The following is a 111963-nucleotide window of genomic DNA, read 5'->3' on the forward strand; positions in this document are numbered from 1 at the left end:
ATCTACACCAACGCCAATGGCGAGGGCATCCGCTATGCCCGCACCAACGAGACCGGCCTGGCGCAGACCGATTCCTTCGCGCAAGGCGTCGGTTCCACCGCAGTCGGCTACCAGGCGACCGCGACCGGCGTCAGCGCGCTTGCGCTCGGTCGCGACAGCGCGGCCAGCATCGACGGCAGCGTGGCGCTCGGTCAAGGTTCGGTCTCTGACCGCGCGATCGCTCCGGCTTCCGGGCAGATCGCGGCCGGCCCGTCCAACTTCATCCAGTACAACACGACCGACAAGACGCTGCTCGGCGCCGTGTCGGTTGGTACCGCCACGGCCTACCGGCAGATCACCAACGTGGCCGACGGCACGCAGGACCAGGACGCCGTGACTGTGCGCCAGCTGGCGGGAGCGATCGCGGCGGTCTCCGCCACCTCGACGAAATATTTCCATGCCAATTCGACAGCCGGCGACTCGCTGGCGGTCGGAGCGGAATCGGTCGCGGTTGGCCCGACCACGGTCGTCAATGGCGACAATGGCGTCGGCATCGGCAATGGAGCCGTCGTCGACCAGACGGCACCCGGCGGCACCGCCATCGGGCAGAACGCCCATGTCATGCTGGCCGACGGCATCGCGCTCGGCACCGACTCCACCGCCGCCGGCGTGCAATCCATCGCACTGGGCGCCGGCGCCCAAAGCACCTTCGCCAACAGCGTGGCGCTGGGCGCGTCATCCATCACCACGGTCGGCGCGCAGGCCGGCTACACAGCCTTTGCCCTCGGCGCCGCGCAGACATCGGCCGGCGAAGTGTCCTTCGGTGCCGCCGGGGCGGAGCGCAAGCTCACCAATGTCGCGGCGGGTTCGGCCGATACGGACGGCGTCAACGTCTCGCAGTTGCGCGGTGTCTCACAAAACGTTTCCAACCTGTTCGGCGGCGGCACCACGGTCAATCCCGACGGCTCGATCACCGGGCCGACCTACAACATCCAGGGCAACAACTACTCGACCGTCTATGACGGCTTCACCGCCGTCAACAATGCGCTCACCACCATCAACAATGGCGGCGGCATCAAATATTTCCATGCCAATTCGACGCTGGCCGACAGCCTTGCCGGCGGCACCGACGCGGTGGCGATCGGGCCGGAGAGCGTGGCGAGCGGCACCGACAGCCTGGCCGCGGGCCATGGTTCGACGGCGACCGGGCAGGGCGCCGTGGCGCTCGGCCAGGGCGCGCAGGCCAACAATGCCAGCGATGTGGCGCTCGGCTCCGGCTCGGTGTCGCAGACCGCCGTCGGCACGTCCAACACGGTCATCAACGGCAAGACCTACGCCTTTGCCGGCACGACCCCGGACGGCACCGTCAGCGTCGGCGATGCCGGCGCGGAGAGGACGATCACCAATGTCGCCGCCGGACGCGTTTCTTCCGACAGCACCGATGCGATCAACGGCTCGCAGCTCTACGCCACCAACACAGCGATCGAAGACCTGACCAAAACGATCGGCGGCATCGGCGGCACCGTCCAAAACACCGTGCAGTACGACACCGTCACCAATCCGGACGGATCGACGACCAAAATCAACAAGATCACGCTGCAGGGCGGCGATCCGAATGCGCCTGTCGTCATCTCCAATGTCGGCCCCGGCGTTGCCGGCACCGACGCGGTCAACGTCAACCAGCTGAACCTGAACCTGGCTCAGAGCAAGACCTATACCGACCAGGTTGCTGTCACGACGTTGCAACAAGCCAACACTTATACCGACCAGAAGTTCAGCCAGCTCAATTCCGACATCAGCGGCATCCGGGACGAAGCACGGCAGGCGGCGGCAATCGGTCTGGCGGCAGCCTCGCTCCGCTACGACGACCGTCCTGGCAAGCTGAGCGTGGCGGCGGGCGGTGGCTTCTGGCGGGACTCGAGCGCCCTTGCCTTCGGCGCGGGCTACACCAGCGAGGACGGCCGCATCCGTGGCAATGTGTCCGGCACGGCGGCGGGTGGAAATGTCGGTGTCGGCGCCGGGCTGAGCTTCACCTTGAACTGAGGCGGGGACCTGGGGCGGGAATGAACAGGCGAACCGGCCATGTCAGGCCAGGCTCGTATCCGGGAAACCCGTTTGGTTTTCCCGGACTAGCCATGGCATTCCTGACCTGCCTGGCGCTTGCCGGCGGGCTGGCGCCGGCTGCCGCGCAGACGGCTTCGCCCTATAGGGTCAAGCCCTCCGACGTGGTCGTGCCGCCGGACGTGAAGCTCGGACAATACCAGCGCACCATCCGCCCCTTCGAGAACTGGACGCTGATCTGCGACGAGAACCTCAAGGCGCGCAAGAAGGTCTGCAACGTCTCGCAGGTGATCGAGGACGGGGCGGGCAAGATGGCGTTCAGCTGGTCGCTCGCCGCCACCCAGGACGGCAAACCCTACATGATCCTGCGCACCGCGCCGAACGCCAGGAGCGATGGGCTGGTATCGCTGAAGTTCGAGGGGCGCGCCGAATCCATCGACGTGCATTTGAACGGCTGCAACGAAATGGTCTGTGTCGGCATGCTGCCGGTGGGACCTCTGATGCGCCAGGAGATAGCGCAGAAGGCGACGCCGGCGATTTCCTACCCGACCGTCGATGGCCAGACCGTCACCGTCACCGCAACGCTCAAGGGGCTGTCCGAGGCCCTTGCGCCAGTCAAATAACCGAGGCAGCACCGTGAGCCAGCAAGACCCGTTCATCTCCGCGACGCGCAGCAACCCGACCGTCGAGCCGGACCGCAAGAGGACCGTCGAGCCGCCGCGGCGTTGGCCGCGCGTCATCGGTTTGTGTGCGCTGGGGCTGGCCATGATGGGCATCGGCTTCGCCGCAGCGAACTATGCCGCGATCGCCGGTCTCGTCGGCACGCCGACGGCCGCTCAGGCCGGCACGGCGCCGCCCGCGCTGCCGGACTCGCCCTTCCTCCAACACGTCAAGCAATCCGGCGTGCAGGCCTGCTCGACCGTCTATCCAGTGCTCGGACAGCTCTTGACGACCGGCTCGAAATACAGCGTCAAGTCGCTGTGGAGCGACCAGGCCGCCGACAAGCACGCCGTGCAGGCGCTTGTCGGCCTGGACTATGCGACCGAGCACTACAGCGGGCCGGCCGCCGGCATCGTTTTTGCTTCGCCCACCGCCACGGGTTGCGAAGGCACCATGGTGCGGGTGGCGCCGTTCGCCAGCCCCTGCGCCGATGTCACGTCCGCGCTTCCGCAAGGCAGCAAGATCACGGATCATCTCGGACAGGTCGAAGTGTACGAGCTTGGCGGCAACACGGGCGAAGCCCTTCTGCTGCCGACGGGCAACACATGCGTGGTGATTTCCATCGCATCGGCGGCCAAGTGAGAATGTCAGGCGAATGGGCGAGGCGCCCTGGAAAGGATTGCGGACCATGAAATCGCGACGTTTGACAGTCTTGTGCATGGCCTTGCTGTGGAGCGGGCAGGTCGTCTCGGCCGATCTGGTGGAGCCGTCCGAGCCACCGCAGGAGGAGAAAGGCATCTGGGCGGCAATCGCCTACTCCCAGACCGATACCAAATACGGCTTCTTCTGGGGCGCCGACAAGCGGCAGGAAGCGAAGGACATAGCGCAGAAATATTGCGAGAATGCCGGTGGAAAGGCCTGCAACGTCGTTACCGTGTTCCGCAATCACCGTCATTGGACGGACGACGATAAGACCGGATTTCCCTACAAGCATTGCGGCGCGCTCGCCGTGGCAGACAAAGTGGAGCACCGGTTCACCCCGTGGGGCGTGAACTCCGCCGAGACCCGCCGGGAAGCGGAGGATCTCGCCCTGCAGGCCTGCGAGGCAGGGGGGACCCAATGCAAGATCCGTGAATGGGTCTGTACGTGACGATAAACACGGGTCCTCGAGCCGCTACTTCGGGCATTTGCCCGGCACCCAAGAGAAGGCAGTATTCATTGGTTCGTAGACAGCTTTTCCTGAAGGCAGCCGTCATCTGCGCGGCTGCCTTCGCCGCTTCGGTGCCGGCCGTTTTCGCGCAACAGCAGCAGGCTTCGCTTCCCAATGGCGCATCGTCGCTCCAGGAAACCTATCAGGACTGGCAGCTCGCCTGCGGGATGCAGGACAATGCCCGGGTCTGCACGGTCACGCAGGACCAGACGCAGAAAAACGGCCAGAGGCTTCTGGCCGTTGAACTGCGCGTGGGGCAGAAGGGCGGGCTGATCGGAACCTTGCTGCTGCCCTTCGGCATCCTGTTCGAGCCCGGCGTGACGCCCCAGATCGACGACCAGCCGCCCGTCGGGGCGTTGAAGTTCAGGACCTGCCTGCCGAACGGCTGCGTGGCGCTGTTTCCGATCGACCGGGCGCTGATGCAGAAGCTCAAGGCGGGGACCGAGCTGAAACTCGACGTCACCACCGCGGCCGACACCAAGCTGAGTTTTCCGGTGTCGCTGAAAGGCCTTGGCGCCGCCCTCGATCGCATGGTCGCGCTGAGCGCACGTTGACGAGTAGATGCCAAGCGGCCATCACCAACGAGGGTGCCGTACGCGACTGCCGGCGGATGCCAAGGTCCTCGTCCCCTGCGGGCGCTCAGCGTCATACCGGAGCCTGACCCGGTCGGTCATTTCAAAAGGCCCATTGCAGCGCGAGGCCGATAACCGACAATCCCATCGCAGTCGTCGCGAGCCAGCCGAGAAAGCGCAGCCAGCCCTCGACGGGGAATTCGCCCATGATTTCGGAACGCCCGGTCATCAGCATCATGACGACCATTACGGGGACCGCGCATATGCCGTTGATGACGGCGCTCCAGTAAAGCGCCTTGATGGGATCGATCGGCGTCAGCATGATCCCCATTCCCAGCACCACGGCGGCGGCCAAGGTCGCATAGAACGCCATCGCTTGCTTCGGCTTGCGCTCCAGCCCCACTGGCCAGCGGCGCGCCTCGCCCACGGCGAAAGCGGCCGAGCCGGCGAGAACCGGCACGGCGAGAAGGCCAGTGCCGATAATCCCCATCGCAAAAATCACAAAGGCGAATTTGCCCGCGACCGGCTCCAGTGCCTTGGCTGCGTCGGTGGAGGAATTGATGTCGGTCACCCCCGCCTTGTGCAGGGTGGCGGCCGTCGTGACAATGATTGCAATGGCGATCAGGTTCGAAAAAGCCATGCCCACCAAGGTGTCGGCGCGAATGCGCTGGAACGCGCGCGGCGCCTGCCACGGTGCCCATTTCAGCGGCTTGGCCTTCGGGTCGATCTTCTCCTCTTCGACCTCTTGCGATGCCTGCCAGAAGAACAGGTAGGGAGAAATCGTGGTGCCGAGTATGGCCAGAAGCGTCGTGAAGAACGCCCGGCTCCATTCGACATGCGGAACAACGATTCCCTTGAGCGCCTCGCCCCATGGGATATCAGCCAGAAACGCGGCCACCACGTAGGCAAAGAGGCTCAGCGTTGTCCATTTCAGGACCGTGACGTAGCGGCTGTAGTCAAGGAAGACGATCGCCAAAACGCATGCCACGCCGAACGCAACGACGTAAAGCGAGCTTGGGCCGCCCACCAGCAACCACAATGCATCAGCCATCGCGCTCAGGTCCGCCCCGATGTTGATCACGTTGGCGGTGAACAAAAGCAAGGCTACAAAATACATCAGCGGAGATGGGTAGTGCCGTGCGAGGTTGCCGGAAATACCTCGACCTGTCGTCCGGCCTATTCGCGCTGCTATCTCCTGGATCGCGACCATGAGCGGAAAGGTGAAGACCATCGTCCAGCCGACATTGAACCCCAACTGGGCGCCCGCCTGGCTGTAGGTGCCGATGCCCGAAGGATCGTCGTCCGAAGCGCCTGTGATGAAACCAGGCCCGATTGTGCGCAGCAGCCGCTGGAATGGCCCTTTTGCCCGAAGATTGCTCTGTTTCTCAGAGACTTCGGCGCTTATGTTGCTCATGCAGGTGCTCCAAATACGGGGTCCCTTCCGTAATCCGCCTGAAGCAAAATTCGGCGATCGCCATTCGGTTCCGTTAGCTATCGCTGAAACGCCGTTGGTGCCGTGTCGCCAGGTCGTGCTTGCTTTGCCGGCGATATGCTATTTCTCAGGCGCGCGATCGAGCGAAGGTCTCGGCGATCGCGAGAACCGCGGCGTGTATAGGTCCCGCGGTGAGACTGGGCATGATCGACGCGTCGACGACAAAAAGATTGTCGAGCGCCTTCAGCCGCAGATCCGCATCGACGACGGCGTCCGGGTCCTTGCCCATCCTGCAAGTGCCACAGGGATGATGGTGCGTGATGACCGACTGCGCGATGAAGTCGTCCATGTCAGCCGCGCTGTTCAGGCTGCCTGGCAGGAGTTCGCGCTCGCGCCAGCCGGCGAGTTCATCCCGATGTCCGATCGTCCGGGCTGCCTCGAGCGCCTGGCGAAACAGCGCACGGTCCCGGCCGCTTTGCAAATATGCGGGGTCGATGATCAACCGATCATCGAGCTCCGGCCCGCTTATGCGCACGCTGCCGCGGCTCATCGGATGGGTGATCCCGAACAGCAGCGAATATGCGGTGCCGGCGGAAGGCGCCTGAAAGCGTTCGGACACGATGGGCGCGATGCCGCAACCAACGACAATTTCGGGCTGACCGGTACCGGTGAACCCGTCGGCGCGCATATAGGCCATCGATTCCGAGTGCTGGAGGCGCGATGGAGGAACGGGCCTGCGAGCCGCATAAAGGTTGCCGGCGCCAAGCAGGTGATCCTGAAGGTTTCGACCGACTTCCGGCATATCGATCAAGCAGCCAGCGCCGGCGGTATCGAGCATGTCGTGCGGACCGATGCCCGAGCGCATCAGCAAAGCCGGACTTTCCAGCGCGCCGGCGCAAAGGACAATTTGATCCGCGAGGATTTCGACCGGACCCTGTCGCCCCACGATTTCGAGGCCGTGGACCCGATTGCTCGCCAGGTTAAGCCGCCGCACTCGCGATCCCGTGAGGATGGTCAGGTTCTCGCGGCCTCGAACAGCCGGCGTGAGCCAGGCGTCCGCCACCGTAACCCGCCGCCCATCGCGAATGTTCAAGGAGTTCGGGGTGACGCCGATCATCTCCCCGCTGTTGTGCCCTTCAAGACGCGGCAGGCCGAGCGAAGCGCCGGCTTCGATAAACGCGCGCGCGACCGGACTGACCTCGTCGGCCGGCAAATGGACGGGCATCGGCCCGCCCTTGCCGTAAAGGCCGTTGCCGCCGAGCGGGTGATCCTCGATAGCCCGAAACGCGGGCAGCAATTCATCCCAGCTCCATCTGTTATCGCCGGTCGCGTCGACCCATGCCTGGAAGTCCCGGGGATGACCACGCATGTAACCCATCGCGTGCAGGCAACTCGAGCCGCCGACCACCCGCCCGCGCGCCCAGCGATGCACCCGGCCAGCGGTCCCGGCTTGCGGCTCCGTGCGATAGTCCCAATCGTAGCCACGGCCCTGAAGTGCCGGCCATGCGGCGGGGTTCCAGATGTCGGGATCCACCGCTTCTTCGCCTGCCTCGATCAGCAGAACGCGGCTGTCCGGCTTTTCACTCAGTCGCGCCGCAAGCAATGCGCCAGCCGACCCGCCGCCGACGATGACGATATCGGCATCCCGTTCGCGCTCAAAATTCGCCCAGCTCATCATCACTCCATCTGACGCTTGCGTATTTGGATGGTCGGCAAGTTTGGCGCCGGCACGAGGTGGCCTACGCATCGACCGTTCGCGGACAGTCGATCCGCGACATCGTCAAAGGCTTCGGGTTTCAGGCGGAGCAACTGTCTTTCGAAAAACTCAAATCGCGCTGTCCATGGACATCTTCGCTGCCGCTTTGGCCTTCAACAGGTGATTTTTGGAGGCCTTGCGGGCGGCCTTCTCGTCGCCGGCGGCGATGGATTCGTATATCTCCTTCATCTCCGCCAGGCTGCTCTGTGCCCTGCCATCCAAGGACATCGATCGTCCGCGAAAGAAGCTGATCCTGGCCACAAGGCCACGATGGACCTCCTCAAGAATCGGGTTGCCGCAATTGGCCAGTATGATCGAATAGAAGTCCGCGGCGGTCATGACCTGTGCCAGGCTGTCATTGCTGGACGCCGCCGCTTCGAACGCGGAAAGAGATTTCTCGAGTTCAAGCAACTGCTCCGGGGAAATTCTCGACGCGCAGCGTCCCGCGGCCTCGACTTCAAGCAGCTCTCGAACCTCGTAGATGGCGGTTGCCACTTCCCACGTAAGCGACGGTATCGACGGCCCGCGGTTGGGGACGATCTCGATCAGGCGCTCGGCCTCGAGACTGCGCAAAGCCTCCCTTAGCGAAGGGCGGCTGATGCCAAGCTGTGTGCACAGCTGACTCTCGATGAGGCGGCTTCCCGGCTGGAACAATCCGGAGAAGATGGCGAGCCGTAACTTGTCGACGGTCTCGCGTTGAACTGTTCGTGGGGAAATTCGCAAATTCAAATCTGGAGGCATCTCTAACGTCTCATCGGTTTGAGTCGCAATCTCCTAACCAGCATACGTCACGCCGTGGAAAATAGCCAGATTGTCAAATCTGAAGATTGCAAGAATGTCAGACAATCTGCTTGACGTCCTTCTGGCTGTATGATCCTTTTGACCGAGACGGGCAGTGACGGTGAGGATCATGAACATTGCGGCAGGGATAGCTTCCGACCAATTTGGCTCGCGACGCATCGACACCGGCCGCATCACCTTGAATGCGCGCGAGGCGGGCAACGGCCCGTTGATGCTGTTTTTCCATGGCATTACCTCCAATTCCGCGGTCTTCACGCCGTTGATGGCTCGGCTCTCGGATCGCTTCACCGCCGTGGCCGTCGACCAGAGAGGGCACGGCCACAGCGACAAGCCGGAAGGCGGTTACGATGCGCATGACTATGCCGACGACATTGCCGGCTTGATCCGCACCCTCGACCGGGGTCCTGCCATCCTCGTCGGACATTCGCTTGGCGCGAGAAACTCCGTCACGGCAGCCGTGCGACATCCGGAACTGGTGCGGTCGGTCATCGCAATCGACTTCACGCCCTATATCGAGACCGAAGCGTTGGATGCGCTGGAAGCCCGGGTAAACGCGGGAAGCCAGCTTTTCGAGGATATCAAGGCCGTCGAAGCCTATCTTGCTGGCCGCTATCCGAACATTCCCGCCGACGCCATCAGGATCCGAGCCGAGAGCGGCTATCAGCGGGTCGACGGCGGGCTGCGACCATTGGCGTCGCCCGCGGCCATGGCCCAGACGGCCAAGGGCCTGCGATCGGACCTGGTGCCCGCCTATCGGGATGTGGCGAAGCCCGTCCTTATCGTTCGGGGCGAGGCGAGCAAATTGGTTTCGGCGGCGGCGCTGGCAAAAACAAGCCGGCTGCGGCCCGATCTGCCCGTGGTCGTCGTTCCGGGCGCCGACCACTACGTCAACGAGGTATCTCCCGAGATCACGCTGAAAGCGATCACGAATTTCATCGACGCCTGACGGCCCAGCACGCCGTCTTCTTGTACGCAGCATCAGGATAGAAAATGGCCAATGTAAACAAAACCCAGGGTAAGGCGCGCCGTGCCGAGGTCGCTGGCGGCGGCTTTGCCGGTCTGACCGCCGCCATCGCTCTGAGGCAGAACGGTTGGGATGTCAGGCTGCACGAAAAGAGCTCGGAGCTGCGGGCATTCGGCGCGGGCATCTATCTCTGGCACAATGGCCTTCGCGTGCTCGAAGGACTGGGCGCCCTGGATGATGTTCTCCAAGGTTCGCATACGCCCCCGACCTACGAGACCTGGATGCATAACAAGTCGGTTTCCAAGGAGACGTTCAACGGCCTCCCGTGGCGCATCATGACCCGGAGCCACCTGCATGACGCCCTGGTCAACCGCGCCCGCGCGCTGGGTGTCGACGTATCGGTCAACTCCGAAGCGGTCGCCGCCGATCCGGAAGGCCGCCTGACGCTTCAGACGGGAGAGGTTCTCGAAGCCGACCTGATCGTCGGCGCCGACGGCGTTGGCTCCAAGGTCAGGGACTCCATTGGCTTCAAGCAGGACCGATGGGTCTCCAAGGACGGTCTCATCCGGCTGATCGTGCCTCGCAAGAAGAAGGAACTCGGTCACGGCGAGTGGGACAACACCATAGACATGTGGAACTTCTGGCCGCGCGTTCAGCGGATCCTCTACTCGCCCTGCAACGAGAATGAGCTTTATCTCGGCCTCATGGCTCCAGCCGCCGATCCGCGGGGGTCGCAGGTGCCGATCGATCTCGAGGTCTGGGTCGAGATGTTCCCTTTCCTGGAGCCGTGCCTGATCGAGGCGGCGAAGCTGAAAACAGCCAGGTACGACAAGTACGAAACGACCAAGCTTGACAGCTGGACAAGAGGCAAGGTCGCCCTGGTGGGAGATGCCGCGCATGCGATGTGTCCGGCTCTTGCCCAGGGCGCCGGTTGCGCGATGGTCAATGCCTTCAGCCTGTCGCAAGATTTGCAGACTGGCTCTTCGGTCGAGGACGCGCTCGTCGCGTGGGAAAAGCGCATTCGCCCGATCACCGATCGCTGCCAGGCGCTGTCCGGCGACTATGCGGCGAACCGCTCGCTCTCGAAGGGAAACATGTTCACGCCGGCGGCATTGGAAGCAGCCCGCTACGACCCGCTGCGCGGCGTCTTCTCATGGCCGCAGTAGCATCGGACGAGCCGCTCAACGCATTAATCGGCGCGCGCGCAAGCTGCGCTCCCTTCAGGAGATAAAGATGAACTATTCCAGTGAAGTCGAACGGGATTACGATGTCAGGGGGTGGTACGCCTCGGTCCAGGAAAGCCGGCATGATGGCGGCCAGCCTGGCGAGACCCTCGTCAAAGTCGCGACTGGCGTGGTCATCCGCAATCCGTTCGCCGGAAAGTTCGTCGCCGAACTGTCCGACCTGACCAATCCCAGTTCAGCCATCGGTCATGCGCTCGGCGAGCGGGCGGTGGCGCTGCTCGGCAACAGGCCGGTCGAAAGCTATGGCAAAGGCGGTATCGCGGGCACATCCGGCGAGCAGGAACATGTCGTCGCCTGCATCACCACGGTGTTCGGAGATCCGCTGCGCCAGCAAGTGGGCGGCGGCAAGGCCTGGATCTCGTCGGTCAGCAAGGTCGCCGCAGCCGGCACATCCATCGATATCCCGCTTGCCCACAAGGACGAGCTCTACATCCGTTCCCACTATGATGCCGTCACATTTTCGGTGCCGGATGGCCCGCGCCCCGATGAGCTTTTGATCTGCGTGGCCGTCGCATCGGGTCCGCGCGTTCATCAGCGCGTCGGGGGCAAATCCGTCGCCGACCTCAAGGCCGGTGTCTAGTTCGATCGAAATTGGCGAAGGACGAATTCCATGCCCCTGAACATCAAGGACCTCAAGATTACGTCAGCGGATTTCAAGCCGCTCGGGAAGTTGCGCGACGAGCATGCCGGCGACAAAGGCAATGTGTTGCCCAGGCTTACGGTCAGCGGCGTCCCCGCGGGCACGAAGGAACTCGCGGTCATCTGCCATGATCCCGACGCGCCCTTGCCCAACGGCTTCACCCATTGGGTCGTCTACGGCATCGATCCGTCGACCACCGATCTTTCGGACGCGCAGGAAAAGTTTCGCGTCGGGCCAAACGGCGCCGGCGGCAAGCAGTATTACGGGCCCCAGCCGCCTGCAGGCCATGGAGAACATCACTATTACTTCTGGGTCTATGCCCTGGACACCAAGGTCGAAGGGACGCCTACCAGGGAGGAGTTCCTGCAGAAATACGCCGGGAACATCATCGAGCAAAACCGGATCGTTGGCCTCTACGAAAACAAGTGAAATCCGCGACGCCGGCGACCGATAACTAAGAATAAAAATGGTCGCCAGCGCCGCGCAATGGGAGAATTTGGAAATGAAAGACAACAGCCCAGCACACCAGACCGTCTTCGAAGAGCTGGTCACGGCGACGAAGATCCTTCTGAACGAGGGCATCATGGATACGTTCGGGCACATCAGTGCCCGTGACCCCCAGGATCCCCAAAGCTTCTTCCTGGCGCAGAAGCTTGCTCCGAGCCTGATAACCGTCGACGACATCCAGCGTTTCAATCTCGACGGCGAGACGTCGGACAATCGCCCGTCCTATCTTGAGCGCTACATCCACAGCGAGATCTACAAGGCGCGGCCCGACGTCCAGTGTGTGCTCCACACCCATTCTCCCGCTGTCCTGCCGTACTGCTTCGTCGATACGCCGCTTCGGCCGGTCACCCACATGGGAGCTTTCATCGGCGAGAAAGTCCCGGTCTACGAGATTCGCGACAAGAATGGCGACGAGACGGATCTCTTCGGCGGCAGCCCCGGGATCTGCGCTGATATCGCCGAAAGTCTCGGCAACCAGACAGTGGTGCTCATGGCGCGGCATGGCGTCGTCAATGTCGGCAACTCCGTGCGTGAGGTCGTCTTCCGGGCGTTCTATCTCGAGCAGGAAGCGGCAGCGCTCACGGCCGGCCTGCGGATCGGCAACATCAAATATCTGTCGCCGGGCGAGATAAAGACGGCAGGAAAACTCGTCGGCGCCCAGATCGATCGAGGATGGAATCACTGGTCGCAGCGTCTGAGAGAGGCCGGCCTGGCCTAGTGCCGGCCGCCTTGAGGAATACCTAGTCCATCCGGCCCCGGCCGGGATGGTCCAGGCTCGGTTTCAATAGTTCCCTGGCGCAGGAGCGCCGGACCAAGACAATGAAACGCACCATGCCGCACGCGGAAAGTTACGACTACATCATCGTTGGGGCCGGATCGGCCGGTTGCGTGCTCGCCAACCGGCTGAGCGCCGACCCCGGATGTTCGGTGCTGCTGCTCGAGGCCGGCGGCTGGGATCGCGACCCCATGATCCACATCCCGCTTGGCTGGGGCAAGATCCTGACCGAGCGTCGCCACGACTGGATGTATTTCTGCGAACCGGAAGACAATGTTGGCGGACGCAGGGTCGAGTGCGCCCGCGGCAAGGTGATTGGCGGGTCGTCGTCGACCAACGCCATGGCCTATGTGCGGGGAAATCGCGGCGATTACGATCGTTGGGCGGCCAGCGGGCTCCATGACTGGTCGTACGACAAGGTGCTGCCCTATTTCCGCAAGCAGGAGAGCTGGGAAGGAGGCGCGAACCATTTTCGCGGCGGCAATGGTCCGGTCAGCACCCAGTTCTGCCGTTACAAGGACCCGCTGATCGACGCGTTTGCGCAGGCCAGCGTGCAGGCAGGATATCCACAGACGGACGACTACAATGGTGAGCGGCAGGAAGGTTTCGGCCGCCTCCAGATGACGATCTCGAAAGGTCGGCGCAGCTCGACCGCGTCCGCCTATCTGCGGCCAGCCCTGAAGCGGCCCAATTTGACCGTGCTGACCGGAGCGACGGCGACGAAGATCACGCTGGAGGGCACGCGCGCCACCGGCGTGGTTGTGAACCATGGCGGCGGCCAACGGTCGGTCGTCGCCCGCAAGGAAGTCCTGCTCTCGGGCGGCGTCATCAACACGCCGCAACTTCTGATGCTGTCCGGCATAGGGGCGCCAGAGGAACTCGCGACGCACGGTATCCAGACGCGGGTCAACCTGCCGGCGGTCGGCAAGAACCTGCAGGATCACGTCTCGGTCATTCTCATGTACCGGCGCCGGGCTCCGGGCGGCCCTTTCCTTCGCAACATGCGTGCCGATCGGATCGGGTTCGATTTCGCCAAGACCTACTTCACGGGACGAGGTTTCTCGGGAGATGTGCCCGGCGGGGTCGTCGCGTTCCTGAAAAGCGGCCCGGAGCGTCCGTTGCCAGATGTGCAACTACTGTTCACGGCCGCCCCGCTCGCCGCGTGGCCGTATTTGGAGCCGTTCAAGGCGCCGTTTCCGGACGGGTTCGCCACACGGATCGTGGCGACGCAGCCTGAAAGCCGGGGCGCGGTGAAATTGGCCTCGGCCGATCCTCTCGCGGCGCCACTGATCCACCAGAATTTCCTCGCCTCGCCGAAGGACTGGGCCTCGCTTCGGGCCGGCTTCCGAGTGGCGAGGGACCTCGCGTCGCAGCCCTCCATGCAGCCCTTCATCGAGGCGGAGTTTTTCCCTGGCCCGAAGTGCCAGAGCGACGACGAAATCGATGAGCATATCCGCAAGACCTCCATCACCGTGCATCACCCGGCAGGAACCTGCCGGATGGGCGCCGACGCGGCCTCGGTCGTCGACCCGCAATTGCGGCTTCGTGGCGTCGACGGCCTGAGAGTGGTGGACGCTTCCGTCATGCCCGACCTGGTCTGCGGAAACATCAACGCGGCGGTGATCATGATTGCCGAGAAAGCCGCCGATCTCGTCGCGGCATCAAAAGCGGCAACGCAAAGCAGGGCAGCATAATGATCCAGCGTATCGCCATCATCGGTCTGGGTACGATGGGGCCTGGCATGGCCGCCCGGCTCGCCAGGGGCGGCCTGCAGGTCGTCGCCTACGATGTTGCCCCGGCCGCGATCGAGCGCGCGGGGTCCATGCTGGGCGTGGCCGAGGGCGTTCTCGACGCCCTGGGTATCGCGGCGCCACCGGCCGGCGCCGGAACGGTCCGCTTCACGGATGACATCGCAGACGCGGTATCGGGCGCCGACCTCGTCATCGAGAACGTTCCTGAAAACATTTCGATCAAGGCCGATGTCTATCGCACGATCGACAGCCTGATCGCATCGGACACAATCGTGGCGTCCGACACGTCGGGCATCCCGATCACCAAGCTGCAGGCGCACATCTCCTATCCCGAGCGGATGGTGGGCATGCACTGGTCGAACCCGCCGCATATCATCCCGATGATCGAGGTGATCGCAGGCGAAAAGACCGCGCCGCGTATCGTGACGACGATTCGCGACCTGATCCGCTCGATCGGCCTCTTGCCGGTGGTGGTGAAGAAGGATGTTCCGGGCTTCGTCGAAAACCGCGTGCTCTATGCGTTGCTGCGCGAGGCGGTCGACCTTGTCGAGCGCGGTGTCATCGAGCCGGAAGATCTCGACACCTGCGTCTCGTGGGGCATCGGCTACAAGATCGCGGTCATCGGGCCGATGGCGCTGCTCGATATGGCGGGCCTCGATATCTACAAGTCCGTTTCGTCGTTCCTCAACGCCGATCTCTCCAATCGCGACGATGTCGCGCCGATGGTGCTGGAAAAGACGAACGCGTCGAAGCTCGGCATCAAGTCGGGGGAGGGCATGTTCTCCTACACGCCCGAGCAGACAAAGGCGCTGCAAGGCGAACGGGCGCGCAAGCTCGTCGCGGTGCGTCGCATCCTGGAGGGCCGGGAGTAGCCATGACACATCGTGCTCACAAGGCCGGTCGGGTTGGGGTACCGCATGGAGGACCAAGCCATGCGTGTTGAAACCATCCGGGCAGCCGGTGGCCGGCCGGCCCATATACGTCACGACGACCTGATCTCCGCCAAGGGCGTTTCGGTGGTCATGGCCAGGCAATTGGTTCTGCAGAACATCGATCTTTCGGTACCGAAGGGATCGTTTGTTTCTCTCATTGGTCCTTCCGGCTGCGGCAAGAGCACCTTGCTGAAGGTTCTGGCCGGACTTGTAAATCCGACAAGCGGCAGCGTTTCGATCGCCGGGCTTTCGCCGGTCGAGGCGGCGCGCAAGCGCATGATCGGCCTCGTCTTCCAGGACGCCAACCTTTTGCCGTGGAAGAACGCCGTCGACAACGCTTCCATGCTGCTAGGTATCGCCGACAAGTCGCTTTCGCGCGCGCAACTACGGACGCGCGGACAGGAGATGCTTGAGCTGGTGGGCCTGGGCGACAGCGCCCACAAGCGTCCGAACGAATTGTCAGGCGGCATGCGCCAGCGCGTCGCCATCGCGCGGGCGCTGGCGCTCGATCCGGCGGTGCTGCTGATGGACGAGCCGTTCGGCGCGCTCGACGCCATTACCCGCGACCAGATGGGTCAGTCGCTGCTGGAGATCTGGCAGCGCACCGGCAAGACCATCGTTCTTGTCACCCACTCCATCGACGAGGCCATTCATTTGTCTCGCCATGTTCATGTGCTGGGGATCAAGCCCGGCCGGATCACCGAGAGCCTCGATATTGGCCTGCCCTATCCGCGCGATCTGTCGGTGACGGAAGATCCGGAGTTCGTCAGGCTGGTGGTTCAACTGCGCACGATGCTGCGCGCCAGCCACCAACCGGGAGGCGTGTCATGAGCGATCAACCCATCACCAATCCCTCCGACTCGCGGCTTGCGTCCGGCTGGGTGGCCGCGACCGGGAGCTGGCTGCCGGCGGTCATACTTTTGCTGGCGACGATCGTCGTATGGGAAGCCGTGGTGCGGATTTTCGCTATCTCCGCCTTCATCATTCCTGCCCCGTCCGAGATCGCGCAATCGCTGGTCGCGCAATGGGCTACGCTGATGCAAGCGACACTGGTGACGGCAGGCGAGATCCTGTTCGGGTTCCTTGTCTCCGTCGTTGTCGGCGTCGCCATTGCGCTGGTCATCGTGCGCTTCGACTGGCTGGGGCGAGCGCTTTATCCGCTGGTGGTGTTGTTCCAGAACGTGCCGAAGGTGGCGCTGGCGCCGATCTTCATTCTCTGGTTCGGCTATGGGCTCGCGCCCAAGATCGGCTTGATCCTGGTCATCGCCTTCTTTCCGGTGACATTGTCGATGCTGGCCGGCATGCAGTCGGTCGACCGCTCGCTGCTGTCGCTGATGAATTCGGTCGGCGCCAGCCCGACGCAGATCCTGTTCAGGATCCGCGTTCCGCATTCGCTGCCGAACCTGATGGCGGGAACCAAGATCGCGGCCACGCTGAGCGTGATCGGCGCCATCGTCGGCGAATTCGCCGGCGCCTCGGACGGCTTGGGCTACGTCATCCAGTTCGCCTCGACCCAGCTCGACACCGCACTGGTCTTCGCGGCGCTGCTGCTCGTCTCCGTGCTCGGCATCGCCTTCTACTACGCCGCCGAAATCCTCGAACGCATCGTGGTGCCATGGGCACCGAAATTCAGCCGGACCTAGGCCTCTCGATCAACCACCGTCAATAAAAAAGGAACAAAAATGCTGAGACGCTCACTTATCAAGGTAGCCACGCTTGCGGCCTTTGCCGGCGCGCTTGGCTTCTCGAACGCGGCGCTGGCGGCTGACAAGGTCACCGTCCAGCTCGATTGGGTGGTGCGCGGCAACCACGCCATGTTCTTCGTCGGCAAGGAAAAAGGCTTCTTCGCCAAGAACGACATCGACGTCGCCGAAATCCGCAAGGGTTCGGGTTCGCCGGATGCCATGCGGCTGGTGGGCAACGGGAACGCGGATTTCGGTTTCGGCGATCTTCCCACGCTCGCCGTGGCCCGCTCGCAGAGCGTTCCGGTGGTGGCGGTGGCAGCCGTCAACCAGCACTCGCCGCTGGCAATCATGTCGCTCGCCAAGACGGTGAAGCTCACCAAGCCGGCCGATCTCAAGGGCCTGACCATCGGCATTCATCCAGCGGGCTCGACCTACATCTTTTTCAAGGGCTTCCTGGCGGCCAACGGCCTGACCGAAAAGGACATGACGCTGAACAGCGTCTCGCCGCCCTATGAAAGCTATCTGCTTCTCGGCCGGGTCCAGACGGTGGTCGGCTATGTCGACGCCGAGGTTCCCGAACTGGAGGCCAAGGCGGGCGGTCCCGGTTCGCTCAGCATCATGATGGGCGCCGACCATGGCTGGAAGGCTTATGGCTCCGGCCTGTTCACCTCGGAGACAATGATCAAGGACAAGCCGGACGTCGTCGCCCGTTTCGTCAAGGCCTACAGGGAAGCCTTCGACTATGTTGTCGCCCATCCGGAAGAAGCCGCCGAGATCACTGCCAAGGCTGCTCCAGGCTATGCCGACAAGAAGGATGTGCTGCTGGCGCAGATCAACGCCGACATCGCCTCCACCTTCACCAGCCCCGACACCAAGGATCACGGCCTCGGCTGGATGACGAAGACGCAGTGGGAGGAAACGCTGAAGACGCTCACCGACCAGGGCGTGCTCAAAGCCGCGCTATCGGCCGACGACGTCTTCACCGACAAGTTCCTGGCGAAGGAATAGGGCACGATGGCCCGGACGGACCGATCAATGAGCGCCTACCGGCATGCCAGGCTGTCCTGCTCCATGCCGCAGGACACCTCGCGCTCGCCTTTGGCGGCGTCGGTTCGGTCGAGCGCGATCTGCCCGCGCGTGGCATATGCGCGACCCGCGAGGCCACACCACAGGCGCTCGACCGGCAGGTTTTCGCGCTTGTCGTTGAGGATGGTGAAGGTGCCGGTCTTGGGATCGAACCAGAGTTCGACACGAGCGCTCATGCCCGGCTCTATCGTGGCGATCCCTTCTGAATACCAGTGGGCGAAGTCGGCGTTGCAGGACACGCCTTCCTTGCCGGCATTCGAAATCGTCAACGGCACCATATCGAGCCCGTCGGTGCCTTTGCGGACGATCACGTGGTGCAACTCAACGGCGTTGGCAAGCGATGTGAACGCCAACATCACGGGGAGGACATAACGGATTTTCACTTTGCCTGAGCTCCATGGGTAGCTTTCTCAGGCAGTCTATCTCGCTTGTGCGCAATAACAATAAAAATATCGATTGGAAATCAAACAGAGAGGGTAACATGTTAAAGATCCTGAAGGGTAGCGTAAGTGCATTAATACTGTCTGGTATCTTGATGGGCGGCGCGCTTGCCGGCGAAGTCAAGTCGATCGCCATCCTCACGCCTGAAGAAGGCACGGACTATGGCTGGAACCAGCAAGGCATCGACGCCGCCAAGGCAGCTGGCAAGGCAGCCGGCGTCGAGGTGGTCGTGGCCCAGGGCCTCGGCTATGGCGATGTCCGTCCGACGCTGCGCGAGCTCGCGTCCGACGGCGCCAGCCTGCTGATCGCGCATGCCAGCGGCTACAACACCTCGGCGCCCGAGATCGCCAAGGAACTGAAGGTTCCGGTAGCGATCGTCGATACGCCGAACGGGCTCGAGAAAGGCCTCGTCGCCGACTACACGCTGAGCGGCCACCAGGGCGCCTATCTGGCCGGCCGTCTCGCCGCCAAGATGTCGCGCTCGAAGTCGGTCGGCATCGTCGTCTCCGGCGAACCGCCATCGTGGAACTCGCAGTCGGCGGCGTTCGCGCAAGGAGTGAAGGCGGAGAACCCGGACGTCAAGATCACCTATGCGGTGATCGGGCCGGCCGCCTACAGTGACGCTGCCGGCGGCAAGCGCGTCACCGAAAGCGTCATCGCCTCGGGCGCCGACATCATTTTCGGCCAGGGCAACGGCTCCAGCTTCGGCATGCTCCAGGCGGTGGAGACGACCAAGGCCGCCGATGGCGGCAAGGTCTATTTCATCGACGTCATCGGCGACAAGTCGCCAATCGACAAGGGCTTCCTGCTGTCATCGGTGGTGTGGAACATCGAACCGGTCTACGCGGCGATGATCGCCGACTTGAAGGCCGACACGTTCGGTACCAAGCATTATTCGATCGGCCTCAAGGACGATTCCGTGCAGTTGCTGAAGACCGCCGCCATCCCCGACAAGGTCTGGAGCGAAATCCAGGCGCTGCGCGAGGACGTCATTTCCGGCAAGATCAAGGTCGAGCCAGTCTATGACGCGGCCGCCGTCAGGGCACTGATGACAAGCGTCGCCCAGTAAGGCGATCAGAAGTCGGCTGCCGGAGGGGCGATCGGTTCGCCCCTCCGGATATTTCCCGTTTTCCAGTGCTGGGCTTTCATGAGCAGTCTTTCTTCATCGCCCGTCGACAGCCGCGACATCGTCGCGCTCGAAGCCGTGACCAAACGCTTTCCCGGCATCGTCGCCAACGACAGCGTCGACCTGTCGATCCATCCTGGCGAGGTGCATGTACTGCTCGGCGAGAACGGCGCGGGAAAATCCACCTTGATCGGCATGCTGTCGGGCCTGCAGCAGCCGGACGAGGGGCGCATACTTGTCGACGGCAAGCCGACGCCGATCACCTCGCCACGCCATGCGCTGGCGCTTGGCATCGGAACGGTGTTCCAGCACATGATGCTGGTGCCCACCCTGACGGTCGCCGAGAACCTGCTTCTTGGCGGGCCCTGGTGGCAGCGCCCGAGGACCGAAGAGCTTGCGGCCCGCGTGGCCGAGATCACCAGCAGCCTCGGCATCACGGTAAAACTGCATGCCAAAGTTTCGGAACTTTCGCTCGGTGAGCAGCAGCAAGTCGAAATCCTGCGCGCCATGGTGCGCAACAGCCGGCTGCTGATCCTCGACGAATCCACCTCGATGCTGACGCCGAAGGGCATCGAGGAACTTGGCGCGCTGATGCGGCGCCTCGTCGAACAGGGATTGGCGATCGTCTTCATCACCCACAAGCTCAAGGAGGCGGCCGCCTTCGGCGACCGCATCTCGGTTCTCAAGCTCGGCCGCAAGGTGGGCGAGATCCCGCCCGAGCGGTTTCGCGCACTCGGCGAGCAGGAGATTATTTCCGAGATCGTGGAGTTGATGTTCGGCAAGCAGGAGGACGATCCCGAAGCGGTCGAACGTCCGGCCCGCGCTGTCGATGCCAGTGCCGCGCCTCTGCTTCAGGTCGCGGATCTGACGGTCGCGCCGACCGACAATGCACCCGGCCTGTCGTCGATCTCCTTCGACATCCGCCCGGGCGAGATACTCGGCATCGCTGGTATCGATGGCAACGGCCAGAAACAACTGGCGGAGGCCTTGGCCGGTCAACGGGCGGCGACCAGCGGCTCGGTCCGGCTGGAGGGCACCGCCATCGAGGCCCTGAGCGTCGGCGAACGCCGCCAGCGCGGCCTTCGCTATTTGACTGACGACCGGCTGGGCGAGGGCACCGTCGGCACGTTCCCGGTCTCCATCAACTTCTTCCTCAAGCAGGTCGGGGCGGCGCCCTTCTGGCGCAGCGGCGTCGAGCAGCGCGCCGAGATCGACAAACGCGCCGCCGAGCTGGTGCGCGAATACGATGTGCGTACGCCAAGCCTGAAGACACCGGTGGCGCGGCTCTCCGGCGGCAACATCCAGAAGGTGCTGCTGGCGCGGGAATTGGCCGACGGCGCCAAGGTGGTGATCTTCAACAAGCCGACCTATGGGCTCGATCTCGCCAACACGCTGGCCTCGCGCCAGCGCATCCGCGACACGGCGGCACGCGGCCTCGCCGTACTCCTGATCTCCACCGACCTCGAGGAACTGCTCAGCATGTGCGACCGCATCGCCGTCATCGCCAATGGCGTGCTGGTCGGCACCGTGGCGAATGCCGACGACGCCCGGACCAGGGTCGGTCGCCTGATGATCGGACTTGCCGCATGAGCATCGACACTGCACCCACCGCCGGCGCCACCGCACTCGATGCCACGAGCGCCGCCGCCACGCGGCGAGACTTAGTGCACCGGCTGCTGATGACGCTTGGGCCGATCCTTGCCGCTCTCGTCATCGCCGGCTGCATCCTGCTTGCCGTCGGCGTCGACCCGCTCGCTTACTATGGCTACGTGCTGGAGAAGGGCCTCTTCTCGCCGCTCGGCATCCAGCAGACGCTGACGCGCATGGCTCCACTGCTGTTTCTCGCCGCCGGCCTGATCGTTGCCTTTCGCGCCGGCATGTGGAACCTCGGCGGCGACGGCCAGTTCCTGCTCGGCGCCGTCACGGCGGCGGCCAGCGCTCCCGTGCTGGTGCAGGTCATGCCAGCCTGGCTGGCGTTGTTCTGCGCGTTCCTGATTGCCATGCTGGTGGCCATGATCTGGTCGCTGGTGCCGGCGCTGCTGCGCGCCTATCAGGGTGTCAACGAGATCATCACCACGCTGATGATGACGTTCCTCGGCACGTCGCTCGCCAATGTGCTGGTCAAGCTGGTGTTTCGCGATCCCGGCACGACCGTGCCGCAGACCCGCACGCTGCCGGTGGAAGACCGGCTGCCGCGCCTGTTCGAAACCACCATAACCAGTGGCCTGCTGCTCGGCCTGGCGGCAATTATCATCGTGCATCTGGTGATGACGCGTACGGCATTCGGGCTGAAATTGCGGATCGTCGGCGCCAATCCGCGTGCGGCGGTTCATGCGGGGCTGGGCGTGCCCGGCCTGACGATTGCCGTCTTTGCCATTTCCGCCGGGCTCGCCGGCCTTGCCGGCGCTGTCGACATCATCGGCGTGCAAGGCAATGTTCGCGCCGACTGGAACCCCGCCTATGGGCTGGCGGTCATTCCGGCCGTGTTTCTCGCCCGCATGAACGGCTTTGCCGCGATCGGCTTCGTGTTCCTGCTCTCCGTGCTGTCGATCGGCGGCGAGAGCGCGGCGCGGCGGCTTGGCGTGCCCAATCACTTCACGCTGGTGCTGGTCTCCATCGTGCTGATCGTGCTCGCCTTGGCCGAGTATGTCGACCACCGCTATCATCAGTCGAGAAAGGCGTAGGGCATGACCGGGCTCTTCAGCGAAGTCTTTCTCAGCGCATTGCTGTTTGGCGCCGTCACCGCCGCCATTCCGCTGCTGCTTGCCGGGCTCGGCGAGCAGATGTCGGAAAAGGCCGGCGTGCTCAACATCGGCATCGAGGGCATGATGCTGGCCGGCGCTTATCTCGGCTTCGTCGGCGCGTTCTATTCGGGATCGCTGTGGCTAGGCTTTCTCACCGGCGCTGCGGGCGGCGTCGCGGTGGCGCTGATCATGGCGCTGCTTTGCGTGCGCATCGGGCTGAACCAGATCGTCATCGGCATCGCGCTGACGCTTGGTCTCGAAGGCCTGACGGCGCTGCTCCATCATTTCCAGTTTTCGCGCAGCTATCCCCGCCTGCCGGCGGCGGACGCAACCGTCATTCCGCTGCTGTCGGACATTCCGGTGATCGGCCCGGCCTTCTTCAGGCATCACTTGATCGTCTATCTGGCGGTCGCCCTGGTGTTCGCCATGAGCCACCTCTACCGCCGCACGCAGCTCGGCCTCAACCTGCAGGCAGCGGGCGACAAGCCGGCCGCGCTCGATGTCGCCGGCATCGACGTCATCAGGACCCGCACCATCGCGGTGCTGACGACCGGCGCGCTGGCGGGGCTTGGCGGCGCCTACCTCGCCAATGTCGGAGCGGGCCTGTTCATTCCGTTCATCACCAATGGCGCCGGCTTTCTCGGCATCGTGCTGGCGATGCTGGCGCGGGGACGGCCGATCTGGGTGCTGTTTGGCGCTCTTCTGTTCGGCGTGTGCCTGTCGCTGACGACGGCCATGCAGGTGGCGGGCATCAACATACCGACCGATGTCATCCAGATGCTGCCGTTCCTGGCGGTGATGATCATGCTGGTGCTGTTCGGGCGGCGGGCCAGCCTGCCGGCGGCACTGGGCATTCCATACGAGCGCGGGGCGCGCTGAGAAAAACCAGACGCGCGGATGGAACCCGCGCCGGAAAAGGAGGCAACAATGTCGGATACCAAGGTCTACCTGCTCGATGGCGGCTCACTTGTCCTCGACGGCTATCATGTGTTCTGGAACCGCGGCCCGGGCGGTGAAGTGCGCTTCCCCGTCTATTCGATCCTGATCGAGCATGCCGAGGGCCGCTTCCTCATCGATACCGGCTATGACTACGACCACGTCATGAAGGTGCTGCCCTTCGAGAAGCCGATCCAGGAAAAGCACCAGACCATTCCCGGCGCGCTGGCGCTGCTCGGGCTGGAGCCGAAGGACATCGACGTCGTCGTCAACTCGCACTTCCATTTCGACCATTGCGGCGGCAACAAGTATTTTCCGCATGCCAAGAAGATCTGCCACCGTTCGGAGGTGCCGCAAGCCTGCAATCCGCAGCCCTTCGAACATCTCGGTTATTCGGACCTGAGCTTCTCGGCGGAAGCGGCGGAGGCACGTGGCGCGACCGCGCAACTGCTGGCAGGCACGACACGGGCCAACTCGACTTTCGAGGGCATCGAAGGTGACATCGAACTGGCAAAAGGCGTGAAACTGATCTCCACCCCCGGCCACTCGATCGGCCATTACAGCCTTCTGGTCGAGTTTCCCAAGCGCAAGCCGATCATGTTCACGATCGACGCCGCCTACACGCAGAAGAGCCTGGAAACGCTTTGCCAGGCCGCCTTCCATATCGACCCGGTCGCGGGCGTCAATTCGATGCGCAGGGTGAAGAAACTTGCCGAGGATCACGGCGCCGAGCTGATGTACTCGCACGACATGGACAACTTCAAGACCTACAAAACCGGCACACAGTTCTACGGCTGATCGCCGCCAATCCGGAGACCAAGACCATGCGCTATCCCGATCACGCGGATCCGGTCCTCACGCTGACGGCGGGGCCAGTCAATGCCTATGCCGAGGTGCTGCGAGGCCTCGGCCGCACGGTGCTCTACGACTATGACCCGGCCTTCCAGCTCTTCTACGAGAAGGTCGTCGACAAGGCTCAAAAAGCTATGCGGCTTTCCAACAAGCCAGTCATCCTGCACGGAGAGCCGGTGCTGGGTCTCGAGGCGGCGGCGGCGTCGTTGATCACATCGGACGACGTCGTGCTCAACCTTGCCTCGGGCGTCTACGGCAAGGGGTTCGGCTATTGGGCGAAGCGCTATACACCGCATCTCCTCGAAATCGAAGTGCCCTACAATGAGGCGATCGACCCGCAGGCGGTTGCCGCCATGCTGAAGGCGCATCCGGAAATCACTGTCGTCTCCGTCTGCCATCACGACACGCCGTCGGGCACCATCAACCCGATCGATGCCATCGGCGCGCTGGTGTCGGCGCATGGCGGTTACCTGATCGTCGATGCCGTCTCGTCTTTCGGTGGCATGAAGACGCATCCGGACGACTGCAAGGCCGACATCTATGTGACCGGCCCGGGCAAATGTCTTGGCGCGCCGCCAGCGCTGACGATCATGGGGGTCAGCGACCGCGCCTGGGCCAAGATGAAGGCCAACAAGGCGGCGCCCCGGGCCTCGATGCTGAGCATCGTCGACTGGGAGAACGCCTGGTCGCGCGACAAGCCATTCCCCTTCACGCCCTCGGTGGCCGAAGTGAACGGCCTGGATGTGGCGCTCGATCTCTATCTCAACGAGAGGCCAGAAGCGGTTTGGGCGCGCCATGCACTGACGGCCAAGGCCATGCGGGCCGGCGTCGTCGCCATGGGCCTGTCGATCTGGGCCGCCAGCGATGCAATCGCCTCGCCGAGCACCACGGCCGTTCGCACACCCGACGGTGTCGACGAGAAAGCACTTCGCCAGGCAGCGCGCGCCCGCTACGGCGTGGTGTTTTCGTCGGGTCGCGGCGAAACCTTGGGGAAGCTTACACGCATCGGCCATATGGGCCCGACGGCACAGCCGATCTATGCGATCGCGGCGCTGACGGCGCTTGGCGGCGCCATGAACGCGGCTGGCCAGAAGCTTGCGGTCGGCAAGGGCATCGACGCGGCGCTGGCGGTGATCGACGCCGACGCCTGAACAGACATCAACAGACTGCGCATTGAGGGAGAAATTTCATGACTGAACGGCTTGCGGGAAAGACGGCGCTGGTGACGGGGGCGGCACAGGGCATCGGCAAGGCGATCGCGGCGCGGCTGGCGGCCGACGGCGCGACCGTCATCGTCAGCGACATCAATGCCGAGGGCGCCAAGGCCGCGGCCGCCGAAATCGGCGGCAAGGCGAAGGCGATCGCAGCCGATATCGCCGATCCGGCTTCGGTGAAAGCGCTGTTTGGCGAGATACAGGCACTCACCGGCGGCGTCGACATCCTGGTCAACAATGCCAGCATCGTGCCGTTCGTCGCCTGGGACGACGTCGACCTCGACCATTGGCGCAAGATCATCGACGTCAACCTGACGGGGACCTTCATCGTCACCCGCGCGGCGACCGACCAGATGCGGGCGGCGGGCAAGGCCGGACGCGTGATCAGCATCGCCTCCAACACCTTCTTTGCCGGCACGCCGAACATGGCGGCCTATGTCGCGGCCAAGGGCGGCGTCATTGGCTTCACCCGGGCGCTGGCCACCGAGCTTGGCAAGTACAACATCACGGCCAATGCGGTGACGCCCGGCCTGATCGAGAGCGATGGCGTCAAGGCGAGCCCGCACAACGAGGCGTTCGGCTTCGTCGAGATGCTGCAGGCGATGAAGGGCAAGGGCCAGCCCGAACATATCGCCGATGTCGTGTCGTTCCTGGCCAGCGAGGATGCCCGCTGGATCACCGGCCAGACGCTGAATGTCGACGCCGGGATGATCAGGCACTAAGGGCAATCGTCAAGTCCGGCGCCCTGCCGGCCCGATCGCCGGCCATCGAAACGTCTGGCTTTTCGCTGGCCTCCAGCCTCCCGGCTAGGTCAGCGTGTTCGCAAAGCCTGGCGTCTACCGGCGGCATTATCGGGGTGCACCTCGATAACGCCGCCGGGACTTATTAGCGGCTCGCGGTTGCGAGCGATGCATCCGGCCGCTATGCCGGGCCGGGATTTCTTGACGAGAAGGCAGAGCTGATGAAAGTCGTTTCCACGTCCAAGTCGCATGGCGGCGTGCAAGGTGTTTATTCACACGCTTCCGAAGCCTGCGCCTGCGACATGACCTTTGCCGTCTTCGTGCCGCCGCAGGCCAAGGATGGGCCACTGCCGGTGCTCTGGTATCTGTCGGGCCTCACCTGCACTCATGCCAATGTCATGGACAAGGGCGAATACCGGCGTCTGGCGGCCGAGCTCGGCCTGATCGTGGTCTGCCCCGACACAAGCCCACGCGGCGAGGGTGTGGCCGACGAAAAGGATAATTGGCAGTTCGGCTCGGGCGCCGGCTTCTATCTCGACGCGACGCAGCAGCCCTTCGCCAGGAACTACCGGATGCACTCCTATATCGTCGACGAGCTGCCGGCCCTGATCGCCGGCCAGTTCCCCGCCGATATGGAGCGCCAGTCGATTTTTGGCCACTCCATGGGCGGGCATGGCGCGCTGACCATCGCGCTGAAGAACTCCGAGCACTTCAGAAGTTGCTCGGCGTTCGCACCGATCGTTCAGCCGATGACGGCAGACTGGTCGCGGCCGGCTCTGGAAAAATATCTCGGCAAGGACGAGAAATCCTGGCGCGCCTACGACGCAACAGCGCTGATCGAAGACGGGCACCGCTTCGGCGAATTCCTGGTCGATCAGGGCACCGCCGATGGCTTCCTCAAGGACGGCCTGCGGCCATGGCTTCTCGAAGATGCCTGCAAGAAGTCCGGCATCGCGCTCACCTTGCGCATGCAGGAAGGCTACGATCATTCCTATAATTTCATCTCGACCTTCATGGACGACCATTTGAAGTGGCACGCCGCGCGCCTGGCCAAGTAGGAGCACGCCAGGGGCCACTCACTCCGTCAGGATCGAGTTCGAGTTCGGCAAGGCCATCCCATAGGCGGTGTCGGCCGCGCCTTCGGCTATGTCGCTGGCCAGCCTGTAGCCTTTGTTAGCGCGCACGCCGCGTGGCGACATGCCGAACTGTTCGGATATCTGCCGCTGGGCGGCGAGGTGATGCGGTCGCTGGCGCAGGATCCGCAGAGCAAGAGCCTGAGCACGCTGATGCTGACGCGGCGGCGTGGAAATCGGCCGCGAACTCGATCGTTACGCGCTCAAACGGGTATGGCTGCGTGGATAGCAAACCGAGCCAAGGTTCTCGGGCGCCGGAGCCCATTAGCATCTGAAATTATTCTAGAAATTGGTAGCGGGAGAGGGACTTGAACCCCCGACCCCAGGATTATGATTCCCGTGCTCTAACCAACTGAGCTACCCCGCCAGGGCGGCGACAGGCCCGAAATCCGCCTTAAATCGAAAGGCATTTCGAGGCGTTCGCCAAGGTCGCGCGGATATAAGGTTGGGAGGGCGAGCCTGTCAAGCTTCGATGCATTCGATATCAGGGCTATTCTCGATGGGGAAAAGCTTTGCCGCACGAACAGCTGGTTGGTGCCGCCGGGGTTGAGTTCGACGGGGCACGTCGCTATGTCTCGGCCACGAGTTTTTAGAGTTTGAAACAGATGAAGCCGCGCATTGCAGTCCTCGGTTGCGGATACTGGGGCTCCAACCACATCCGCACCCTCAAGGCGCTCGGCGCATTGCACGCGGTTTCCGACACCAATCGGGCTCGCGCCGAAGGTTTCGCCAGCGAACAGGACTGCCTGGCGATCGAGCCGGACCAACTGTTCGTCCGCGATGACATCGACGCCATCATCATGGCCTTGCCGCCGCAGTTCCATGCCGATCTTGCCGTGCGCGCCGTCGAGAACGGCAAGGACGTGCTGGTGGAAAAGCCGATCGCGCTGACGGTGGCCGATGCCGAGCGCTCGGTGCAGGCGGCCAAGGACAATAGCCGCGTGTTCATGGTCGGCCATGTCCTGCGTTTCCATCCCGCCTTCGAGACGTTGAAAGGGCTGATCGACAAGGGCGAGCTCGGCGAGGTCCGCTACATCCATTCGCACCGGCTGGGGCTCGGCAAGTTCCATACCGAGAACGATGCGCTATGGGACCTGGCGCCGCACGATCTGTCGATGATCCTGGCCATCACCGGCACCGAGCCGATCGAGGTGCGCGGCGAGGGAGCGGCACTCCTCGACAATCTCAGCGATTTCGCGCATCTGCACATGCGCTTTCCCAACGGACTGCGCAGCCATCTTTTCACATCGCGGCTCAACCCCTATCGCGAGCGGCGGCTGACCGTGGTCGGAACCAAGGCGATGGCGGTGTTCGACGATGTCGAGCCATGGGAGCGCAAGCTTGCGGTCTACCGCCACGCCGTGTGGCAGGACAGCGGCCAGTGGGCATTCACCACCAATGAGCCGTCCTATGTCGCGGTTGCCCAGGGCATGCCGCTGACGCGCGAACTGGAGCACTTCATCCACTGCATCGAAACGCGCGCCGAACCACGCACCAGCGGCGAGGAAGCGATCAGGGTGCTGCGCATCCTGACGGCCGGCACCGTCACCCACACCAAATCCACGGCCTGAAGGAAGGCTACGCCGCACTCCTGGTACGATTGGCAGGGGAGAGCTACTCGGCGGGAACTTGCGCCGGCTTCGCGGCCAGCCGGCTCAGCATCGCTTCGGCTTCGGCGCCGCGCTCGGAGCGCACGATGAAGCCGCCGCCTAAGACACGGGCCTCGTTGCCATCGTCGGAATAGAGCACGCAGGCCTGTCCAGGAGCGATGCCGGATTCACCGTCGGCCAGTTCGACCGAGGCCACACCTGCCTCGTGACGCAGCACGGCCGGCCGTGGCGGCCTGGTCGAGCGCACCTTGGCGAACAGCTCGATGCCGCCGGCGGGCACATCGGCGAGGCCTCCGTCTCCCAGCCAGTTCATGTTGCGCAGATAGATCTTGTGCGTCTCCAACGCCTCGCGCGGGCCGACCACGACACGGGCGCGCTCGGCGTCGAGATGGACGACATAGAGCGGCTCGCCGGACGCGATGCCGATGCCACGGCGCTGGCCGATCGTGTAGCGCAGAATGCCCTCGTGGCGACCGAGCACACGGCCGTCGATATGAACGATGTCGCCTGGGTTGGCGGCAGTCGGCTTCAGCTTGGCGATGATGTCGGAATATTTGCCTTGCGGCACGAAGCAGATGTCCTGGCTGTCCTGCTTGGCGGCCACCGTCAGCCCCATCTCCTCGGCGATGGCGCGAACCTGGGGCTTCGACAGGCCGCCGAGCGGAAAGCGCAGGTAGTCGATCTGCGCCTGCGTGGTGGCGAACAGGAAGTAGCTCTGGTCGCGGTCGGCATCGACCGGCCGGTAAAGCGCCCGGTGGGCGCCATTGGCGCCGGAGCGGATGTAGTGGCCGGTGGCCAGCGCGTCGGCGCCGAGATCCTTGGCCGTGGCCAGGAGATCGGCGAACTTGACCGTCTGGTTGCAGGAAACGCAAGGAATGGGGGTTTCGCCGGCGACGTAGCTCTCGGCGAACGGATCGATGACCGCCTTGCGGAACCGCTCCTCGTAATCGAGCACATAATGGGGAATACCCAGCGTCTCGGAAACGCGACGGGCATCGTCGATGTCCTGGCCGGCGCAGCATGAGCCGGCCCGATGCGTTGCCGCACCATGATCATAGAGCTGCAAGGTGACGCCGACGACATCGTAGCCCTCGCGCTTCAACAAGCCGGCGACCACTGATGAATCGACGCCGCCCGACATGGCGACGACGACGCGGGTCTCTTCGGGGCGTCTGGGGAGGTCGAGACTGTTCATGGTGCTTTCATTTCGCGGCAGCTCAAATGCCAATGTCGAGAATATAGGTCAAGCTTTCATGCGGCGCCAGCTTGCAGGACGACCCCGGGGTGGCGGACGCTGCGAACGGGCACATTTCTCCCGGCTAAAACGGGGCTTCCGGCCGTATATTTCAAATGCCCGCTAAAAGACTAACGCGGCGTTCACGATCCTTACCTAGTCATTAGGGTCTGCTTAGGCAATTTTTAAAGCTGTGGCGGTAACGTGGCGGGGATTGGGTCTTTGAGTTTTTTGTAGAGAGTACGATGACCGATCTGGTTAGACCTAGAGTCAAATATGTTATCGGGCCTGACGGCAGCCCTCTCACGATTGCCGATCTGCCGCCGACGAACACGCGTCGCTGGGTTATCCGGCGCAAGGCGGAGGTGGTTGCAGCAGTGCGCGGCGGGCTTCTGAGCCTTGAAGAGGCATGCCAGCGCTACAAGCTGACCACGGAGGAATTCCTGTCCTGGCAAGCGTCAATCGACGAATATGGCCTTGCCGGGCTGCGCACCACGCGTATCCAGCAATACCGGCACTAGGCCGGTCTCACCACAAGCAAAGGGCGCGGCATGCCGCGCCCTTTGCTTTCAGTGTCGCCGCTCAGACCGTCAGCACTACCTTGCCGATCGGCTTGGTTGCGAGAAAGGCGTGGACGGCTCCCGCCTGGTCGAGCGGAAAAGTCCTGGCCACATGGACGGCAGGCTTTTGCGCGTCGATCAAGCCGCCGAGCGCGGGCGGTCGGGCACCACCGACATGCGCTCGACCCTGATATCGCGCGAACTGGCGTCGGCGCGCGCGGCGTCGTTGACGTTCAGCAGTGACGCCAGCACGCCGCCGGCCTGCGGCGTGGGATCGGGCAATTCAGCGGTGACAAGAACGTCGGGTCCGCCAACTGAATTTTGGGGTAATGGCACCCATTAAATCTCTCCTGCTTGGAGAGTAACGGTCTATTGGCCAGCAAATGGCTCGGTCTGGTGGTCTGCGCGCTGCGCAAAGGCCGGCTGCACAATGGCGCGCTTGCCACGCGTCGAATATGAACTGACCGAACTCGCCCACGACCTGGCCTGATATTAGGGATGCCCGGGCGAGGGCCAGCGCCAAAAAGGAGGATTGGGCGGCGTAGGTCTTGCGTGCCAGCAGCGCTTCCGCGGCGGCTTGCTGTTGCCGGTTCGAGCTGTCGCCTGACAGGGCGCGCGCTTGTGCGCCAAATAGCGCCGATGTCGGCCGACTCAGCCGATCATGGCGCTGCGGCCGCCAGTTTCGGTCTCGCGAACCTTGGTATCGCGCGATTCCAGCATCTCAGCCTTGGAAAGCTCCGCTTCAGCTTCGCCGAGTAATGATTCGGCGGCGCTTCGCTGCTGGGCGAGGTCGCCTTGCGAGTTCCTGAGATTGTCGCGGCGCAGGCGCGCCGCCTTGGCGAAGGTCGGATAGGCGAAATGATTGATATCTGTGATGCCGGCTTTCTTTTCCTCGGCGGTGATCTGAAGCTCCAATTCGACGGCCATGCGCTCGAACTCGGCGATCATCATGTCGAGCTGCAGCAGCTGGCGCCGCTTCTCATTCACCTGAAATTGCTTCAGCCGAACGAGGTTTTCACGTGACTTCATGATTCGGTACTCCCGGAAACGCACACCCGCACATATCGTCCAAACCACCTGGAAAGGTCCAAGCGCTGCCCGTATCCACCGGCTTTCCCCGCACTATGGGAAACAAAACCCTAAAGTTTTTGCCGACGGTAACCATTCGTTTACGGGCATTGTTAATCATACGGGTCAGGGCTTAAGGCCGGGTAAAAATTCCGGCCGCCGAAGCGAAGCCGCGTCGATGAGTCCCTGGAGTCACTTAGTCCGGGTTATTAATGTGCTGCATTAGGAATTTTGGTCTGTGATTCGTTATTAGATTCAAGAGGGTGTAGAAAGGGGTTAAAAAATCTGATACCGTATTGGACGGGAAATTAGGTTTTGTTAACCATTCGATGGCAGCCTCTGCACAAGGCAACCACTGCTCCGGGACAGGACGGGTCGTGAAATGGTCCGGCGGCAGAAAAGGGGAATGAAATGCGTGTTCTGCTGATAGAAGATGACAGTGCAACCGCACAAAGCATCGAGCTGATGCTGAAATCGGAAAGTTTCAACGTCTATACGACAGACCTCGGCGAAGAGGGTGTCGATCTGGGCAAGCTCTACGACTACGACATCATCCTTCTCGATCTCAACCTGCCGGACATGTCCGGCTACGAGGTCTTGAGAACGCTTCGCCTCTCCAAGGTAAAGACGCCCATCCTCATCCTCTCCGGCATGGCCGGCATCGAGGACAAGGTACGCGGCCTCGGCTTCGGCGCCGACGACTACATGACCAAGCCGTTCCACAAGGACGAGCTGGTGGCGCGCATCCACGCCATCGTGCGCCGCTCGAAGGGACACGCCCAGTCGGTCATCACCACCGGTGACCTGGTGGTCAACCTCGACGCCAAGACCGTCGAAGTCGGCGGCCAGCGCGTGCACCTCACCGGCAAGGAATACCAGATGCTGGAGCTGCTCTCGCTGCGCAAGGGCACCACGCTCACCAAGGAAATGTTCCTCAACCACCTCTATGGCGGCATGGACGAGCCGGAATTGAAGATCATCGACGTCTTCATCTGCAAGCTGCGCAAGAAGCTCGACGCCGCGTCCGGGGGCCAGAACTACATCGAGACCGTCTGGGGCCGCGGCTATGTGCTGCGCGAACCGGAAGATATCCGCGTCAGCGCCTGAGCGCAGCCGGCAAGGCACTTCTAAAAAACCCGGCTTGGCCGGGTTTTTTGCATTGTGGAGCAATTATTTGTTTTTGTGCGACACGACAGACCACCGCGCGGTTTGCCTGGAACAGCTTCCGTTCAGGCAGCGATTTTCAAGGCGCGAAAACGTTCGAGCAGTTGCGGGCGATTGAAGGGCTTCAACAGATAGCCCTGGGCGCCGGCGCGCTTGGCTCGCATGATCGACGCGATATCGAGTTCGACCAGCGAGATCAGGATCTGCGGCCGGATCGGGCTTTCCATGGCGCGCACGCGCCGGATGAGGTCGACCGCCTGCATATCCGGCAAGGCGCCGTCGATGACGATGATGTCGGGCATGTCGGCGGCGCACATCTCCAGTGCGTCAAGCCCGCTGGCCGCCTCGATGACCATCATGTCGGAACCGCCCAGGATGCGTTTTGCAACCTTCCTGATGACGCTTGAATCGTCGACGAACATGCAGCGTTTCATTTCCGCGTCCTCTTTGCCCTTGGGCGATCCAGTCGTGCGGGGCATCTACGGTGCAGCCTAGACCGATCTGGTAAAGAAGCCGAAAAGCCGTTAGGTAAAATTTTTGCAAAGAAACCGTTCGGCGGGTTTTTCCTTGCGGATGCTTCGGTGTCGACGAGCGGGCAAAGATCATCGCGCCGCGATTGTGGCGTCAATGAAATATTTCAGACTGAAATACTTCGTTTGGTCGCGCTGCCGGCGCCGACTTTCAGGCCACTGAAAGAACGATTTCTTCAGGCGTCGCGTGGATCGAAATCGTCATGTTGGCCTCGCGGGCCAACAGCAGCGTGTAATAAGGTTGCACCGAATGCGCGTCGATCGGCTCTTCCGGCTTGTGGCCGGAATGCAGTTCGAGGAATTTCGGCGGCACACGCAGCATCGGCCCGCTTGCCGAAAGCGAAAAACGCGGCTCGGTTTCGAGATTCTCGAGCGTCACGACCAGCTTGCCGCCGCGCGGAATGGCGGCGTTGGCGACCAGCAGCAGGTTGAGCAGCAGCTTGACCTTGTTCTTGGGCAGCAGCGCACGGGTTCCATTCCAGACCAATTCCGGCTTTTCGTTCTTGAGGAAGGCGATGGCGACGGCCTCGGCATCTCCGGTGTCGATCATCATGCCCGCCGAGCCGGCCGCGCCAAAGGCGATGCGGGCGAACTGCAAACGCGCCGAAGCGTTTTTTGCACTCTGACGGATGAGCCGCATGGCGTCTTCGTCGGCGCCGCCCTCGTCGAGCAGTTCAAGCCCGTTGTTGATCGCGCCGACCGGCGAGATGATGTCGTGGCAGACGCGGCTGCATAAAAGTGCCGCCAGGTCGGGAGCGGTAAGGGTGAACAGATCGGCCATCGGCGAAATCCCTGCAAAATCTTCCATTTGACGGCCGAGCGATCGATCTTCGCGCCTGCCCACACGAATCACGCTTCAACCCAAGGCTTTCTGAATACACAGCGCCCGTGCGTGCAGCAACAAATCCAAAATTGCCGTCATGGCATATGGCGCGTTCACGCAGGCTGCGTGTCCGCTCGAGCGGCCAAGAGCCTTCGAACCGCCATCTTCATGTGGGAGTTTAATGGTTGAAAAAGGATTACGGCATAGTTTGCCCCTAACAGTCATCCTTAACGGCCGCCTAAAGAGCTGTACGGATGCGAGGCGTCGGCGAAAGTGCTTCATGACGGAGATTGGAAGCATGTTTTCCCGAATCTATGACCGGAGTTTTCTCCGTGTCCTCTCAATGGCGATCGCGCTCATGGGCGTTCTCGTCTTCTCGACATCGCCCCTGCGGGCGCAGGAGTACACCGCTCAGGAGATTGTCGATTCCGGCCACAAGTTCTTCGGCGCGACGTCGGGCGGGTTGGCCACCGTCGTGGAGAAGATTTTCGCCTCCTACGGTCTGCCCAATGGCTACCTGCTTGGGGAGGAGGGATCCGGTGCGCTGATCGGCGGCCTGACCTATGGCGAAGGCACGCTCTACACCAAGAATGCCGGCGATCACAAAGTGTTCTGGCAAGGCCCGTCGCTGGGCTGGGATTTCGGCGGCGAGGGGTCACGGGTGATGATGCTGGTCTACAATCTCGACGATGTCGGCAACCTCTACAATCGCTATGGCGGCGTCGCCGGTTCGGCCTATGTGGTGGCGGGTGTCGGCTTCAACGTGCTGAAGAACAACAATGTGCTGCTGGTGCCGATCCGTACCGGCGTCGGCGCCCGGCTCGGCGTCAATCTGGGCTACCTGAAGCTGACCGAGCGGGCGACCTGGAATCCGTTCTGATCCGGCCGATATGAGCGAATCACGGACGGTTCGACCGGATTCCTCAACCGACGACCCGAATGGGCCGCGGCAAGCCCTTGCCGCGGTGCCGGATTTCCGCCATGCCAAGATGGCACGGTCCAGCCTTCCAAGTTGTCGTCGATAACGGGTAGTCCTTTGGTTCAGTCGGTCCTGTTCTTTGCCCTCGGCTTTCTCTGTGCCGGCTTTCTGGCGCTGATGGTGGCTCCCGCCGTCTGGCGGCGTGCCATCGCACTGACCCGCAGGCGCATCGAGGCCTCCATTCCGCTGACGCAAGCCGAGATCCAGGCCGACAAGGACCGGATCCGGGCCGAATACGCCATGGCGACGCGGCGCCTCGAAATCAACGTCAAGACGCTGCGCGAGAAGGCGGCCGAACAACTCGTCGAGATCAATCGCGGCCGCGAGGCGCTGAAGGCGCTGGCGGTCGAGCGCACGGACAAGGACCACGCGCTCGCCGAACTCGGCGCCAAGAACGAAGCGCTTCGACAGCGCGAAGAGGAACTGCATCAGCTTTCGGAGCGGCTCAAGGAAACCGAACGAAAGCTGGAAAGGCGGGCGCTCGATCTCGAGAAGCTGGAGCACATGTATGACGACGCCAGTTTTGCCTCCAGCAGCCGCCAGATCGAACTCGTGGCCCGCGAATCCGAATTGCAGAAGCTTGCCAGCGATATCGTGCTGCTGCGCGGCCAGCGCAAGGAAGCGGATCGGCGCAGCCAGGAGATCGTGGCCGAAAGCAAGGCCGCGCGCGATGCCCTGAAGGCCGAGAAGAAAAGGGCCGCTGAACTCGACAAGAAGGTCCAGCGGCTGCTCGCAACGCTCGCCGACCGTGAGGACAAGCTTGATCGGCGGGAAAAGGAATTGGCGCGGTTGCGGGAAAAATCGAAAACCGAGGACGGCGCACCGGCCCTGCGGCTGGTCGGCAAGCCAGATGAGCCGGCCCGGCACGAGGAGGCCGGCAAGCGCGACGATTTGGACCGGGCGATTGCCAAGCTTGACGGCGACCGCGAACGGCTGGAGGCCAGGCTGACGGCGCTGGCGCGCGAGAACAAGCGCCTCAAGGCGGATCTCGGCGCCGCGGCATCGTCGGGTTTGACGAACGGCAATGGTGCCGCGCTGCGCGAGCAGATGAATGAGCTGGCGGCGGAGGTGGTCCACCTGACGGCCAAGCTCGAAGGCCCCGATTCACCAATCGCGAAGGCGCTCGCCGCGCCGCAGGACAATCGCTCTGCCGGCAACGACCGCAGCCTCGCCGATCGCGTGCGCGCCTTGCAGAAAGCAGAAGCCAACTGACGCCGTGCAGGCTGACGCTTTCGCCGTGTCCTGGCTCACATGATCGTCAGCGCGAGAAATGATGCAGGGCAATGGCCGAGGCGGCAGCGACGTTCAAGCTGTCGAAGCCCTTCGACATGGTGATCCGCACGGTTTGCAGGCGGGCAAGCAGGCTTTCGGGCAGGCCTTCGCCCTCGGTGCCGAGATAGAGTGCCAGCCGCTCGCCGCGCCGTGCATCGCGTATGTCGATCCGGCCGCGCGGTGACAATGCGAACTGGTCATAGCCCCGGCGGTCGAGCTCCGCGGTGAAGCCCGCAGTGTCGGTGAAGGACGCAAAAGGGAGCTTGAGCGCGGCGCCGACCGAAACCCGGATCGCCTTGCGGTACAGCGGATCACAGCATGTCCCGTCCATCAGCACCGCATCGGCGCCGAAAGCGGCGGCGTTGCGGAAGATCGAACCCATATTGTCGTGGTTGGCGATGCCGACAGGCACGACGATCAGGGCTTGAGCGGGCAAGGCATCCAGCAATGACCCGGCCGGATGCGGCGTCTCCTTGCGGCCGATGGCCAGGATGCCGCGGTGCATGTGGAATCCGGCAATCGCGTCCATCACCCCGCTGGCGACGACGTAGACCGGCAGATCCGCTTGCGCCTTGCGCAGCACCTGCTCCAGGCCGCCAAGCCGGTTTTCCAGGATCAGGATGGATTCGGCGGTGAAGCGGCTCGACGACAAAAGCAGGTCGAGCACCACTTTGCCCTCGGCGACGAAGCGGCCTTGCCGGCCCGCCAGATCGCGCTCGCGAATATCGAGATAGGCTGCGACGCGCGGATCGCGTGGATCGCCGATGCGAATTGGGTCCATGTCCCGCTCAACAATCGAAAGCGCGGTCCGTGCGCCGGGAAAGACACACCAACCGCGCTCCGGAAATCGTCAGCGAGGTAAACGACCGCGGCAGCGTCCGGTCAAGTCCCGGCGCGGCGCAACCTCTGCGCCATTTGGGACAGATCCTCCTTGCCGCCGCCGAAAATGCCTTCCAGCATGACGAGCAGTTCGCGCACGGCATCGGATTTGCAGGAATAGTAGATCATCTGGCGATCGCGGCGGGTGTCCACGAGGTCCAGCGCCCGCAACTTGGCCAAATGCTGCGAGAGGGCGGATTGGCTAAGCATCACCTTTTCGGCGATGGCGCCGACCGACATTTCGCCGTCGATCAGATAGCTCATGATCAACAGCCGTTTTTCGTTGCCCATCAGCATCAGAAATTCGGCAGCTGATTCGGCGTTGGCGATTAGCTTTGTCGAGACCATTGATGCCCCATGCTGTTTGCTCATCGAGGCGCCATGGGGGCAATGGCGCCTGAATCCATAAATTCACGTGTGAAGGTGCCGACGAGTCAGCACCACACCTAAAGCCTAGAACATTTCTTTCAAATCTCAAGCGTTGCTTTTGATCAAATGCAATTTAATCTCGCTTTGCGCCTAGGATGCCGCCTTGGCGGCCCTCGCCATTTCAACCAGAACGGGACGCAATTCCTGCGCAGTCGCCAGTGGTTGCGGAAAGAATACCCGGCAAACATCGTCCCCGGACACCAGATCCATGCCATCGGCGTCCAGCCCGGCGATGCTCCAGCCAGCACCTGGCGCCTTGGCAAAATGATGGGCGTAGTTGGCGATCGCGTCGAGATGGTCCGCATTCATGTGCTCGACGGCTGACTGTTCGCTCGCCGCGAGCTCTTCGACAATCGGCCCGGCGGTGACCAGATCGGCCCGGTCGAGCAGATAGGCCTTGCCGAAGCCGCCGTTGAGACTGGCGCCCTGCGGCTCAAGGCGAAAGATTGAGAAGTCGCCGAGCCCGGCATAGAGGCTCGCCTTGGGATTGCGGTTGAGATAGCGGCGCGCGGCGCGAGCTTGGGCCTGCGAGCCGCGCTCCAGCCGCGAGGCCTGGCAGGCCAGCGTCAGCCGCGGATGCGCCAGCGGATCGCCTTTGCCGGGCTCCCCGAGCAGAAGGGAACAGCGCGGATCGGCAAGCAGGGCCGACGTGTGCGCCGCGAGCATCGACACCAGGATGAGCGGTGCGCCGTCAATGTCGGTGGCGACGCCGACCCGGCTCGCCAGCGGCGCCCCGGTCCCCGGTTCCAGCACCGCCAGGGCGCCGAAACGGGCACTGCGCAGAAGCGTTTTCGCCAGGCGGATCGCCTCGGCGTCGGTCTCGCGGATGACACCCTTCTTTCGATCGTCCAAGGTTTCTCGCCCTGCCAAGTTGATTTCCTATTCCACTTGTCAGCCGATGATGCCGGACTTGGCAAGGGGAGGTGCCCGCGCAAACCGCTTCGCAGCTTGGGGCGACACGCCTTACTTCGGCGCCATGCGGATGGCGCCGTCGAGGCGGATGGTCTCGCCGTTCAGCATCTGGTTTTCGACGATGTGCAGGGCAAGCGCGGCATATTCGGATGGTTCGCCGAGGCGCGACGGGAAAGGCACGGCGGCGCCCAGCGAATCCTGCACCTCCTGCGGCATGCCGGCCATCATCGGCGTCTTGAAGATGCCGGGCGCGATGGTGCAGACCCGAATGCCGGATCGGGCGAGATCGCGCGCCACCGGCAGCGTCATGCCGACGACACCGCCCTTCGAAGCCGAATAGGCCGCCTGGCCGATCTGGCCGTCATAGGCGGCGACCGAAGCGGTGTTGACGATGACGCCGCGCTCGCCGCCCCGCAGCGGCTCGAGTTTCGCGGCGCGGTCGGCGACCAGGCGGATCATGTTGAACGTGCCGATCAGATTGACCTCGATCACCCTGCGGTACTGGTCGAGCGGATGCGGTCCATCCTTGCCGATCGTCTTCACGCCGATGGCGATGCCGGCGCAATTGACCAGGATGCGCGGCTCGCCCAGCTTGGCGGCAGCCTCGGCCAGGGCGGCGACGGCACTGTCGGCACTCGCGACGTCGCACTGGACGGCGATGCCGCCGATCTCGGCCGCGACCTTGGCCGCGCGCTCGATGCCGACATCGAAGATGGCAACGTTGGCTCCCTTGGCGGCAAGCGCACGAGCGGTTGCCTCGCCAAGGCCGGAGCCGCCGCCGGTCACGATTGCTATCTGGCCGCTGGGATTCATGGCGTCATCCTTCCCGTGAGAATGGGCTTGCTATCAAACAGGGACGGATCAGGCCCGGATTGAAAGGCCGGGTCAAGCCATCGCCTAGACGTGCTCGGCGGCCCTGGCCTGGCTGGCGTGACCGACCTCGCCGGAAAGCCTGGCAACCGCGCCGGGCGTGATCTCGTGCGACAAAAGGCGGTCGAGGTCGACAGGCCTAGGCATCGAAATCTGACCACGGGGGATGCGCTTGAAGCCGAGCGGCCCGTAATAAGGTTCGTCGCCAACCAGGATGACGGCCGGCGCGCCAGCCTTGGCGGCCGCCTCCAGCGCGATCGCTACCAGCCGGCGGCCGATGCCGAGGTTCTTGAAGGCCGGCCGTACCGCGAGTGGCCCAAGCATCAGCGCCCGGCCGGCCCCCGCCGCTATGCGGGTCATGCGCACCGAGGCGACGACGAGGTCGCCGTCGACCGCGACAAAGGACAGGGCGCGCTCGTGGCCGCCGGCCTCGCGGATCTTGTAGGCGGCCAGCACGAAACGGCCGGGGCCGAAGGCCTCGTCGTTAATGGCTTCGATTTGAGGGTCATGCGCCGGAGTTTCCGGCAGGTATTTCACGTCGGCAAGGCTCATGGTCTTTGCGTTCCGGTAGAGGAGGAAAGGTTGCTGCAAACGGCAGCATTCGCCAGTCAGCGCTTCATCAAGCGCGGGCGCCCTTTCGTCGTCGGTCAAACCGGATCAAAGCAAAGTCGAACATGCGGAGTGTCCGCTAGCATCAATTTTGCGCCGCCGCAATCGACCCGTTCGCTGGCACTACCGATTGACGATCTGTTCAGCCCTGGATGCTTTCCGCCTTGCCGCATCGCGCCCTACATGACGGGAAACCCGAAAGGACAATTCATGGGATTGCTCGTCCACGGCAAATGGCAGGATCGCTGGTACGACACGAAGAACAGTGGCGGCAAGTTCGTGCGGGCGCAGTCGCAATGGCGCGACTGGATCACGCACGACGGCAAACCCGCCGAAGGCCGCAGTCGCGGCTTCAAGGCGGAGCCCGGCCGCTATCACCTTTACATCTCACTCGCCTGTCCCTGGGCGCACCGGACGCTGATTTTTCGCACGCTGAAGAGGCTGGAAGGCATCATTTCCGTCTCGGTGGTTCACCATTTCATGGGCGCGGACGGTTGGACGTTTCTCGCCGAGGACGGCGCCACCGGCGACACGCTCTATGGTCTCGACTTCCTGCACCAGATCTACACCAAGGCCGATCCTGCCTATTCAGGCCGGGTGACGGTGCCGGTGCTGTGGGACAAGAAGGAACAGACGATCGTCTCCAACGAATCCTCCGAGATCATCCGGATGCTCAATTCGGCCTTCGACGAATGGGGGGACGCCAGCTTCGACTTCTACCCCGAGGCCTTGCGCGGCGAGATCGACGCGATCAACGGGCTGGTCTATCCCGCCGTCAACAATGGCGTCTATCGAGCCGGTTTCGCCACCACGCAAGCGGCCTATGAGGAGGCGTTCGGCACGCTGTTTTCGGCGCTCGATACTCTGGAACATCGCCTTTCCAGGCAGCGCTACCTAGTGGGTGATCGCATCACGGAGGCCGACTGGCGGCTGTTCACCACCCTGGTGCGCTTTGACCCGGTCTATGTCGGACACTTCAAGTGCAACCTGCGCCGCATCGCCGATTATCCGAACCTGTCGAACTATCTGCGCGACCTCTATAGCGTGCCTGGCGTCGCCGGGACCGTGAACCTGCGCCACATCAAGGCGCATTATTACGGCAGCCACGAGACCATCAACCCGACCCGGATCGTGCCGGTCGGGCCGGCGCTCGACTATGGCGCGCCGCATGATCGGGCGCGGTTTGGAAGGGCTGCTGCCTGACTACCAATAGGGCGATGCTGGGACGTTGGCGAAAATTTCGGCGATCCGCCGCAGCGTTGCCGGCGTCGTGCCCTCCGGCAGGCGACCGAGCGGGAAAAAGCCGGCCTCGGCGATTTCATGGTCTGGCAGTTTCGGTGCGGTGTGGCTGAAATGCTCGACGAGGTAGAAGCCGACATGGTCGCGCCGGCTGGCACGGCGGTTGAAATGCATCGATTTGAGAATCGGCGCGTCCGTGATCTGGATGTTGCCTTCCTCGTAAAGTTCGCGCGCCAGCGCTTCGGCCATCGTCTCGCCGACCTCGACGCCGCCGCCGGGAAGCTGCCAACCGGGCACATAGGTATGGCGGATGAGGAAGACGGAATTGGTGGCGGCATCGTGGATCAGGCCGCGCACACCGAGCGTCATTGGCCGCCGCAGCACGAAATAGAGATGGAACAGCCGCGCCCTCAAACCCGCCCAGCCGGTCTGGCGGAACGGAGCCTCCTCGTCGCTCGCCATCAGTAGCGAAACCGTGGGTGGAAAGGGGCGCGCACGTCGCCTATGAAGGAGGGATGTTCAGGCTCGCGCATATTTCCGATGTCCATCTGGGGCCGCTGCCCGATGTATCCTATCGCGATCTCGCCTCCAAGCGCGTGCTCGGTTATGTCAACTGGCAGCGCAACCGCCGCCGCCACATGCACGACGCCGTCATCGACGCCATCGTCGCCGATATCAAGGCGCAAAATCCGGACCATCTCGCCGTCACCGGCGACCTCGTCAACCTGGCCCTCGACGGTGAGATCGAGATGGCCAAACACTGGCTCGAGACGCTGGGGCCACCGCATGTGGTGTCGGTGGTGCCGGGAAACCATGACGCCTATGTGCCCGGCGCATTCGACAAGGTCTGCCGGTCGTGGGCGGCGTGGATGAGCGGCGACGGTGTCAACACGCCGGTCGACCGCAATGCCTTCCCCTATCTGCGCGTGCGCGGCAATATCGCGCTGATCGGGGTTTCGACGGCCCGCGCCACGGCGCCCTTCATGGCCAATGGTTTTTTCATGGAGGGGCAGGCGGCTCGGCTCGGCAAGATACTCGAGAGCACGGCGAAGCAAGGGCTGTTCCGCGCGATCATGATCCATCATCCGCCCCTGCGGGGCGCCGTCTCCCAGCACAAGCGGCTGTTCGGCATCGCCCGCTTCCACAAAATCGTCCGCCGCCATGGCGCGGAGCTTGTGCTGCACGGCCATTCGCATCTGCCGTCGCTGTTCCAGATTGGGCTTCGCGGTGCAAAGATCCCGGTCGTCGGGGTCGCCGCCGCCGGCCAGGCGCCGGGCGGCAATCACCCGGCAGCACAGTACAATCTGTTCGACATCGACGGCGAAAAGGGTAACTGGCGTATCCACCTGACGCGGCGCGGTCTGACCGGACCGTCAATACCGCCTTCCGATCTGCAGAGCCTGGAACTCGGGGTCGAGCCCGGCGAGGCTATGGCCGCCAGTTGAGAACCATGGCCGAGATGCGGTCCCACAGCAGCGCGGCCGACACCGCCAGACCAACCAGCGCGCCGGCGGCGACCAGCCCAAGCCCCGACAGGAAGGCCGACCAGCCCTTGCCTTGCGTCGATGCTCGCAGCGGTGGCTCGGCTTCCGCGACCTCGGCGCGTTTCATGCCGGCGACCGCCGGCTCGACGCCACCTTCCATCATCCTCTGGCGCTCGACGATGCGCTCGGCCACATAACGCGTCACGGAATCGGCGACCGGCTTCATCTCGGTCGACTCGGCAAGCACGACCCGGCCAATGCGTGTATCCTTGAGGAAGCGGTAGGTGCGACGGTCGCGTCCCATCGCGACATGGCTGACGGCGTCGATCCACAGGCGCGGCTGCAGCCCCGAGGAGACGACAAAGTCGAAATTGTCCATGTCGGCTGGAACATCGGCAAAGATGGGCGCGAGGTCCGCGGCCAGCAGGTCCAGGCGCATGCGGTGCGCCTCGCGCATGTCGACGACGACATCGTCGCGGTCAGCGAAGGCATTCTTCACATCACGGATGGCATCGGACAGTTTCTTTGACGGATCGATCTTCTCGCCTGCGTCCTTCATCGGCGTGGCCTCGCGGGTTTGGTTAACAGGCAGTTAACACAGCCGAAGGCAAAATGCACTCGCGAGATCAACATGGCAGAGCGCCCGCTCGGTGCCGCGCGGGACGTCTCAGCCGGTCGCAGCGAGTTTCGGGCGCAAGGGCCTGGCGCGGCGGTTCATGTTGCGCTGGATGATCGTGGCGACCAGATCGGGCGCCTCCTCGATCAGCATATGGCCAGCCTCCAGCACGTGGTGCACGTGAAATCGCGCGGGCAGACCATCCATTTGGGTAACGGGTAGCATCGGGTCATTGCTCCCCCATGCCACCATCACCGGCATGGTCAGTGTGTCCAACCGGTCGTGCGGGATGACGCCCTGCCGGTCGTCGCTGGTCATGGCGGCAGCAATCTCGATGAGTTGCTCCACCTGGCCGGGTCGCCCGCGCATGTCGCGAATGGTATCCACGGTGCGGTCGACGGGGCGCGTCAGCGGTCCCGACATCGCGCTTAGGCACGCCCGGATGTCGGAGGGGTCCCTTGCGGCGGCAAAGCGGCGCAACAGCGGGCCATTGATCTCGGGGCCGAAGCCGCCCGGCGCCAGAAGTGTCAGCGAGGCCACCCTCTCGGGTTCGGCCAGTGCCATCAGCGTCGCCACCGCGCCGCCCATCGAGTGGCCCACCAGATGAACGCGCTTCACCGATCGCGCGGCGAGATCGGTCAGGACGGCCCTTGCCGCCACCTTGGCCAGACCGGCGCCGGGGAAATCGAGCGACAGCCCGTGCCCCGGCAAGTCATAAGCGAGTGTGCGCACCGCAGGCGACAGCGACGGGATCACTTCGTGCCAGACACCGTGGCAGCCGCCAAAACCATGCAGCAGGGCGATGGCCTTCGAGCCAGCACCCTGTTCGGTGGCGTGAAGCGATGCGATCATTGAAATGTGAAAGCTTATTACGGGACGGGAAGATTACGGGACGGGAAGATGGGAATGCGGCTGGATTGCTCCTTGTCCAGCACGATGGCCAGTAAAATTTTCGCGACGACTGGCGTTTGCGCTCTCTCGACCTTGCGAAGTCGCCTGACAAAGCCGACAAATCCGTCGTATCGGGGGTTTGCCACCTACTTTCGGCGGCCAACAATTCGGTTGGTCCAAACAACCCGTTGGTGGGACGTCAGCTCGCGTTGCCGAGGCCCGCCGCGCGCAGGGCCCCAACCAGCCGCTCGGTCAGATCGGGCGGATATTTCCGGTCGATGAAGGTCGCGCGCGGATCGGCGGTGAATTTCGGAAATTTGGCGGTTAGCTCGTCGAGCAGCTTGCGCGCCAGATTGTCCTGGCCGGCGATCTTGGCACCGATCAGCCGGGCTGCAAGATAGTGCGATTTGGTTGCGGTTGTTCTCAAAGAGGAACTGGCGATGGCGGCCTTGTTCGTGTCGCCAAGCATGAGTTCGCCGGCGAAAAGTCCGAAATCCCACCATGTCGGATGACCGCTGGAGGCGTCCACCGCCTGGGCCAGGATCGGCGTCCCCTCGGCATACCTGCCAGCGAAAATCAACCCATAGCCGTAAGCTGCGGCCATGGCGAGATCGTAGGGATTGAGGTCATAGGCCTTGCGCATCCAGCGCAGCGCCTCGTCAGCGTTGCCAAGACGCGAATTGATGTAGCCGTAGGAGCGATGCGCATAAGGACTGGTCGGTCCCATTTGCACGGCGCGATGGGCAAATGTCATCGCCTTCTCGATCGTGGCATCCGGCGGATAGGCGTAGTGGTCGTTCACGGCCTCCAGGTGCAGCGAAGCGAGTTCCGAGTAGACCAGCGGTGACTTGGCGCCGCGTTCGGCGAGGGTTTCGAGGCAGCGATAGGCGGCCTCGTGGGTCCGGGCGTTCTGGTCGAGATAATATTTGTCGTTGAGCGTCAGGCATTGAGTGAGGACGGTCTGAATGCCGCTCTGTTCGATATAGCTGTAGATGGTGCCGGAAGCGGGAAGAGCGGACGTCAAGATGCCGGCTATACGGTTCTCGACGGCGGTCGGTGCGCTATCGGCGGCGGTCAGGTTGCGCGACAAAAGCACCCGTCCGGTCGCCACGCTCTGCAGTTCAATCGTGATTTCGCCCGTATCCGGCCCAGGCAGAATATCGAAGATGAAGCTTGTGGCATTGGTGGCCGGATCGGTCGTGGCGACCGCGTCGCGACCGATGAAGTCGATCGTATCGAAACCGCTCAGGCCGGCGCGCAGCGATGCGGCGACACGGCTGGCATCCGTGCCACTGGCCTTGACGGCGATGTAGACGAGCGGCAAGGCCTCGCTGGCGGGAGACGGCTCGATGCTGCCGGTGAGGCCTGCGGTCTCGAGCGTGGCCGCAAGGTCGCCGCCTGCCAGCAACGCACCGCTGCCCTGACGCAGGATCAGAACACCAAGCATGGCGATGACGACGGCGATCGCCATCCAGAAGAATCTGAGGTGACGTGCCACCGACGGCGCCGGCGCAACCATCGGTGCCAGTAAGGCAGGGGCCGCAATGGCACTCTCGGCAGTGCCGCGTTGCGCCGATGGAGCCGCCGCCGCTCCCGTCTGGATGGCGAGTTCGGCCGTCTCAGGCAAGCGGATCGCATTGAGCTCGTAGGCCGGGACATAGCCGCCGCGCGGAATGGCTATGCGGACAGGCTCGGCAACACCTTCATTGGCGAAATATTGCTGCAGCAAGTCGCGCAGCCGGCCGGCCTGAACCCGCACCACCGCATCGGTCGAAGGATCGAAATCGCCGTCCTTGCCGAAGACATCCATGGCGATGGAAAAGCCCTTGAGCCTGTCGGCTTCGCCTGCCTGTTCGCGCTCGACAAGATAACGCAACAGCTTGCGTGCCCGTTCGGATCTTCCGAACGTTTCGCTGGCAAGCAGTCGCTCCAATGTTTCGCGCACTGCGGGGGCGGCAGGCGTGGCATGCTGCAAGTGTCGATCCTCTCGAAGTCGGCACAGGTTAAGGCACGGATCATATAATGCCCGCACCGCCATACAAGTATACACCCATTATGCGATCGCGTACCCCACCGGATATTTTCCCGGTGGTTAATGAGCCGCGCGCGACAGGATAGCCAGGATGCCGGAGCAATCCTTATTGAATCCCATGGATGCCAAGACCTTGTTCAGGCCCGAAGGATGGCGGCGCGAGAGCCAATCCCGGCTCTCGCGCCGACGGTAAACTATCGCGCGTTGCGGCCGACGATACGATTGGCCGCTGACGTTACCGCTTCCAGTGAGGCAGCGACGATGTTGGTGTTGATGCCGGCGCCGAACAGCTTGCCGCCGGGATATTCCATCTCGACATAGGAGATAGCCGACGCATTCGAGCCGCGCTGCATCGAATGCTCGGAATAATCGAGCACCGACATCTCGACGCCGACATGGCGTGACAGCGCATCGACGAAGCCGTCGATCGGGCCGGTGCCGGTGCCTGATATCGTCACTTCCTTGCCGTCGTCGAGGATGACCGCCTCGACCACGCGCCGGCCCTTCACCTCGGTGGCCGGATAAGTGTGATGATCGAGGAATTTCAGGCGGGCGCCAGGCTGGTCGACATAGGTTTCGAGGAAGCGGTCATGAATACGCTTGGCCGGCACTTCCTTGCCTTCGGCGTCGGTGATCGCCTGGATAGCCTGACTGAATTCGATCTGCAGGTTGCGCGGCAAATTGAGGCCGTAATCGGCCTGCAGCACATAGGCAATGCCGCCCTTGCCCGACTGCGAGTTGATGCGGATGATGGCCTCATAGCTGCGGCCGACATCGGCCGGATCGATTGGCAGGTATGGCACTTCCCAGTGTGGCGTGTTGGCCTTCTTCAAGGCCTTCATGCCCTTGTTGATGGCGTCCTGGTGCGAGCCGGAAAAAGCAGTGTAGACGAGTTCGCCAACATAGGGGTGGCGCTCGGGAATCTTCAGCTGGTTCGAATATTCGTAGACATCTTTCATCCGGTTGATGTCGGAGCAGTCGATGCCCGGATCGACGCCTTGCGTGTACATGTTGAGCGCCAAGGTGACGATGTCGACATTGCCGGTGCGCTCGCCATTGCCGAACAGCGTGCCCTCGACGCGGTCGGCGCCAGCCATCAAGCCGAGTTCGGTGGTGGCGATGCCGGTGCCACGATCATTGTGCGGATGCAGCGAGATGATCAGGTTTTCGCGGTTGTCGAGATTGCGGCACATCCACTCGATGCGGTCGGCATAGATGTTGGGCGTCGACATCTCGACCGTCGACGGCAGGTTGACGATCAGCTTGTTGTCGGGTGTTGGCCTGACGATCTCGGTGACGGCGTTGCAGATCTCCAGAGCGACCTCGAGTTCGGTGCCGGTGAAGCTCTCCGGCGAATATTCGAAGCGATAGCCGCCGCCGGCCTTGGCAGCCATGTCGGTGATCATCTTGGCCGCGTCGGTCGCGATACGCTTGATGCCGCCGACATCTTTCTCGAAGACGACGCGACGCTGCAACTCGCTGGTCGAGTTGTAGAAATGCACGATCGGGTTGGTGGCGCCCTTCAGCGCCTCGAAGGTGCGGCTGATCAGTTCAGGCCGGCACTGCACCAGCACCTGCAACGACACATCGGCCGGCACGTTGCCTTGCTCGATGCACCAGCGCGCGAAGTCGAAATCGGTCTGCGAAGCCGAGGGGAAGCCGATCTCGATTTCCTTGAAGCCCATGTCGAGCAGCAGGCCGAACATGCGCGCCTTGCGCTCGTGGCCCATCGGATCGATCAGCGCCTGGTTGCCGTCGCGCAGGTCGACCGAGCACCAGATCGGCGCCTTGTCGATCACCTTCGAGGGCCAGGTCCGGTCGGTGAGGCCGACGGTCGGGTAGGGTTGATATTTGCGGGCTGCGTCCGGCATGCCCCGGCCAACTTGCTTGCCGGTCGCGGCCTCGCTGGCGCGGATGTCTTCTCGTGCGTTCATCGTTGTTTCTCCCGGCGGCTGGCGGGTCCACCTTTCAGGCGGATGTGGAGCCAAGCGGCGCCTTTACCAGAATTTCGTTCGCTTGATATGATTTGCCAAGGAGCATTTGCTTGCGCGGCGGTTCGACCGCCGGGCGCTCCTTCAGCGAACCCGGCGATCGCCGATAAGGCCGAGAAGAAGCAGGGTCGAGGCAAGCGCGCGCACGGTCTCGCCGGCAAAGCCGGTCTGACGGGAAGCGGTGGTGGGGCGCGTGTTCATGGCCGCTCTCATACAGGAGCGGCCTGTTGGAGGCAAGCGGGCCGGCCCCCGTCGAATTTTATCTTAACGCGGATGCTCTTCCCCGCGCGCCGCAAATGCGCCAGACTTGGCTTCCGGCGGGGTGCCGTCGGCAGGGGGCGTTCATGAATTTCGTGTTCTTCTCGCCGCATTTTCCCGCCAATGGCGCCGATTTCTGCGACCGGCTGAAGAAGGCCGGCGCGACCGTGCTCGGCATTGGCGATGCGCCCTATGATGCGCTCGACGGCAAGCTGAAGCAGGCGCTTTCGGAATACTACCGCGTCGCCGACATGGAGGATTACGAGCCGGTGTTCCGGGCGATAGGTCATTTCATCCACAAATGGGGCCGCATCGACCGGTTCGAATCGCTCAACGAGCACTGGCTGGAGCTGGAAGCCAACATCCGCACCGACTTCAACATCTACGGCACCAAGCTCGATTTCGTGAAGAATCTGAAGCGCAAGAGCCGCATGCGCGCCTTCTTCCGCAAGAGCGGTGTCGAGACGATCGCGCAGCGCAAATGCTCCGACCGGGCCGGCGCTATGACCTTCATCCGCCGCGTCGGCTACCCCGTGGTGGTGAAGCCGGATTCGGGCTCCGGCGCTTCGAACACGTTCAAGATCTCCAATCCGAAAGAGCTCGACCAGTTCTTCCGGGACAAGCCGGAGGACGTGACCTTCGTCATGGAGCAGTTCATCGAAGGGCTGGTTGTGACCTATGACGGATTGATCAACCGCGACGGCGAGGTGGTGCTGGCGGCCAGCCATCGCTACGACCAGAGCGTCATGGACGTGGTCAACAAGGACCGCCACATGAGCTACACCTGCTTTCCCCGGATCAGGCCTGCCGTCGAGGAGGCCGGCCGCAAGATCCTGAAAGCATTCGACGTGCGCGAGCGCTTTTTCCACATCGAACTGTTCGAGACCAGGGACGACCGCATCATCGCGCTGGAGGTCAACATGCGGCCGCCCGGCGCCTGGATGACCGACGCGATCAACTACACGTTCGACATCGATGTCTACGCGGCATGGGCGGACATGGTGGTCAAGGATGCCGTCGGCGGCCCCTATGAGGGCAAGTATTTCACCGCCTATGCCAGCCGCAAGCGCCACCTCGACTATTTGCACAGCCATGCGGACGTGCTAGCCGCCCACCGCGACAAGATCGTCCATCATCAGCCGATAGAAGAGGTTTTCAGCCGGGCCATGGGAAATTACGCCTACCAGATGCGCTCGAAGGATCAGGCTGATCTGCGCGAGGCGGTGGCCTATATCCACGCCGAAAAGGCTTGAGGCATGGACATTTCCTATCACAAGGTCTTCGCCCGCAATCTCGGCCGCGACATGGAGTACAAGCGCTACGGGCATGCCGGCCGGCCGGTCGTGGTGTTCCCGACCTCGCAGGGCCGGTTCTACCAGCTCGAGGATTCCGGCGGAGTGGGGGCGCTCGCCGAGTTCATCGATACCGGCCGCATCCAGCTGTTCACCGTCGACGGCATCGATACAGAATCCTTCTTCGCCAGGGATGTCGATACCGCGCATCGCATCGAGCGGCACGAGGCCTATTTCCGCTATCTGCGCGAGGAGGCGCTGCCGGAATTTCTGGAAACCGCCGCGCAAGCCAATGGCGGACGGCGGTTGAAGCCGCTGTTCTCGGGCTGTTCGATGGGCGGCTACCATTCCTCGAACTTCGTCTTCCGGTTTCCCGAGCTCGCCAGCGGCGTCATCTCGCTGTCGGGTGTCTATTCGGCCCGCGATTTCTTCGGCAAGGCGCTCGACGGCGACATCTTCTACAATTCGCCGCTCGATTATCTGCCAGGGATCGTCGACCCGAAACTGCTGGCGCGGCTGAAAGCGCTCAGGCTGATCTTCTGCTGCGGACAGGGCGCATGGGAAGAGCGCATGCTGGTCGAGACCCGCCAGCTGGAACAGATCCTGCGCGACAAATCCATTCCGGCCTGGGTCGATTATTGGGGCGGCGACGTCAGCCATGACTGGCCGTGGTGGCACAAGCAGCTGGCTTATTTCTTCGGCCGCTGGCTGGATGACGATCTGATGCACAGGCTGGACTAAGGTGCATTGATATTCAGCCGGCCTGCGAATGGCTGACGCCTACCCTTCCTGGCAGGCCGGCAGGGATACGGTCTGGTGCTCCGCCGCGGATCCGCGGCGCAGGCCGAGAAAGACGACGAGGGCGGTGACGATGGTGATTGCCGCCAGCACGATCAGTAGCCTGTCGAACGCCGTTTCGTAGGCCTCGACCAGCACGGCGGCGCCGGCCGCCGGCAAACGGTGCACGGTTCCACCGAGATTGCCGATCACCAGCAATTGCGCCGCGGCGGCCGCGTCGCTGGAAGGCGCAGCGCCCCGAGCGGCGAGTTGCGCGGCGGTGAAGCCTGACAGCGTCGCCATGACGATGGCCAGCGCCACACCTTCGCAAGCGACACGGGTGGTGTTGAAGATGCCGACCGCCATCCCGGCCCGCTCCGTCGGCACGACGCTGACGGCGAGCCCGTCCATCAACCCCCAAGGCAAGGCGATGCCGACGCCGATCAGAATCAGTGGCGCGACCAGCGCAACCTCAACCGGTGGCGTCAGGCTCAGCCAGATCAGGCCGGCCCCCGCGACGAGCAGGCCGACGCCGCAGATCGTGGCCGGAGCAATCCAGCGCGCCAGCTGGCCGGCGAGCAAGGGCAGGAACAGCAACGGTCCGGAGAGGCAGATCATCAATTGCCCGGCCTTGATCTCGCTCATCCCCTCGATGCCGATGAAGCGGATCGGTAAAAGTACGAGCAGGACGACGAAGCCATAGGCGGGCGCCGCCGCAAGAAACTGGACGCCGACGAAGCGAGGAAAGCGAAACAGGGTGAGATCGAGCATCGGCCGGCGCACGCGCCGCTCGGCGACGACAAACAGCACAAAGCAAAGGACGGCGACGCCGAGAAGCGTTGCCACCAGCGGGTCGGTCCAGCCGCTCTGGGGTGCCTGGAGCACGCCATAGGTCAGCGAGGCCAGCGCGAAGGTGAACGTGGCGGCGCCCGCCCAGTCGAGGCCGGAAGCATCCGGATCACGCGATTCCCTGATGGTGCGCAGGCCGAGGGTTGCCGAGCCAGCCGCGAGCGCCATCACCAGAACAAAGATCGACCGCCAGCCGAAGGCGGCGATGAGCAGGCCGGAGGCGATCGGGCCGAAGGCCAGCCCGATGCCGAAACTGGTGCCGAGGAAGGAGAAGGCGCGCAGCCGCGATGGTCCCTCGAATTCCTGGGCAAGTGCGGAGGCGCCGCCGGCGAAGGCCAAGGCACTGCCGAGCCCTTGCGCGGCCCTGAAGATGTCGAACCAGGCGATGTCGGACGCCAGCATCGCGCCGAGCGAAGCGAATATGTAGAGGGCAAGACCGACGAGGAAGATCCGCTTGCGGCCATGATTATCGGCCAGCGCTCCGGCCGCCATCAGGCTGGCGGCGAAGGTCAGCATAAAGGCGTTGGTCACCCAGTTGAGCGTGATCGGGCTGCCGCCGAGATCGGCCGCGATGCGGGAGAGCGCGACGGCCGGGCCGGTGAAGGTCAGAGGCATCGTCATCGCGGCAAGGCATACCGACAAGAGCACGAGCCATCGCCCGGCCGGGCCGGTGGTGGTCTTCAAGGTCATGGGTTTTTCCTATCTGAGCGGTCTGCGCCGGCGCGCAACCGCGGCGCCGATCATGCGGACCAAGATAGGTCAGAGACAGATCAGGAATAATAGTATTAAATATCCTGACATAACGGACTGAAACGCTCGAATGGAGCAGCATGATGGATCGCCTCAGCGGCCTTCTGGCTTTCGCCCGCACCGCCGAGTTCGGCAGCTTCGTCGCCGCCGGCCGGGCGCTCGGCATCTCCGCTTCAGCGGTCGGCAAAAGCGTCGCGCGGCTCGAACAGGAACTCGGCGTGCGGCTGCTGCAGCGCTCCACGCGACGAATCGGCCTGACGGAGGAGGGCAAGCTGTTCAACGAGCGCGTGCGGCGCATCCTCGACGACATCGACGATGCCGAGGCGATGCTGTCGCGGACAAGGGAGACGCCGCGTGGGCGGTTGCGCGTCTCCACCCCGATCGTCACCTACCATCTTTTGCTGCCGGTGCTGTCGGAGTTCATGGCCCGCTATCCCGAGATCGAGCTCGATGTCGATTTCAACGACCGGATCGTCGACGTCATCGAGGAAGGCATCGACGTCGCCATCCGCAGCGGCGAGCTGCCTGATTCACGATTGGTGTCCAGACCCATTGCGCCCTTCCGCATGCTGCTGTGCGCGGCTCCCTCCTACCTCGATCGCCATGGCACTCCCGGTGTGCCGGCGGATCTCATCAGGCATTTCGGCATAAACTTCCGCTATCTCAACAGCGGCAGGCTGCTGGACTGGCCGTTCATTACCGGGAGCGCCCAACCGCTGATCCGTTCAATGTTGACCTGCAACAACATGGAAGCTTTGAAAGGCGCCACGATCGCCGGACTCGGCATCGCCTGCATGCCCGATTTCCTGGTGCGGGACGCGTTGCGCGAGGACCGGCTGCGCACCGTGCTCGACGATCATGTCGACGGCCGTGGCCAGTTCCGGATGCTATGGCCCTCCAATCGCCATCTGTCGCCAAAGGTGCGCGTCTTCGTCGATTTCCTGCCCGAACGCCTGGCAGCCGCGCGATAGCGGTGCCCTGGTGGCAGCCCTCATCATTCCCTGATGCTTCTGGCTACCAGCCGGGCAATGCTCGGGCCGACAAGCAGCACGATCAGGAAGCGCGCCGACTGCAGGGCCATGACAAAGGAGATGTCGACGTTCTGCGCGGCGGCGGCGATGATGGCGACGCTGTCCATGCCGCCAGGGCTGGTCGCCAGATAGGCGGTCAGCGGGTCGACGCCGGCGAGCCGGCTGATGAGGAAGGCAAGGCCGCCGCAAAACGCGATCAGCGCGATGATCGAAGCGATGATCTGCGGCAAAGCGCGTGCCGCGTGGCGCAGGATCGGCCTGGTGAAGTTCAGGCCGATCGCCCAGCCGACCATCGCGTAACTGACCGCCAGCAGCCATTGCGGCAATTGCATCGGCACCCCGAGGCCGAGATGGATGACTGTGCCGAAGATGAAGCTGCCGAGGAAGAAGGGCGAAGGCAGCCGGCAAAGCCTGCCCGCGAGGCCGCCGATGAGCGCCATGCCGATGGTGGCGGCGAAGGGTTGCGGATCGATCTCGGGGAACCAGATAACGGGCGGGACCTCGATGCCCGAGGTGTCGACCCACATCTTGGCGACGAGGGCTGCCGTCATCGAGACGAAGATGACGCGCAGATACTGCATGAAGGCGACAAGGCGCTGGTCGGCGCCAAAGGCGCCGGCCATCAGCACCATGGCGGTGGCGGCCCCCGGCGAAGAACCCCAGACGGCGGTGGTGCCCGGCAGGATGCGCCAGCGGCTGATCAGCCAGCCAAGCAGGCTCGAGGCCGCGACGGTGGCGATCACCACGCCGAGGAACAGCGGCCATTCCTTGTAGAAGACCGGGAAGATATCGGCCGAGATCGAAGCCGCGACGAGGCAGCCGACGACAGCCTGGGCGGCGCCGAACAGAAGCCGCGGCACACGCACCGCGGCACCGTTGGTGCCGGCGACGATGGCCGCCAGCATCGGTCCGATCAGCAGCGCCGCCGGCAAAGCGGCGAGTTCCAGCGCGCCGGCGAAGAGCGCGGAGATGACCAGCAGGATGAGCCACTGCCAAGGCTTGCTCAGCCGCGTCATGCGCTCGATGGCGGGTTGGTCGGAAGATGGCTGCTCGGCCTCGGAATCCATGTTCTGGTCTTAACCCCAGACGCGAAAAATGCGAACGCAAGTGCGCCTGAAAAAGCACGTTTCCGCCTCGGGCGCCCGCCTTAGCCCGTTTTGGCTTCAGCCAAGCCGAAGCCGCCCACCGGATGCGTTTCCACCTGGAATTCGAAGCCGCCGATGAAGGGGCGCGCCTTGGCGATCGCCGCCTGGACTTCGGGAAGCTGCAGCGAGGCCTTGTGGCTCGCCTGATCGGTCCACACCTCGGTCACCCAGATCGCGTCGGCATCGGCCGGATCGGTGGCGATGATATAGCTCAGGCAGCCGGGCAGGGCGCCAGTGCTCTCACGCAGCACGGTCATGACTGCGTCGCGTTGGCCACGCGCCGCCCGCATCTTGCCGATCAGTCCATACATGTCCTCGTCTCCCCCTGGGTTGGCGCGAAAGGAGTGTGTCCAGTATGCCGGTCGCCGGTCAAGGCATCAACTGGCCGCCATTGACTTCGATCACCTGGCCGGTGACGTAGCCGCTCAACAGGTCCGATGAGAGGAACAGATAGGCGCCGACGCAATCTTGCGCCGTGCCGGCACGGCCCTGCGGGATGGTGGCGACCATGCCCTTCATCTGCTCGTCGGTCGAATAGCGTTCGTGGAAGGGGGTGAGGATGGTGCCCGGCGCCACGGCGTTGACGCGGATGCCGAAGCCGATCAGTTCCTTGGCCATGCCGCGCGTCACGTTGGAGACGAAGGCCTTGGCCGAGCCGTAAAGGCCGGCGCCGCCGCCCGCCCCGTTGCGCGCGGCGATCGACGAGGTGTTGACGATGAAGCCGCCCGGTTTTTTCAGCCACGGGATCGCCTTGCGCGAGGCGGTCAGCACCGAGCGTGCGTTGAGGTCCATCACCGCGTCGTAATGCGCCTCGGTCTGCTCGGCGTAGGGCACGCGGCCAAGCATGCCGCCGGCATTGTTGACCAGCCCGTCCAGCCGGCCGAAATGCCGCGCGCTGTCCTCGACGACGCGTTCGACATCGGCGGTGACAGAAAAGTCGCCCTGGACGAGGAAGACCTCACCGCCGCCGCCGCGAATGGTCTGGCCGAGTTTCTCGGCGGCGTCGCGGCTGGAATTGTAGTGCAGCGCCACCTTGCATTTCTGCTCGGCATAGGCGAGCGCGAGCGCCGCGCCGATGCCGGTCGAGGCGCCGGTGACCAGCACCGCCTTGCCGGCGAGGTCGGGGATGACAAGACCAAGGGCTGTCTCTGGCACTGCTGTTCCTCCGGGGGATCCAAGTTTCTTGGCGGGTGTTGCCACCCTTGCATTCAAGTCAGTGCCGCTTCAAGGCCTGAGATAGACATAGCCCTGGCTTTGCAGTTCGGCGAGCTTGACGACGCCACCCCTGTCGGCGGCATGGAAGCCGTCGAGCAAATCGGCGAGCGTAATATCCATGCCGTGCATGGTGTTGCCGCAGGCATGCGGGTCGAGCCCTTGCTGGACAAGACCGGTAAAGCGCCCCGAAACCGCCGCCGATATGCCCTTCGACTTGAAGCCGGCAAGCGCCGGACCATGCACGACCAGCGCGATATCGACGTTGCCGCCCGTGCCCTCATAGTGGTTCTTGATGTTGCCGAGCACGAAATTGACCTTGTCGAGGTCGCTGAGGTGATAGGCGACCTTCAGCCTGGCAGGCTCGGTGGTTGCCGCCTGCACCGCCCGCAGGCCTAGAAGCGTCCCGGCTCCGGCGAGAGCCGCGTGGAACATGTCACGTCGGCGCATGGCGTGCCTCCCTGGCTTGCCGGCTCAGCGCGATTTGCGTGGCCGCGGCCGCAATACTAGCATAAATTGACGTTACGTCCTGTCGATGCGGAGAGGGGCACATGGCGTTCAGGGAATGGAAGACGGTTGCCAGCGCCGGATTTGGCGCCGCACTGCTTGGCGGACTTGTGGGTTCTGCTTTTGCCGACAATGCGCTCAAACTCACCGAACTCAGCCCCAACGGGGCGGACGCCTGTTTCGGCCGGGTCTATGACGCGGCGCACCTCAAGGCGCGTCCGAAGCAGAAGGTGACGCGGATTTTCTTCTACTACGGCCGTGATCCGGTCAGCCGTCCGAATGAGGAACCGAACGCGAATTCCGATACTTCCTACAATGGGTTCCTCACCACCACGGTGCGTGGCGCCAAGGCGCCGGAATGGGCCGGAGGCTGGTGCAATCACGAGTCCGAAGATGGCAAATCGGGCCCGATCCGTTGCGGCATGGACTGCGACCGTACCCTGGCGTCGCTGAAGGTCGACGGCAAGGGCCGGCTGATCCTGTCGGACCTGTCGTCCGACATCTACCTCGACGCCGGTTCGGAAGAAGAACTCGGCGCGGCTGAATACGACAGGCAGGCGCTTGGCAAGGAAGACGACAATTTCCGCCTCGATCCGATGCCGGCGGCGACCTGCAAGGCGGAATTCGCCCGCATCGATCCGATCGACCCGGCGCTCGGGCCGCCGCTGCGCGAGCGGCTCAAACCCGACCAGGCCTTCTGCTACGGGCGCGACTATGACGCTGCGCATATGAGTTCGCATCCCGAGCAGCTGACGCAGTCGATCCGGGTGTTTCGAGGACCGGTGGAACTGGCGTCCTTCGCCTCGGGAGGCGACGCCGCGAGCTGGCCCGACGGCGCCGACATCGTGGTCTCGGTCACGACGCGGCAGAAGGGAGCCAAGGTCACGCAGACTTATTCATGCCAGGGCGAGGCCGATCAATGGCGTTGTGCCGCGAGTTCGAAGACGAGCAATTTCTCCTGCGACATCGCGCAAAAGGAAATCTTCCTCAAGCGTGGTGCCAACGGCGCCATCACGCTTGCCAACCCCAACAGCAGCCTGGCGGTCGTCGACCTGTGCTCGAAGGCGGCCGACGGCAAGACGATGTCCGACGACAAGGTCTATCGGCTGGAGCCAATGCCACAATCCGCCTGCGCGCCGTAACCAGCGTTTCGTCATCCTTGGGTCGCCGCTACGGAGCTGCGCTCCTGCTTCGCCCAAGGATGACGAAGTCGAGAAACTCCGGTTAGCTCTTTGTTTTTACGCAATTCCGGACGGAAAGCCGCTCACGCTTTTCTTGGAATTGCTCTTCCAAGGTCAGCGACAGTGACCCGCCTCAGGCGAACGGCACCGCGGTCGTGCCCTTGGGCAGCTTGGCTTCGTCGTCGGGCTCGACATGGATGGTCACCCGCACCGAGGGGAGTTCGGCCTTCAGCGCGTCTTCGATGCGATCGCAGATGACATGGCTGGCGCCGACCGACATGTCGGCGTCTACGACCAGATGGAACTCGATGAAGGTGGCGCGGCCGGCGATGCGGGTCTTGAGGTCGTGCACCTCCATGGCGCCCTTGCAATTGGCCGAGATGATGTCGCGGATGCGCATGTGCTCCGCCGTGTCGACGGCCCGGTCCATCAGGCCGTTCATCGACGAGCCGATGACATGCCAGCCCTGCCACAGGATGTTGAGCGCGACGATGACGGCCAATGCCGGGTCGAGGATCTGCCAGCCGGTCAGGATCGCTCCGACGAGGCCGCCGAAGACGCCGACCGACGTCACCACATCGGTCATGATGTGATTGCCGTCAGCGACCAGCGCCGGCGATTTCTCCGCCCGGCCCGTGCGGATCAGCATCCAGGCCCAGAAGGCGTTGATGACGGTGGCGACGCCGTTGACGGCAAGGCCTTTCCAAGGCTGTTCGAGCGGCGCCGGGGCCTGCCAGGAGCGCCAGACTTCGTTCAGAATCAAAAGCGCGGCGAGCACGATCAGCACGCCTTCCAGCACGGCGGAGAAATATTCGGCCTTGTGATGGCCGAAGGGGTGATCCTGGTCGGCCGGCTTGTGGCTGACCTGGATCGCCCAGAAAGCGGCAATCGACGCGATGACGTTGACGATCGATTCCAGCGCGTCCGAATAGAGCGCGACGGAGCCGGTCACGTACCAGGCGGCGGCTTTCAGCGCGAGCACGACAAAAGCGACCACGATCGACCAGAAGGCAAGGTTGGCGACCTTGCGCTTCGCGGCCGCCCTGGCTGCGATCGCCATCGTGTTCTCGGCTTCGGCCATTGGCGTCAGGCTGCCTTTTCCTTGGCCTTTCGCGGCAAATGCGCGACGATGTTCTCGATGATGCGCATGCCGGCATTGTGGCCGAGCGTCATGATCGATTCCGGGTGGAACTGGACCGCGGCGATCGGCTCCTTGCGGTGCTCGAAGGCCATGATGACGCCGTCTTCCGTCTCGGCCGTAACCATGAAATCGTCGGGCAGGCGTACCGGATCGGCGAAGATCGAGTGGTAGCGGCCGACGGTGACTTCCTTGGGCAGGCCGGAGAAGATGATGCCCGGCTTCGAGACGCGGATACGCGACGGCTTGCCGTGCATGGGAATGTGCAACTGCCTGAGTTCTCCGCCATAGGCTTCCGCCAGTGCCTGCAGGCCGAGGCACACGCCGAAGATGGGCAGGTCGCGCGCGCGCGCCTTTTTGATGGTCGCGGCGCAGTCGAAGTCCTTCGGCGTGCCGGGTCCGGGTGACAGCACGACGAGGTCGGGCTTCAGCCGGTCGAAGACTTCCTCCGGCACCGGCGAGCGCACGGTCGAGACATTGGCGCCGGTCTGGCGGAAGTAGTTGGCCAGCGTATGGACGAAGGAATCCTCGTGGTCGACCAAAAGGATGTTGACGCCGTCGCCGACGCGCGCCGTGGTGCGCTCGGTGCTGGTCGAATTGCCCGTCTTGGCGTCGCGGATCGCGGAGAGCATGGCGGATGCCTTCAGTTCGGTTTCAGCTTCTTCTTCCTCTGGAATGCTGTCGAAGAGCAATGTAGCGCCGGCACGAACCTCGGCGATGCCGTCCTTGATGCGGATGGTGCGCAAGGTAAGGCCGGTATTCATGTCGCCGTTGAAGTTGACCATGCCGATCGCGCCGCCATACCAGGCGCGCGGGCTTTTCTCGTTCTGCTCGATGAAGCGCATGGCCCACAGTTTCGGTGCGCCGGTGACGGTGACCGCCCAGGCGTGCGAGAGAAACGCGTCGAAAGCGTCCATGCCTTCACGCAAGCGGCCCTCGATGTGGTCGACGGTGTGGATCAGGCGCGAATACATCTCGATCTGGCGGCGGCCGATGACGCGTACAGAACCCGGCTCGCAGACCCTGGACTTGTCGTTGCGATCGACGTCCGAGCACATTGTGAGCTCGGATTCGTCCTTCTTCGAATTGAGCAGCTTCAGGATCTGCTCGCTATCGGAAATGGCGTCGTCGCCGCGTTTGATGGTGCCGGAGATCGGACAGGTCTCGACGCGGCGGCCGTTGACGCGCACGAACATCTCCGGCGACGCACCGATCAGGTATTCGTTCTCGCCCAGGTTGATGAAGAAGGAATAGGGCGACGGGTTGATGGACTTCAGCTTGCGCGAAATCTCGGAGGGCTGGGTCTCGCAGCGCTCGTAGAACATCTGACCGGGGACGACCTCGAACAGGTCGCCACGCTTGAACGAGTCCATCGCGCGGCGCACCAGATTGGCGTATTCGCCGGGCTCATGGTCGCCGCGTGGCGGGATACGGTCGGCGGTCCTGAACGGCTCGGCGATTTGGTCGCGTGGCAGGCCTTCGGTCGAAAAACCTTCGCCCGCATAGTCGTAACGGTCGGTCCAGGCCTTGGCCGAGTAGTGGTCGACGACCAGGATCTCGTCGGGCAGGAACAACACCAGGTCGCGCTGGCTTTGCTTGCGCACGAGCGTGTGGTCGACCGGGTCGAACTGGAAGGCAAGGTCGTAGCCGAAGGCGCCGTAGAGACCGAGATTGGCGTCTTCCGCCGTCTTGAACAGCGCGGTGATGGCGCGCAGCACAGTGAAGACCGAGGGAACGCGGCTGCGTTCCTCCTCGGTGAAGACACGGCCGGGTTTGGCGACATCGAGGCGGATCAGCTTTTTCGAGGTCTCGGCGATCGTGACCTCGGCGAGGCCGCCCAGTGTCCTGCCGATGACCGGCAACAGCGCCTCGCCACGGCCGTTCAGCGCCTCGATACGCATGGCGCGGCCGCGTGCCGAGATGACCAGCGGCGGATCGATGATGGCCGTATCCCAGCGCGTGTAGCGGCCGGGATATTCGTAGTTCGAGGAAAATACCGCGCCCCGGCGCGAGTTCAGCCCCTCGACATATGTGTCGATCGCGCCTTCATAGGGGCGGTCGTGGCGCTCGCGGGTGATGGTGATGCCACCCGCCGTCGCGAAGCTTTCAGCGCCGTTTTCCAGAACCTTCAACGTCATTGCCGTCTCCATCAGCTACTTGGGCAACGGACCCGGGAATGGCTTTAAAAAACAAATGGCCGCCCGGACATTCCGTTGCGGCCACCCTCTATTTTCACGCGCACGCGTTCGAACAGGCCGCTGTCAGCAGGCCCACCACCAAATGGTCTTGATCGAACGCATGTTCATGGCGATTCCCTTAGCGGCGATTGGGCGGCCGCGCAACTGGATTCGACGCAGGCTCAATCCTCCAGCGTGCCCGACCTTGCATCGGCGCTCTTCCTGTCGCCAACCAGTTTCAACAGGTCTTCGCCGGAGCGGATGATGCGGCGCGAGCGGCGGGTCAGGATGATGCCGTCCTGCGGCGCGAACACTTCCGTGCGGCCATCGGCTTCGCCTGGCGCGTGAACGATGGTAGCGAGCCGCGCGCCCCTGGTGACGCGGTCGCCGGGCTTGACGTCGTAGAGGACCGCACCGCCACGGGGCGCCGGCATCATGTCGATATTTTCCAGAGGTGCCGCGACGCCCTTGAAGGGGCCGGGCGCGGGCAGGGCGGTGTCGGATATCACGCCGCGCGCCACCAGCAGCCGGTAGAGGCCTTCGGCGTCGGACTTGGCCAGCGCGCCGTCGACATCGAGAATGCCGCGATATTCGACAGTGGTGGCGACGCGCCTGTCGAACTTCGCCACATCGGCCGATGCGTTCTGGTAGGGCATGATCGAAGCGCCCTCGAAGGTGCCGTCGGTGTCCTCGCTCCACAGCACCACGGCATCGACGCCCATGGCGGCGGCGCAATCGGCCATCCCGGGCCACAGGCTGGTGTGGACGTAGAGATAGGCAAGACCCTCATCGTCGCAGTGCAGGTCGAGCACGATGTCATGGCCGAGCGAAAGCTGCACCAGGCGCGACTTCAGCCGCTGGTCGGCGCCGCCAAAGGTGGCGTCCGGCAAGAGCCTGGCGTCGGGCGCGGCCAGCAGCGGAAAGCCGCGGTTGAAGTTGGTGCGGGTGCCGAGATGAAAGCGACCCTGGTGCTCGCCGAAGTGGTATTGCGCGCGGCCGATCGGGTTGGCCCAGGGCACGATGGTGATGTTGCCCCTGATGCGACCCTCGGCCTCGGCCTTGTTCAGCATCGGCATCAATGCATCGATGGCGACGACGCCAGGCAATTCGCCGGCATGGAGCGCTGCCTGCAGGTAGGCCGAAGGTGCTGTCTTGTCGGCGCCGGCCAAGCGGAGCACCGGGAATTCGTAGGAAACGCCGTCGCTGTCGCCGGCGATGCGTTCGATCGATTTCTGCATGACGTTCTCCATGAAAGCGAGAAGACATGCCCATTGGAAGGTACCGATGTCGATTGGTCCAGCCCGCCGCGCTATGGGCGCAAGGGCCTATTCCGCGGCAGCGTGAAGCGTGACAGGCGCGCGCCTGTCCAGCGCCGCCGACAGCACCGCAACGGCGACCGCCAGCAGGGCTAGCACCGCGCCGACCAGTGGCAAACCGGCATAGGAAACGCCTGATGACAGCGCCACGCCGCCGATCCATGCGCCGCCGGCATTGCCGACATTGAAGGCGCCTTGATTGAGCGTGGCTGCAAGGTTCGGTCCTTCGGAAGCCGCCTCGACGACCCGGATCTGCAGAGGTGGCACGACGACGAAGATGAGCAGGCCCCAGAGGAAGACGATGCCGATGGCAACGCTGGCGATCGTGCCGAACTGCATGAAGCCGACGAACAGCAGGGCCATCAGCAGCAAGGTGGCGATCACTGTCGGCATCAGTTTCCAGTCGGCAAGCCTGCCGCCGATGATGTTGCCGATGGTCATGCCGGCGCCGAACAGCAAAAGCACCCAGGTGACCGCCGCGGTCGACAGGCCCGACACGCCGGTGAGGTATGGCTTTATGTATGTGAAAACGGCGAACAGGCTGGCCGAGGTCAGCGCCGCGATCAGCATCGCCAGCCACACTTGCAGCTTGCCGAGCACACGGACTTCGGCGCGCAGACCGCCGCCGCTCGGTTCCGTGACGTCGGACGGCACTAGCCAGGCGATGGCCGCGACCGAGATCAGGCCGATGCCGACCACGGCCAGAAAGGTGGCCCGCCAGCCGAAGGCTTCGCCGAGTGCGGTGCCGGCGGGAACCCCGAGGATGTTGGCGAGCGTCAGGCCCGCGAACATCAGCGCGATGGCGCTGGCGCGCTTGTTGCGCGGCACAAGGCTTGCCGCGACGACCGAGCCGATGCCGAAGAAGGCGCCATGGCCGAAAGCGGTGAAGACGCGCGCCGCCATCAGCAGCCAGTAATTGGGCGCGATGGCGCAGAAGAGGTTGCCGACGACGAACAGGGCTGCAAGTCCCACCAGCACGGGCTTGCGCGGCAAATGCGCGGTGGCCATGGCCACGACAGGCGCGCCGAAGACGACCCCCAGCGCATAGCCGGTGACCAGCAGGCCGGCGGCGGGGATCGTTACGCCGAGATCGGCGGCGACCTCGGGCAGCAGGCCCATGATGACGAATTCGGTGGTGCCGATGCAGAAGGACGCAATGGCAAGCGCAAGGATCGGCAAAGGCATGGAAGGTCCAGACTGAATCGGTTCAATTCAGACTGCGCGAGACCCCTGCCGGGCGCAACAGACATTGCCGCAATGCAGCAATGCAGAAAGCGTGGAGCGGACGTCTCCTCTTCTACCGGCCCGACGCAGACCGATCCTTCAAGGGCTGAAACGATGTCGCTTCGTGCCCGACACGATATCTTGAAGCCGGCGCGGCCCCAGCAATAAATGCGTGATGACGACCGTGAAATCGCGGAGCCTTCGGCAAGACACAGGCGACGACAGAAGGGGCTGCGGCTGACAGTCTCACGCCAGCGGCTTCAGCTCCTGGGCGATGGTGGGCAGCAGCTCCGAGACGGTGGGATGGATGTGCACGGCGCGCGCCAGTGTGTCGACCGGCGCCTTGGCGTACATCAGGTCGAGCACGCAATGCACCGCCTCGTCACCGCCCGGACCGAGCACGGAGCAGCCGAGGATCTCCCTGGTGTCGGCGTCCACGAGGATCTTCATGAAACCCTGCGTCTCGCCCTTTTCGACGGCGCGGCCGACACGGGTCATCGGCCGCTGGCCGACCAGGGCGCGACGTCCGGATTTCCTCACCGCCGTCTCGGTCATGCCGCAACGGCCGAGCGGCGGATCGATGTAGAGCGCGTACGCCTCGATGCGGTCGCTGATCCTGCGCGGATCCTTGTCGAGCAGATTGGCGGCGACGATCTCATAGTCGTTGTAGGAGGTGTGGGTGAAGGCGCCCTTGCCGTTGCAGTCGCCCATCGCCCAGATGCCTGGCACGCTGGTGCGCAGCTGGTCGTCGACGACAACCGCGCCGCGTCCGTCGACCTCGACGCCCGCCTTGTCGAGGCCGAGATCGTCGGTATTGAGCGTTCGGCCCAGCGCCAGCAGCACATGCGAGCCGACCGCGGGCGGCTGGCCCGTGGAGAAACTCACGGCAATGTCCCCGCCCTGCTTGGCGAAGCCGATGTCATCGGCGCCGACATGGACCGCGATCCCTTCGTTTTCGAGGATCGACAGGATGGCGGCCGAGACGTCCTCGTCCTCGCGGCCGGTGAGGCGCGGGCTCTTTTCGATGACGGTGACTTCCGAACCGAAGCGGCGGAACATCTGCGCGAATTCGAGCGAGATGTAGCTGCCGCCGACGACGATCAGGTGGCGCGGCAAAACGTCGAGATCCATCATCGACGAGTTGGTCAGATAGTCGATGTCGTGGATGCCGGGCAGGTCCGGCACCGAGGCGCGGCCGCCGGTGTTGAGAAAGATCTTGTCGGCGGTCAACAGGTCGTCGCCGACGCGCACCGTGTTGGCGGATTCGAAGCGTGCATGGCCGCGATAGAGCGTGCATCGCTCCATTCCGGCGATCCAGGTCTCCAGATTGCCACGGGCGTCGTTGGTTACCTTGTCCTTGCGCGCCTTGATCCTGCTATAATCGACCCCGACGGAGCCGGGGAACGTCACGCCATAGTCGGCAGCGCGCCGCGCCAGATGGGCGGCATAGGCGCTGGCGACCATGGTCTTGGTCGGCATGCAGCCGGTGTTGACACAGGTACCGCCGACCAGCTTACGCTCGATCAGCGCCACGCTCATGCCGGCTGCCGTCAGGCGGCCCGCCAGGGGCGACCCCGCCTGGCCAGCGCCGATGATGATGGCGTCGAAGGTCCTTGCGTTCAAGGTCTGGGCCGTCATGCCACCGCCGCCACGATCAGGAGGCCGCCGATGATCGCCACCGCATCCTCGATGAAGGCCGCGGGCGGATCCTTGCCGAAAACGGCCGCCAGCCGGCCGCGCGCTTCGGCACCACCCAGCGTGCCGATGACCGCGCCGATCGCTCCGGCGATCAGGCACACGATGGTGGCGCCGCTGGTCTCGCCGATCACCGCGCCGCTGAACGCGCCGAGCAGAATGCGGGCGCCGAACTGCTGCGGCACCTTGCGGCTTGGCGTCGACGGCAGCTGGTCGGTGACCAGTTCGACTATGGCCAGGACGGTGAAGATGCCGACAGCCGCCCAATGGCCCATGAAGCTCGCCCAGGTGCCGGCAACCGGCAGCCAGCCGAGATAGGCGCCCCAGGCAACGGCGGCAGGTGCCGTCATGGCGCGCAGGCCGGCAATGACGCCGATCAGGAGTGCAAGAATGTAGAGCATGGTCGATCCCCCCTCGATCCCGGGCCGGTACAGCCTTGAAACGGCAAGCTACCATAGGCCGGATATTTGGCTAGGCCGCAGACTCACAAGCGCACAGCCACGGCGGATCGAGGCAAGTCAGTTGGCTGATGGAGCGTTGATCGCAAATTGCGCGGCGAAAGCCCTGATATAAGCGGGCCGAGCTTCCCCGAGCGCCACATAGGCGGCCAGGTTTTGGTATTCATCCAGAATGCCTGACATCCTCAGTCGCAGCAGCACTGACACCATCAGTAGATCGCCGGCGCTGAACGCATCATCGAGCCAGTCCGCGACGCCCAAATGAGCCGAGAGACAGTCCAGCCGGGCGCGAACACGGTCCTTTACCAGCGGCAAGCGCGCCTCGCTCCAGGGCTTGTCGGCTTCGAAAATTCTTGCCGTGGTCAGTTCGAGGATCGGCGGTTCTATGGTGTTCAGTGCGGCGAACATCCACGTGATCGCTCGCGCGCGGGCGTTGCGCTCCTTCGGCAGCAGGCCCGCATGCTGCTCGGCAAGATGAAAGACGATCGAGCCGGTCTCGAACAGCGAGAGAGAACCGTCCTCATAGGTAGGGATCTGGCCGAAAGGATGGATGGCCAGATGATCAGGCGCCTTCATGCCCGCGAAGGAAACAAAACGAACCGCGTAAGGCTGCCCCACTTCTTCCAGCGCCCAGCGAACACGCGTATCGCGGGCCAGTCCCTTGCCGCCATCGGGCGATCGTTCAAACGCCGTGATGGTGATTGTCATCGCATTTGTTCCTTGCCTGGGCGAATTTCTTCGGCTTCCTACCGAGGACGAATGAGCTTCCCGGAAATCGACATCGGTCCTGAACTATTTTCATTGCCGGAGCAGATCGGGAATGCCGCCAATCAGCAAGGCCGCGCATCCTGGTTTATGGATTTCACGTCAGTCATCGCCTTGGCGTGTCCGCAGTGATGTAAAAAAAACGGAGGCACTGCCATGGTTCAGAGCGAACGCGCGAAAATGGCTGATGGTGAATGGTATACGTGCCTGGATGACGATCTTGGCGCGTTGCGCGGCGTGGCCGCGGATGCGGTGTTCGAGCACAATACGCTGCCGCCTCGCCGACGCGGGAACCTCGGGCCGGCCCTGCGGACACTGCTGGGCGGCGTGGGCGAGGGTGCCCGCATCGAGGCGCCGTTCCATTGCGCCTACGGCTTCAACATCTTTCTCGGCGCCGGCACCTTCCTCAATGCCGGCTGCACCATTCTTGACACCGCGCCGGTGCGCCTCGGCGAGGGGACGCTGCTTGGCCCCAATGTGCAGATCTATTGCGCCGAGCACCATAAGGAGGCGGCAGGGCGCCAGGCGGGGCTGGAGATCGCCAGGCCGGTCACGATCGGTGACAATGCCTGGATCGGCGGCAGCGCGGTCATCCTTGGCGGCGTCAGCATTGGCGAGGGCGCCATCGTCGGCGCCGGGGCGGTGGTGACGCGCGACGTGGCGGCGCACACGACCGTGGTCGGCAACCCGGCGCGGGTGGTCAGGCGGGGCTAAGCGCGCTTGCGTGCCCAATCATTGCCGCCGGCAGGTTCGTCATGCGTTCGCCGACACGGCCCGTCTGGAAAACTCGCGCCGATATTGCGCGGGTGATGTCCTTAGCCGCGCGGCGAAATGTTGGCGCAAGGAAGTTGCGCTGCCGAAGCCGGCCTCGAAGGCGACCATGTCCATTGGCTTGTCCGTCGTCTCCAGCAGCCTCTGCGCCAGCGCGATGCGCTGGTCGGCCAGCCAGTCGCCGAAGCTGGTACCTGTCGTCTTGTGGAAACGGCGGGTAAAGGTGCGGCGGGTGAGACCGGCGGCGTCGGCGACGCTGTCGAGACTGTGCGGTTCGCCTGATGTCGCGCGCACCATGTCGAGAGCCTGGGTAAAGCGGTCGGCGGCTGGGCTCGGCGCTACCGGGCGTTCGATGAACTGCGCCTGTCCGCCCTGTCGGTGCGGCGAAAGCACGATGTGCCGGGCGAGCCGCAGTGCCGCCTCGGCGCCATAGCGTGCGCGTACGATGTGCAGGCAGCAGTCAAGCCCGGCGGCGACGCCGGCGGAGGTGACGATGTCGCCGTCATCGACGTAAAGCACGTCCGCATCGACCGAAATGTCGGGATGGAGAGCCTGCAACTGATCCGTATAGGCCCAATGCGTGGTCGCCTTCCGTCCCGAAAGCAGGCCGGCGGCGGCGAGGGCAAAGGTGCCGAGGCAGAGGCCCACGATCAGCGCGCCGCGCCGGTGGGCGCGGCCGAGCGCTTCCTCGAGCGGTTTTGCCACAGGCGCTCCGAGATCCTTCCAGCTCGGGATGATGACGATATCGGCGTCTTCGAGCGCGGCAAGCCCGTGCGGGACCAGGATGCTCAATCCGGCGTCGGTCTGGATCAACCCTTCCTCCACCCCGCAGACGCGGAAGTCGAAGCGCGGCAGGCCGAGCCTGGTGCGGTCGGCGCCGAACACCAGGCACGGCACGGAGAGATGGAACGGACTGATGCCGTCGAAGGCGAGGACGGCGATGATGGGAGCGGTCATGGGGCGTTTCCAGTGTGAAGGAGGATTGTCCCAATTCTTTCGTATGATGTCAATCGGGCCACTGTTGGCGCCTCGGTCAGCAGGCTATCTTCGGTCCATCGCATTCAAGCCTGAAAGGAAATATCATGTCTGCCCCAGCCAACACCGCGCCGCGCCGCGCGCTGCTCGTCGTTGACGTCCAGAATGACTATGACGGCGGCAACCTGGCGATCCAGTATCCGCCGTTCCGCGACAGCGTCGTCAACGTGACGCGTGCCATGGATGCCGCATCGGCAGCAGGCATCAAGGTCGTGGTCGTCAAGCAGATGGCGCCCGAGACGTCGCCGATCTTCGCCCGGGGCAGCCATGGCGGCGAACTGCATCCCGAGATCGCCAGGCGCGGCCGCGACCATTATGTCGAGAAGAACTTGCCAAGCGCCTTCACCGGTACCGACCTCGAGGACTGGTTGCGCGCCAACGCCATCGATACGATCGCGGTCGTCGGCTACATGACGCATAATTGCGACCTGTCGACCATCATCCATGCCGTGCATATGGGCTTCGCGGTCGAGTTCCTGTCCGACGCGACCGGTTCGGTGCCTTACGCCAACAGCGCCGGTTACGCCTCGGCCGAGGAGATCCATCGCGTGGTGAGCATCATCCTTCAGTCGCGCTTCGCCGCGGTGCTCAAGACCGCCGAATGGATCGACTGCCTGGAGACCGGCGCGCTGCCGGAACGCGACACGATCCATGCGTCCAACCAGCGGGCGCTGTCGCGCAGCGCCGCGTAGGACGATCCGCAAACGAGAAGGGCGCCGCGGCGATGCGGCGCCCTTCTTGTTCTTGTCGAGATGAAGATCAGAACAGGCCTTCGATCTGGCCGGCCTCGTTGAGGAAGATCTTTTCCGACGACGGCTTGCTCGGCAGGCCAGGCATGGTCATGACCTCGCCGCAGATGATGACGACGAAGCCGGCGCCGGCGGACAGCCTGACCTCGCGCACCGGCACGGTGTGGCCGGTCGGCGCGCCGCGCAGGTTCGGGTCGGTCGAGAACGAGTACTGTGTCTTGGCCATGCAGACCGGAAGGTTGCCGTAACCGGCATCCTCCCAGGCCTTCAACTGGTCGCGCACCGATTTGTCGGCGATGGCTTCCGAGCCGCGATAGATGCGCTGAACGATGGTGTTTATTTTCTCGAACAGCGGCATGGAGTCGGGATAGAGTGGCGCGAACTGCGAGGCGCCGGATTCGGCGAGCGCCACCACCTTGTTGGCAAGCTCCTCGATGCCGGCGGAGCCGTTGGCCCAGTGCTTGCACAGGATCGCTTCCTCGCCCATCGAGGCGACATAGTCCTTGAGCGCCTGGATCTCGGCGTCGGTGTCGGAATAGAAGTGGTTGATGGCAACGACCGCCGGGACGCCGAACTGCCTGATGTTCTCGATGTGGCGTCCAAGGTTCGGGCAGCCCTTCCTGACGGCTTCGACATTCTCCTTGCCAAGGTCTTCCTTCTTGACGCCGCCATTCATCTTCATGGCGCGTACGGTGGCGACGATGACGGTGGCGGCCGGCTTCAGCCCGGCCTTGCGGCACTTGATGTCGAAGAACTTTTCGGCACCCAGATCAGCACCAAAACCGGCTTCGGTGACGACGTAGTCGGCAAGCTTGAGCGCCGTTGTGGTGGCGACGACCGAATTGCAGCCATGCGCGATGTTGGCGAACGGGCCGCCATGCACGAAGGCCGGGTTGTTCTCCAGCGTCTGCACCAGATTGGGCTGCATGGCGTCCTTGAGCAGGACGGCCATGGCGCCATCGGCCTTGAGGTCGCGGGCATAGACCGCCGACTTGTCGCGGCGATAGGCGACGATGATGTCGCCGAGGCGCTTTTCCAGGTCCTTCAGGTCGGTGGCGAGGCAGAGGATGGCCATTACTTCCGAGGCGACGGTGATGTCGAAGCCGGCTTCGCGCGGAAAGCCGTTGGCGACGCCGCCGAGCGAGCAGATGATCTCGCGCAGCGCCCGGTCGTTCATGTCCATGACGCGGCGCCACACCACACGGCGGGTGTCGATGCCGAGTTCATTGCCCCAGTAGATGTGGTTGTCGATCAGGGCCGACAAAAGGTTGTGCGCCGTGGTGATGGCGTGGAAGTCGCCGGTGAAGTGGAGGTTCATGTCCTCCATCGGCACGACCTGCGCGTAACCGCCGCCGGCGGCACCGCCCTTGACGCCGAAATTCGGGCCGAGCGAAGCTTCACGGATGCAGACGATCGCCTTCTTGCCGATGCGGTTCAGACCGTCACCGAGGCCGACGGTGGTGGTGGTCTTGCCTTCGCCGGCCGGGGTCGGGTTGATGGCGGTGACGAGGATCAGCTTGCCGTCCTTGTTGCCCTTCACCGACTTGATGAACTCGGCCGAAATCTTGGCCTTGTCGTGGCCGTAGGGCAGCAGATGTTCGGTTGGGATGCCGATCTTCTGGCCGATCTCCTGGATCTGCTTTTTCCTGGCGCCACGCGCGATCTCGATGTCGGACTTCACTTCGGCCATAACGGCGTTCCTCTGGATTGGACGGTGGAGGGGACGGGGTTGATCTTACTCGCAAGAAGGCTGGAGCCGGACGCGCAGGGCATCTAACCCTGTCGCTGCGGCGGCGTCAACTTTCATGCAACTATGTTTCCTATAGAGAAAATTCCTCTGCGGCGGCCGACCTATTCCCGGTTCTTTATGGCTCCGCTTGCCGCGCCGTATAGAAGCCAGAGCAGGGGCGCTTCCGCCGTCTCAAAACAGCCGCACAATGCACGGAATGCGACAGACGCGACGACGCAAATCCGCCATCGCGAGTGTTGCCGTGGGACAGCGCTACTGCGTCAGCACGTTGCTGATTTCAACCATGTTCGAGCGCACCCGAAGCACGTAGAAGCCCATCGTCGTCAGATGGGTGGGCAGCAGCCAGCCGTCCTCGCGGCCATTGGCGATGATGAAGGGCTGGATGCGCAGGGCCGACACGAACTGCGCGTCCATCGTATCCCACAGGCTCTGCAGGTGCTTTTCCTTGATGACGTCCTCGAAGTCGGCCTGGGCGCCCTTCATCAGGCCGTAATAGGCATAGAGCTGGCCATAGGCGAACCAGTAGCGGTCGTCGGCGCGGGTGTCGAACCAGCCATTGTTGTGGTTCTCGGCACGCTCCTTGAGGATGGCGGAGGTCGAGCCGATGTCACTGGCGATGCGATCGATATACTGCTTCAGATTGTCGGCGCGGGCATCGAAAGTGGCCTGGCAGGTGGCGAGCCGGGCATTGAACGAACGCAGCTTGCGCACGGCGTCGCGATAGTAGCTCGGCGTCGGTGTCTTCGGTCCAAACGGGCTCACGCCGAAATACCAGGTATACTCGTCGAACTGCAGATTGCCACGCGCGTCCTGCAGGTCGGCATCGATCTGCGAGGTGGTGCGCACGCGGCCGAGATTGTCGGCAAGTTCGGTCGCCGTGCGTCGCACCGCCTGGTTGATGCCGCGCTGGAAAGAGGCCTTGTTGTCCATCCACGGGGTGTTGTCCCAGTCAATGCCGAACAGGCCGAGCTTGTAGAGGATCATCGACGAGATCCAGGCATTCTGGTTGACGTTGAAGTCAGTCAGGTCCGCCGCCACCTGGGCGATGCCGGAGTTGCCGCAAGTCTTGGCCGTGTCGGTGCCGGCGCCGGCGGCCACCTGTTCACCGGCGGAAACGTTGCGCTTCTCGAACGTATAGGTGTCCGGGTAGTTCGGGTTGAACCTGTTCCACCACTGGGTGGCGTAGAAGAAGTTGGCGTAAAGGCCGATCAGCACCAGCAAGGCTAGGCCGACGACGGCCTTCAGGATCCAGCCGCGCTGCGTGTACCAGCGGCCGGCCCACAAGAAGGGCCACAGGATCACGCCGATCAGAAGGCCGATGCCGCGGCCGATCCACTGGAACAGCTTGACGAAGAAGTTCACGATCGGGTCGAGCATGGCTGTATCACCCCCTCAGCACGATGCCAAAAAGTTGCAGGCTTTTTGGATAACATCATGCACCAAAACAACAAGTTAGAACGGAATGACGGTTATATCGTTCTAGTCGGTCAGGCCGTAGAGGCGTGTGCGAAACGCCACCTTTTCCTTCAAATATGTGGTTTTCAGAACGTCCACAACATGCGATCGCCAAGCGTCGCTGAAGCCGTCATAGTCCTTGTAGAAGCCGTCCTTGTTGAAGATGTAGCGCGATACGAAGTCAGACGGCACGAAATCCGAGATCAGCCGGTTGGTCAGCCAGGCGTCGGGATGATCAGGCTTGGCGCGGACCACCAGGAAGCGCTGTTGCGGGAAGACGTCCTCGATCTTGAGGTGGCCGAGCTGGGCGATCTCGCGCTTGGCGGCGTTGAGGAAGGGAAAATTGCCGTCCCTGGTGATCAGGTCGGCATGGCTCTGGATCCAGGTCTGCAGCCAGACCTTGTCGACATCGGTCAAATTGCGGTTCGGCTCGGCGTCGCGGATCAGCGCGCGCACCACCATTTCGGCGCGGTGCTCGAGATAGCCCGAGGTTTCGATCCAGGAGGCGCGCGGCAGTTCGATGCGGCCGGTGGCGGCCAGGAATTTGAACACCTTGTCGGCGTCCTTGATGGAGAGATAGCTCACCTGCCAGGGCCGCGAGCGGCGGAAACCTGGAGCCGCCGGATCGCTGATCACCGTCGTCATGTCGGGATCGACGAACACGTAGAGGCCGCCGAAATGGCTGGTCCAGTAGGCGTTGTGGCGGAAGATCACCTGGTCGGGCACCAGCGCGTTCTCCCTGATGTCGCCGCAGACCTTGGCGAGTTCCACCATGCGGGTCAGCATGGCATTGTCGCGCCAGGCGTCGGGCTCCTGCTTCAGCCGGTCGACGAGCTTGCCGAGCTCGGCCGCCTTGCCCAGCACGTCCTCGGCCGACAGCACCTTGAACTCGACCTGGCTGATCGACAGCAGGTCCTCGATGTCGTTGACCTTGGGAACGGAATCCTCCATCTCGCCGTAGATCACGTCCTTGATGGTCAGCGCGTCTATGGCGCGCTGGTTCCTGGACATGAATTCGAACATCAGCTGCGAGGTGTTCGAGAAGGCCGTGTGCACCACCGGCAGGTCGATCTGCGACGGCGTCAGGATGATGAAGCGGCGGTTGACCTCATTGGGATCCAGATAATCGTAGTCGCCACACTCCTCGGCCACTTCGGGCGAAAAGCCGGTGCGGTCGATCTGGAAGCTCTTCAGCTTTGTCGGCTTGAGACCGAAAGCCGCCAGCGCCTTGTTGTAGCGCTGGATGAGATGCGGCTCGTCGACCGTGAGCAGCCGGCCGTAGATGAGTTCGTTGTCGCGCAGGAGATCGGGTTTTTTGCTCATCTTGCCTTCTCCCCGTTCACGGGGAGAAGGTGCCCGAAGAGCGGATGAGGGGCGGCGCAAACGCTCATCATCTCGTCTCCAAGATTGAAGGCAGAAACTTCGCGTCGATGCCAATCATCTTCTTGTTCAGCCGACCATCCACGGCCGCAACGATGGTTTCCAATACGCTCTTTCGGCCGCTCAAAACATCAGCGTGCCAAATCCTCAATACCGACCAACCATTAGCGTTCATCGTTTCGTCCCTGTAGCGATCCCGGGATCCACCTGCATACTGGCTGCCATCGACCTCCACGACCAGATTAGCCTCACGACAGGCAAAGTCGGCGAAATAGGGCCCGATGGGCAGTTGGCGAATGAATTTGTGGCCATTCAATCGTCGCCCACGCAGTTCATGCCAGAGCTTTTCCTCGGCATCGTTCTCGATTTTCCGAAGCTCGCGGGCTCTTGCCACCTTGGGCTCGTTTCCACCACGCATGGCGCTGCCCCTCATCCGCCCTTCGGGCACCTTCTCCCCGTGAACGGGGAGAAGGAAGAAGAGCTCGCCTCACGCATTCCACAGACCCTTCTTCTTCATCTCCTCCATCTCGCGCGCTGCGCGTTCGCGCAGCCTTGCGTCGCGCAGCAGCTTCTCCACCGCGGCATCGTCGGACTTGTCGGAATAGCGGAACTCGGAATCGGCGTAGCGGTTGATCTCCTGCATGACCATGGCAAGCGAGAACGGCCCGCGCAATTCCTCGATCATCGCTTTCTTGTCGTCGTAGCTCTTGTGCATGAAGGCTTCCGGCTTTTCGAACCAGTCGTCGGGAAGCTCGATGTCCATGGCACGCATCTTGATGGCGTCGGTGACGTTCTTGATGGCGCGGCCGGTGAAGCGCGGCTCGGCGTCCTTGATCAGGTGCAGGTAGGTGCCGATGTCGGCCATGGTCCTGGGCGCGCCATTTTCCTTCATGTAGCGCTCGTAGACCCGCACCAGTCCGTCCTCCCGCGGCTTTTCATGCTCTTCATAGGCTTCGGTCACGGCGCGCTGGATCTCCTGCGCGGCGTAGAGTTCGTGCTTGCCCAGGGGGATTTCGTGGTTCTTGCCGGCGAGCAGCACGAAAATGTCGATATAGTCGTCTCGGGTCTGCGGCCCGTCGACCAGCCAGCGGGCGCCGGCGCGCTGGCGCAGCGCATCGTCGACATTTTCGGGATAGTTGGAAAACATGCCGAACGAGCAATTGCCACGCACCACGGTGGCAGCACCGGCGAAGGCGTCCATCAGCACGCCGGTGATCTCCTGCTGGCCGGCCGATGCGCGGTCGTCGGAACGGCGGGCGGCCACCTGGTCGATGTCGTCGATGGTGCCGAAGCCGATGACGCGCGGGTTCAACACATTGTTGATGAACTGGCGGCAGTTCTGGCCAGACTTGCCTTGGTAGGACGAAATCTGGTCGACGCCGAAATTTTCATAGGCAAAGGGATAGCCGGCGACCTGGCAATAGCCGTTGACAAGGCCGGCGATCATCTGGATCAGCGTCGTCTTGCCGGTGCCGGGCGCGCCGTCGCCGATGAAGGTGAACAGGAAGCCGCCGAGCTCGACGAACGGGTTCAGTTCACGCTCGAAATCATAGGCCATCAGCATCTTGGCGAGCTTGACGGACTGGTATTTGGCGATGTGGTTGCCGACGACCTCTTCCGGTTTCTTGAAGGTCATCACCAGCGGCTTGGAGCGCTTGCCCGGCGCCACGTCGAAGCCGTCGAGGGTGAAGTCGTCGGCGTCGATGCGGATATGGGCGTTCTCGAACGGGCCGATGCCGTCGAAGCGGCTTTTGCGCGCCAAAAGCCCGTCGATGGCGACGCGGGCGAAGGCGCGCGTCCTGGTCGTCAGGTCGCCGTCGTCCGTCGAGCCCGCTATCGCCTTGTCGAGGCCGGCCAGGATCGATTTCACGGCATCCTGGGGCGTGTCGAACAGGAAGTCCGGCTCGGGGATATCGTTCGGCGCCTCGCCGTCGCCGTCGATGAGCTGGAACAGATACGAGGCGAGGCTGAAGGCCGAAATATAGGCCGAAGCCGACAGCAGTTTCTTGAAGGTGGACGCCTCGTCGCCTTCGAGCGGCGCGCGGGTGTTCCTGGCCTGCAGGCTTTCGAGATCGGAGCCTTCGGCGAAGACGTCCGATACCGCCAGCGCGATCGCCGTGCCGCGGCGGGCGCGAAAGAGCAGCGTGTGCTGCGGGATGGTCAGCAACTGGTCGTCGGGATGAACGGCGCCGACCGTCTTCGACAGCTCGACCTCGCGGGTGCGGCGCACCTGACCGACCGAGACGGTGGAGACGAAGCGGCGGTTGGTGCCGGCCAATGCCGTACCGGATTCGCGCGATGGATCCTCCAGCACGACGATGCGGGTGATGAAGCTCTGCGCGGTGGCCCGGTGTTTTTCGATAGCCGCTTCCGGGATGGTGGTCAGGCCGGTGTCCATGAAGGGTGCTCCGCGGTGTGACGGTCAGACGTCTGAGATGACCTGCCCATTCGACAGGATGTGAACCTTGTAGCCGCCAAAGATCTTCTGTGCTTCGCCGGCCGCGTAAAGCGCCTGGTAGGCTTCGTGCGGGATCAGCGCGTGGTTTTCGTAGCTCGACACGCCCTGGCGGGCGGCTTCCAGGTCGTCGGTGTTGATGAAGAATTCCTGCGTCGTCTTCTCGCTGGAGAACAGGCCCTTGCGGCCGGGCTTCTCGCCCTTGGAATAGACTTCCTGGATGGTCCAGGTCAAAAGCCAGGCATTTTCGGGCTTGCGCACTTTGGCCAGCACTTCCGTCACCGTCGAGTTGTTGTCGGTGATGCCTGCCGAGTAGAAGGGGCCAAGCACCACCCGCCTCAGCTGTTTGGGGTGCAATGGCTCGAAATCCTTGTCGAGATTGACCGCGATGGTCGCCGGCGACAGCGTATAGGCCGAATTCTTCTCGGTGAAATCGTCGAAGCGGTGGGCAAGCTCGGGGTTGAGCAGGCCGTCGACGGGCAGCGGAATGTCGACCTTGTCGTTGAGCTTGCCGCTCCGGTCGACAAGCTGGCGGACCATGCTTTCCGAGGAATCCTCCACCGTCACCATGTAGACCAGAGGCAGGTTGGCGCTGCCGTCGAAGCTTGCCCAGTGGACGAGGTAATAAGGCCGCGCCGTCTTCGGATTGACCGACACCTTGGCCGTCTGCGCCAGCGTGAACGGACCGAAGGTCTGCTCGCTCTTGACGTCTTCGAGATAGAGCCGCTCGGCCATCGATTTCTGCAGCGCCTCGGGAAACTCCTTGTGGCGCAGGATGAAGTCGGCCATCTCCTCGCGCAGCTCGCCGGCCTGGGGGATGTTGGCGAGCCGCGCGTCGGCCTGCAGGCGGTCGTTTTCCAGTTCAAGCAGGTTCTGGAACACCGGGTAGCCGCTCTCGGCGCGCGAAATGCGGAACGTGTCCATGAAGCCCAGCCGGTTGCGCCAGCAGGAAAAGGACTTGTCGAGCCGAGCGATGTACTCGGCAACGATCTTGGCGACGATGCCGTGTCGGTAAAGCGGCGAGCGGTCGTCGCGCATGAACACTTCAAGGCCGCTGAGCGCGGCCGTGATTGCCGAGAAATACCGCGCCGCGGCGTCGTTTTCGGGGGGCATGCTGTCAGTCCTGGGATTGTCGCACCGGTGCGCGCGGCAATTATGACTGCACGTAGTTGGCCGAATTGTGCTTCTTCAGCACTTCGTCGAAGCGGCGGGCAAAGGCATCGTCGGCCAGCTTCTTGCGGCGCTGGATGTCGGCGCTGGCGACCATGTTCTTCTCGTGCATCTCCAAGAGATCGCCGATGTGCTTCTGCGAGGCGGCGCCGATGCCGGCCATGGTTTCCTCGGCCGTGTTGTCGACCTGGCTGCCCAGCGTGTTGATCTTGTGGGCGACGTCCTGCTGGGCGGCCGTCTTCAGCGAGTCCTCGAGCGCCTTGTAGAGCACGATGCGCTGTTCGGTATCGATGGTCAGCTTGTTGATCAGCGTCGACTGCGCGGCGATCTGGTTGTTGAGCGAATCGACGAAGGTCTGGAACATCGAGGTATAGCGCTCCAGCGTCTGGCTTTCGGCCAGCAGCTCCTGCTCCTTCGCCTGCTTTTCATTGTATTCGGTGGCGAGCTTGGAACGCTCGCCCTCGAGCTGCGTGCGGTCTTTCTGGCTGGTCGAGGCGGCGATCCTGTTTTCGATGTCGAGCAGCATCGGATTGAGCTCCTCGATGCGCTTCTGCACGGTTTCGAGGTTGGTCATGGTGGTCTTGCGGCGCTCGATCACCTGCGACAGGCTGGCCTCGGAGGTCTTGTAGCGCTGGTCGAGAATTTCCTTCTGCGCCTTCAATATGCCGACGATGGTATCGGACTTGGCCAGCAGCTCCTGCAGGTTGCCGGCCAGCGACATGTTGCGGACGCGATCGGTGCGCATGCGCTGCTTGCGCTGCGCCGAAAAAACGCCGACGAAGTTTTCCCAGCCGGTATAGTTCTTCATGCTCTCGAACTCGGCGCCGAAAACATTGGTGGCGTCCTCCAACCCGATGATCAGGTCGGCGATGTTGCCTTCCATCACCTTCTGCTGCTTCAGTACATCCTCGATGCGGGCGTTCTCGATGTCGAAGTTGGCGTCGCCGATCTTCTTGTCGGTGGTTGCAAGCGTGTCGAGCACGGTGCCGGATTGCTCGATCTTGGTGCGCATGTCCTGGACGACCTGCTTGGTCTTGGCAATTTCGGCATCGAAATTCTGCAATGTCGCCATAGGGGCCTCCCGCTTCGGCTTCCGCTCGCTGGTTGCGAACAGCGGCGAATATATGTGGGGTATCAGGGGATTGAAAGACGTGAAGACAGTGGGTGGCGCGAAAACAAATATCCGGCCGAACCCTTGAAAGCCAATGGAGCCGTGGTCATGGCGTGATCAACTGGCAGGCCAAGCCTTGTTCAGCTGGTTTTGAACTTTCATGCCGGCAAAGCAATCCATCCACGCGGAAGCGAATGGCTCCTAAACTCGACAACAACTGGCCATTTGCAGCCCCACACGGCGGCACAAGCCGGCCCGTCCGACGACGAACGGCGTCTGCTCAGGGTTTGGGGTCGGCCTTCAGATAGGCGACGACGTTGGCGATGTCGTCGTCATTGCTGAGGCCGCCAAAGGCCATCCTGTTGCCGGGCACCTTCAGCTTGGGCGATCTGAGGTATTCGGCAAGATTTGCCTCGTCCCAGAGGAGGCCGGCAGCACCCGCGCTCTTCATGGCGTCCGAATAATGCCCGAGGAAGCTTTCGGCGGTTCCCGCCTTGCGGCCGACGACGCCCATCAGATGCGGGCCGACCTTGTCGCGGTCGGACGCCGCCTCATGGCAGGCCATGCATCGGTTGAAAACATGTTTGCCCAGCACAGGATCGCCCCCGGCCCGGGCGGTAACGGAGGTGGCAAGCAAAAGAAGGCTGGCGGACAAGGCGGCTCGAAGCATGGCTGACCCCGGGAGGCTCTGGCTGAGGGTGGGAAAATAGGGCGCTGGCCTTAACAAAGGCACCATAGAACGGCGCGGCCGACAAGAGGTGGCAGCCAGCTACCCACGCCGACGCCCCAGCGAGCCCCATTCAGCGGCTGATAAAGCCGATGAAGTCGTCAGGTGCGGCGCGGCCCATTTCCTCTTCCCAATGCCGGCGGCAGAGCGAGACATAGACGTCCTTGCCGATCGCCACCTGTTCGCCCTGCCTGGCCACCTTGCCGTCGGGACCGAGGCGCACGACCATCGTCGCCTTGCGGCCGCAGCGGCAGATGGTGCGCACTTCGCGCAGATCGTCGGCGATCGCCAGCAGCGCGCGCGAGCCGGGAAACAGCTTTCCCTGGAAATCGGTGCGCAGGCCATAGCACATGACCGGGATGTTGAGCCGGTCGGCGATGCGGGCAAGCTGCCAGACCTGCTCCTCCTCCAGGAACTGCGCCTCGTCGACAAAGATGCAATGCACCGCCGTGTGCTGGTGATGCTCGGCGACGCGGGCGAACAGGTCGTCGCCGTCGCGGAACATCTCGGCTTCCGTTTCCAGCCCGATGCGCGACGAGATCAGGCCGGTGTCACCCTTGCGGTAGTGGCCGGCGACGAACAGCATCGTCGTCATGCCGCGCTCGCGGTAATTGTACGACGCCTGCAACAGCATGGTCGTCTTGCCGGCATTCATCGTCGCGTAGTGGAAGTAAAGCTTGGCCATGCCGCTCTTTTAAGCCGACTTGCCAGGCCTCGGGGAGGGGCCGGCGCCGCATTCCCCTGAAAAAGCCGCCATTGCCGAGGCAGATTGCGCTTGGGCTCGGCGCGGAAAGCGTCAGCTGTGTCGCTGATGGGCCAGCCAGCGCCGTTGATCGTGATTGTCTTAGCGCTTGAAACCACTCCAGAATGGTGTTTGGCTGACGAAACAAGGCGGGCACAAAAACCGTAACTTCGCTTCGCCAAAGAATCGAAATGGGAGAATACAGATGTCGCGCATGAATTCCTTCGTCGCCGGCCTAGGCCTGGCGGCTTTCCTGTCCACGAGCGCCGCCTTCGCCGGCGATCCGGCAAGCTGCAAGGCGGTTCGCCTCTCCGATGTCGGCTGGACCGACATCCAGGCCACCACCGGGCTGGCCTCGGTGCTGCTCACCGCGCTCGGCTACGAGCCGCAGGTGATCCAGCTCTCGGTTCCGGTGACCTATGCGTCGCTGAAGAACAAGGACCTCGACGTCTTCCTCGGCAACTGGATGCCGTCGATGACCAATGACATCAAGGATTATACGGCCGACGGTTCGGTCGAGACCGTCAGCCAGAACCTGGCCGGCGCCGGTTACGGCATCGTCGTGCCGACCTATGTCGCGGATGCCGGCGTCAAGTCGCTGACCGACCTCGGCAAGTTCAAGGACAAGTTCAACGGCAAGATCTACGGCATCGAGGCCGGCAATGACGGCAATCGCATCATCCTCGACATGATCAAGAACCCGAAGGACAATCTCGACGGGTTCGAGCTGGTCGAATCCTCGGAGGCCGGCATGCTGACGCAGGCCGAGCAGTCGATGAAGAGCAATGAGTGGATCGCCTTCCTCGGCTGGACGCCGCATCCGGTGATGGGCGCCATGAAGATCACCTATCTCGACGGCATGGGCGACAGCGGTTTCGGCGCGGCCACCGTCTCGACCAATGTGCGCAAGGGCTACATGACCGAGTGCCCGAATGTCGGCAAGTTCATCGCCAACCTGAAGTTCAATCTGGATATGGAAGGCCAGATGATGGACGCCATCCTGAAGGGCAGCGATGCCAACAAGGTGGCAACCGACTGGTTGAAGAAAAACCCGGATGCGGTCAAGCCGTGGATCGCCGGCGTGACCACCTTCGACGGCGGCGACGCTGCGGCGGCGGTCAAGACCGCGCTCGGAAGCTGAGCCGACTTTGATTTCGGCGTGACCGAAACAGAGGGCAGTCTTTGTGGAAAAGGCTGCCCTTTTTCGTATCCTGTGACAAGATGACGTCGCGACAGTACGGGGCCGAAGGCAGAGCTCTGGCAAACGAGGGGTGAGATGGATCCGATTTCCAAGTTCATGGTCGATCACAAGATCCCGATCGGCGCCTGGGGAAAGGCGTTCTTCGGTTTCCTTACCGACAATTTCGACACCGTCTTCAGGGCGTTCTCGAATGGCCTCAATTTTCTGCTCGACGGGCTGGTCAACATCCTGCTGATGGTGCCGCCGGTGCTGCTCGCTTTGGTGATTGCCGTCATCGCCTGGCTGCTGCAGCGTTCGCGCCCGCTCGCCATTGGCGTTTTCATCGGGCTGATCTTCATCGTCAACCAGAACCTTTGGAAACAGACGGTGCAGACGCTGGTGCTGGTTGTCGCGGCGGCGGCGGCGGCGATGGCGATCGGCGTGCCGCTCGGCATCTGGGCCGCGCACAAGCCGAAGGTCTATCGCATCATGCTGCCGGTGCTCGACCTGATGCAGACGCTGCCGACCTTCGTCTACCTGATCCCGGTGCTGACGCTGTTCGGTCTTGGCAATGCGCCCGGCCTGATCGTCACCATCATCTTCGTCATCCCGACCGCGGTCCGGCTCACCCATCTCGGCGTCGTCTCGGTACCGAAGTCGATCATCGAGGCCGGCGAGGCCTTCGGCGCCACCAAGAGCCAGCTGTTGTGGAAGGTCGAGCTGCCCTCGGCGCTGCCGACCATCATGGCGGGTCTGACGCAGTCGATCATGCTGTCGCTGTCGATGGTGGTGTTCGCGGCCCTGATCGGCGCCGGCGGGCTCGGCACGGAAATCAACCGGGCGCTCGGTTCGCGCCGCATCGATCTGGGCCTTGAGGCCGGTCTCGCTATCGTCGTGCTCGCCATCGTGCTCGACCGGATGACCCGCATTGGCGTTGGAGGCAAGAAATGACCGTCGCCGTCGATTTCAGGAATGTCGATATCGTCTTCGGCGCCGACCAGGCCGGCTCGCTGGCGATGATCGACAAGGGCGCCACCCGGGCCGAAATCCTCGAGAAGACCGGCAATGTGCTCGGCTGCGCCGGCGCCAGCCTGACCGTGCATGAAGGCGAAATCTCGGTGCTGATGGGCCTGTCCGGTTCGGGCAAGTCGACGCTGCTTCGCGCGGTCAACCGGCTCAACGTGGTGTCGCGCGGCCAAGTGTTGGTCAAGGACGGTGACCGCACGGTCGATGTCGTCACCTGCGACGAGCCGACCCTGCGGCGGCTGCGCCAGAAGCAGGTGGCGATGGTGTTCCAGCAGTTCGGCCTGCTGCCATGGCGCACGGTGGAAGAAAATGTCGGGCTCGGCCTCGAACTCGCCGGCGTGCCGGACGCCGAGCGCAAGGAGCGGGTGCATCGCCAGCTCAAGCTGGTCAATCTCGACCAATGGTCGAACAAATACGCCCATGAGCTGTCGGGCGGCATGCAGCAGCGCGTCGGCCTGGCGCGTGCCTTCGCCACCGAGGCGCCTATCCTGTTGATGGACGAGCCGTTCTCGGCCCTCGACCCGCTGATCCGCACCAAGCTGCAGGACGAACTTCTGCAGCTGCAGGCGGAATTGAAGAAGACCATCATCTTCGTCAGCCACGATCTCGAGGAGGCACTGAAGATCGGCAGCCACATCACTATCATGGAGGGCGGCCGTATCGTCCAGACCGGCGCGCCGGAAGACATCGTGCTGCGCCCCGCCAACGATTATGTCCGCGACTTCATCGCCAATGTGAACCCGCTCTCGGTGCTGACCGCCTGGAACGTGATGCGCGACCGCCGCGATCTCGAACAGGGCAAGGACGGCTGGGTGTGGCTCGACCGGCGCAAGACGACGCGCTTCAAGATCGACGAACACGGGCTGGTGGCGGCGGCCGAGCGCGACGGCAAGCCGGCCGTATGGGTGTCCTGCGCCGATGTCGAGGGCCAGCCGGAGGAGTTGGCGCAAGTGTTCTGGGCCAATCCCGGCACCTCGCTGAAGACCGTGATGCTGGCCATGCACCGGTCGCAGACCGCACCCGTGGCGCTGTTCGATGACCAGTCGCGCTTCGTCGGCGCGATCGGCATCCGCGACGTGCTGAGCGCGGTGCTGCGGCGCTGATGCATGTCGCCCAAAAGTGACCTCGGTTTTGGGAAGACGACATGCACAAAAACGAAGACTGAAGCGCGGCGCCTGATCCGCTTCGGCGCGACGCGCTTCAGGCGGCTATGTCCTAAGCCGCCATCGGCAGGCGCAACTCGGTCAGCAGGCCGCCGTCTGGATGGTTGGACAGGCGCACTTCGCCGCCCGCCGCGCGCGCGATGTTGCGGGCAATGGTCAGCCCCAGCCCGAGACCGCCGGTCTGGCGGTTGCGGGACTGTTCGAGACGCACGAAGGAGCCGAAGACGGCGTCGATCTGGGCCTGGGGAATGCCCGGTCCCTCGTCACGGATGGCGAGCGTGATCGTGCCGTCCAAGCGGCTGAGGCTGAGATGCGCTTGCTTGCCGTAGGTGACGGCGTTCTGCACCAGATTGGTGACGCAGCGCTTGAGAGCCACCGGCCGCGCCATGCAGATCAGGCCTCGCGAACGGACGTCGTCATTGTCGAAGGACACGGTCTCGTAGCTGTCGGCGACCGATTCGACGAGCGACCAGAAATCGATCCGTTCGGCCTTCTCTTCCGTGACCTCGAATTTGGCGAAGTCTATCACGGAACTCGCGATGCTTTCGATGTCGGCGAGATCGTGGGCGAGCGCCTGGCGCGCCGGTGATCTGCGCAACAGTTCCAGGCGCAGCCGCATTCTGGTCATCGGCGTGCGCAGGTCGTGCGCGAGGGCCGCCGCCAGGTGCTCACGATCCTCGACATATTCGCGCAGCCTCGCCTGCATGGCGTTGATCGCCTTGGCGGCTGCGCGCACCTCGCGGCTGCCGCTCTCGGCGATCGGCGGGCTCTTTAGGTCGTTGCCGATCCGGTTGACGGCGGTTTCCATCATCCGGTAGGGCGCGGTCAGCCGGCGCAGCGACCAGATCGACATGATCACCACCAGCCCCGCGATCAGCGAATAGAGCGGCAGGCTATCGACGCTCAGGATCGGGCCGACGGGCGTGATCGGTTCGGTGAAATTCAGCCATTGGCCGTCGGCGAAGCGCAGCGAAGCCGTCAGCTTGTCGCTCTGGGCGAAATCGGCGGCCAGCACCAGAAGATCCCGCTCGACCTGGCCGATCTCGGGTCCCGGCGCCGCGCCGCCGGCATCGTCGGCTTCGCGCGTCGCCGGATCGCGCCGCACGCGCGCGTCGGTGATGCCGAACTTCGACAGCCGGCCAACGAGGATGTCTTCCAGTTCGGCCAGTTCGTCGTCGCCGGCGATCGAGGAGGTGACGGCGGGCGTGTCCGAGACGGTGAGCGCGTAGGTGGAGTTGAACAGCCCGGTCGCCGTCGCCTTGCGCTCCTCCGGCGTGGCGTCGTGCATCAGCTGCACGAGCGAGAAGGCGCGGTCGTTGAGGCGGTAGAGGTCGACCACGTCATTGGCGGCAGCGCGGTCGCGCGATACGATATAAAGCGTCGCGACCTGACTGATCAGCAGGCCGGCAATGACGATCAGCAGCACCCAGACAGGCAAGGTCTGCGGCAGGAAACGTCTCATTCGGAGGTCGTCTCGGGCAGGAACTGGTAGCCGCCGCTGCGCACGGTGAGGATCAGTTTGGGCGTCTTGGGATCATCTTCCATCTTGCGCCGCAGCCTGGAGACCAGGATGTCGATGCTGCGGTCGAAGGAATAGTCGCTGTCGCCGCCGGACAGTTCGATGAGCTGATCGCGGGTCAGCACGCGCTGGGCGCTCTTGACGAAGGTCTGCAGGAGGTTGAACTCAGCCATGGTCAGTTCGACCCTGACGTCGTCGGGCGCGGTCAGCCGCCGCCGCGAGCAGTCCATCGTCCAGCCGGCGAAGTGGTAAATCTGCTTGGTGGTGGCGCGCTTGGGCTCGGCGGCGCCATTGCGCCGCAGCACGGCGCGGACGCGGGCCAGCAATTCGCGCGGGTCGAAGGGTTTGGGCACATAGTCGTCGGCGCCCATCTCGAGCCCGACGACGCGGTCGGTCGTCTCGGTGACGGCGGTCAGCATGATGATCGGCGTCGTATACTGGGCGCGGATGTCACGGCACAGTTCCAGCCCGCTCCTGCCGGGCAGCATCACGTCGAGCACGATCAGATCCACCTGCGTGCGGCGCAGGATGGTTTCCATCTCGGTGCCGTCGGCGGCAACCGAGGTGTGCAGACCCCGCTTCTGGAAGAACTCCTGAAGCAGGTCGCGAATGCCCTTGTCGTCGTCGACGATCAGTATGTGTGTCTCGGATTTCACAGCTGCCCTGTCTGGTTTGCGAGCCACGCCATTTTTGGCTCGTGAGCCACACGATAGAATTCGGGCCGTATGTTGGCCAGTGCCTTGCTTTTCAAGGAAAAATGAATTCCGCCGTCTCCACATGAAGCAACGGCCAGCTTGGCGTGACCTGGCCAGACACAATTCAGAAACAAAATTCTACAATCGGGAAAAACTCCTGAAAAGGTAGGCCGGCATAACGGTGCCGTGGCGGTCAGGTCATCGGCTGCGACGCTAGTCTCCGGGTTCACGGATAAACCGATGCCAAGATTGTCGATCAGTTTGTTGGGAGTTTTGCTGGGCCTTGGCCTGCTCACTGCCGCTGTCGACCAATCAGACGCAAAGGCGCCGCTGACCCGGAGCGAACGGTGCGCCAATCTCAGCCACCAATTTGATGAAGCCCTCGAAACCCATGCCACGGCAACGCAGGTCACCGCGGCAAAGGCACTTCAGAGAAAGGGCAACCGGTACTGCGCCGCCAAGAAACAGGCGCAGGGCATCCGGATGCTCGCCAATGCTTTGAAGCTGCTTGGAGTGACACCGAACGACCCGGTCCAGTGACACTCAAACGACCCGCACAAAAAAGGAAAACGAAGCCATGAAAAAATCCCTCCTGTCCGCCCTTGGTCTCGCCGTCGCTCTCGCCTTCTCGATGCCCGTTCTCGGCAACGCTGCCGCGACCACGACCGCTGCCCCGGCCGCTGCCACCACGACCACCGCTCCGGCTGCTGCCGCGACGACCACTGCTCCGGCCAAGGCCGCTCCGAAGAAGGTCGCCAAGAAGACCGTCTGCAAGGTGACCAAGAAGCACAAGTGCCCGGTCAAGAAGGCCCCCGCGATGGCGGCTCCCGCGAAGGCGGCCCCGGCGAAGGCTGCTCCCAAGAAGCCCTGATCAGCTTCGAGGTTAGTTCTAGCAAGGCCGCCCCAGCCGCAAACCGGCTGGGGCGGCCTTCTGCCAAGGCATGATCGAAGAGCTGAACGCCGGCGGCTTCCAGCCACGCATCTCGATCGTGCTTAACCCGTTTGCAATGCCGGCCCTGTAGGACAATCCGCATGAAGAAGCGGCTTTCGTCCATTTTTCGCTCCATGGTGATTGGCGGCCTGGTTGCCACCGGCGTGGCCAGGGTGCTGATTCTGCTCACCGCCAGCCCCGTGCCGGACCCTGCAAGCGGGCGCACCGAGCCTTCGCTGTTCGCACCGGCGATTTCCAGCAACTGGGATTACATCACGCCGGTGCAGGCATGGCTTTTGATCGTGCTCGCCGGCGTGACGCTGATCTGTGTAGCCGGATGGCCGATCGCGGCATGGCTGGAACGCCGGGCGGATGCCGAAGCAACGCGCCGCGTCTTCGGCCGTCAGGGCCGTTGAACCGCGACCGACAATTCCCCACATGATCCTGAAGGACCGGGCCCGCCCGCCGACGGTCCGTAAATGGACGATCACTGCCGCCCGTGGCAAAATGCGGACTTAAGCTGATCGCGAAAACAGTCGGTTCGAATGCCTGAAATCACCACAAAACCGCGCACCAAGGTCAAGCCGCAGACAGAGCGGCCGAAGCTCTACAAGGTCATCCTCGTCAATGACGATTTCACGCCGCGCGAATTCGTGGTGACGGTGCTGAAGGGCGAGTTCAAGCTCTCGGAGGACCAGGCGCACCGGGTCATGATCACCGCGCACCAGCGTGGCGTCTGCGTGGTCGCGGTCTTCACCCGGGATGTCGCCGAGACCAAGGCGACACGGGCCACCGATGCCGGCAAGGCCAAGGGCTACCCGCTGCTGTTCACGACGGAACCGGAGGAGTGAGGAGGGGCTCGTCATAGCCTTGGTTTCGACAATTGGCGAAACCATTCGCGACGGCGTCTTTCTCCGCGTCACTACACGGGGAGAAAGAAAGAGCGCACCGCTCTACCGTCCCTCGCGGTACCACATCGAACCCATCGCCAGGAGCAACAGGCCGAGGCCGAGGAAGCCGCCGAACAGCGGCACGCGCGACACGGCCTTGAGCACACTGTCGTCGGTGGTGCGCAGGCCGATCCAGTCGCTGCCCGACGCCTCGCCGGCCGAGCGCACCGGCACGATGGAAGGCAGCGTCACGTCGCTGCCCGTGGCAGACGCCAGCCGGCGCACGCTGCCGCCGGTAGCTTCCGCCGGCGCCTTCAGCCGCTCCTGCGTGGAGACGACGTCGGCGAATTCCGGAGCGTTGACCGGTCCGACATGGGCAAGCGCGGTGAGATCGCCATTGGCAATCTGGAAGAGGCCGATCTCGCTGGTCTGGACGCTGCCGAGGAAGACGCCGGGCTCGGACTTGTCGAGCTTGACGGCGAGCGTCTTGCCGGAAGGGGTGATGATCTGCGCCGGGCCGGGATCGTCGGCCATGGTCTGGCGGCGGATCTCCAGCACCATGCCGCGTCCCTCGGCGGTCAGCCGCTCTTCCTCGAGTTCGGGCTCCTTCATCAGCCAATGGGCGATGCGCCGGTAGAGCTGGACATGCGGGCCGCCGCCCTCGAAGCCGCGCGCCCACAGCCAGCCCTGGTCGGACAGAAGCATGCCGACGCGGCCTTCGCCCTTGCGGTCGAGCAGCAGCAGCGGCCGGTTGTCGGCGCCCTTCATCACCACTTCACCCTGCGGGTTCTGCACGCCGATGGTGCGGAACCAGCGGCTCCAGTGCGGCGGCTCGGTGGCCGAACCGTCGAGGCCGCGCGTCACCGGGTGACGCTGACCGAGTTCGGTGAGGCGAGGATAAAAGGCCTTGTCGACGACCTCGCCGGTCGGCATGGCCGGCAGCGCCGACATCAGCGGCGTGCGTGCGATCGAAGCCTCGCCGGCATATTCGGGACCGGCGGCGATCAGCAGCGCGCCGCCCTTTTCGACATATTCGGAGATGTAATCGTAATAGAGGATCGGCAGCACGTCGCGGTGCTGGTAGCGGTCGAAGATGATGAGGTCGAAATCCTTGATCTTCTCGACGAACAGCTCGCGGGTCGGGAAGGCAATCAGCGACAATTCGTTGATCGGCGTGCCGTCCTGCTTTTCCGGCGGCCGCAGGATGGTGAAATGGACGAGATCGACCGAGGCGTCGGATTTCAACAGATTGCGCCAGGTGCGCTCGCCCGCATGCGGTTCGCCCGAAACGAGCAGAACGCGCAGGTTCTCGCGGATGCCGTCGACCAGCGCGATGGCGCGGTTGTTGGTGTCGGTCAGTTCGCCCGGCTCACGGTCGATGGCAAGTTCGATGATGTTGCGGCCAGCACCCGGGATGGTCACCTGCAGCGGCATGGCCTGGCCGACCGTGGCATGCTCGACCGAAACCTGCTCGCCATTGACCGAGACGCGCACATCGACCGGTCCGGTCTCGTTTTCGGTCGAGATGACGCGATAGCTCATGTCGAGCGGCTTGCCGACGAGGCCGAAACGCGGCGCGTTCTCGAAACGTATACGGCGGTCCTTCTCATGGTCGTTGCCGGTGATCAGGGCATGCAGGGGGGCGTTGAACTCGGGCGTGCCCGACGGCGTGTCATGCACCTCGCCGTCGGTGACCATGATGGCGCCGCCGATGCGCGAGGGCGGCACGTCGCGGAAGGCGCCTTCCAGCGCGCCGAACAGCCGCGTTTCCGTGCGCTCCTCGGCGGCGTCGGATTTGCCGGCCTCGACGACACGGACGTCGAACTGCTTGAAGCGGCCAAGACGCTGCTGCAACCCGGCCACGGCCTCGTCGGTCTGCCTGGTACGGTCGCCAATGTCCTGGCTCTGGCTGCGGTCGACGACCAGCGCGACGACGCTTTTCAGCGGCTCGCGCTCCTCGTTGAGGAATACGGGGTTGAAGAGGGCGGCGGCGAGCGCGAGCAGGGCGACCAGGCGCAGGACCGCGCCGCGCTGGCGAAACCACAGGCCGACGAGCGCCAGCAGCGCCAACGGTACCAGCACCAGGGCCAGAAGCGGCCAGGATAGAAGCGGTTCGAAGGAGATCGACCAGTTCATGCTTCATCCTCTCCGTTGTGGAGAGAGTTGACCCGCCGTGGAGGGTAAGAACGTCATCCTACTGCCCCAGCCGTTCGAGCAGGATGGGAACATGCACCTGGTCGGATTTGTAGTTGCCGGTCAACATGTACATCATGATGTTGACGCCGGCGCGCAGCGCGTAGACCCGCTGCATCGGATCGTTCGGCACGGTCGGCAGCAGCGGATCGCCATTCTCGTCGACCGCCCAGGCGCCGGCGAAATCATTGGCGGTGATCATGATCGGCGATACGCCGTCACCGGTGCGCACCGGCCGGTTGTCGGCATTGCTGGCATCGAGCGATGCCTCGACCCAGAGCGGGCTGCCGGCGAAGCGGCCGGGAAACTCGGGCAGGATGAAGAAGGATTTGGTCAGCACATGGTCCGACGGCACCGGCTCCAGCGGCGGCACGTTGAGGTTGCCGAGGATGTCGCGCAGCCGCTCGGTCGCCGGGCTGGTGGAATCGGCGCCGATGCCGTTGGCAAACTGATCGCGGGTGTCGAACAGCACGGTGCCGCCCTGCTGCATATAGGCGTCGATGCGGGCGATCGCGGCCTGGCTTGGCATCGGTGCCGCCGGATCGATCGGCCAGTAGATCAGGGGATAGAACGACAGTTCGTCCTTCGAGATATCGACGCCGGCCGGCGCCCCCGGCTCCAAGGCGGTCTTCTCGATCAGGAAGCGGGTCAGACCCTCGAGCCCGGCGCGGCTGATCGAATCGACACCCGGGACGCCTGTCAGCACATAGGCGATGCGGGTTTTCGAAATCGCCTCGATAGCAACCTGGTCGCCCGGCTTGGCGTCGTCGGCGCGCGCGACATCGGCATGGCCGAACAGTACGCCAAGCGCGATCAGCACGGCGGCTGTGGTCGCGGCCGCCCCGGCCCGGCGCGGCCGGCGCGAAAACAGGCCGCCCATCCACAACACAGCCAGCGTGTCGAGCAGCATCAGCAACAGAGCCGCCGCGACCAGCGCGCCCTTCAGGTTGCGCGACTCATCGAAGGCGTACTGGACGGTGGTGACCGGGACCGTCACTTGCGGGCGCGCCAGCGGGGCGAAGGTGCTTGAGGCGTCGAGCAGATTGTGGGCGAAGACGCCGGTTTCCGAGCCGTAGAGGCCAGGCGGGTTCTCGAAGGTGACCGGCAGTGGTCCTGCGCCCGGCACCAGCGGCCGTGCATCCGGTGTCGGCGGCACCAGCGAGCCGTCGGCCGCGATCATCCGATAGGGCGCCAGCGACGTGGCGGCGGCTTCGGCATTGGCGATCGCCGCGCCCTGGTTGCGCGACAATTGCACGATGCGGCGCAGCATCTCCACGAAACTGCCCGAGATCGGCAGGTTCGACCACGTCGCCTCGGGCGTGACATGGAACAGCACCAGCGTGCCCTTGCCCTTCTTCAGCCCCGTCACCAGCGGCGTGCCGTCGGCGAGGGCCGCCCAGGTGCGCTCGACGATGTCGGGTGTCGGTTCGGCCAGCACCTGCCTGGTCACCGTGACCTCGGTCGGCGGCGCCAGGTCGGCGAAGGGGCCGGCCTTGGGAAATTCGGTGACCGGCTGCGGCGAGGTCCATGACAGCGCGCCGCCGAGCGAACGCTCGCCGGTGCGCAGGCGGACCGGCAGCAAATCGTCGTCATTGCCGGCAGCGGCCAGCCGCGAGCCGGCGAAACGCACGAGCGTGCCGCCATTGTCGACCCAGTCGACCAGTCTTTGCCGGACCTGTGCGGGAATGGTGCCGATATCGGCCATGACGATCATCGCCGGCTTCTGGTCGAGGATCTGCGGGATGGCGTCGGCGAGATCGGCGCTGGAGGGCTCGACCAGATCGGCGAAGGGCTGCAGCGCGCGCCTGATGTAGTAGAGCGGCGACAGAAGCGGCTGCGCCTGGTCGGCCTCGGCTTGCGACAACAGCCCGACGCGGCGGCGTTTGGAGCTTTCGTCGAGCACGCGCACGGCACCTGCATGCCGTTCGCCATCAAGCGCGATCGAGGCGAAGTCGTTGCGCAATTCGAACGGCACCGCCATGGTGCCGGTGGCCGTGGCTTCGCCCGGCGCGAAGGTCAGGGTCGCATCGGCGATGCGGCGGCCCTTGTCGTCGAATGCGCCGGCGGTGACCTGCGCCGGGGCGGGATCGCCGGGCGCGCGGATGGCGGTCAAACCAAAGCCATCAACCTGGTTTTCGGCTGATGTCAGGCCAGTCAGCGACAGCCGGTCGGCCACCGCCCAGGCGATTCGGGCGGCATTTTTCGACAACAGCGTGTTGAAGGCGGCCTCGTCGCCCTTTGCCGCCAGGCCATCGGCCAGCACGGCGACGCTGGCGCCAGGCAAGGTTTCCAGCATGCCGGCGACGCGCGCATAGACGGCGGGCCGGTCGGTGGGGATCGGCCGCGGCTTGGCGGCGCGCAGCCGGTCGAGCGCGGCGGCGGCATCGAAGGGGCCGATCTCGGCATTGGGCTTTTCGGCGGTGAAGGCGATGATAACAGGCACGCCATTCGAGCCGGCGTCCTTGATCAGCCGCTCGGCGGTGGCGACACGCTTGTTCCAGTCGGCGGCACTCGCCCAATCATTGTCGATGACCAGGGCAAGCGCGGCACCCTCGGCCGGCAGCTTTTCGCGCGGGTTGAACACCGGTTCGGCCAATGCCGCGACGACGAGGGCAGCCATCAGAAGCCTGAGCAGCGTCAGCCACCAGGGGCTGCGCTGTGGGGTTTCCTCACGCTTGAGCACACGGGCCAGGATCTTCAGCGGCGGGAACACCTCGGTCTGTGGCTTGGGCGGGGTGAGCCTGAGCAGCCACCAGATCACCGGTAGCGCCAGCAGGCCCCACAGCACCATGGGGGCACCGAAGGAGAGCGGCAGCCAGCTCATGCGACCGCCTTTCCAGGCTGATCGCCCTTGGCGATCAGCCTGGGCTGATCGCCGGCAATGATACCGGCATGCCCGCCATCGGCGGTCATCGCCATGTGCAGGCGCACCAGCGCGTCGGACGCGAGCCGGTCGGTATGGTTGACGGTAAAGCTCCAGCCAAGCCGCTTGCACCAGCCGGCCAGCTCCTGGCGGCGAGCGGTGTAGAGCAGGCGGTATTCATCGGCCAGCATCTCGGCGCGGCCGGCGGTCAGCTTGTCGCCGGTCTCGGGATCGGTGAACTCGGTGCGGCCGGCATAGGGGAAGGTTTCCTCGGCCGGGTCGGCAACCTCGATCAGATGGGCGCGCACGCCATGGCGGGCGAGCACGTCGAGCCAGGCCATGGTTTCCTCGACGGGGTCGAGGAAATCGCTGGCGATGACGATGTCGCAGAAGCGCCTGATGTTGGAGAGATCGGGTTTTGCCGGCAGTTCGCCGGCATGCATGAGCTGGGCGGCGATGCGCTCGGCGCCGTTGCGAGCGGTGAATGGATCGGTCAGATCAGGCCAGGCGATGCGTTCGCCGCTGCGTGACAAAAGCTCGGCCATGGCCAAGGTCAGCACCAGGGCGCGCGATTGCTTGGAAACGCCGGCTCCCGTCGATTTGTAGAGCATGGACGGCGAGGGGTCGGCCCACAGCCAGACGGTGTGGGCGGCTTCCCATTCACGGTCGCGCACATAGGTGTGGTCGTCGCGGGCCGAGCGGCGCCAGTCGATGCGCGAGGCGTCGCCTTCGACGTAGGGCCGGAACTGCCAGAAATTCTCGCCGATGCCGCGCTTGCGGCGGCCATGCCAGCCGGCGATCACGGTGTTGACGATACGGCGTGCCTCGACCAGCAGGTCGGGAACCAGCGAAGCCCGCAACCGGCCTCGGGCGAGCGCATCGCGCGTCGCTGCCGGGGCCTGGACTTCGCCGATACGCGCCATCAAATGCCTTTCACAAGCTTCGCCACCACGTCGCGCACGCTGGTGCCCTCCGCGCGGGCGGCGAAAGTCAGCGCCATGCGATGCTGCAGCACCGGTTCGGCCAGCGCCCTGACATCGTCGACCGAAGGCGCCAGGCGTCCGTCGTAGAGCGCGCGCGCCCTGGTGCACAGCATCAGCGCCTGGCTGGCGCGCGGGCCCGGACCCCAGGCGACATGCTTGTCCGTGTCGGCATTGCCCTGGCCCGGACGCGCCGAGCGCACCAGGGTAAGGATCGCCTCGACGACGCTTTCGGGTACCGGCATGCGGCGGATCAGTGTCTGGATCTCCTTCAGCCGCGCCGGCTGCAGCACGTTCTGGGCTTTCGCGTCCTCGACGCCGGTGGTTTCCAGCAGGATGCGGCGCTCGGCCTCGATTTCGGGGTACAAGATGTCGACCTGCATCAAGAAGCGGTCGAGCTGGGCTTCGGGCAGCGGATAGGTGCCTTCCTGCTCCAGCGGGTTCTGCGTCGCCAGCACATGGAAGGGGGAAGGCAGGTCATAGCGCGCGCCGGCAATGGTGACATGATATTCCTGCATCGCCTGCAGCAGCGCCGACTGCGTGCGCGGCGAGGCGCGGTTGATCTCGTCGGCCATCAGCAGCTGGGCGAAGATCGGCCCGGAAATGAAGCGGAAGGAGCGCTTGCCGGTCTCGTCCTGCTCCATGACCTCGGAGCCGAGAATGTCGGACGGCATCAGGTCGGGCGTGAACTGGATGCGGCGCGAATCGAGCCCGAGCACGACGCCCAACGTCTCCACCAGCTTGGTCTTGGCGAGGCCCGGCACACCGACCAGAAGCGCATGGCCGCCGGCCAGCAGCGCCACCAGCGTACGCTCGACCACGTTCTCCTGGCCGAAGATCACCCGGCCAACCCCGTCACGGATCCTGGAGATGTCGGCAAGTGCCTTCTCGGCCTCGGCGACCATGTCCGTTTCGCTGATCGGGCTTTCCTTGACCATCACGCTCATGCCGCATCGACCCCTTTGGTTGGAAATGCCATGGTTTGGAAATGCTGGCCCGCACCATACCATAGGCTGCCGCGATTCGGCCTCGCGGAGCGCCTATGGTTGAACTTAAATCACAGACTTAGGCTGACAAGCGGAACAACAGTGACTATTTCGTGACGATGAGCGAACACCACGAACATCGCCAACAAAGCCTTACGCAGGCCACCGAGGCTCGGGGCCTTGAGGCGCTGATCTCGCGCGCGGCCCGCGCAGGCAAGGGCGCGGCGCCGGTCGAGCGCTGGAATCCCGACTTTTGCGGCGATCTCGACATGGAAATCAAGGCCGACGGCACCTGGTTCTACCTGGGCACGCCGATCGGCCGCATGCCGCTGGTGCAGCTTTTCTCCTCTGTGCTGCGCAAGGACGCCGACGGCAGGACCTATCTGGTGACGCCGGTGGAAAAAGTCGGCATCCGCGTCGCCGATGCGCCTTTCGTCGCCGTCGAGATGGATGTTTCGGGCGAAGGCGAGGATCAGGTCATCACCTTCCGCACCAATGTCGGCGACGTGATCGAGGCCGGACCGGAGCGGCCGCTGCGCTTCGTCGACGAGAACGGGACCGGCGGTTTGAAGCCGTATCTGCTGGTGCGCGGCAGGCTGGAGGCGCTTGTGGCGCGGCCGGTCATGTACGAACTGGTCGGGCATGGCGAGGAGATCGAAATCGACGGCAGGACGATGTTTTCAGTGCGCTCCAAGAACGCCGTGTTTCCGATCATGCCGGCCGATCAGTTGAAGCGGTTGAGCGCATGATGGACCAGGTATCGCCAGCGCCGTTTTCGTCGGCGGATTTTCGCGCGCGCTTTGCCGCGCAGCCGGAGGCGCATGCCGGCGGCGACTATGGTGATCACCGCTTCAATCCCGGCCATCCACGCCTCAACCCTGGCAAGCCGCTGCGCAACGCCGCGGTGCTGATCCCGGTGGTCGACCATGACGGCGAGGCGACGGTTCTGCTGACCAAACGGGCCGAAAAACTCCGCAATCATTCCGGGCAAGTGGCTTTCCCGGGCGGCACGATCGATGCGACCGACGCAAGCCCGGAAGCGGCGGCGCTGCGCGAGACCTTCGAGGAGATCGGCCTTGGCCAGGATCGGATCGAGATCATCGGCCGGATGCCCGATTACGTCGCCGGCAGCGGCTACCGCATCGCGCCGGTGCTAGGCATCGTGCGGCCACATTTCCAGCTGACCCTGAACGCGGATGAGGTCGACGCCGCCTTCGAAGTGCCGCTGCGCTTCCTGATGGACGCGGCCAACCACAAGCGCGACAGCCGCATCTGGAACGATCTCGAATGGTTCTTCTACGACATGCCCTATGGCGACCGGCGCATCTGGGGTGTCACCGCCGGGATCATCCGCACACTGTATGAAAGGCTCTATGCGTGAGTGTTTCGATCGCGGGCAGGGCGGACTGGCTCTTCGACAAGCATCTGCAGCGCCTGCTTGGCGCGCTCACCGAAGGCGGTGAAGAGGCGCGCATCGCCGGCGGCGCCGTTCGCAACGTGCTGATGGGCCAGCCTGTCACCGACATCGACATAGCAACCTCTTGCCTGCCGCGGGAAACCATTCGCCGCGCCGAGGCGGAAGGCTTCAAAGCGGTGCCGACCGGTATCGAGCACGGCACCATCACGGTGGTCGCCGATGGCAAACCTTATGAAATCACCACCTTGCGCGCCGATGTCGAGACCGATGGCCGTCGCGCCAAGGTGTCGTTCGGGCGCGACTGGAAGCTCGACGCCGAGCGGCGCGACTTCACCATCAACGCGCTCTATGCGGAGGCCGACGGCAGCGTTGTCGACCTTGTCGGCGGCATCGCCGACATCGAGGCGCGCCGGCTGCGCTTCATCGGCGACCCGGAGGCACGCATCCGTGAGGATTATCTGCGCATCCTGCGCTTCTTCCGCTTCTTCGCCTGGTATGGCGAAGGCCGGCCCGACGCCGAGGGGCTGAAGGCCTGCGCCCGGTTGAAGGAAGGCCTCGCCCAACTCTCGGCGGAGCGCATCTGGTCCGAACTGAAAAAGCTCTTGTCCGCACCCGATCCCTCGCGGGCGCTGCTCTGGATGCGGCAGGCCGGTGTCTTGACCGCCGCGCTGTCGGAAAGCGAGAAATGGGGCATCGATGCGATCCACGGATTGACCAGGGCCGAGAAGGACCTGGGCTGGGCGGTGGATCCGATGCTGCGGCTGGAGGCGATGGTGCCGCCGGATGCGGCGCGCATGAAGACGCTTGCGGAGCGGCTGAAATTCTCGACCGCCGAAGCGGATCGCCTGCGCCATTGGTCGATGGCAACCGCGGTCGAACCGAAGACGACCGAGGGCGAATTGGCGAAACGGCTCTATCGCGGCGACCGCCAAGGATTTGTCGACCGCCTGCGGCTTTCGCTTGCGGCGGCGCGGGTGCGGGCCGTTGAAGACAATGAAGCGCTGCTCGAAGCCGGCGGCTTTTCGCGCCTGCTTTCCTTTGCGCTCAAATGGAAAAGGCCCGAGTTTCCGCTGCGAGGCGCCGATCTGACCGCGCTCGGCGCAACCCCGGGGCCGAAGCTCGGCGAGATCCTCAAGAACCTGGAAGCGGAATGGATCGATGCGAGTTTCACGCCCGATCGCGACGCACTGATCAAGCGCGCCGCGGAGGCACTTGAAGGCTGATGAGGATCATGCCGCGTCGCGGACCTTCTCAATTCGGGAGCGGATAGCCTCGATCATCGTCTCGCGGATGGTCGTTTCGCCATGTGTCTCACGCATATGCTCGACGGCACGGCGCATCACTTCGGCCTCCTCGCCGGCACGAGTATGCCACTCACAGCCGGGAACCAGCGACCCGCAGTGAAATTCCTTCATCGGATTTCTCCTTTTCCTCCGTGGAGCCTGCGAGGCTCCGGTACTTTTTTGGCTCATGATCCGACTTTTCCGATCATGGGCGGGGGTGAGAACCATAACACAGATGGTGTGATATTGGTTGCGGTCAACGGTGAAAGGGCGGAGCAGCGCTGCTCCGCCCTCTTACGCTAGCCCGGCGGGCAGGCCGTCACTTCACGATCTTGACTGCCTCGGCAACTTTGTCCTTGCCGCTCATGTCCCACGAAATTCTGACCTTCTCGCCCACCTTCAGGCCAGGATCCTTGAAGGTTTGGGGAAGCGTAAAAGACGATCCATTGTCGAGAACCAGGCTCTTGGCCGTCGCATCGAAGCTCTTGACCGTTCCGGTGGTGTGCTTGACGGCGGCGAACGCCACCGAACCGGAAGCAAGAAAGGCAGCCGCGGCAGCGGAAACAATGATCTTTCTCATGCTGATATACTCCTGGGAAAGCGGCCATCCTTTGACGAAGATGATCCGCATCGTCTTCGGGCCGTCCGGTCGCGTCGAGTCGCGGTTCGCCTGTTCCGATGCAATTCCGAAGGGAAAACCGCATTTTCCTGGAATTGCCCTCAGGCAAACCACCGGCGCTTCCCGACCCGAATGCGATAAATAACCCAGTTTTTTCAGATGGATATTAGACGAAAAAGATATCCATTGCGTCACATTCCGCGCCCAGATTCCAACAATGGGACATCAATGCGGCCTCACATCGCGCTCACAATTTTTTTATGGCCAGCGCACCTCCGGCGGCAGGCTGGACAGGATCGAGGCGACATTGCCGCCGGTCTTCAGCCCGAAGATGGTGCCGCGATCGTGAAGAAGGTTGAATTCGACATAGCGGCCGCGGCGAACGAGCTGTTCGTCGCGGTCGCCATCGGTCCAGTTCTCGTTGAAGTTGGCGCGCACGAGGTGACCGTAGACCACGAGAAAAGAGCGCCCGACATCCTGGACGAAGTTGAAATTGGCATTCCAGCCGCCCTTCTCTTCTTCCGGATGCAGGTAGTCGAAGAAGATGCCGCCGGTGCCGCGCGGCTCGTTGCGGTGCGGCAGGAAGAAGTACTCGTCGCACCAGGCCTTGAATTTCGGATAGTCGGCGACGGCGGCATTCTTCTCGCAAGCGAATTGCATGGCACGCTGGAAGGCTATCGTGTCGGGATCGTCCTGCGTGCGGCGGCGGTCGAGCACCGGCGTCAGATCGGCGCCGCCGCCGAACCACTGGCGCGAGGTCACCACCATGCGGGTGTTCATATGCACGGCCGGAACGTTGGGGTTCCATGGGTGCGCGATCAGTGAAATGCCCGATGCCCAGAAGCGCGGGTCTTCCTCGGCGCCGGGCATCTGCTTCCTGAACTCGGGCGAGAACTCGCCATGAACAGTCGAAGTGTGGACGCCGACCTTCTCGAAGACGCGGCCGTGCATCATCGACATGGTGCCGCCACCGCCCTTGCCGTGATCGCGCTCCCAGGGCGTCTTTTCGAAACGGCCCGGTGACCACGAAGCCAGCGGCCCGCCGAGATCCTGCTCGATCTGCTCGAAAGCGCCGCAGATGCGCTCGCGCAGCGCCTCGAACCAAAGCCGGGCCTTCATCTTCTTCTCTTCGATGTCGGCAGGCAGCCCCGCCGGTATTTCAGGTCGTTCCAAGTGCCGTCTCCGGTTGCGGGGCGGTGAGTCGACAAAAGACTCGTCTTTTCCGGGCGCGATCCCTAATCTCTTAAGGGATAGGGTCAAGTCACTTTGGTTTCGCGCATGATCCTTTCCGAAACCCGATTCCGATTTCGGGGTCATGCGCCAGGTGCAAGGAGTTGTTTCGTGCGCACCCCGGCAAGACCGCCGCTGGATGGCCTGAAGAAAAGGCTCGATCAAAGCCGGGCCGAGCGCGCACGCATGCCGCGCGACGGTTTTTTGCGCGAGACCTTCGTCCTGCCGCGCTCGGACGCCCGTCTCAAGGCCAAGGAATGGTTCGAGCGCTTCCCCAAGCAGGCCTACTGGACCGAGATCGAAAGCTGGTTCGAACGCCCGGGCGATCTGATCGAGTTCACGATAAGGCGGCTGCCAGCCGCGGATTAGCGCTCGGCCAGCAGGCGCCTCGCGCCCGTTCCCTCCCTTGCCAGCCGATCCCCCTTATTGCGAAGCGGGCATTTGTCGATCGACATGCAGCCGCAGCCTATGCAGTCGGTCAAGCCGTCGCGCAGCTTCCTTAGCTGGCTGATTTTCTGGTCGAGGCTATCGCGCCAAGCCGTTGAAAGCAGATTCCAATCCTCGCGCGTCGGCGTGCGGCCTTCAGGTAGTGATTCAAGCGCGGCACCGATTTCCGCGAGCGAGATGCCGACCTCCTGGGCAATCCGGATTATGGCCACCCGGCGCAGCACGTCACGGCCGTAGCGCCGCTGGTTGCCTGCCGTGCGATGGCTGCTGATCAGACCGCGGGCTTCGTAGAAATGCAGTGCCGACACAGCCACGCCGCTGCGCGCGGCCACCTGGCCGACCGTCAATTCCGTTACCGGCGCCATTTTCGCACTTTCCGCTTGACCTCAAGTTAAGTTGAGCTTGTAGCCAAGAAAGCCTGACTGTGCAAACCAAAGGAGAAGGCGGATGTGCGCCTGGGCAAAAATCACCGCTGACGGCGCTGCCGGCGATCCCCTATCGGAGTTGCCGGACGGCTTCGCCCGCCACCATGGCGACGGAAAGGGCGACGTTGATGCTGCGCGCGCCGGGCTGCATCGGGATGGTCAGCCGCGCATCCGCCGCCTGATGGACTGGATCCGGCACCCCCGCGGATTCGCGACCGAACAGGAGGATGTCGCGGTCGGTGAAGCTGAAGTCGGTGTAGGGGGTCGTAGCCTTGGTCGACAGCAGCACCATGCGATCCGCGCGGGCCTTGCGCCACTCCTCGAAGGCGTCCCAGTCGACATGCCGGGTCAGGGCAGCCATTTCGAGGTAGTCCATGCCGGCGCGCTTAAGCGCTTTGTCGGAGAGCGGAAAGCCGGCCGGCTCGATGATGTCGACGCCGAGGCCGAGGCAAGCGGCGAAGCGCAGGATTGTCCCGGTATTGCCGGCAATGTCAGGCTGGTAGAGCGCGATGCGGAGACCACGGTTCACTTCCGCGTCCTTCTAATAAGTGGCAGATCGGCCACAGCAGCTTCCTGGTTTTGGAAATTCCTGGACCTGCGGGTGGCCATTTTTTTCGAAGTCGGGTATACGACCAGCATTGTCAACCCGAACCGATGGAGGGGTAATTCATGATGGCCATGTACATCCAGCGCCCCACCTGTGGGCTTATTTGCGCCCTGGCGGTTTCGGTACGACGTTTCTCCTGATCTTTTAGACACTTCCGCACCGATTTCCGCCGAAACCATACCCTGGTCTTCGAAGGAATCCCGCGATGTTTTTCAAGCTGCCGAGGGGGTCGATGGCCCCGTTCCAACGCGTTCCGACTGATCCGCCGCCGATCCCGCGGCACGATGTCGATCATCCTTTTTATCTCTATTTCAACACGGAGGACGGACCGATGTTCGATCCCTATAGAATACCGGGCTCGAGGAGCCTGCAACACCCGAAGGTGGTGGCTTGGGCGCTGTTGATCGGCGACACCTATTCGTCGGCGGTTCATGCCGAAGTACGCCGGCGTCCACATCGCGGCATGCTGCCGGATGTCGATTTCTCGCGCGCGGTACCCGATCCGAGCCGGCCGTCCCTGGTGCGCCGGATCATCCGGCTGATCCGGCCAGGCGCGAAAAACCGGACTGGTGGCGCCATGTCGTCAGGATCGACAAAGGTGGCTGTCGGCGAAAAGCCGGCGAACCCCTATATAGCGCGAAGCAGGGCCGACGCTCCGGATGATCCCGGAGCGTCGGCCCTCGATGCCATGCGGTCCGAGGACTTCGTACGCCGCCAAGCCGCGTAAGCGGAAAACAGATATCACAAGCGTGACCTATGTTGTTGTTTAGCTGGTTTGAAAGAAAGCTCGATCCGTTCCCGGCCGCGGAACCGGTCGAGCCGCCCAAGACGCTTGTTGCCTTCTGCCTGCATTATACGCGCGGGGCATGGCCCTATATTCTTGTCGATGCGGTGCTGGTCGCGGCCATCGCCATCGCGGAAGTGTGGATGTTCGGCTTCCTCGGCCGCATCGTCGACTGGCTGTCGGGGCAGAACCGCGAGACCTTCCTGCAGACGGAGGGCTGGAAGCTCGCCGGCATGGCCTTCATCGTATTGTTTGCGCTGCCCGGCACGGTCTGGCTGCATTCCCTGCTCAACCAGCAGACGCTGATGGGCAATTACCCGATGCGCATCCGCTGGCAGGTGCACCGCTACCTGCTCAAGCAATCGATGAGCTTCTACCAGGACGAGTTCGCCGGCCGCATCGCCACCAAGCTGATGCAGACCGCGCTTGCCGTGCGCGAATGCGTCATCAAGGTGATCGACGTCCTGAACTACGTCGTCGTCTATTTCCTCGGCATGCTGTTGATCGTCGGTTCGGCCGACTGGCGGCTGGCCGCGCCGCTCGGCGTCTGGATGGTCGGCTACATCCTGCTGCTGCGCTTCTTCATCCCGCGCCTGGGCAAGGTCGGCGAGGAGCAGGCCAATGCGCGCTCGACCATGACCGGTCGCGTCGTCGACAGCTACACCAACATCCAGACGGTCAAGCTGTTTTCCCATTCACGCCGCGAGGCCGCCTTCGCCAGGGAAGGCATGATGGGCTTCCTCGACACGGTCTACCGGTCGATGCGGCTGGTGACACTGCTGTTCGGCTCGCTCTACATACTGAACGCGCTGCTGCTGTTCTCGGTCACCGCCATCTCGCTGTGGCTGTGGATGGGGCAAGTGGTGACGATCGGTGCGGTCGCGGTGGTCATCGGCCTGGTGCTCCGGATGTGGGGCATGTCGCAGTGGATCATGTGGGAAATGTCGAGCCTGTTCGAGAATATCGGCACGGTGCAGGACGGCATTGCCTCGATTTCGTTGCCGCGCCTTGTCGAGGACAGGCCGGATGCCAAGGAGATCATCGTTTCCAAAGGCGATATCCGCTTCGAGGATATCCGCTTCCACTACGGCAAGCAGAAGGGCGTCATCGAAAACCTGTCGCTGGCGGTGAAGCCGGGCGAGAAGGTCGGCATTGTCGGCCGCTCGGGCGCCGGCAAGTCGACGCTGGTCAATCTCCTCCTGCGCTTCTACGACCTGGAAAGCGGCCGGATCCTGATCGACGGCCAGGAGATCGCCGGCATGAAACAGGATTCGCTGCGCGCCCAGATCGGGATGGTCACGCAGGACACCTCGCTGCTGCATCGTTCGGTGCGCGAGAACATCCTCTATGGCCGGCCCGATGCCACCGACGAGATGCTGCTCGAGGCGGCGCGGCGAGCCGAGGCGATGGATTTCATATCAGGACTTTCGGATCATCATGGACGCAAGGGGTTCGACGCCTATGTGGGCGACCGCGGCGTCAAACTGTCGGGCGGTCAGCGGCAACGCATCGCCATTGCTCGCGTTATGTTGAAGGACGCGCCCATACTTATCCTTGACGAGGCGACGTCGGCGCTCGATTCCGAGGCGGAAGCCGCCATCCAGGAGAACCTCTACAAGCTCATGCAAGGCAAGACCGTCATCGCCATCGCGCACCGGCTGTCGACCATCGCGGCGATGGACAGGCTCGTCGTGATGGACCAGGGTCGCGTCATCGAGGAGGGCTCGCACGAGGAACTGGTCGCCAGAGGCGGGCTCTACGCGCAGCTCTGGCAGCGCCAGTCGGGTGGGTTCCTGCTCGATGACGTCCCAGTCGAAGCCGCCAATGACGCAATAGCAAAGGGGCAAGCCGCAGAATGATGGCCGCCGCATGATGACAGCCGTCTACCGCTGGTTCGAGACCTGGGTCTACCCGTTCAGGGAGCCGGCGAATCTTCGGCCACCGGCCAGCGTCACGGGCTTCCTCTGGCACTATGTCGGGCAAGCGAAGTTCGCCTTCTTCGCCATGCTGCTCATCGGCGGCATCGCGCCGCTGGTCGAGGCCGGCCTGTTCTATTTCGTCGGACGGCTGGTCGATATTCTCGACCAATTGCCCGGCGAACGGAGCTGGCACGCGCTGTGGGCCGCCGCCGGCCCCGAACTGGTGTTCATGGTCGCGGTGGTGCTAGTCATCCGCACCGTGGTGGTCGGGTTGTCGGCGCTGGTCGACGAACAGACGATCACGCCCGGCTTCTACAATCTGGTGCGCTGGCAGGCGCACCGGCACGTCTCGCGCCAGTCCTACGCCTTCTTCCAGAACGATTTTGCCGGCCGCATCGCGACGAAAGTCTGGCAAGCCGGGCAGGCGACGGGCGACCTGATGGAAAGCTTCATCGAGGTCGTCTGGTTCATGGTCGTCTATACGGTGACGACGCTGGCGCTGGTCGCCGGGCTTGACCTCAGGCTGGCGGCACTCGTGGTGGTCTGGATCACCGCCTTCGGCTTTCTGGCGAAGCGCTATTTGCCGGCAATCCGCAAGCACGCCGAAGCGACGGCGGAGGCGGGCTCCATGATCAATGGCCGCATTGTCGATTCCTACTCCAACGTGCAGACGCTGAAACTGTTCGCGGCCGACGGCGACGATCGCTACATCAGGAACGGCTTCGACATCTATCTCGACGCATTGCGGCCCTTCACCCGCCGCTTGACCGGCGTGCGCATGGCGCTGACGACGCTGTCGGGCATCATGATCACGGCGATCGGCTGCTTTGCCGTTTATCTCTGGGTCGAGGGCTCGATCACCGTCGGGGCGGTCGCCTTCACGCTCAGCCTGGTGCTGCGGCTCAACATGCTGCTCGGCCGGCTGATGATGCAGATGAACGGCATCTTGCGGAATCTCGGCGTGCTGGAGAACTCCAAGGCGCTGATCTCGCAGCCGCTCGGCCTGACCGATGCACCGGACGCAAAGGAACTGGTCGTGGCGGGCGGGCGCATCGACGTGAAAAATGTCGAGTTCCACTACGGCAAGGGGTTTGGGGTGCTGAACGGCATCGACCTTGTCGTCAAGCCGGGCGAGAAAGTCGGGCTGGTCGGGCCTTCGGGCGCCGGCAAGACGACGCTGGCGAACCTTATCCTGCGCCTCTACGATCTCGAAAGCGGCGAGATCACCATCGACGGCCAGGACGTCTCTGGTGTGACGCAGGATTCGCTGCGCGCCAATATCGGCGTCGTCAGCCAGGATACGGCCCTGTTCCACCGTTCGCTGCGTGACAACATCAAGCTCGGCATGCCCGACGCAACCGACGCGCAGGTCATCGCGGCGGCGAAAAAAGCCGAGGCCCATGAATTCATCCTGACTTTGCGCGACAACAGGGACCGCCAGGGCTACGAAGCCTTTGTCGGCGAGCGCGGCGTCAAGCTGTCGGGCGGTCAGCGTCAGCGCGTGGCGATCGCCCGCGTCTTCCTCAAGGACGCGCCGGTCCTGATCCTCGACGAGGCGACGTCGGCGCTCGATTCCGACATCGAGGCGGCGATCCAGGAGAATCTGACGCGGCTGATGGAGAACAAGACCGTGATCGCGATTGCCCACCGGCTGTCGACGATCGCGGCACTTGACCGCCTGGTGGTGCTCGACGGCGGCCGCATCGTCGAGCAAGGCACGCATGACGAACTGGTGGCGCTCGACGGGCTTTATGCCCGGCTGTGGAAGCGCCAGTCCGGCGGGTTCCTCTATCACGAGGAAAGCGTGCTGGAAGAGACGCGGCCGGCGGAGTAGGCGCATGGTTGGATCGGCAGAGCTCAGTCCGGAGATCGGCCCAGAGATCGGCTACACGCTCAAGCGTTTGCGGCCAACCGTGCCGGCCTTCGACATGCTGAAGGAAGAGAGCCGGCTGGAAGGCTACTGGATGCTGGTGCGTCTGGGCGATGGCTGGGCAAGCGGCCGCAACAAGTTCCTGAAGCGGGGCGAGGCGCTGTTCGGAGCCTGGCATGGCGCCGAACTCGCCGGTGTCTGCGGGCTGAACATCGATCCCTATTTCGAGGGCAGGGATCACGGTCGGGTCCGCCACCTGTTCGTCAGCGCGCGTCACCGTCGCGCCGGCCTTGGCCGGACGCTGGTCGAGACCGTGATCGACCGAGCCCGCCAGTATTTCACCGTGTTGAACACCCGCGCGCCGCCGGAAGCCTTCGCTTTCTATGAACGGCTTGGTTTTCAGCCCGTGGAGGGCGAAGAATTCGTCACCCACCGCATGGTGTTCAGGAAAGGGAACTGAAATGTCCTTGCGTCCGCCATCCCATCTTGCCGGCACATCGGCCGCCGACGCGGCCTTCGACGCGCTTGGCCATGAAATCCTGGCAGAGAAGGCGGCGGCGCTCGGGCGGGCCGGCCAGCGAGTCGAAGATACGCTGGGCAGATTGCGCGACAATACCGACGAGCAGTTGCGCCCCCGTCTGCTCAAGGAGGCTGCCGTGGCCGTTCACGCCTATTTCATCCAGCGCGAACTGTGCGGCCTTCGCAAGCATGACGCCGTGATCCGCGAATACAATATTCCCAGGGCGGTTCTAGTGAGGCTGGGCGCCGCGTAAAATCAGTTTTTAGGAATCACTCCAGCCACTCGGTGATGAAGCTGCCGTTTTCGTGAATGTCGGTCGTTTCCAGCGGACCGGGACCGAGATTGGTGAATTTGTGCGGCGTGTTGGGCGGCACGATCAGGATCTGCCCCGCCGAAGCCTCGATTTCCTGGTCACCGACCGTGAAGAGGCCGGTTCCCTGGCGGATGATGAAGATCTCCGCATAGGGATGGGCGTGCAGCCGCGGGCCGCCGCCGACGTCGGGCAGGTGATTGAAGATCAGGCAGGAGTTTGAGCCGTAGGCACCGCACTGCAGTTCGCCCTTCCAGTGGTCGGAACGAACAGCCCATTGCTCGCGATCGATGACGTGCGCCATGCGAAGGAGGATAGATCACACCGGCGCCCTGTGTCGAGGCAAGCCGGAGCCTTGGATTTTGCTGATATTTCCCGGTTGTTTAGCCGCCTTTTGCAGCCATTCGCCGTCCCGCCGGACACGAGGGGATTTTGTCCCCGCGACAATCTGCCCTTGTGCCTTCACCCGTCTGGACAAAAACGGGCTTCACGCATAAACCGAAGTCCAAATGCCGGAGGAATTCGCTAGCCTGTTCGCCATGCGCTGTCGGGTTGGCGTGATTGAGCGGGGAACAAGGCTCGGCCACCGGCGCGGAAGAGGCGAAAGGATCAGGCACCCGTGAGCGCAACCGACATCCACGATCCCAATCGTCGAGATTTTCTCTACGTCGCCACCGGCATGGCCGCCGTGGTCGGCGCCGGTGCCGTGGCTTGGCCGTTCATCGACCAGATGCGCCCCGACGCCTCGACGCTGGCGCTCGCTTCGGTCGAGGTCGATGTCTCCTCGCTGGCGCCTGGCAGCTCGCTGATCGTCAAGTGGCGCGGCAAGCCGGTCGTGGTGCGCAACCGCACCGAGAAGGAAATGAAGGACGGCGAGGCCGTCAGCCTCTCCGATCTCAAGGATCCGATTGCCCGCAACGCCAATTTGCCGTCCGATGCGCCGGCGACCGACGCCAACCGCACCACGCCAGGCAAGGAAGCCTGGATGGTGATGGTTCAGGTCTGCACCCATCTGGGCTGCATCCCGCTCGGCCAGGAAGGCGATTTCGGCGGCTGGTTCTGCCCGTGCCACGGTTCGCAATACGACACGGCCGGCCGCATCCGCAAAGGCCCGGCGCCGGAGAACATGGCGATTCCGGTATTCAAATTCGTTTCCGACACCAAACTCCTTATCGGTTGAGGCAGGGGATATTTCGATGAGCGAGGGACACTCGACCTACACGCCGAAGACCGGTATCGAACGCTGGTTCGACGCCCGCATGCCGCTGCCCAGGATGGTCTATGACAGCTTCATCGCCTATCCGGTGCCGCGCAACCTGAACTATATGTGGACCTTCGGCGGCATCCTGGCGATCATGCTGGTGGCGCAGATCCTGACCGGCATCGTGCTGGCCATGCACTATACGGCCGACACCAATCTCGCCTTCGGTTCGGTCGAAAAGATCATGCGCGACGTGAATTCCGGATGGCTGCTGCGCTACATGCACGCCAACGGCGCCTCGTTCTTCTTTATCGCCGTCTATTTGCACATCTTCCGCGGCCTCTATTACGGCTCCTACAAGGCGCCGCGCGAGCTGCTGTGGATCCTCGGCTGCATCATCTACCTCCTGATGATGGCGACCGGTTTCATGGGCTATGTGCTGCCATGGGGGCAGATGAGCTTCTGGGGCGCCACTGTCATCACCGGCTTCTTCAGCGCCATTCCGCTGGTTGGCGACTGGATCCAGCAGCTCCTGCTCGGCGGCTTCGCCGTCGACAATCCGACGCTGAACCGCTTCTTCGCCCTGCATTACCTGCTGCCGTTCATGATTGCCGGCGTCGTCGTTCTGCATGTCTGGGCGCTGCATGTCGTCGGCCAGTCGAACCCGACCGGCATCGAGGTCAAGTCGAAGACAGATACCGTGGCCTTCACGCCCTACGCGACCATCAAGGACGCGTTCGGCATGATCGTGTTCCTGTTCGTCTTCGCCTACTTCGTCTTCTACCTGCCGAACTATCTCGGCCATCCGGACAACTACACGGTCGCCAACCCGCTTAAGACGCCGGCCCATATCGTCCCGGAATGGTACTTCCTGCCGTTCTACGCAATCCTGCGCGCCATCACGTTCAACATCGGGCCGATCAATTCCAAGCTCGGCGGCGTGCTGTGCATGTTCGGCGCCATCGTCATGCTGTTCCTGGTGCCGTGGCTCGACACCTCCAAGGTGCGCTCGGCGGTCTACCGGCCCTGGTACAAGCTGTTTTTCTGGCTGTTCGTGGCCGATGCCATCCTGCTGGGCTGGCTGGGCTCGCAGCCGGCGGAAGGCAGCTATGTGTTCATGGCGCAGATGGCGACGCTGTTCTACTTCGCCTTCTTCCTGATCGCGCTGCCGGTGCTCGGCTTGATCGAGACACCCCGCAGGCTGCCGAACTCGATCACCGAGGCGGTGCTCGAAAAGAACAAGGGTGGCAGCGGACATCCGGCGGGCGCCACGGCAGCACCTGAGACCAAGGGCTGAGCGGTAGAGAATCTAAGGGGATTTGGCATGAAAAAGATTCTCACTTCGCTTGCGCTGGTCGGCCTCGTGGCCGCCGGCACCGGAGTTGCAGGCACTTGCGCGTTCGCGGCCGAAGAGGCGCACAACGCGGCGGCACCGACGCATTTCCCGATCAACGAGCCGAAGGAAATGAGCTGGAGCTTCACCGGCCCGTTCGGCACCTATGACAAGGCGCAGTTGCAGCGCGGCCTGAAGGTCTACAAGGAAGTCTGCTCGGCCTGCCATTCGATGAACCTGGTGGCGTTCCGCACGCTTTCGGACCTCGGCTACAGCGACGCGCAGATCAAGACGCTGTCAGCCGAATACACCATCCATGACGGTCCCAACGATGCCGGCGACATGTTCGACCGTCCCGGCAAGCCGTCCGACCATTTCCCGGCACCGTTCGCCAATGAGGAAGCCGCCGCTGCCTCCAATGGCGGCGCGGCGCCGCCGGATATGTCGTTGCTGGCCAAGGCGCGCGGCGTCGAGCGCGGCTTCCCGCAGTTCGTCTTCGATATCTTCACCCAGTATGATGCCGGTGGTCCCGACTACATCCATTCGCTCTTGACCGGCTACGACCAGACGCCGCCCGCCGGCATGGTCATCCCCGAAGGCACACACTACAACCCGTACTTCATGTCCGGCGTGTCGCTGAAGATGCCCAAGCCGCTCTCCGACGGCCAGGTCACCTATGACGACGGCTCGCCGCAGACCATCGACCAGTATTCCCGCGACGTGGCTGCCTTCCTGACATGGGCTGCCGAGCCGCACATGGAAGACCGCAAGAAGATGGGCTTCCGCGTGCTGGTGTTCCTGCTTCTGTTCGGCGCCCTGGTCTACCTGACCAAGCGCAAGGTGTGGGAAGCCGTCGCGCACTAGGCCTGTTGATCTTCAGGTGAGGCCGGTCTGCAAACGATGGCTTCCTGCGCTTCCGGTGCTCACGTACTTCAAGTACGCTCCGCTCCGGTTCTCGGAAACCATCGTTTTCGATTCAGCCTGATCTGAATCTCAAAAGGCCTTGGGTCGTTCAGTGCACAACATGGGGCGCCGCGAGGCGCCCTTTCTGCTTTTTGAGTGGATTGCGCCTCCACGTCTCGGCGGTGTCACATGGCCGTCACCACACATCGCGATCCTGCGGCGCTCTCATCAAAGGATCACGCTCATGAAAAGATACGCATCGCTTGCGGCAGGCCTGCTGCTGCTCGTCGTTGGTTCCGCGGCCCGCGCCGAAGACGCAAAACCATTCATCACCAACAAGGATGTCGACCTGACGATGATCCTGCCGCCGCCGCCGGCCAATGATTCGGCTGAGACCAAGGCCGAGCTTGGCGAAGTGCTGACCATGCAGGTCACGCGCACACCCGAGATGGAAGCCCGCGCCATCGCCGACGCCGAGGAAAACGTCTGGCGTTTCGCCGATGTCATGGGGCCGAATTTCAACAAGGACAAGCTGCCGAAATTCAGCGCCTTCTTCGATCGCGTGGTGGAGACCGAAGGCGCCGTCGTCGATCCGGCCAAGGATGTCTGGAAGCGCCCGCGTCCGCACCAGCTCAGCGATCTCGTCAAGCCGGTGGTCAAGCTGTCGAGCTCCGGTTCCTGGCCGTCCGGCCATGCGACCGTCGGCACGATGATGGGCATCATCCTGTCCGACATGGTTCCGGAAAGGCGTGCTGAGATCATGGCGCGCGCGGCCGAGTTCGCCCACAACCGCATCGTCGGCGGCATCCACTATCCGTCCGACGTCGAGATGGGCAAGATTTCCGGCAGCGTCATTGCCGCCGTCCTGCTCAACCGGGATGACTTCAAGGCCGAGTACGATGTGGCCAGGGCGGAGCTTCGTTCCGATCTCGGCATGTAGGATTTGGCCGATAGCCATCCGTTCGAGCGGGGCGCCTTCGGGCGCCCCTTTTTCGTGGCTGCGCCCAACAGGAGGAAAATCGCCTGGTGGTTGCTCCCAGCCCGTAGTCAATTCCTTTGCCGGATGCGCTTGTCTCGGTCGCCACATCGCGCTAGCCGTTGTCGGTCGCGCCGGGTTACGATCGGCCCCGCGCCGTTTCACTTTGTCAGCCGGATCATTCGGAGCCGCTTCATGAAACCTTCTCTCGAAGACACGCTGCTGGCCTCGATCCGTACCATCCCGGACTATCCCAAGCCCGGCATCCTGTTTCGCGACATCACCACGCTGCTCGGCAATGCGCGCGCCTTCCGCCGCGCCATCGACGAGCTGGTGCATCCCTATGCCGGGCAGAAGATCGACAAGATCGCCGGCATCGAAGCGCGCGGCTTTATCCTGGGCGGCGCCGTCGCCCACCAGCTCTCGGCCGGCTTCGTGCCGATCCGCAAGAAGGGCAAGCTGCCTTATGAGACCGTGCGCGTCGCCTACAGCCTGGAATACGGGCTGGATGAGATGGAGATGCACAAGGACGGCGTCGCGCCCGGCGAGAAGGTGATCCTGGTCGACGATCTGATCGCCACCGGCGGCACGGCGGAAGCGGCGGTCAAGCTGCTGCGCCAGATCGGCGCCGACATTCTCGCCGCCTGTTTCGTCATCGACCTGCCGGATTTGGGCGGGCGCGCCAAGCTCGAAGCGCTCGGCGTGCCGGTGCGAACGCTGATCGGGTTCGAGGGGGTTTGAGACCGGTTTGCCGAAGGCAAATTGAAAGGTCCAGTGGACCTTTCAAAGATCTCGAACGCCGGGAGCGATAGCGAAGGGCAGGGAGGCAACACGATAACCAGCGCGGGTGCCGCCCTCATCCGCCTTCGGCCACGCCATAAACGGGGCGAAGGAAGAGACTATCCACCTTCACCAGCACCGCGCTTTCGAACTCCAGCACCTTGCCGCCGGTCGAATCAGTGGCCTCGCAGAGGAGCGCCAGCAACCGCCAGCCGGGGCGGGACGCGATGGGGCGGTGGGACAGCGCCGTGCGCGTGAAGGTGATGGTTTGCCCGGCAAAGACGGGCTTCAGCCACTTCAGGTTCTTGAATCCGGGCGAGGGGCCGAATTCGGGCACCGGGCCGTCCCAGCCTTCGGCGTCCAGGCGGCTCTCCAGGTTCAGCTTCATCCAGGTGGCGGCGGTATGCCAGCCGGAGGCGCAGAGGCCGCCGAGCACGCTCTTCTTCGCGGCCTCTTCGTCGATGTGAAAGATCTGCGGGTCGTATTTGCGGGCGAACGCTTTGATCGCCTCGGGCTCGAATCTGTGCGAGCCCAGCGTCACCGTGGTGCCGATGCGGAAGAATTCGTCGAGCGTCATGCCGCATTCCCCGCGTCGCGCGTCAGGAACATGACGGAGTTCTCGAGCTCGAAGACGCTTTCGCCGCGCTGGTTGACCAGTTCGCTGCGCATGGTCACGAAGCCGAGTTGCGGCTTCGATTTCGACAGGCGCCTGGCCAGAACCACCAGGCTGCCCCGCAGCGTATCGCCGGCGAGCACCGGCTTCTTCCATTTGACCTGATCGACTCCTGGTGCGCCCTGGCAGGTGGAGTCCAGCAGGAAGGCATCGCACAGCATGCGCATGAACATGGCGCAGGTGTGCCAGCCTGAAGCCGAGAGGCCGCCCAGGATACTCGCCTTGCCGGCCTCCTCGTCGAGATGCATCGGCTGGGCATCGAACTCGCTGGCGAACTCGATGATTTCGGCCGCGCTTACCTGTTTGGTGCCGAGATCGAACGAGATCCCCTCGACGAAGTCCTCATAGGCCCATGTCTTGCCGGTCATGGTCTGGCATCCCTGCAGAACGCGCGATCCGCATGGATCGGCAAACCCGGATGCAGTCCGCGGGCGATTTGGTCAAGCCCTTTCTGGTGAGCCAGCCGGCGCGATCGGGCCCGCGGCGGCCGTAGGGGCCAGCCGCGGCGCCTCCGATCGCCTAGCGGGCGTTCGGCAGGATCTGGTGCAGGACGATCGCCCAGACGGCGCCGAAGGCGATGGATGAGCCCAGAATGTACTGCACGATATCGGGCAGCGTCTTGACGAAATCCGGCGGTACCAGCGTGGCGAACAGCGCCATCAGGATGGGCAGGCCGATGACCAGCAT

General features: G+C 63.6%; 115 protein-coding genes and 1 tRNA gene (1 of these 116 only partly in view). 58 read left to right on the plus strand and 58 right to left on the minus strand.

Translation table 11 applies throughout. The features are described from left to right. The 5 genes from FJ950_RS16795 to FJ950_RS16815 form a co-directional block, all read left to right on the plus strand. The coding region (locus tag FJ950_RS16795) for a YadA-like family protein (RefSeq protein ID WP_181171285.1) at positions 1-2022 on the plus strand (2022 nt) is incomplete at its 5' end. A 92-nt stretch (positions 2023-2114) separates the two neighbouring features. Then, positions 2115-2663, plus strand: a complete 549-nt coding sequence (locus tag FJ950_RS16800; RefSeq protein ID WP_140617616.1) for an invasion associated locus B family protein — start codon at positions 2115-2117, stop codon at positions 2661-2663. 13 nt (positions 2664-2676) lie between these two features. Next, on the plus strand, positions 2677-3342 hold the full coding sequence (locus tag FJ950_RS16805) for a hypothetical protein (RefSeq protein ID WP_140617617.1): 666 nt from the start codon (positions 2677-2679) through the stop codon (positions 3340-3342). 46 nt (positions 3343-3388) lie between these two features. Beyond that, positions 3389-3850, plus strand: coding sequence for a DUF4189 domain-containing protein (locus FJ950_RS16810; RefSeq protein ID WP_015315968.1), 462 nt, complete (start codon positions 3389-3391; stop codon positions 3848-3850). Between the two features lie 68 nt (positions 3851-3918). Then, the gene (locus FJ950_RS16815; protein ID WP_140617618.1) at positions 3919-4464 is read left to right on the plus strand and encodes an invasion associated locus B family protein; all 546 of its coding nucleotides are present in this window, start codon (positions 3919-3921) and stop codon (positions 4462-4464) included. A 121-nt stretch (positions 4465-4585) separates the two neighbouring features. On the opposite strand, the gene FJ950_RS16820 is transcribed toward FJ950_RS16815, so the two are convergent. The 3 genes from FJ950_RS16820 to FJ950_RS16830 form a co-directional block, all read right to left on the minus strand. Then, a complete protein-coding gene (locus FJ950_RS16820) occupies positions 4586-5896 on the minus strand; it encodes a divalent metal cation transporter (protein WP_140617619.1) in 1311 nt (436 codons plus the stop codon). 145 nt (positions 5897-6041) lie between these two features. Further along, the gene (locus FJ950_RS16825) at positions 6042-7589 is read right to left on the minus strand and encodes a GMC family oxidoreductase (RefSeq protein WP_140617620.1); all 1548 of its coding nucleotides are present in this window, start codon (positions 7587-7589) and stop codon (positions 6042-6044) included. A gap of 150 nt (positions 7590-7739) precedes the next feature. Continuing rightward, positions 7740-8411 carry a GntR family transcriptional regulator gene (locus FJ950_RS16830; RefSeq protein WP_140617621.1) on the minus strand — a complete coding sequence of 224 codons (672 nt, stop codon included), beginning with the start codon at positions 8409-8411 and terminating at the stop codon, positions 7740-7742. Positions 8412-8580: 169 nt separating this feature from the next. Here FJ950_RS16830 and FJ950_RS16835 point away from each other — a divergent pair, with 169 nt between their 5' ends. The 10 genes from FJ950_RS16835 to FJ950_RS16880 all read left to right on the plus strand — a co-directional run bounded on the left by FJ950_RS16835 (position 8581) and on the right by FJ950_RS16880 (position 17977). Continuing rightward, entirely contained in the window at positions 8581-9417 is an 837-nt protein-coding gene (locus FJ950_RS16835; protein WP_140617622.1) for an alpha/beta hydrolase, read from the plus strand. Positions 9418-9461: 44 nt separating this feature from the next. Beyond that, a complete protein-coding gene (locus FJ950_RS16840) occupies positions 9462-10601 on the plus strand; it encodes an NAD(P)/FAD-dependent oxidoreductase (protein WP_015315974.1) in 1140 nt (379 codons plus the stop codon). Between the two features lie 67 nt (positions 10602-10668). Further along, the gene (locus FJ950_RS16845) at positions 10669-11259 is read left to right on the plus strand and encodes an amino acid synthesis family protein (protein ID WP_041163678.1); all 591 of its coding nucleotides are present in this window, start codon (positions 10669-10671) and stop codon (positions 11257-11259) included. 30 nt (positions 11260-11289) lie between these two features. Beyond that, complete coding sequence (locus FJ950_RS16850; RefSeq protein ID WP_015315976.1) at positions 11290-11748, plus strand: YbhB/YbcL family Raf kinase inhibitor-like protein; 459 nt, start codon at positions 11290-11292, stop codon at positions 11746-11748. Positions 11749-11821: 73 nt separating this feature from the next. Next, positions 11822-12544, plus strand: a complete 723-nt coding sequence (locus FJ950_RS16855) for a class II aldolase/adducin family protein (RefSeq protein WP_140617623.1) — start codon at positions 11822-11824, stop codon at positions 12542-12544. 113 nt (positions 12545-12657) lie between these two features. Beyond that, the gene (locus FJ950_RS16860) at positions 12658-14295 is read left to right on the plus strand and encodes a choline dehydrogenase (RefSeq protein WP_140617848.1); all 1638 of its coding nucleotides are present in this window, start codon (positions 12658-12660) and stop codon (positions 14293-14295) included. Next, positions 14295-15224, plus strand: a complete 930-nt coding sequence (fhmpcd1, locus tag FJ950_RS16865) for a 5-formyl-3-hydroxy-2-methylpyridine 4-carboxylate 5-dehydrogenase (protein ID WP_140617624.1) — start codon at positions 14295-14297, stop codon at positions 15222-15224. Before FJ950_RS16860 ends, fhmpcd1 begins: the two co-directional genes overlap by 1 nt. A 60-nt stretch (positions 15225-15284) precedes the next feature. Then, the gene (locus FJ950_RS16870; protein ID WP_015315980.1) at positions 15285-16115 is read left to right on the plus strand and encodes an ABC transporter ATP-binding protein; all 831 of its coding nucleotides are present in this window, start codon (positions 15285-15287) and stop codon (positions 16113-16115) included. Next, complete coding sequence (locus tag FJ950_RS16875; protein WP_140617625.1) at positions 16112-16927, plus strand: ABC transporter permease; 816 nt, start codon at positions 16112-16114, stop codon at positions 16925-16927. Before FJ950_RS16870 ends, FJ950_RS16875 begins: the two co-directional genes overlap by 4 nt. A gap of 39 nt (positions 16928-16966) precedes the next feature. Then, positions 16967-17977, plus strand: a complete 1011-nt coding sequence (locus tag FJ950_RS16880; protein WP_140617626.1) for an ABC transporter substrate-binding protein — start codon at positions 16967-16969, stop codon at positions 17975-17977. A 35-nt stretch (positions 17978-18012) separates the two neighbouring features. Here FJ950_RS16880 and FJ950_RS16885 read toward each other — a convergent pair whose 3' ends face one another. After that, positions 18013-18438 carry a hypothetical protein gene (locus FJ950_RS16885; RefSeq protein WP_140617627.1) on the minus strand — a complete coding sequence of 142 codons (426 nt, stop codon included), beginning with the start codon at positions 18436-18438 and terminating at the stop codon, positions 18013-18015. Positions 18439-18536: 98 nt separating this feature from the next. Between FJ950_RS16885 and FJ950_RS16890 the strand changes: the two genes are divergently transcribed. From FJ950_RS16890 to fghA, 8 genes are all read left to right on the plus strand, one after another. Then, positions 18537-19565 (plus strand): BMP family protein, encoded by a 1029-nt coding sequence (locus FJ950_RS16890; protein ID WP_140617628.1) that lies wholly within the window; start codon positions 18537-18539, stop codon positions 19563-19565. A gap of 78 nt (positions 19566-19643) precedes the next feature. Further along, a complete protein-coding gene (locus FJ950_RS16895) occupies positions 19644-21212 on the plus strand; it encodes an ABC transporter ATP-binding protein (RefSeq protein ID WP_140617629.1) in 1569 nt (522 codons plus the stop codon). Next, a complete protein-coding gene (locus FJ950_RS16900; protein ID WP_140617630.1) occupies positions 21209-22306 on the plus strand; it encodes an ABC transporter permease in 1098 nt (365 codons plus the stop codon). Before FJ950_RS16895 ends, FJ950_RS16900 begins: the two co-directional genes overlap by 4 nt. Before the next feature lie 3 nt (positions 22307-22309). After that, positions 22310-23245, plus strand: coding sequence for an ABC transporter permease (locus tag FJ950_RS16905; protein WP_140617631.1), 936 nt, complete (start codon positions 22310-22312; stop codon positions 23243-23245). Positions 23246-23293: 48 nt separating this feature from the next. Continuing rightward, positions 23294-24100 carry a 4-pyridoxolactonase gene (locus tag FJ950_RS16910; protein WP_015315988.1) on the plus strand — a complete coding sequence of 269 codons (807 nt, stop codon included), beginning with the start codon at positions 23294-23296 and terminating at the stop codon, positions 24098-24100. A gap of 26 nt (positions 24101-24126) precedes the next feature. Next, positions 24127-25305: an alanine--glyoxylate aminotransferase family protein gene (locus FJ950_RS16915; RefSeq protein ID WP_140617632.1), complete on the plus strand. Its 1179-nt coding sequence runs from the start codon at positions 24127-24129 to the stop codon at positions 25303-25305. A 38-nt stretch (positions 25306-25343) separates the two neighbouring features. Continuing rightward, entirely contained in the window at positions 25344-26090 is a 747-nt protein-coding gene (locus FJ950_RS16920; protein ID WP_140617633.1) for an SDR family NAD(P)-dependent oxidoreductase, read from the plus strand. A 239-nt stretch (positions 26091-26329) separates the two neighbouring features. After that, positions 26330-27166, plus strand: coding sequence for an S-formylglutathione hydrolase (fghA, locus tag FJ950_RS16925; protein WP_140617634.1), 837 nt, complete (start codon positions 26330-26332; stop codon positions 27164-27166). An 18-nt stretch (positions 27167-27184) separates the two neighbouring features. On the opposite strand, the gene FJ950_RS30095 is transcribed toward fghA, so the two are convergent. Both FJ950_RS30095 and FJ950_RS16930 read right to left on the minus strand, forming a co-directional pair. Beyond that, the gene (locus FJ950_RS30095; RefSeq protein ID WP_263484464.1) at positions 27185-27307 is read right to left on the minus strand and encodes a hypothetical protein; all 123 of its coding nucleotides are present in this window, start codon (positions 27305-27307) and stop codon (positions 27185-27187) included. Positions 27308-27531: 224 nt separating this feature from the next. Next, a tRNA-Met gene (locus FJ950_RS16930) sits at positions 27532-27608 on the minus strand. Between the two features lie 238 nt (positions 27609-27846). Here FJ950_RS16930 and FJ950_RS16935 point away from each other — a divergent pair. Next, positions 27847-28812: a Gfo/Idh/MocA family oxidoreductase gene (locus FJ950_RS16935; protein WP_015315992.1), complete on the plus strand. Its 966-nt coding sequence runs from the start codon at positions 27847-27849 to the stop codon at positions 28810-28812. Positions 28813-28855: 43 nt separating this feature from the next. On the opposite strand, the gene mnmA is transcribed toward FJ950_RS16935, so the two are convergent. Next, complete coding sequence (mnmA, locus tag FJ950_RS16940) at positions 28856-30046, minus strand: tRNA 2-thiouridine(34) synthase MnmA (protein WP_140617635.1); 1191 nt, start codon at positions 30044-30046, stop codon at positions 28856-28858. Between the two features lie 284 nt (positions 30047-30330). On the opposite strand from mnmA, the gene FJ950_RS16945 reads away from it, so the two are divergent. After that, on the plus strand, positions 30331-30606 hold the full coding sequence (locus tag FJ950_RS16945; protein ID WP_006203587.1) for a DUF1153 domain-containing protein: 276 nt from the start codon (positions 30331-30333) through the stop codon (positions 30604-30606). Between the two features lie 177 nt (positions 30607-30783). Here the strand turns inward: FJ950_RS16945 and FJ950_RS29815 are convergent, their stop codons facing one another. Together FJ950_RS29815 and FJ950_RS16960 are read right to left on the minus strand one after the other, a co-directional pair. Beyond that, positions 30784-30981 carry a hypothetical protein gene (locus FJ950_RS29815; RefSeq protein WP_246681330.1) on the minus strand — a complete coding sequence of 66 codons (198 nt, stop codon included), beginning with the start codon at positions 30979-30981 and terminating at the stop codon, positions 30784-30786. 315 nt (positions 30982-31296) lie between these two features. After that, positions 31297-31674, minus strand: coding sequence for a flagellar export protein FliJ (locus tag FJ950_RS16960; protein WP_140617636.1), 378 nt, complete (start codon positions 31672-31674; stop codon positions 31297-31299). Between the two features lie 450 nt (positions 31675-32124). Here FJ950_RS16960 and ctrA point away from each other — a divergent pair, with 450 nt between their 5' ends. Continuing rightward, positions 32125-32820 carry a cell cycle two-component system response regulator CtrA gene (gene ctrA / locus FJ950_RS16965; RefSeq protein ID WP_006203583.1) on the plus strand — a complete coding sequence of 232 codons (696 nt, stop codon included), beginning with the start codon at positions 32125-32127 and terminating at the stop codon, positions 32818-32820. 122 nt (positions 32821-32942) lie between these two features. Here ctrA and FJ950_RS16970 read toward each other — a convergent pair whose 3' ends face one another. Continuing rightward, positions 32943-33311 carry a response regulator gene (locus tag FJ950_RS16970; protein ID WP_015315995.1) on the minus strand — a complete coding sequence of 123 codons (369 nt, stop codon included), beginning with the start codon at positions 33309-33311 and terminating at the stop codon, positions 32943-32945. A 247-nt stretch (positions 33312-33558) separates the two neighbouring features. Then, complete coding sequence (locus FJ950_RS16975) at positions 33559-34188, minus strand: histidine phosphotransferase family protein (RefSeq protein WP_015315996.1); 630 nt, start codon at positions 34186-34188, stop codon at positions 33559-33561. Between the two features lie 385 nt (positions 34189-34573). Here FJ950_RS16975 and FJ950_RS16980 point away from each other — a divergent pair, with 385 nt between their 5' ends. Further along, positions 34574-35110 carry an EipA family protein gene (locus tag FJ950_RS16980; protein ID WP_224530344.1) on the plus strand — a complete coding sequence of 179 codons (537 nt, stop codon included), beginning with the start codon at positions 34574-34576 and terminating at the stop codon, positions 35108-35110. Positions 35111-35266: 156 nt separating this feature from the next. Continuing rightward, positions 35267-36421, plus strand: a complete 1155-nt coding sequence (locus FJ950_RS16985) for a hypothetical protein (RefSeq protein WP_140617638.1) — start codon at positions 35267-35269, stop codon at positions 36419-36421. Positions 36422-36467: 46 nt separating this feature from the next. Here the strand turns inward: FJ950_RS16985 and FJ950_RS16990 are convergent, their stop codons facing one another. From FJ950_RS16990 to FJ950_RS17010, 5 genes are all read right to left on the minus strand, one after another. Beyond that, positions 36468-37262, minus strand: coding sequence for an RNA methyltransferase (locus tag FJ950_RS16990; RefSeq protein WP_140617639.1), 795 nt, complete (start codon positions 37260-37262; stop codon positions 36468-36470). 101 nt (positions 37263-37363) lie between these two features. Beyond that, positions 37364-37708, minus strand: a complete 345-nt coding sequence (locus FJ950_RS16995) for a metalloregulator ArsR/SmtB family transcription factor (RefSeq protein ID WP_140617849.1) — start codon at positions 37706-37708, stop codon at positions 37364-37366. Between the two features lie 171 nt (positions 37709-37879). Next, positions 37880-38641: a HugZ family protein gene (locus tag FJ950_RS17000; RefSeq protein ID WP_140617640.1), complete on the minus strand. Its 762-nt coding sequence runs from the start codon at positions 38639-38641 to the stop codon at positions 37880-37882. A gap of 111 nt (positions 38642-38752) precedes the next feature. Continuing rightward, entirely contained in the window at positions 38753-39514 is a 762-nt protein-coding gene (locus tag FJ950_RS17005) for a 3-hydroxyacyl-CoA dehydrogenase (protein WP_015316002.1), read from the minus strand. An 84-nt stretch (positions 39515-39598) separates the two neighbouring features. After that, the gene (locus FJ950_RS17010; protein WP_015316003.1) at positions 39599-40123 is read right to left on the minus strand and encodes an N-acetyltransferase; all 525 of its coding nucleotides are present in this window, start codon (positions 40121-40123) and stop codon (positions 39599-39601) included. Positions 40124-40390: 267 nt separating this feature from the next. Between FJ950_RS17010 and FJ950_RS17015 the strand changes: the two genes are divergently transcribed. Continuing rightward, positions 40391-41383 (plus strand): glutathione S-transferase family protein, encoded by a 993-nt coding sequence (locus tag FJ950_RS17015; RefSeq protein ID WP_140617641.1) that lies wholly within the window; start codon positions 40391-40393, stop codon positions 41381-41383. On the opposite strand, the gene FJ950_RS17020 is transcribed toward FJ950_RS17015, so the two are convergent. After that, positions 41384-41881 carry an NUDIX domain-containing protein gene (locus FJ950_RS17020; RefSeq protein WP_140617642.1) on the minus strand — a complete coding sequence of 166 codons (498 nt, stop codon included), beginning with the start codon at positions 41879-41881 and terminating at the stop codon, positions 41384-41386. A 53-nt stretch (positions 41882-41934) separates the two neighbouring features. Here FJ950_RS17020 and FJ950_RS17025 point away from each other — a divergent pair, with 53 nt between their 5' ends. After that, positions 41935-42864 (plus strand): metallophosphoesterase, encoded by a 930-nt coding sequence (locus FJ950_RS17025; RefSeq protein WP_140617643.1) that lies wholly within the window; start codon positions 41935-41937, stop codon positions 42862-42864. Here the strand turns inward: FJ950_RS17025 and FJ950_RS17030 are convergent. The 4 genes from FJ950_RS17030 to leuA form a co-directional block, all read right to left on the minus strand. Continuing rightward, positions 42848-43462 (minus strand): hypothetical protein, encoded by a 615-nt coding sequence (locus FJ950_RS17030; protein ID WP_140617644.1) that lies wholly within the window; start codon positions 43460-43462, stop codon positions 42848-42850. The two genes, FJ950_RS17025 and FJ950_RS17030, sit on opposite strands and share 17 nt — an antisense overlap. A gap of 108 nt (positions 43463-43570) precedes the next feature. Further along, on the minus strand, positions 43571-44371 hold the full coding sequence (locus FJ950_RS17035) for an alpha/beta fold hydrolase (protein WP_140617645.1): 801 nt from the start codon (positions 44369-44371) through the stop codon (positions 43571-43573). A 238-nt stretch (positions 44372-44609) separates the two neighbouring features. Next, the gene (locus FJ950_RS17040) at positions 44610-46385 is read right to left on the minus strand and encodes a hypothetical protein (RefSeq protein ID WP_140617646.1); all 1776 of its coding nucleotides are present in this window, start codon (positions 46383-46385) and stop codon (positions 44610-44612) included. 251 nt (positions 46386-46636) lie between these two features. Continuing rightward, the gene (leuA, locus tag FJ950_RS17045; RefSeq protein WP_140617647.1) at positions 46637-48376 is read right to left on the minus strand and encodes a 2-isopropylmalate synthase; all 1740 of its coding nucleotides are present in this window, start codon (positions 48374-48376) and stop codon (positions 46637-46639) included. Between the two features lie 401 nt (positions 48377-48777). On the opposite strand from leuA, the gene FJ950_RS17055 reads away from it, so the two are divergent. Together FJ950_RS17055 and FJ950_RS17060 are read left to right on the plus strand one after the other, a co-directional pair. Next, positions 48778-49944 (plus strand): ATP-grasp domain-containing protein, encoded by a 1167-nt coding sequence (locus FJ950_RS17055; protein WP_140617648.1) that lies wholly within the window; start codon positions 48778-48780, stop codon positions 49942-49944. 3 nt (positions 49945-49947) lie between these two features. After that, a complete protein-coding gene (locus FJ950_RS17060) occupies positions 49948-50724 on the plus strand; it encodes an alpha/beta hydrolase-fold protein (protein ID WP_140617649.1) in 777 nt (258 codons plus the stop codon). Positions 50725-50763: 39 nt separating this feature from the next. Here FJ950_RS17060 and FJ950_RS17065 read toward each other — a convergent pair whose 3' ends face one another. Beyond that, entirely contained in the window at positions 50764-52299 is a 1536-nt protein-coding gene (locus FJ950_RS17065) for an MFS transporter (protein WP_140617650.1), read from the minus strand. A gap of 143 nt (positions 52300-52442) precedes the next feature. Between FJ950_RS17065 and FJ950_RS17070 the strand changes: the two genes are divergently transcribed. After that, positions 52443-53330, plus strand: coding sequence for a LysR family transcriptional regulator (locus tag FJ950_RS17070; RefSeq protein ID WP_140617651.1), 888 nt, complete (start codon positions 52443-52445; stop codon positions 53328-53330). Between the two features lie 23 nt (positions 53331-53353). Here the strand turns inward: FJ950_RS17070 and FJ950_RS17075 are convergent, their stop codons facing one another. The 4 genes from FJ950_RS17075 to FJ950_RS17090 all read right to left on the minus strand — a co-directional run bounded on the left by FJ950_RS17075 (position 53354) and on the right by FJ950_RS17090 (position 56197). After that, entirely contained in the window at positions 53354-54457 is a 1104-nt protein-coding gene (locus FJ950_RS17075; protein WP_140617652.1) for an AbrB family transcriptional regulator, read from the minus strand. 80 nt (positions 54458-54537) lie between these two features. Beyond that, positions 54538-54846, minus strand: a complete 309-nt coding sequence (locus FJ950_RS17080; RefSeq protein ID WP_023770344.1) for a putative quinol monooxygenase — start codon at positions 54844-54846, stop codon at positions 54538-54540. A gap of 58 nt (positions 54847-54904) precedes the next feature. Beyond that, on the minus strand, positions 54905-55690 hold the full coding sequence (locus FJ950_RS17085) for an SDR family oxidoreductase (RefSeq protein WP_140617653.1): 786 nt from the start codon (positions 55688-55690) through the stop codon (positions 54905-54907). Between the two features lie 69 nt (positions 55691-55759). Next, complete coding sequence (locus FJ950_RS17090; RefSeq protein ID WP_140617654.1) at positions 55760-56197, minus strand: DsrE family protein; 438 nt, start codon at positions 56195-56197, stop codon at positions 55760-55762. 101 nt (positions 56198-56298) lie between these two features. Between FJ950_RS17090 and FJ950_RS17095 the strand changes: the two genes are divergently transcribed. Then, positions 56299-57396 (plus strand): hypothetical protein, encoded by a 1098-nt coding sequence (locus FJ950_RS17095; protein WP_140617655.1) that lies wholly within the window; start codon positions 56299-56301, stop codon positions 57394-57396. A gap of 172 nt (positions 57397-57568) precedes the next feature. Here FJ950_RS17095 and FJ950_RS17100 read toward each other — a convergent pair whose 3' ends face one another. The 7 genes from FJ950_RS17100 to FJ950_RS17130 form a co-directional block, all read right to left on the minus strand. Next, complete coding sequence (locus tag FJ950_RS17100; protein ID WP_140617656.1) at positions 57569-58516, minus strand: cation diffusion facilitator family transporter; 948 nt, start codon at positions 58514-58516, stop codon at positions 57569-57571. A 5-nt stretch (positions 58517-58521) separates the two neighbouring features. Further along, on the minus strand, positions 58522-60711 hold the full coding sequence (locus tag FJ950_RS17105; protein WP_015316024.1) for an anthranilate synthase: 2190 nt from the start codon (positions 60709-60711) through the stop codon (positions 58522-58524). Positions 60712-60932: 221 nt separating this feature from the next. After that, positions 60933-61988 (minus strand): succinylglutamate desuccinylase/aspartoacylase family protein, encoded by a 1056-nt coding sequence (locus tag FJ950_RS17110; RefSeq protein ID WP_140617657.1) that lies wholly within the window; start codon positions 61986-61988, stop codon positions 60933-60935. 87 nt (positions 61989-62075) lie between these two features. Then, a complete protein-coding gene (locus FJ950_RS17115) occupies positions 62076-63251 on the minus strand; it encodes an MFS transporter (protein WP_015316026.1) in 1176 nt (391 codons plus the stop codon). Positions 63252-63536: 285 nt separating this feature from the next. Beyond that, positions 63537-64913 carry an FAD-containing oxidoreductase gene (locus tag FJ950_RS17120; RefSeq protein WP_140617850.1) on the minus strand — a complete coding sequence of 459 codons (1377 nt, stop codon included), beginning with the start codon at positions 64911-64913 and terminating at the stop codon, positions 63537-63539. Positions 64914-64924: 11 nt separating this feature from the next. Further along, positions 64925-65386: a DUF4126 domain-containing protein gene (locus FJ950_RS17125; protein WP_140617658.1), complete on the minus strand. Its 462-nt coding sequence runs from the start codon at positions 65384-65386 to the stop codon at positions 64925-64927. A gap of 117 nt (positions 65387-65503) precedes the next feature. Next, entirely contained in the window at positions 65504-66151 is a 648-nt protein-coding gene (locus FJ950_RS17130; RefSeq protein ID WP_140617659.1) for a glutathione S-transferase family protein, read from the minus strand. 51 nt (positions 66152-66202) lie between these two features. Between FJ950_RS17130 and FJ950_RS29535 the strand changes: the two genes are divergently transcribed. Together FJ950_RS29535 and FJ950_RS17135 are read left to right on the plus strand one after the other, a co-directional pair. Further along, the gene (locus FJ950_RS29535) at positions 66203-66340 is read left to right on the plus strand and encodes a hypothetical protein (protein ID WP_181171287.1); all 138 of its coding nucleotides are present in this window, start codon (positions 66203-66205) and stop codon (positions 66338-66340) included. 24 nt (positions 66341-66364) lie between these two features. Then, complete coding sequence (locus FJ950_RS17135) at positions 66365-66922, plus strand: sugar O-acetyltransferase (protein WP_140617660.1); 558 nt, start codon at positions 66365-66367, stop codon at positions 66920-66922. 39 nt (positions 66923-66961) lie between these two features. On the opposite strand, the gene FJ950_RS17140 is transcribed toward FJ950_RS17135, so the two are convergent. Then, positions 66962-67936 carry a helix-turn-helix domain-containing protein gene (locus tag FJ950_RS17140; protein WP_140617661.1) on the minus strand — a complete coding sequence of 325 codons (975 nt, stop codon included), beginning with the start codon at positions 67934-67936 and terminating at the stop codon, positions 66962-66964. 125 nt (positions 67937-68061) lie between these two features. Between FJ950_RS17140 and FJ950_RS17145 the strand changes: the two genes are divergently transcribed. After that, positions 68062-68706, plus strand: coding sequence for a cysteine hydrolase family protein (locus FJ950_RS17145; protein ID WP_140617662.1), 645 nt, complete (start codon positions 68062-68064; stop codon positions 68704-68706). 67 nt (positions 68707-68773) lie between these two features. Here FJ950_RS17145 and FJ950_RS17150 read toward each other — a convergent pair whose 3' ends face one another. The 9 genes from FJ950_RS17150 to FJ950_RS17190 all read right to left on the minus strand — a co-directional run bounded on the left by FJ950_RS17150 (position 68774) and on the right by FJ950_RS17190 (position 79496). Further along, the gene (locus FJ950_RS17150) at positions 68774-70453 is read right to left on the minus strand and encodes a formate--tetrahydrofolate ligase (protein WP_140617663.1); all 1680 of its coding nucleotides are present in this window, start codon (positions 70451-70453) and stop codon (positions 68774-68776) included. A gap of 312 nt (positions 70454-70765) precedes the next feature. After that, entirely contained in the window at positions 70766-71890 is a 1125-nt protein-coding gene (locus FJ950_RS17155; protein ID WP_015316037.1) for a DUF2333 family protein, read from the minus strand. Positions 71891-71992: 102 nt separating this feature from the next. Then, positions 71993-73291 carry a DUF6638 family protein gene (locus FJ950_RS17160; RefSeq protein ID WP_140617664.1) on the minus strand — a complete coding sequence of 433 codons (1299 nt, stop codon included), beginning with the start codon at positions 73289-73291 and terminating at the stop codon, positions 71993-71995. 67 nt (positions 73292-73358) lie between these two features. After that, on the minus strand, positions 73359-73766 hold the full coding sequence (locus FJ950_RS17165) for a DUF559 domain-containing protein (protein WP_140617665.1): 408 nt from the start codon (positions 73764-73766) through the stop codon (positions 73359-73361). 69 nt (positions 73767-73835) lie between these two features. Next, complete coding sequence (locus FJ950_RS17170; protein ID WP_140617666.1) at positions 73836-75746, minus strand: ATP-binding protein; 1911 nt, start codon at positions 75744-75746, stop codon at positions 73836-73838. A gap of 24 nt (positions 75747-75770) precedes the next feature. Then, positions 75771-76916 (minus strand): hypothetical protein, encoded by a 1146-nt coding sequence (locus FJ950_RS17175; protein ID WP_140617667.1) that lies wholly within the window; start codon positions 76914-76916, stop codon positions 75771-75773. A 40-nt stretch (positions 76917-76956) separates the two neighbouring features. Then, the gene (locus tag FJ950_RS17180; protein ID WP_140617668.1) at positions 76957-78045 is read right to left on the minus strand and encodes a hypothetical protein; all 1089 of its coding nucleotides are present in this window, start codon (positions 78043-78045) and stop codon (positions 76957-76959) included. Positions 78046-78364: 319 nt separating this feature from the next. Beyond that, positions 78365-78754 carry a cytochrome c family protein gene (locus FJ950_RS17185; protein ID WP_140617669.1) on the minus strand — a complete coding sequence of 130 codons (390 nt, stop codon included), beginning with the start codon at positions 78752-78754 and terminating at the stop codon, positions 78365-78367. A 130-nt stretch (positions 78755-78884) separates the two neighbouring features. After that, entirely contained in the window at positions 78885-79496 is a 612-nt protein-coding gene (locus FJ950_RS17190; RefSeq protein WP_140617670.1) for a thymidine kinase, read from the minus strand. Positions 79497-79758: 262 nt separating this feature from the next. On the opposite strand from FJ950_RS17190, the gene FJ950_RS17195 reads away from it, so the two are divergent. The 3 genes from FJ950_RS17195 (at position 79759) to choV (ending at position 82862) form a co-directional block, all read left to right on the plus strand. Further along, positions 79759-80694, plus strand: a complete 936-nt coding sequence (locus tag FJ950_RS17195; protein WP_023781406.1) for a choline ABC transporter substrate-binding protein — start codon at positions 79759-79761, stop codon at positions 80692-80694. A 135-nt stretch (positions 80695-80829) separates the two neighbouring features. Continuing rightward, complete coding sequence (choW, locus tag FJ950_RS17200) at positions 80830-81684, plus strand: choline ABC transporter permease subunit (RefSeq protein ID WP_140617671.1); 855 nt, start codon at positions 80830-80832, stop codon at positions 81682-81684. Next, a complete protein-coding gene (gene choV / locus FJ950_RS17205) occupies positions 81681-82862 on the plus strand; it encodes a choline ABC transporter ATP-binding protein (protein ID WP_015316047.1) in 1182 nt (393 codons plus the stop codon). Before choW ends, choV begins: the two co-directional genes overlap by 4 nt. 112 nt (positions 82863-82974) lie before the next feature. On the opposite strand, the gene FJ950_RS17210 is transcribed toward choV, so the two are convergent. Both FJ950_RS17210 and FJ950_RS17215 read right to left on the minus strand, forming a co-directional pair. Further along, positions 82975-84384 (minus strand): ATP-binding protein, encoded by a 1410-nt coding sequence (locus tag FJ950_RS17210; protein ID WP_140617672.1) that lies wholly within the window; start codon positions 84382-84384, stop codon positions 82975-82977. Beyond that, the gene (locus FJ950_RS17215) at positions 84381-85097 is read right to left on the minus strand and encodes a response regulator transcription factor (RefSeq protein ID WP_140617673.1); all 717 of its coding nucleotides are present in this window, start codon (positions 85095-85097) and stop codon (positions 84381-84383) included. Before FJ950_RS17215 ends, FJ950_RS17210 begins: the two co-directional genes overlap by 4 nt. Before the next feature lie 279 nt (positions 85098-85376). Here FJ950_RS17215 and FJ950_RS17220 point away from each other — a divergent pair, with 279 nt between their 5' ends. The 4 genes from FJ950_RS17220 to clpS all read left to right on the plus strand — a co-directional run bounded on the left by FJ950_RS17220 (position 85377) and on the right by clpS (position 86918). Further along, entirely contained in the window at positions 85377-85676 is a 300-nt protein-coding gene (locus FJ950_RS17220; RefSeq protein ID WP_015316050.1) for a hypothetical protein, read from the plus strand. A 37-nt stretch (positions 85677-85713) separates the two neighbouring features. Then, positions 85714-86007, plus strand: coding sequence for a hypothetical protein (locus FJ950_RS17225; protein WP_140617674.1), 294 nt, complete (start codon positions 85714-85716; stop codon positions 86005-86007). A 161-nt stretch (positions 86008-86168) separates the two neighbouring features. Next, positions 86169-86483, plus strand: a complete 315-nt coding sequence (locus tag FJ950_RS17230) for a hypothetical protein (protein WP_140617675.1) — start codon at positions 86169-86171, stop codon at positions 86481-86483. 129 nt (positions 86484-86612) lie between these two features. Further along, positions 86613-86918, plus strand: a complete 306-nt coding sequence (clpS, locus tag FJ950_RS17235; protein WP_015316053.1) for an ATP-dependent Clp protease adapter ClpS — start codon at positions 86613-86615, stop codon at positions 86916-86918. Between the two features lie 102 nt (positions 86919-87020). On the opposite strand, the gene FJ950_RS17240 is transcribed toward clpS, so the two are convergent. From FJ950_RS17240 to FJ950_RS17255, 4 genes are read right to left on the minus strand one after another with little or no spacing between them, the layout of a single operon-like run. Continuing rightward, positions 87021-89093, minus strand: a complete 2073-nt coding sequence (locus FJ950_RS17240) for a hypothetical protein (RefSeq protein ID WP_140617676.1) — start codon at positions 89091-89093, stop codon at positions 87021-87023. Between the two features lie 58 nt (positions 89094-89151). After that, a complete protein-coding gene (locus FJ950_RS17245) occupies positions 89152-91974 on the minus strand; it encodes a DUF4159 domain-containing protein (RefSeq protein WP_140617677.1) in 2823 nt (940 codons plus the stop codon). Next, entirely contained in the window at positions 91971-92936 is a 966-nt protein-coding gene (locus tag FJ950_RS17250; RefSeq protein ID WP_140617678.1) for a DUF58 domain-containing protein, read from the minus strand. The genes FJ950_RS17245 and FJ950_RS17250 overlap by 4 nt, the downstream gene beginning before the upstream one ends. Beyond that, positions 92936-93940: a MoxR family ATPase gene (locus FJ950_RS17255; RefSeq protein ID WP_023770308.1), complete on the minus strand. Its 1005-nt coding sequence runs from the start codon at positions 93938-93940 to the stop codon at positions 92936-92938. The genes FJ950_RS17250 and FJ950_RS17255 overlap by 1 nt, the downstream gene beginning before the upstream one ends. 158 nt (positions 93941-94098) lie before the next feature. On the opposite strand from FJ950_RS17255, the gene FJ950_RS17260 reads away from it, so the two are divergent. The 3 genes from FJ950_RS17260 to FJ950_RS17270 are packed head-to-tail and all read left to right on the plus strand — an operon-like array spanning position 94099 to position 96619. Next, positions 94099-94728 (plus strand): DUF1285 domain-containing protein, encoded by a 630-nt coding sequence (locus FJ950_RS17260; RefSeq protein WP_015316058.1) that lies wholly within the window; start codon positions 94099-94101, stop codon positions 94726-94728. Next, on the plus strand, positions 94728-95360 hold the full coding sequence (locus FJ950_RS17265) for a CoA pyrophosphatase (RefSeq protein ID WP_140617851.1): 633 nt from the start codon (positions 94728-94730) through the stop codon (positions 95358-95360). Before FJ950_RS17260 ends, FJ950_RS17265 begins: the two co-directional genes overlap by 1 nt. Further along, a complete protein-coding gene (locus tag FJ950_RS17270; protein WP_015316060.1) occupies positions 95357-96619 on the plus strand; it encodes a CCA tRNA nucleotidyltransferase in 1263 nt (420 codons plus the stop codon). Before FJ950_RS17265 ends, FJ950_RS17270 begins: the two co-directional genes overlap by 4 nt. A 6-nt stretch (positions 96620-96625) precedes the next feature. On the opposite strand, the gene FJ950_RS17275 is transcribed toward FJ950_RS17270, so the two are convergent. The 3 genes from FJ950_RS17275 to hemF form a co-directional block, all read right to left on the minus strand. Beyond that, a complete protein-coding gene (locus tag FJ950_RS17275; protein ID WP_015316061.1) occupies positions 96626-96811 on the minus strand; it encodes a DUF1059 domain-containing protein in 186 nt (61 codons plus the stop codon). 187 nt (positions 96812-96998) lie between these two features. Next, positions 96999-97493 (minus strand): DUF1344 domain-containing protein, encoded by a 495-nt coding sequence (locus FJ950_RS29820; protein ID WP_246681331.1) that lies wholly within the window; start codon positions 97491-97493, stop codon positions 96999-97001. A 63-nt stretch (positions 97494-97556) separates the two neighbouring features. Further along, positions 97557-98471 (minus strand): oxygen-dependent coproporphyrinogen oxidase, encoded by a 915-nt coding sequence (hemF, locus tag FJ950_RS17285; protein WP_140617679.1) that lies wholly within the window; start codon positions 98469-98471, stop codon positions 97557-97559. A 168-nt stretch (positions 98472-98639) separates the two neighbouring features. Here hemF and FJ950_RS17290 point away from each other — a divergent pair, with 168 nt between their 5' ends. Then, positions 98640-98897: a hypothetical protein gene (locus FJ950_RS17290; RefSeq protein WP_023770299.1), complete on the plus strand. Its 258-nt coding sequence runs from the start codon at positions 98640-98642 to the stop codon at positions 98895-98897. On the opposite strand, the gene soxR is transcribed toward FJ950_RS17290, so the two are convergent. Continuing rightward, a complete protein-coding gene (gene soxR, locus FJ950_RS17295; RefSeq protein WP_140617680.1) occupies positions 98894-99340 on the minus strand; it encodes a redox-sensitive transcriptional activator SoxR in 447 nt (148 codons plus the stop codon). The two genes, FJ950_RS17290 and soxR, sit on opposite strands and share 4 nt — an antisense overlap. 130 nt (positions 99341-99470) lie before the next feature. Continuing rightward, on the minus strand, positions 99471-99929 hold the full coding sequence (locus tag FJ950_RS17300; RefSeq protein ID WP_140617681.1) for a tRNA (cytidine(34)-2'-O)-methyltransferase: 459 nt from the start codon (positions 99927-99929) through the stop codon (positions 99471-99473). Between the two features lie 283 nt (positions 99930-100212). Here FJ950_RS17300 and FJ950_RS17305 point away from each other — a divergent pair, with 283 nt between their 5' ends. From FJ950_RS17305 to FJ950_RS17325, 5 genes are read left to right on the plus strand one after another with little or no spacing between them, the layout of a single operon-like run. Further along, positions 100213-100734, plus strand: coding sequence for a hypothetical protein (locus tag FJ950_RS17305; RefSeq protein WP_181171289.1), 522 nt, complete (start codon positions 100213-100215; stop codon positions 100732-100734). Between the two features lie 29 nt (positions 100735-100763). Beyond that, entirely contained in the window at positions 100764-102650 is a 1887-nt protein-coding gene (locus tag FJ950_RS17310) for an ABC transporter ATP-binding protein (RefSeq protein ID WP_140617682.1), read from the plus strand. 10 nt (positions 102651-102660) lie between these two features. Further along, entirely contained in the window at positions 102661-104544 is a 1884-nt protein-coding gene (locus FJ950_RS17315; RefSeq protein ID WP_140617683.1) for an ABC transporter ATP-binding protein, read from the plus strand. A gap of 4 nt (positions 104545-104548) precedes the next feature. Continuing rightward, positions 104549-105040, plus strand: coding sequence for a GNAT family N-acetyltransferase (locus FJ950_RS17320; RefSeq protein WP_140617684.1), 492 nt, complete (start codon positions 104549-104551; stop codon positions 105038-105040). A gap of 1 nt (position 105041) precedes the next feature. Further along, a complete protein-coding gene (locus FJ950_RS17325) occupies positions 105042-105353 on the plus strand; it encodes a DUF6665 family protein (protein WP_140617685.1) in 312 nt (103 codons plus the stop codon). Between the two features lie 16 nt (positions 105354-105369). Here the strand turns inward: FJ950_RS17325 and FJ950_RS17330 are convergent, their stop codons facing one another. Further along, the gene (locus FJ950_RS17330) at positions 105370-105714 is read right to left on the minus strand and encodes a cupin domain-containing protein (RefSeq protein WP_140617686.1); all 345 of its coding nucleotides are present in this window, start codon (positions 105712-105714) and stop codon (positions 105370-105372) included. Between the two features lie 315 nt (positions 105715-106029). Here FJ950_RS17330 and petA point away from each other — a divergent pair, with 315 nt between their 5' ends. The 5 genes from petA (at position 106030) to FJ950_RS17355 (ending at position 110564) form a co-directional block, all read left to right on the plus strand. Further along, positions 106030-106590, plus strand: coding sequence for a ubiquinol-cytochrome c reductase iron-sulfur subunit (gene petA, locus FJ950_RS17335; RefSeq protein ID WP_140617687.1), 561 nt, complete (start codon positions 106030-106032; stop codon positions 106588-106590). Positions 106591-106606: 16 nt separating this feature from the next. Continuing rightward, positions 106607-107908: a cytochrome b N-terminal domain-containing protein gene (locus FJ950_RS17340; protein ID WP_015316074.1), complete on the plus strand. Its 1302-nt coding sequence runs from the start codon at positions 106607-106609 to the stop codon at positions 107906-107908. Between the two features lie 27 nt (positions 107909-107935). Further along, a complete protein-coding gene (locus tag FJ950_RS17345) occupies positions 107936-108808 on the plus strand; it encodes a cytochrome c1 (RefSeq protein WP_140617688.1) in 873 nt (290 codons plus the stop codon). Between the two features lie 283 nt (positions 108809-109091). Continuing rightward, positions 109092-109787, plus strand: coding sequence for a phosphatase PAP2 family protein (locus tag FJ950_RS17350; RefSeq protein ID WP_015316076.1), 696 nt, complete (start codon positions 109092-109094; stop codon positions 109785-109787). A 231-nt stretch (positions 109788-110018) separates the two neighbouring features. Then, complete coding sequence (locus tag FJ950_RS17355; protein WP_015316077.1) at positions 110019-110564, plus strand: adenine phosphoribosyltransferase; 546 nt, start codon at positions 110019-110021, stop codon at positions 110562-110564. Between the two features lie 115 nt (positions 110565-110679). Here the strand turns inward: FJ950_RS17355 and FJ950_RS17360 are convergent, their stop codons facing one another. From FJ950_RS17360 to FJ950_RS17370, 3 genes are all read right to left on the minus strand, one after another. Further along, the gene (locus FJ950_RS17360) at positions 110680-111180 is read right to left on the minus strand and encodes a MaoC family dehydratase (RefSeq protein ID WP_140617689.1); all 501 of its coding nucleotides are present in this window, start codon (positions 111178-111180) and stop codon (positions 110680-110682) included. After that, on the minus strand, positions 111177-111644 hold the full coding sequence (locus FJ950_RS17365; RefSeq protein ID WP_140617690.1) for a MaoC family dehydratase: 468 nt from the start codon (positions 111642-111644) through the stop codon (positions 111177-111179). Before FJ950_RS17365 ends, FJ950_RS17360 begins: the two co-directional genes overlap by 4 nt. A gap of 151 nt (positions 111645-111795) precedes the next feature. Continuing rightward, positions 111796-111963 carry the 3' portion of a solute carrier family 23 protein gene (locus FJ950_RS17370; protein WP_140617691.1) on the minus strand. Its footprint extends 1167 nt past the window's final position, so only the last 168 of its 1335 coding nucleotides appear in the window; the start codon falls outside the window, past its right edge; it ends in the stop codon at positions 111796-111798.

It is taken from the genome of Mesorhizobium sp. B2-3-14, from assembly GCF_006442175.1.
GTDB classification, from domain to species: domain Bacteria; phylum Pseudomonadota; class Alphaproteobacteria; order Rhizobiales; family Rhizobiaceae; genus Mesorhizobium; species Mesorhizobium australicum.

Coding starts and splice junctions, on each gene's coding strand:
- FJ950_RS16850 (WP_015315976.1), top strand. CDS start 11,290: ATGCCCCTGAACATCAAGGACCTCAAGATTACGTCAGCGGATTTCAAG.
- FJ950_RS17065 (WP_140617650.1), bottom strand. CDS start 52,299: ATGACCTTGAAGACCACCACCGGCCCGGCCGGGCGATGGCTCGTGCTC.
- FJ950_RS17340 (WP_015316074.1), top strand. CDS start 106,607: ATGAGCGAGGGACACTCGACCTACACGCCGAAGACCGGTATCGAACGC.
- FJ950_RS17185 (WP_140617669.1), bottom strand. CDS start 78,754: ATGCTTCGAGCCGCCTTGTCCGCCAGCCTTCTTTTGCTTGCCACCTCC.
- FJ950_RS17025 (WP_140617643.1), top strand. CDS start 41,935: ATGTTCAGGCTCGCGCATATTTCCGATGTCCATCTGGGGCCGCTGCCC.
- choW (WP_140617671.1), top strand. CDS start 80,830: ATGGATCCGATTTCCAAGTTCATGGTCGATCACAAGATCCCGATCGGC.
- FJ950_RS30095 (WP_263484464.1), bottom strand. CDS start 27,307: ATGTCGCCACGCGGCGTGCGCGCTAACAAAGGCTACAGGCTGGCCAGC.
- FJ950_RS17030 (WP_140617644.1), bottom strand. CDS start 43,462: ATGAAGGACGCAGGCGAGAAGATCGATCCGTCAAAGAAACTGTCCGAT.
- FJ950_RS17330 (WP_140617686.1), bottom strand. CDS start 105,714: ATGGCGCACGTCATCGATCGCGAGCAATGGGCTGTTCGTTCCGACCAC.
- FJ950_RS17135 (WP_140617660.1), top strand. CDS start 66,365: ATGGTTCAGAGCGAACGCGCGAAAATGGCTGATGGTGAATGGTATACG.
- FJ950_RS16855 (WP_140617623.1), top strand. CDS start 11,822: ATGAAAGACAACAGCCCAGCACACCAGACCGTCTTCGAAGAGCTGGTC.
- FJ950_RS29535 (WP_181171287.1), top strand. CDS start 66,203: ATGAGCTTCCCGGAAATCGACATCGGTCCTGAACTATTTTCATTGCCG.
- FJ950_RS17125 (WP_140617658.1), bottom strand. CDS start 65,386: ATGCTCTACATTCTTGCACTCCTGATCGGCGTCATTGCCGGCCTGCGC.
- FJ950_RS17055 (WP_140617648.1), top strand. CDS start 48,778: ATGAATTTCGTGTTCTTCTCGCCGCATTTTCCCGCCAATGGCGCCGAT.
- FJ950_RS17265 (WP_140617851.1), top strand. CDS start 94,728: ATGGACCAGGTATCGCCAGCGCCGTTTTCGTCGGCGGATTTTCGCGCG.
- FJ950_RS16845 (WP_041163678.1), top strand. CDS start 10,669: ATGAACTATTCCAGTGAAGTCGAACGGGATTACGATGTCAGGGGGTGG.
- FJ950_RS17195 (WP_023781406.1), top strand. CDS start 79,759: ATGTCGCGCATGAATTCCTTCGTCGCCGGCCTAGGCCTGGCGGCTTTC.
- FJ950_RS17325 (WP_140617685.1), top strand. CDS start 105,042: ATGTCCTTGCGTCCGCCATCCCATCTTGCCGGCACATCGGCCGCCGAC.
- FJ950_RS16975 (WP_015315996.1), bottom strand. CDS start 34,188: ATGGCCGATCTGTTCACCCTTACCGCTCCCGACCTGGCGGCACTTTTA.
- FJ950_RS17175 (WP_140617667.1), bottom strand. CDS start 76,916: ATGCCCCCCGAAAACGACGCCGCGGCGCGGTATTTCTCGGCAATCACG.
- fhmpcd1 (WP_140617624.1), top strand. CDS start 14,295: ATGATCCAGCGTATCGCCATCATCGGTCTGGGTACGATGGGGCCTGGC.
- clpS (WP_015316053.1), top strand. CDS start 86,613: ATGCCTGAAATCACCACAAAACCGCGCACCAAGGTCAAGCCGCAGACA.
- FJ950_RS17365 (WP_140617690.1), bottom strand. CDS start 111,644: ATGACCGGCAAGACATGGGCCTATGAGGACTTCGTCGAGGGGATCTCG.
- FJ950_RS17130 (WP_140617659.1), bottom strand. CDS start 66,151: ATGACAATCACCATCACGGCGTTTGAACGATCGCCCGATGGCGGCAAG.
- FJ950_RS17305 (WP_181171289.1), top strand. CDS start 100,213: ATGTTTTTCAAGCTGCCGAGGGGGTCGATGGCCCCGTTCCAACGCGTT.
- FJ950_RS16905 (WP_140617631.1), top strand. CDS start 22,310: ATGACCGGGCTCTTCAGCGAAGTCTTTCTCAGCGCATTGCTGTTTGGC.
- FJ950_RS17020 (WP_140617642.1), bottom strand. CDS start 41,881: ATGGCGAGCGACGAGGAGGCTCCGTTCCGCCAGACCGGCTGGGCGGGT.
- FJ950_RS16920 (WP_140617633.1), top strand. CDS start 25,344: ATGACTGAACGGCTTGCGGGAAAGACGGCGCTGGTGACGGGGGCGGCA.
- FJ950_RS17110 (WP_140617657.1), bottom strand. CDS start 61,988: ATGCAGAAATCGATCGAACGCATCGCCGGCGACAGCGACGGCGTTTCC.
- FJ950_RS16810 (WP_015315968.1), top strand. CDS start 3,389: ATGAAATCGCGACGTTTGACAGTCTTGTGCATGGCCTTGCTGTGGAGC.
- FJ950_RS16830 (WP_140617621.1), bottom strand. CDS start 8,411: ATGCCTCCAGATTTGAATTTGCGAATTTCCCCACGAACAGTTCAACGC.
- FJ950_RS16895 (WP_140617629.1), top strand. CDS start 19,644: ATGAGCAGTCTTTCTTCATCGCCCGTCGACAGCCGCGACATCGTCGCG.
- FJ950_RS16915 (WP_140617632.1), top strand. CDS start 24,127: ATGCGCTATCCCGATCACGCGGATCCGGTCCTCACGCTGACGGCGGGG.
- FJ950_RS17345 (WP_140617688.1), top strand. CDS start 107,936: ATGAAAAAGATTCTCACTTCGCTTGCGCTGGTCGGCCTCGTGGCCGCC.
- FJ950_RS16875 (WP_140617625.1), top strand. CDS start 16,112: ATGAGCGATCAACCCATCACCAATCCCTCCGACTCGCGGCTTGCGTCC.
- FJ950_RS17210 (WP_140617672.1), bottom strand. CDS start 84,384: ATGAGACGTTTCCTGCCGCAGACCTTGCCTGTCTGGGTGCTGCTGATC.
- FJ950_RS17035 (WP_140617645.1), bottom strand. CDS start 44,371: ATGATCGCATCGCTTCACGCCACCGAACAGGGTGCTGGCTCGAAGGCC.
- FJ950_RS17080 (WP_023770344.1), bottom strand. CDS start 54,846: ATGTATGGACTGATCGGCAAGATGCGGGCGGCGCGTGGCCAACGCGAC.
- FJ950_RS16945 (WP_006203587.1), top strand. CDS start 30,331: ATGACCGATCTGGTTAGACCTAGAGTCAAATATGTTATCGGGCCTGAC.
- mnmA (WP_140617635.1), bottom strand. CDS start 30,046: ATGAACAGTCTCGACCTCCCCAGACGCCCCGAAGAGACCCGCGTCGTC.
- FJ950_RS17320 (WP_140617684.1), top strand. CDS start 104,549: ATGGTTGGATCGGCAGAGCTCAGTCCGGAGATCGGCCCAGAGATCGGC.
- FJ950_RS16890 (WP_140617628.1), top strand. CDS start 18,537: ATGTTAAAGATCCTGAAGGGTAGCGTAAGTGCATTAATACTGTCTGGT.
- FJ950_RS17275 (WP_015316061.1), bottom strand. CDS start 96,811: ATGAAGGAATTTCACTGCGGGTCGCTGGTTCCCGGCTGTGAGTGGCAT.
- FJ950_RS16825 (WP_140617620.1), bottom strand. CDS start 7,589: ATGAGCTGGGCGAATTTTGAGCGCGAACGGGATGCCGATATCGTCATC.
- FJ950_RS17350 (WP_015316076.1), top strand. CDS start 109,092: ATGAAAAGATACGCATCGCTTGCGGCAGGCCTGCTGCTGCTCGTCGTT.
- FJ950_RS16835 (WP_140617622.1), top strand. CDS start 8,581: ATGAACATTGCGGCAGGGATAGCTTCCGACCAATTTGGCTCGCGACGC.
- FJ950_RS17100 (WP_140617656.1), bottom strand. CDS start 58,516: ATGGCCGAAGCCGAGAACACGATGGCGATCGCAGCCAGGGCGGCCGCG.
- FJ950_RS16935 (WP_015315992.1), top strand. CDS start 27,847: ATGAAGCCGCGCATTGCAGTCCTCGGTTGCGGATACTGGGGCTCCAAC.
- FJ950_RS16910 (WP_015315988.1), top strand. CDS start 23,294: ATGTCGGATACCAAGGTCTACCTGCTCGATGGCGGCTCACTTGTCCTC.
- FJ950_RS17260 (WP_015316058.1), top strand. CDS start 94,099: ATGAGCGAACACCACGAACATCGCCAACAAAGCCTTACGCAGGCCACC.
- FJ950_RS17170 (WP_140617666.1), bottom strand. CDS start 75,746: ATGGACACCGGCCTGACCACCATCCCGGAAGCGGCTATCGAAAAACAC.
- FJ950_RS17115 (WP_015316026.1), bottom strand. CDS start 63,251: ATGCCTTTGCCGATCCTTGCGCTTGCCATTGCGTCCTTCTGCATCGGC.
- FJ950_RS17005 (WP_015316002.1), bottom strand. CDS start 39,514: ATGAATCCCAGCGGCCAGATAGCAATCGTGACCGGCGGCGGCTCCGGC.
- FJ950_RS17105 (WP_015316024.1), bottom strand. CDS start 60,711: ATGACGTTGAAGGTTCTGGAAAACGGCGCTGAAAGCTTCGCGACGGCG.
- FJ950_RS17155 (WP_015316037.1), bottom strand. CDS start 71,890: ATGCTCGACCCGATCGTGAACTTCTTCGTCAAGCTGTTCCAGTGGATC.
- FJ950_RS17355 (WP_015316077.1), top strand. CDS start 110,019: ATGAAACCTTCTCTCGAAGACACGCTGCTGGCCTCGATCCGTACCATC.
- FJ950_RS17090 (WP_140617654.1), bottom strand. CDS start 56,197: ATGCGCCGACGTGACATGTTCCACGCGGCTCTCGCCGGAGCCGGGACG.
- FJ950_RS16960 (WP_140617636.1), bottom strand. CDS start 31,674: ATGAAGTCACGTGAAAACCTCGTTCGGCTGAAGCAATTTCAGGTGAAT.
- FJ950_RS17190 (WP_140617670.1), bottom strand. CDS start 79,496: ATGGCCAAGCTTTACTTCCACTACGCGACGATGAATGCCGGCAAGACG.
- FJ950_RS17075 (WP_140617652.1), bottom strand. CDS start 54,457: ATGGATTCCGAGGCCGAGCAGCCATCTTCCGACCAACCCGCCATCGAG.
- FJ950_RS17095 (WP_140617655.1), top strand. CDS start 56,299: ATGGCGTTCAGGGAATGGAAGACGGTTGCCAGCGCCGGATTTGGCGCC.
- FJ950_RS16995 (WP_140617849.1), bottom strand. CDS start 37,708: ATGGTCTCGACAAAGCTAATCGCCAACGCCGAATCAGCTGCCGAATTT.
- FJ950_RS17245 (WP_140617677.1), bottom strand. CDS start 91,974: ATGAGCTGGCTGCCGCTCTCCTTCGGTGCCCCCATGGTGCTGTGGGGC.
- FJ950_RS17240 (WP_140617676.1), bottom strand. CDS start 89,093: ATGAACTGGTCGATCTCCTTCGAACCGCTTCTATCCTGGCCGCTTCTG.
- FJ950_RS17315 (WP_140617683.1), top strand. CDS start 102,661: ATGATGACAGCCGTCTACCGCTGGTTCGAGACCTGGGTCTACCCGTTC.
- FJ950_RS17180 (WP_140617668.1), bottom strand. CDS start 78,045: ATGGCGACATTGCAGAATTTCGATGCCGAAATTGCCAAGACCAAGCAG.
- FJ950_RS16900 (WP_140617630.1), top strand. CDS start 21,209: ATGAGCATCGACACTGCACCCACCGCCGGCGCCACCGCACTCGATGCC.
- FJ950_RS16820 (WP_140617619.1), bottom strand. CDS start 5,896: ATGAGCAACATAAGCGCCGAAGTCTCTGAGAAACAGAGCAATCTTCGG.
- FJ950_RS16980 (WP_224530344.1), top strand. CDS start 34,574: ATGGCGATCGCGCTCATGGGCGTTCTCGTCTTCTCGACATCGCCCCTG.
- FJ950_RS16840 (WP_015315974.1), top strand. CDS start 9,462: ATGGCCAATGTAAACAAAACCCAGGGTAAGGCGCGCCGTGCCGAGGTC.
- FJ950_RS17360 (WP_140617689.1), bottom strand. CDS start 111,180: ATGACGCTCGACGAATTCTTCCGCATCGGCACCACGGTGACGCTGGGC.
- FJ950_RS17220 (WP_015316050.1), top strand. CDS start 85,377: ATGCCAAGATTGTCGATCAGTTTGTTGGGAGTTTTGCTGGGCCTTGGC.
- FJ950_RS16970 (WP_015315995.1), bottom strand. CDS start 33,311: ATGAAACGCTGCATGTTCGTCGACGATTCAAGCGTCATCAGGAAGGTT.
- fghA (WP_140617634.1), top strand. CDS start 26,330: ATGAAAGTCGTTTCCACGTCCAAGTCGCATGGCGGCGTGCAAGGTGTT.
- FJ950_RS16990 (WP_140617639.1), bottom strand. CDS start 37,262: ATGGACCCAATTCGCATCGGCGATCCACGCGATCCGCGCGTCGCAGCC.
- FJ950_RS17140 (WP_140617661.1), bottom strand. CDS start 67,936: ATGACCGCTCCCATCATCGCCGTCCTCGCCTTCGACGGCATCAGTCCG.
- FJ950_RS17150 (WP_140617663.1), bottom strand. CDS start 70,453: ATGGCCGAAGTGAAGTCCGACATCGAGATCGCGCGTGGCGCCAGGAAA.
- FJ950_RS17255 (WP_023770308.1), bottom strand. CDS start 93,940: ATGAGCGTGATGGTCAAGGAAAGCCCGATCAGCGAAACGGACATGGTC.
- FJ950_RS17165 (WP_140617665.1), bottom strand. CDS start 73,766: ATGCGTGGTGGAAACGAGCCCAAGGTGGCAAGAGCCCGCGAGCTTCGG.
- FJ950_RS17060 (WP_140617649.1), top strand. CDS start 49,948: ATGGACATTTCCTATCACAAGGTCTTCGCCCGCAATCTCGGCCGCGAC.
- FJ950_RS16880 (WP_140617626.1), top strand. CDS start 16,967: ATGCTGAGACGCTCACTTATCAAGGTAGCCACGCTTGCGGCCTTTGCC.
- FJ950_RS17310 (WP_140617682.1), top strand. CDS start 100,764: ATGTTGTTGTTTAGCTGGTTTGAAAGAAAGCTCGATCCGTTCCCGGCC.
- FJ950_RS17015 (WP_140617641.1), top strand. CDS start 40,391: ATGGGATTGCTCGTCCACGGCAAATGGCAGGATCGCTGGTACGACACG.
- FJ950_RS17250 (WP_140617678.1), bottom strand. CDS start 92,936: ATGGCGCGTATCGGCGAAGTCCAGGCCCCGGCAGCGACGCGCGATGCG.
- FJ950_RS16800 (WP_140617616.1), top strand. CDS start 2,115: ATGGCATTCCTGACCTGCCTGGCGCTTGCCGGCGGGCTGGCGCCGGCT.
- FJ950_RS17225 (WP_140617674.1), top strand. CDS start 85,714: ATGAAAAAATCCCTCCTGTCCGCCCTTGGTCTCGCCGTCGCTCTCGCC.
- FJ950_RS17230 (WP_140617675.1), top strand. CDS start 86,169: ATGAAGAAGCGGCTTTCGTCCATTTTTCGCTCCATGGTGATTGGCGGC.
- FJ950_RS17070 (WP_140617651.1), top strand. CDS start 52,443: ATGGATCGCCTCAGCGGCCTTCTGGCTTTCGCCCGCACCGCCGAGTTC.
- FJ950_RS17010 (WP_015316003.1), bottom strand. CDS start 40,123: ATGAGCCTTGCCGACGTGAAATACCTGCCGGAAACTCCGGCGCATGAC.
- FJ950_RS17145 (WP_140617662.1), top strand. CDS start 68,062: ATGTCTGCCCCAGCCAACACCGCGCCGCGCCGCGCGCTGCTCGTCGTT.
- choV (WP_015316047.1), top strand. CDS start 81,681: ATGACCGTCGCCGTCGATTTCAGGAATGTCGATATCGTCTTCGGCGCC.
- FJ950_RS17160 (WP_140617664.1), bottom strand. CDS start 73,291: ATGAGCAAAAAACCCGATCTCCTGCGCGACAACGAACTCATCTACGGC.
- ctrA (WP_006203583.1), top strand. CDS start 32,125: ATGCGTGTTCTGCTGATAGAAGATGACAGTGCAACCGCACAAAGCATC.
- FJ950_RS16860 (WP_140617848.1), top strand. CDS start 12,658: ATGCCGCACGCGGAAAGTTACGACTACATCATCGTTGGGGCCGGATCG.
- leuA (WP_140617647.1), bottom strand. CDS start 48,376: ATGAACGCACGAGAAGACATCCGCGCCAGCGAGGCCGCGACCGGCAAG.
- soxR (WP_140617680.1), bottom strand. CDS start 99,340: ATGGCGCCGGTAACGGAATTGACGGTCGGCCAGGTGGCCGCGCGCAGC.
- FJ950_RS16870 (WP_015315980.1), top strand. CDS start 15,285: ATGCGTGTTGAAACCATCCGGGCAGCCGGTGGCCGGCCGGCCCATATA.